113 protein-coding genes and 1 other RNA gene (2 of these 114 running past the window's edge) are annotated in these 115,343 nt (G+C 39.5%); 64 read left to right on the plus strand and 50 right to left on the minus strand.

Annotation, left to right across the window (positions count from 1 at the left end):
• Together IAG46_RS03575 and IAG46_RS03580 are read left to right on the plus strand one after the other, a co-directional pair.
• Positions 1 to 767 carry the end of a hypothetical protein gene (locus tag IAG46_RS03575; RefSeq protein WP_190808944.1) on the plus strand. The gene continues 961 nt to the left of window position 1, outside the view, so only the last 767 of its 1,728 coding nucleotides appear in the window; its start codon lies off the left edge, out of view; the stop codon is at positions 765 to 767.
• 46 nt (positions 768 to 813) lie between these two features.
• A complete protein-coding gene (locus IAG46_RS03580; protein WP_223826569.1) occupies positions 814 to 1,440 on the plus strand; it encodes an SCO family protein in 627 nt (208 codons plus the stop codon).
• Between the two features lies 1 nt (position 1,441).
• Here IAG46_RS03580 and IAG46_RS03585 read toward each other — a convergent pair whose 3' ends face one another.
• The gene (locus tag IAG46_RS03585; RefSeq protein ID WP_190808946.1) at positions 1,442 to 1,924 is read right to left on the minus strand and encodes a nuclear transport factor 2 family protein; all 483 of its coding nucleotides are present in this window, start codon (positions 1,922 to 1,924) and stop codon (positions 1,442 to 1,444) included.
• Between the two features lie 71 nt (positions 1,925 to 1,995).
• Between IAG46_RS03585 and panB the strand changes: the two genes are divergently transcribed.
• Together panB and IAG46_RS03595 are read left to right on the plus strand one after the other, a co-directional pair.
• Complete coding sequence (gene panB, locus IAG46_RS03590; RefSeq protein WP_190808947.1) at positions 1,996 to 2,814, plus strand: 3-methyl-2-oxobutanoate hydroxymethyltransferase; 819 nt, start codon at positions 1,996 to 1,998, stop codon at positions 2,812 to 2,814.
• 72 nt (positions 2,815 to 2,886) lie between these two features.
• Positions 2,887 to 3,549, plus strand: a complete 663-nt coding sequence (locus tag IAG46_RS03595; RefSeq protein WP_223826570.1) for an RluA family pseudouridine synthase — start codon at positions 2,887 to 2,889, stop codon at positions 3,547 to 3,549.
• Here the strand turns inward: IAG46_RS03595 and IAG46_RS03600 are convergent.
• Positions 3,546 to 5,090 (minus strand): hypothetical protein, encoded by a 1,545-nt coding sequence (locus IAG46_RS03600; protein ID WP_190808948.1) that lies wholly within the window; start codon positions 5,088 to 5,090, stop codon positions 3,546 to 3,548. The genes IAG46_RS03595 and IAG46_RS03600 overlap by 4 nt on opposite strands.
• Before the next feature lie 146 nt (positions 5,091 to 5,236).
• Here IAG46_RS03600 and IAG46_RS03605 point away from each other — a divergent pair, with 146 nt between their 5' ends.
• Both IAG46_RS03605 and leuB read left to right on the plus strand, forming a co-directional pair.
• Positions 5,237 to 6,409: a 2-isopropylmalate synthase gene (locus tag IAG46_RS03605; RefSeq protein ID WP_190808949.1), complete on the plus strand. Its 1,173-nt coding sequence runs from the start codon at positions 5,237 to 5,239 to the stop codon at positions 6,407 to 6,409.
• 31 nt (positions 6,410 to 6,440) lie between these two features.
• Positions 6,441 to 7,559, plus strand: coding sequence for a 3-isopropylmalate dehydrogenase (gene leuB, locus IAG46_RS03610; protein ID WP_190808950.1), 1,119 nt, complete (start codon positions 6,441 to 6,443; stop codon positions 7,557 to 7,559).
• On the opposite strand, the gene IAG46_RS03615 is transcribed toward leuB, so the two are convergent.
• Complete coding sequence (locus IAG46_RS03615; protein WP_190808951.1) at positions 7,552 to 8,796, minus strand: peroxiredoxin; 1,245 nt, start codon at positions 8,794 to 8,796, stop codon at positions 7,552 to 7,554. The genes leuB and IAG46_RS03615 overlap by 8 nt on opposite strands.
• A 128-nt stretch (positions 8,797 to 8,924) precedes the next feature.
• Here IAG46_RS03615 and pheT point away from each other — a divergent pair, with 128 nt between their 5' ends.
• Complete coding sequence (gene pheT / locus IAG46_RS03620; RefSeq protein WP_190808952.1) at positions 8,925 to 11,345, plus strand: phenylalanine--tRNA ligase subunit beta; 2,421 nt, start codon at positions 8,925 to 8,927, stop codon at positions 11,343 to 11,345.
• Here the strand turns inward: pheT and IAG46_RS03625 are convergent, their stop codons facing one another.
• Complete coding sequence (locus tag IAG46_RS03625) at positions 11,346 to 11,888, minus strand: fasciclin domain-containing protein (protein WP_190808953.1); 543 nt, start codon at positions 11,886 to 11,888, stop codon at positions 11,346 to 11,348.
• A gap of 224 nt (positions 11,889 to 12,112) precedes the next feature.
• On the opposite strand from IAG46_RS03625, the gene IAG46_RS03630 reads away from it, so the two are divergent.
• Both IAG46_RS03630 and IAG46_RS03635 read left to right on the plus strand, forming a co-directional pair.
• Positions 12,113 to 12,832, plus strand: a complete 720-nt coding sequence (locus IAG46_RS03630; RefSeq protein WP_190808954.1) for a hypothetical protein — start codon at positions 12,113 to 12,115, stop codon at positions 12,830 to 12,832.
• Between the two features lie 260 nt (positions 12,833 to 13,092).
• Entirely contained in the window at positions 13,093 to 14,118 is a 1,026-nt protein-coding gene (locus tag IAG46_RS03635) for a BspA family leucine-rich repeat surface protein (RefSeq protein ID WP_190808955.1), read from the plus strand.
• Positions 14,119 to 14,238: 120 nt separating this feature from the next.
• Here the strand turns inward: IAG46_RS03635 and IAG46_RS03640 are convergent, their stop codons facing one another.
• Positions 14,239 to 15,870 carry an ABC-F family ATP-binding cassette domain-containing protein gene (locus tag IAG46_RS03640; RefSeq protein WP_190808956.1) on the minus strand — a complete coding sequence of 544 codons (1,632 nt, stop codon included), beginning with the start codon at positions 15,868 to 15,870 and terminating at the stop codon, positions 14,239 to 14,241.
• A gap of 171 nt (positions 15,871 to 16,041) precedes the next feature.
• Between IAG46_RS03640 and IAG46_RS03645 the strand changes: the two genes are divergently transcribed.
• Positions 16,042 to 17,424, plus strand: a complete 1,383-nt coding sequence (locus IAG46_RS03645) for a redoxin domain-containing protein (RefSeq protein WP_190808957.1) — start codon at positions 16,042 to 16,044, stop codon at positions 17,422 to 17,424.
• A 55-nt stretch (positions 17,425 to 17,479) separates the two neighbouring features.
• On the opposite strand, the gene fsa is transcribed toward IAG46_RS03645, so the two are convergent.
• The 4 genes from fsa to ffs all read right to left on the minus strand — a co-directional run bounded on the left by fsa (position 17,480) and on the right by ffs (position 19,654).
• Positions 17,480 to 18,136, minus strand: coding sequence for a fructose-6-phosphate aldolase (gene fsa, locus IAG46_RS03650; protein WP_190808958.1), 657 nt, complete (start codon positions 18,134 to 18,136; stop codon positions 17,480 to 17,482).
• 98 nt (positions 18,137 to 18,234) lie between these two features.
• Entirely contained in the window at positions 18,235 to 18,654 is a 420-nt protein-coding gene (locus IAG46_RS03655) for a hypothetical protein (protein WP_190808959.1), read from the minus strand.
• Between the two features lie 33 nt (positions 18,655 to 18,687).
• Positions 18,688 to 19,497, minus strand: coding sequence for an SDR family oxidoreductase (locus IAG46_RS03660; protein ID WP_190808960.1), 810 nt, complete (start codon positions 19,495 to 19,497; stop codon positions 18,688 to 18,690).
• A 58-nt stretch (positions 19,498 to 19,555) separates the two neighbouring features.
• Positions 19,556 to 19,654: signal recognition particle sRNA small type (ffs, locus tag IAG46_RS03665), an RNA gene on the minus strand.
• A 70-nt stretch (positions 19,655 to 19,724) separates the two neighbouring features.
• Here ffs and IAG46_RS03670 point away from each other — a divergent pair.
• From IAG46_RS03670 to IAG46_RS03710, 9 genes are all read left to right on the plus strand, one after another.
• Entirely contained in the window at positions 19,725 to 20,798 is a 1,074-nt protein-coding gene (locus IAG46_RS03670; RefSeq protein WP_368668163.1) for a glutaminyl-peptide cyclotransferase, read from the plus strand.
• Positions 20,798 to 21,193, plus strand: coding sequence for a thioesterase family protein (locus IAG46_RS03675; RefSeq protein ID WP_190808962.1), 396 nt, complete (start codon positions 20,798 to 20,800; stop codon positions 21,191 to 21,193). Before IAG46_RS03670 ends, IAG46_RS03675 begins: the two co-directional genes overlap by 1 nt.
• The gene (locus IAG46_RS03680; protein ID WP_190808963.1) at positions 21,190 to 22,746 is read left to right on the plus strand and encodes a hypothetical protein; all 1,557 of its coding nucleotides are present in this window, start codon (positions 21,190 to 21,192) and stop codon (positions 22,744 to 22,746) included. Before IAG46_RS03675 ends, IAG46_RS03680 begins: the two co-directional genes overlap by 4 nt.
• Before the next feature lie 129 nt (positions 22,747 to 22,875).
• Positions 22,876 to 23,610 (plus strand): LytTR family DNA-binding domain-containing protein, encoded by a 735-nt coding sequence (locus tag IAG46_RS03685; protein WP_190808964.1) that lies wholly within the window; start codon positions 22,876 to 22,878, stop codon positions 23,608 to 23,610.
• A gap of 137 nt (positions 23,611 to 23,747) precedes the next feature.
• The gene (locus IAG46_RS03690) at positions 23,748 to 23,912 is read left to right on the plus strand and encodes a hypothetical protein (protein ID WP_190808965.1); all 165 of its coding nucleotides are present in this window, start codon (positions 23,748 to 23,750) and stop codon (positions 23,910 to 23,912) included.
• A gap of 23 nt (positions 23,913 to 23,935) precedes the next feature.
• A complete protein-coding gene (locus IAG46_RS03695; protein WP_190808966.1) occupies positions 23,936 to 24,154 on the plus strand; it encodes a hypothetical protein in 219 nt (72 codons plus the stop codon).
• A 106-nt stretch (positions 24,155 to 24,260) separates the two neighbouring features.
• A complete protein-coding gene (locus tag IAG46_RS03700; RefSeq protein ID WP_190808967.1) occupies positions 24,261 to 26,357 on the plus strand; it encodes a tetratricopeptide repeat-containing sensor histidine kinase in 2,097 nt (698 codons plus the stop codon).
• A 24-nt stretch (positions 26,358 to 26,381) separates the two neighbouring features.
• Positions 26,382 to 27,050, plus strand: a complete 669-nt coding sequence (locus IAG46_RS03705) for a response regulator transcription factor (RefSeq protein ID WP_190808968.1) — start codon at positions 26,382 to 26,384, stop codon at positions 27,048 to 27,050.
• 176 nt (positions 27,051 to 27,226) lie between these two features.
• Complete coding sequence (locus tag IAG46_RS03710; protein ID WP_190808969.1) at positions 27,227 to 27,883, plus strand: hypothetical protein; 657 nt, start codon at positions 27,227 to 27,229, stop codon at positions 27,881 to 27,883.
• Positions 27,884 to 27,923: 40 nt separating this feature from the next.
• Here the strand turns inward: IAG46_RS03710 and glyA are convergent, their stop codons facing one another.
• The gene (gene glyA, locus IAG46_RS03715) at positions 27,924 to 29,210 is read right to left on the minus strand and encodes a serine hydroxymethyltransferase (protein WP_190808970.1); all 1,287 of its coding nucleotides are present in this window, start codon (positions 29,208 to 29,210) and stop codon (positions 27,924 to 27,926) included.
• Between the two features lie 251 nt (positions 29,211 to 29,461).
• On the opposite strand from glyA, the gene IAG46_RS03720 reads away from it, so the two are divergent.
• The gene (locus IAG46_RS03720) at positions 29,462 to 30,667 is read left to right on the plus strand and encodes a hypothetical protein (RefSeq protein WP_190808971.1); all 1,206 of its coding nucleotides are present in this window, start codon (positions 29,462 to 29,464) and stop codon (positions 30,665 to 30,667) included.
• A gap of 87 nt (positions 30,668 to 30,754) precedes the next feature.
• Here the strand turns inward: IAG46_RS03720 and ytxJ are convergent, their stop codons facing one another.
• Complete coding sequence (gene ytxJ, locus IAG46_RS03725) at positions 30,755 to 31,144, minus strand: bacillithiol system redox-active protein YtxJ (RefSeq protein WP_190808972.1); 390 nt, start codon at positions 31,142 to 31,144, stop codon at positions 30,755 to 30,757.
• Positions 31,145 to 31,288: 144 nt separating this feature from the next.
• Here ytxJ and clpB point away from each other — a divergent pair, with 144 nt between their 5' ends.
• The 6 genes from clpB to IAG46_RS03755 all read left to right on the plus strand — a co-directional run bounded on the left by clpB (position 31,289) and on the right by IAG46_RS03755 (position 39,397).
• Entirely contained in the window at positions 31,289 to 33,889 is a 2,601-nt protein-coding gene (gene clpB, locus IAG46_RS03730) for an ATP-dependent chaperone ClpB (RefSeq protein ID WP_190808973.1), read from the plus strand.
• A gap of 130 nt (positions 33,890 to 34,019) precedes the next feature.
• A complete protein-coding gene (locus tag IAG46_RS03735) occupies positions 34,020 to 34,616 on the plus strand; it encodes a TetR/AcrR family transcriptional regulator (protein WP_190808974.1) in 597 nt (198 codons plus the stop codon).
• 188 nt (positions 34,617 to 34,804) lie between these two features.
• Positions 34,805 to 35,827: a hypothetical protein gene (locus IAG46_RS03740; RefSeq protein WP_190808975.1), complete on the plus strand. Its 1,023-nt coding sequence runs from the start codon at positions 34,805 to 34,807 to the stop codon at positions 35,825 to 35,827.
• Positions 35,828 to 36,052: 225 nt separating this feature from the next.
• Entirely contained in the window at positions 36,053 to 37,159 is a 1,107-nt protein-coding gene (locus IAG46_RS03745) for an AraC family transcriptional regulator (protein ID WP_190808976.1), read from the plus strand.
• Positions 37,160 to 37,360: 201 nt separating this feature from the next.
• On the plus strand, positions 37,361 to 38,524 hold the full coding sequence (locus IAG46_RS03750) for a hypothetical protein (RefSeq protein ID WP_190808977.1): 1,164 nt from the start codon (positions 37,361 to 37,363) through the stop codon (positions 38,522 to 38,524).
• Between the two features lie 9 nt (positions 38,525 to 38,533).
• The gene (locus IAG46_RS03755) at positions 38,534 to 39,397 is read left to right on the plus strand and encodes a PD40 domain-containing protein (protein ID WP_190808978.1); all 864 of its coding nucleotides are present in this window, start codon (positions 38,534 to 38,536) and stop codon (positions 39,395 to 39,397) included.
• Between the two features lie 11 nt (positions 39,398 to 39,408).
• Here IAG46_RS03755 and IAG46_RS03760 read toward each other — a convergent pair whose 3' ends face one another.
• On the minus strand, positions 39,409 to 40,908 hold the full coding sequence (locus IAG46_RS03760; RefSeq protein ID WP_190808979.1) for a PorP/SprF family type IX secretion system membrane protein: 1,500 nt from the start codon (positions 40,906 to 40,908) through the stop codon (positions 39,409 to 39,411).
• A gap of 71 nt (positions 40,909 to 40,979) precedes the next feature.
• Here IAG46_RS03760 and IAG46_RS03765 point away from each other — a divergent pair, with 71 nt between their 5' ends.
• Positions 40,980 to 41,510 carry a histidine phosphatase family protein gene (locus IAG46_RS03765; RefSeq protein ID WP_190808980.1) on the plus strand — a complete coding sequence of 177 codons (531 nt, stop codon included), beginning with the start codon at positions 40,980 to 40,982 and terminating at the stop codon, positions 41,508 to 41,510.
• Here IAG46_RS03765 and IAG46_RS03770 read toward each other — a convergent pair.
• Entirely contained in the window at positions 41,507 to 42,250 is a 744-nt protein-coding gene (locus IAG46_RS03770; protein WP_190808981.1) for a DUF6503 family protein, read from the minus strand. The genes IAG46_RS03765 and IAG46_RS03770 overlap by 4 nt on opposite strands.
• 81 nt (positions 42,251 to 42,331) lie before the next feature.
• Here IAG46_RS03770 and smpB point away from each other — a divergent pair, with 81 nt between their 5' ends.
• Entirely contained in the window at positions 42,332 to 42,793 is a 462-nt protein-coding gene (gene smpB / locus IAG46_RS03775; protein ID WP_190808982.1) for an SsrA-binding protein SmpB, read from the plus strand.
• Here smpB and IAG46_RS03780 read toward each other — a convergent pair.
• Positions 42,790 to 43,431 (minus strand): protein-L-isoaspartate(D-aspartate) O-methyltransferase, encoded by a 642-nt coding sequence (locus tag IAG46_RS03780; RefSeq protein ID WP_190809745.1) that lies wholly within the window; start codon positions 43,429 to 43,431, stop codon positions 42,790 to 42,792. The genes smpB and IAG46_RS03780 overlap by 4 nt on opposite strands.
• 115 nt (positions 43,432 to 43,546) lie before the next feature.
• Here IAG46_RS03780 and IAG46_RS03785 point away from each other — a divergent pair, with 115 nt between their 5' ends.
• Genes IAG46_RS03785 through IAG46_RS03825 form a run of 9 tightly spaced genes read left to right on the plus strand, consistent with a single transcriptional unit; the run spans position 43,547 to position 52,265 of the window.
• A complete protein-coding gene (locus tag IAG46_RS03785) occupies positions 43,547 to 44,512 on the plus strand; it encodes a Gfo/Idh/MocA family protein (protein WP_190808983.1) in 966 nt (321 codons plus the stop codon).
• A 4-nt stretch (positions 44,513 to 44,516) separates the two neighbouring features.
• On the plus strand, positions 44,517 to 45,404 hold the full coding sequence (locus IAG46_RS03790; RefSeq protein ID WP_190808984.1) for a 3-hydroxyacyl-CoA dehydrogenase family protein: 888 nt from the start codon (positions 44,517 to 44,519) through the stop codon (positions 45,402 to 45,404).
• A 6-nt stretch (positions 45,405 to 45,410) separates the two neighbouring features.
• Positions 45,411 to 46,646 (plus strand): DUF1015 domain-containing protein, encoded by a 1,236-nt coding sequence (locus IAG46_RS03795; RefSeq protein WP_190808985.1) that lies wholly within the window; start codon positions 45,411 to 45,413, stop codon positions 46,644 to 46,646.
• A 3-nt stretch (positions 46,647 to 46,649) separates the two neighbouring features.
• Positions 46,650 to 47,309 (plus strand): YggS family pyridoxal phosphate-dependent enzyme, encoded by a 660-nt coding sequence (locus IAG46_RS03800; RefSeq protein ID WP_190808986.1) that lies wholly within the window; start codon positions 46,650 to 46,652, stop codon positions 47,307 to 47,309.
• Positions 47,310 to 47,326: 17 nt separating this feature from the next.
• On the plus strand, positions 47,327 to 48,688 hold the full coding sequence (locus IAG46_RS03805) for an exonuclease domain-containing protein (RefSeq protein WP_190808987.1): 1,362 nt from the start codon (positions 47,327 to 47,329) through the stop codon (positions 48,686 to 48,688).
• Complete coding sequence (locus IAG46_RS03810) at positions 48,685 to 49,524, plus strand: ion transporter (RefSeq protein WP_190808988.1); 840 nt, start codon at positions 48,685 to 48,687, stop codon at positions 49,522 to 49,524. Before IAG46_RS03805 ends, IAG46_RS03810 begins: the two co-directional genes overlap by 4 nt.
• The gene (gene miaA, locus IAG46_RS03815) at positions 49,521 to 50,444 is read left to right on the plus strand and encodes a tRNA (adenosine(37)-N6)-dimethylallyltransferase MiaA (protein ID WP_190808989.1); all 924 of its coding nucleotides are present in this window, start codon (positions 49,521 to 49,523) and stop codon (positions 50,442 to 50,444) included. Before IAG46_RS03810 ends, miaA begins: the two co-directional genes overlap by 4 nt.
• Positions 50,437 to 50,931 (plus strand): gluconokinase, encoded by a 495-nt coding sequence (locus tag IAG46_RS03820; RefSeq protein ID WP_190808990.1) that lies wholly within the window; start codon positions 50,437 to 50,439, stop codon positions 50,929 to 50,931. The genes miaA and IAG46_RS03820 overlap by 8 nt, the downstream gene beginning before the upstream one ends.
• Positions 50,928 to 52,265, plus strand: coding sequence for a GntP family permease (locus tag IAG46_RS03825; RefSeq protein ID WP_190808991.1), 1,338 nt, complete (start codon positions 50,928 to 50,930; stop codon positions 52,263 to 52,265). The genes IAG46_RS03820 and IAG46_RS03825 overlap by 4 nt, the downstream gene beginning before the upstream one ends.
• Before the next feature lie 48 nt (positions 52,266 to 52,313).
• Here IAG46_RS03825 and IAG46_RS03830 read toward each other — a convergent pair whose 3' ends face one another.
• The 13 genes from IAG46_RS03830 to IAG46_RS03890 form a co-directional block, all read right to left on the minus strand.
• Positions 52,314 to 53,027, minus strand: a complete 714-nt coding sequence (locus IAG46_RS03830; RefSeq protein ID WP_190808992.1) for a response regulator transcription factor — start codon at positions 53,025 to 53,027, stop codon at positions 52,314 to 52,316.
• 12 nt (positions 53,028 to 53,039) lie between these two features.
• Positions 53,040 to 54,620: a sensor histidine kinase KdpD gene (locus IAG46_RS03835; RefSeq protein WP_190808993.1), complete on the minus strand. Its 1,581-nt coding sequence runs from the start codon at positions 54,618 to 54,620 to the stop codon at positions 53,040 to 53,042.
• Positions 54,621 to 54,697: 77 nt separating this feature from the next.
• Complete coding sequence (gene coaE / locus IAG46_RS03840) at positions 54,698 to 55,285, minus strand: dephospho-CoA kinase (RefSeq protein ID WP_190808994.1); 588 nt, start codon at positions 55,283 to 55,285, stop codon at positions 54,698 to 54,700.
• On the minus strand, positions 55,282 to 56,238 hold the full coding sequence (locus tag IAG46_RS17805; RefSeq protein WP_190808995.1) for a YbbR-like domain-containing protein: 957 nt from the start codon (positions 56,236 to 56,238) through the stop codon (positions 55,282 to 55,284). The genes coaE and IAG46_RS17805 overlap by 4 nt, the downstream gene beginning before the upstream one ends.
• A 1-nt stretch (position 56,239) precedes the next feature.
• On the minus strand, positions 56,240 to 57,247 hold the full coding sequence (locus IAG46_RS03850; protein WP_190808996.1) for a glycosyltransferase family 2 protein: 1,008 nt from the start codon (positions 57,245 to 57,247) through the stop codon (positions 56,240 to 56,242).
• Positions 57,248 to 57,302: 55 nt separating this feature from the next.
• Positions 57,303 to 58,115 (minus strand): enoyl-ACP reductase, encoded by an 813-nt coding sequence (locus tag IAG46_RS03855; protein WP_190808997.1) that lies wholly within the window; start codon positions 58,113 to 58,115, stop codon positions 57,303 to 57,305.
• An 87-nt stretch (positions 58,116 to 58,202) separates the two neighbouring features.
• Positions 58,203 to 59,855 (minus strand): DNA repair protein RecN, encoded by a 1,653-nt coding sequence (gene recN, locus IAG46_RS03860; RefSeq protein WP_190808998.1) that lies wholly within the window; start codon positions 59,853 to 59,855, stop codon positions 58,203 to 58,205.
• A 46-nt stretch (positions 59,856 to 59,901) separates the two neighbouring features.
• Positions 59,902 to 60,792 (minus strand): DUF4835 family protein, encoded by an 891-nt coding sequence (locus IAG46_RS03865; RefSeq protein ID WP_190808999.1) that lies wholly within the window; start codon positions 60,790 to 60,792, stop codon positions 59,902 to 59,904.
• Positions 60,785 to 61,993 carry a bifunctional phosphopantothenoylcysteine decarboxylase/phosphopantothenate--cysteine ligase CoaBC gene (gene coaBC, locus IAG46_RS03870; protein WP_190809000.1) on the minus strand — a complete coding sequence of 403 codons (1,209 nt, stop codon included), beginning with the start codon at positions 61,991 to 61,993 and terminating at the stop codon, positions 60,785 to 60,787. Before coaBC ends, IAG46_RS03865 begins: the two co-directional genes overlap by 8 nt.
• 3 nt (positions 61,994 to 61,996) lie before the next feature.
• The gene (locus IAG46_RS03875; protein ID WP_116183203.1) at positions 61,997 to 62,323 is read right to left on the minus strand and encodes a DNA-directed RNA polymerase subunit omega; all 327 of its coding nucleotides are present in this window, start codon (positions 62,321 to 62,323) and stop codon (positions 61,997 to 61,999) included.
• 20 nt (positions 62,324 to 62,343) lie between these two features.
• Positions 62,344 to 63,159: an outer membrane protein assembly factor BamD gene (locus IAG46_RS03880; RefSeq protein WP_190809001.1), complete on the minus strand. Its 816-nt coding sequence runs from the start codon at positions 63,157 to 63,159 to the stop codon at positions 62,344 to 62,346.
• A 117-nt stretch (positions 63,160 to 63,276) separates the two neighbouring features.
• The gene (gene dapA, locus IAG46_RS03885) at positions 63,277 to 64,167 is read right to left on the minus strand and encodes a 4-hydroxy-tetrahydrodipicolinate synthase (protein ID WP_190809002.1); all 891 of its coding nucleotides are present in this window, start codon (positions 64,165 to 64,167) and stop codon (positions 63,277 to 63,279) included.
• Positions 64,167 to 64,700 (minus strand): hypothetical protein, encoded by a 534-nt coding sequence (locus IAG46_RS03890; RefSeq protein ID WP_190809003.1) that lies wholly within the window; start codon positions 64,698 to 64,700, stop codon positions 64,167 to 64,169. Before IAG46_RS03890 ends, dapA begins: the two co-directional genes overlap by 1 nt.
• Before the next feature lie 7 nt (positions 64,701 to 64,707).
• Between IAG46_RS03890 and IAG46_RS03895 the strand changes: the two genes are divergently transcribed.
• The 4 genes from IAG46_RS03895 to IAG46_RS03910 all read left to right on the plus strand — a co-directional run bounded on the left by IAG46_RS03895 (position 64,708) and on the right by IAG46_RS03910 (position 69,752).
• Positions 64,708 to 65,529 carry a 5'-nucleotidase C-terminal domain-containing protein gene (locus IAG46_RS03895; protein WP_190809004.1) on the plus strand — a complete coding sequence of 274 codons (822 nt, stop codon included), beginning with the start codon at positions 64,708 to 64,710 and terminating at the stop codon, positions 65,527 to 65,529.
• Entirely contained in the window at positions 65,530 to 66,441 is a 912-nt protein-coding gene (locus IAG46_RS03900) for a metallophosphatase (protein ID WP_190809005.1), read from the plus strand. It begins immediately after the preceding gene.
• A 162-nt stretch (positions 66,442 to 66,603) separates the two neighbouring features.
• Positions 66,604 to 68,151 carry a ComEC/Rec2 family competence protein gene (locus IAG46_RS03905; protein WP_190809006.1) on the plus strand — a complete coding sequence of 516 codons (1,548 nt, stop codon included), beginning with the start codon at positions 66,604 to 66,606 and terminating at the stop codon, positions 68,149 to 68,151.
• Positions 68,152 to 68,282: 131 nt separating this feature from the next.
• Positions 68,283 to 69,752: a T9SS type A sorting domain-containing protein gene (locus tag IAG46_RS03910; protein ID WP_190809007.1), complete on the plus strand. Its 1,470-nt coding sequence runs from the start codon at positions 68,283 to 68,285 to the stop codon at positions 69,750 to 69,752.
• 51 nt (positions 69,753 to 69,803) lie between these two features.
• Here the strand turns inward: IAG46_RS03910 and IAG46_RS03915 are convergent, their stop codons facing one another.
• Genes IAG46_RS03915 through IAG46_RS03935 form a run of 5 tightly spaced genes read right to left on the minus strand, consistent with a single transcriptional unit; the run spans position 69,804 to position 74,102 of the window.
• On the minus strand, positions 69,804 to 70,103 hold the full coding sequence (locus tag IAG46_RS03915) for a hypothetical protein (RefSeq protein ID WP_190809008.1): 300 nt from the start codon (positions 70,101 to 70,103) through the stop codon (positions 69,804 to 69,806).
• Between the two features lie 9 nt (positions 70,104 to 70,112).
• On the minus strand, positions 70,113 to 70,694 hold the full coding sequence (locus IAG46_RS03920) for a M23 family metallopeptidase (protein ID WP_190809009.1): 582 nt from the start codon (positions 70,692 to 70,694) through the stop codon (positions 70,113 to 70,115).
• On the minus strand, positions 70,691 to 72,691 hold the full coding sequence (gene ligA, locus IAG46_RS03925) for an NAD-dependent DNA ligase LigA (protein ID WP_190809010.1): 2,001 nt from the start codon (positions 72,689 to 72,691) through the stop codon (positions 70,691 to 70,693). The genes IAG46_RS03920 and ligA overlap by 4 nt, the downstream gene beginning before the upstream one ends.
• A 21-nt stretch (positions 72,692 to 72,712) precedes the next feature.
• On the minus strand, positions 72,713 to 73,615 hold the full coding sequence (gene prmC, locus IAG46_RS03930; protein ID WP_190809011.1) for a peptide chain release factor N(5)-glutamine methyltransferase: 903 nt from the start codon (positions 73,613 to 73,615) through the stop codon (positions 72,713 to 72,715).
• Between the two features lies 1 nt (position 73,616).
• Positions 73,617 to 74,102 carry a GNAT family N-acetyltransferase gene (locus IAG46_RS03935; protein ID WP_190809012.1) on the minus strand — a complete coding sequence of 162 codons (486 nt, stop codon included), beginning with the start codon at positions 74,100 to 74,102 and terminating at the stop codon, positions 73,617 to 73,619.
• A 29-nt stretch (positions 74,103 to 74,131) separates the two neighbouring features.
• On the opposite strand from IAG46_RS03935, the gene ribD reads away from it, so the two are divergent.
• Genes ribD through IAG46_RS03955 form a run of 4 tightly spaced genes read left to right on the plus strand, consistent with a single transcriptional unit; the run spans position 74,132 to position 77,251 of the window.
• Complete coding sequence (ribD, locus tag IAG46_RS03940) at positions 74,132 to 75,184, plus strand: bifunctional diaminohydroxyphosphoribosylaminopyrimidine deaminase/5-amino-6-(5-phosphoribosylamino)uracil reductase RibD (RefSeq protein WP_190809013.1); 1,053 nt, start codon at positions 74,132 to 74,134, stop codon at positions 75,182 to 75,184.
• The gene (locus IAG46_RS03945) at positions 75,177 to 75,779 is read left to right on the plus strand and encodes an HAD family phosphatase (RefSeq protein WP_190809014.1); all 603 of its coding nucleotides are present in this window, start codon (positions 75,177 to 75,179) and stop codon (positions 75,777 to 75,779) included. Before ribD ends, IAG46_RS03945 begins: the two co-directional genes overlap by 8 nt.
• Positions 75,780 to 76,643: an EamA family transporter gene (locus tag IAG46_RS03950; protein ID WP_190809015.1), complete on the plus strand. Its 864-nt coding sequence runs from the start codon at positions 75,780 to 75,782 to the stop codon at positions 76,641 to 76,643.
• A complete protein-coding gene (locus IAG46_RS03955) occupies positions 76,643 to 77,251 on the plus strand; it encodes a YigZ family protein (protein ID WP_190809016.1) in 609 nt (202 codons plus the stop codon). Before IAG46_RS03950 ends, IAG46_RS03955 begins: the two co-directional genes overlap by 1 nt.
• A 73-nt stretch (positions 77,252 to 77,324) precedes the next feature.
• Here IAG46_RS03955 and IAG46_RS03960 read toward each other — a convergent pair whose 3' ends face one another.
• Positions 77,325 to 77,726: a thioesterase family protein gene (locus tag IAG46_RS03960; protein WP_190809017.1), complete on the minus strand. Its 402-nt coding sequence runs from the start codon at positions 77,724 to 77,726 to the stop codon at positions 77,325 to 77,327.
• 204 nt (positions 77,727 to 77,930) lie between these two features.
• On the opposite strand from IAG46_RS03960, the gene dnaA reads away from it, so the two are divergent.
• From dnaA to IAG46_RS03975, 3 genes are read left to right on the plus strand one after another with little or no spacing between them, the layout of a single operon-like run.
• The gene (gene dnaA, locus IAG46_RS03965; RefSeq protein ID WP_190809018.1) at positions 77,931 to 79,355 is read left to right on the plus strand and encodes a chromosomal replication initiator protein DnaA; all 1,425 of its coding nucleotides are present in this window, start codon (positions 77,931 to 77,933) and stop codon (positions 79,353 to 79,355) included.
• A 9-nt stretch (positions 79,356 to 79,364) separates the two neighbouring features.
• On the plus strand, positions 79,365 to 79,832 hold the full coding sequence (locus tag IAG46_RS03970) for a low molecular weight protein-tyrosine-phosphatase (protein WP_190809019.1): 468 nt from the start codon (positions 79,365 to 79,367) through the stop codon (positions 79,830 to 79,832).
• On the plus strand, positions 79,819 to 80,547 hold the full coding sequence (locus IAG46_RS03975) for an SAM-dependent methyltransferase (protein ID WP_190809020.1): 729 nt from the start codon (positions 79,819 to 79,821) through the stop codon (positions 80,545 to 80,547). Before IAG46_RS03970 ends, IAG46_RS03975 begins: the two co-directional genes overlap by 14 nt.
• Before the next feature lie 51 nt (positions 80,548 to 80,598).
• On the opposite strand, the gene IAG46_RS03980 is transcribed toward IAG46_RS03975, so the two are convergent.
• From IAG46_RS03980 to dapF, 4 genes are all read right to left on the minus strand, one after another.
• Positions 80,599 to 81,240 (minus strand): hypothetical protein, encoded by a 642-nt coding sequence (locus tag IAG46_RS03980; RefSeq protein ID WP_190809021.1) that lies wholly within the window; start codon positions 81,238 to 81,240, stop codon positions 80,599 to 80,601.
• 158 nt (positions 81,241 to 81,398) lie between these two features.
• A complete protein-coding gene (gene mltG, locus IAG46_RS03985) occupies positions 81,399 to 82,442 on the minus strand; it encodes an endolytic transglycosylase MltG (RefSeq protein ID WP_190809022.1) in 1,044 nt (347 codons plus the stop codon).
• Positions 82,432 to 82,965: a GNAT family N-acetyltransferase gene (locus IAG46_RS03990; protein WP_190809023.1), complete on the minus strand. Its 534-nt coding sequence runs from the start codon at positions 82,963 to 82,965 to the stop codon at positions 82,432 to 82,434. The genes mltG and IAG46_RS03990 overlap by 11 nt, the downstream gene beginning before the upstream one ends.
• Positions 82,959 to 83,732 (minus strand): diaminopimelate epimerase, encoded by a 774-nt coding sequence (gene dapF, locus IAG46_RS03995; RefSeq protein WP_190809024.1) that lies wholly within the window; start codon positions 83,730 to 83,732, stop codon positions 82,959 to 82,961. The genes IAG46_RS03990 and dapF overlap by 7 nt, the downstream gene beginning before the upstream one ends.
• Positions 83,733 to 83,865: 133 nt before the next feature.
• On the opposite strand from dapF, the gene IAG46_RS04000 reads away from it, so the two are divergent.
• From IAG46_RS04000 to IAG46_RS04055, 11 genes are all read left to right on the plus strand, one after another.
• Positions 83,866 to 85,260: a S1C family serine protease gene (locus IAG46_RS04000; protein ID WP_190809025.1), complete on the plus strand. Its 1,395-nt coding sequence runs from the start codon at positions 83,866 to 83,868 to the stop codon at positions 85,258 to 85,260.
• 129 nt (positions 85,261 to 85,389) lie between these two features.
• Entirely contained in the window at positions 85,390 to 86,838 is a 1,449-nt protein-coding gene (locus IAG46_RS04005) for a glyceraldehyde-3-phosphate dehydrogenase (RefSeq protein WP_190809026.1), read from the plus strand.
• 108 nt (positions 86,839 to 86,946) lie between these two features.
• Positions 86,947 to 87,555, plus strand: a complete 609-nt coding sequence (locus tag IAG46_RS04010) for a tRNA (guanine-N1)-methyltransferase (RefSeq protein ID WP_190809027.1) — start codon at positions 86,947 to 86,949, stop codon at positions 87,553 to 87,555.
• Between the two features lie 84 nt (positions 87,556 to 87,639).
• Positions 87,640 to 88,080 (plus strand): GNAT family N-acetyltransferase, encoded by a 441-nt coding sequence (locus IAG46_RS04015; protein WP_190809028.1) that lies wholly within the window; start codon positions 87,640 to 87,642, stop codon positions 88,078 to 88,080.
• 24 nt (positions 88,081 to 88,104) lie between these two features.
• On the plus strand, positions 88,105 to 88,779 hold the full coding sequence (gene trmD / locus IAG46_RS04020) for a tRNA (guanosine(37)-N1)-methyltransferase TrmD (RefSeq protein ID WP_190809029.1): 675 nt from the start codon (positions 88,105 to 88,107) through the stop codon (positions 88,777 to 88,779).
• A gap of 452 nt (positions 88,780 to 89,231) precedes the next feature.
• Positions 89,232 to 89,582 carry a 50S ribosomal protein L19 gene (gene rplS / locus IAG46_RS04030; RefSeq protein ID WP_190809031.1) on the plus strand — a complete coding sequence of 117 codons (351 nt, stop codon included), beginning with the start codon at positions 89,232 to 89,234 and terminating at the stop codon, positions 89,580 to 89,582.
• Between the two features lie 632 nt (positions 89,583 to 90,214).
• Entirely contained in the window at positions 90,215 to 92,437 is a 2,223-nt protein-coding gene (locus tag IAG46_RS04035; RefSeq protein ID WP_190809032.1) for an NADP-dependent isocitrate dehydrogenase, read from the plus strand.
• Between the two features lie 89 nt (positions 92,438 to 92,526).
• The gene (locus IAG46_RS04040) at positions 92,527 to 93,336 is read left to right on the plus strand and encodes a DUF4249 family protein (protein WP_190809033.1); all 810 of its coding nucleotides are present in this window, start codon (positions 92,527 to 92,529) and stop codon (positions 93,334 to 93,336) included.
• A gap of 61 nt (positions 93,337 to 93,397) precedes the next feature.
• Positions 93,398 to 95,797: a TonB-dependent receptor gene (locus IAG46_RS04045; protein ID WP_190809034.1), complete on the plus strand. Its 2,400-nt coding sequence runs from the start codon at positions 93,398 to 93,400 to the stop codon at positions 95,795 to 95,797.
• Position 95,798: 1 nt separating this feature from the next.
• Positions 95,799 to 96,698 (plus strand): DUF4249 family protein, encoded by a 900-nt coding sequence (locus IAG46_RS04050; RefSeq protein WP_190809035.1) that lies wholly within the window; start codon positions 95,799 to 95,801, stop codon positions 96,696 to 96,698.
• Positions 96,699 to 96,744: 46 nt separating this feature from the next.
• Positions 96,745 to 97,638: a DUF4249 family protein gene (locus IAG46_RS04055; RefSeq protein WP_190809036.1), complete on the plus strand. Its 894-nt coding sequence runs from the start codon at positions 96,745 to 96,747 to the stop codon at positions 97,636 to 97,638.
• On the opposite strand, the gene IAG46_RS04060 is transcribed toward IAG46_RS04055, so the two are convergent.
• Positions 97,639 to 98,961 carry a GntP family permease gene (locus IAG46_RS04060; RefSeq protein ID WP_190809037.1) on the minus strand — a complete coding sequence of 441 codons (1,323 nt, stop codon included), beginning with the start codon at positions 98,959 to 98,961 and terminating at the stop codon, positions 97,639 to 97,641.
• Positions 98,962 to 99,015: 54 nt separating this feature from the next.
• Between IAG46_RS04060 and IAG46_RS04065 the strand changes: the two genes are divergently transcribed.
• Positions 99,016 to 99,249 (plus strand): DUF6095 family protein, encoded by a 234-nt coding sequence (locus tag IAG46_RS04065; RefSeq protein WP_190809038.1) that lies wholly within the window; start codon positions 99,016 to 99,018, stop codon positions 99,247 to 99,249.
• On the opposite strand, the gene IAG46_RS04070 is transcribed toward IAG46_RS04065, so the two are convergent.
• Positions 99,246 to 99,926 carry a DUF4294 domain-containing protein gene (locus IAG46_RS04070; RefSeq protein WP_190809039.1) on the minus strand — a complete coding sequence of 227 codons (681 nt, stop codon included), beginning with the start codon at positions 99,924 to 99,926 and terminating at the stop codon, positions 99,246 to 99,248. The genes IAG46_RS04065 and IAG46_RS04070 overlap by 4 nt on opposite strands.
• Before the next feature lie 99 nt (positions 99,927 to 100,025).
• Between IAG46_RS04070 and IAG46_RS04075 the strand changes: the two genes are divergently transcribed.
• Both IAG46_RS04075 and IAG46_RS04080 read left to right on the plus strand, forming a co-directional pair.
• Positions 100,026 to 101,114 (plus strand): M42 family metallopeptidase, encoded by a 1,089-nt coding sequence (locus tag IAG46_RS04075; RefSeq protein WP_190809040.1) that lies wholly within the window; start codon positions 100,026 to 100,028, stop codon positions 101,112 to 101,114.
• 96 nt (positions 101,115 to 101,210) lie between these two features.
• Positions 101,211 to 101,762: an NUDIX domain-containing protein gene (locus IAG46_RS04080; protein ID WP_190809041.1), complete on the plus strand. Its 552-nt coding sequence runs from the start codon at positions 101,211 to 101,213 to the stop codon at positions 101,760 to 101,762.
• 99 nt (positions 101,763 to 101,861) lie between these two features.
• Here the strand turns inward: IAG46_RS04080 and hisS are convergent, their stop codons facing one another.
• The 6 genes from hisS to rpsF all read right to left on the minus strand — a co-directional run bounded on the left by hisS (position 101,862) and on the right by rpsF (position 108,278).
• Positions 101,862 to 103,244 carry a histidine--tRNA ligase gene (hisS, locus tag IAG46_RS04085; RefSeq protein ID WP_190809042.1) on the minus strand — a complete coding sequence of 461 codons (1,383 nt, stop codon included), beginning with the start codon at positions 103,242 to 103,244 and terminating at the stop codon, positions 101,862 to 101,864.
• 146 nt (positions 103,245 to 103,390) lie between these two features.
• On the minus strand, positions 103,391 to 103,861 hold the full coding sequence (locus IAG46_RS04090) for a DUF6495 family protein (RefSeq protein WP_190809043.1): 471 nt from the start codon (positions 103,859 to 103,861) through the stop codon (positions 103,391 to 103,393).
• 79 nt (positions 103,862 to 103,940) lie between these two features.
• On the minus strand, positions 103,941 to 107,075 hold the full coding sequence (locus IAG46_RS04095; protein WP_190809044.1) for a carboxypeptidase regulatory-like domain-containing protein: 3,135 nt from the start codon (positions 107,073 to 107,075) through the stop codon (positions 103,941 to 103,943).
• A gap of 94 nt (positions 107,076 to 107,169) precedes the next feature.
• Positions 107,170 to 107,625: a 50S ribosomal protein L9 gene (rplI, locus tag IAG46_RS04100; protein ID WP_190809045.1), complete on the minus strand. Its 456-nt coding sequence runs from the start codon at positions 107,623 to 107,625 to the stop codon at positions 107,170 to 107,172.
• A gap of 13 nt (positions 107,626 to 107,638) precedes the next feature.
• Positions 107,639 to 107,935: a 30S ribosomal protein S18 gene (gene rpsR, locus IAG46_RS04105; RefSeq protein WP_190809046.1), complete on the minus strand. Its 297-nt coding sequence runs from the start codon at positions 107,933 to 107,935 to the stop codon at positions 107,639 to 107,641.
• A gap of 4 nt (positions 107,936 to 107,939) precedes the next feature.
• A complete protein-coding gene (gene rpsF, locus IAG46_RS04110; protein ID WP_190809047.1) occupies positions 107,940 to 108,278 on the minus strand; it encodes a 30S ribosomal protein S6 in 339 nt (112 codons plus the stop codon).
• Positions 108,279 to 108,512: 234 nt separating this feature from the next.
• On the opposite strand from rpsF, the gene IAG46_RS04115 reads away from it, so the two are divergent.
• Entirely contained in the window at positions 108,513 to 109,205 is a 693-nt protein-coding gene (locus IAG46_RS04115) for a LytTR family DNA-binding domain-containing protein (RefSeq protein WP_190809048.1), read from the plus strand.
• A 5-nt stretch (positions 109,206 to 109,210) separates the two neighbouring features.
• Here the strand turns inward: IAG46_RS04115 and priA are convergent, their stop codons facing one another.
• Genes priA through nadC form a run of 4 tightly spaced genes read right to left on the minus strand, consistent with a single transcriptional unit; the run spans position 109,211 to position 113,930 of the window.
• Positions 109,211 to 111,664, minus strand: coding sequence for a primosomal protein N' (gene priA / locus IAG46_RS04120; protein WP_190809049.1), 2,454 nt, complete (start codon positions 111,662 to 111,664; stop codon positions 109,211 to 109,213).
• Between the two features lies 1 nt (position 111,665).
• Positions 111,666 to 112,118: a DUF2147 domain-containing protein gene (locus tag IAG46_RS04125; RefSeq protein ID WP_190809050.1), complete on the minus strand. Its 453-nt coding sequence runs from the start codon at positions 112,116 to 112,118 to the stop codon at positions 111,666 to 111,668.
• The gene (locus IAG46_RS04130) at positions 112,093 to 113,073 is read right to left on the minus strand and encodes a YihY/virulence factor BrkB family protein (RefSeq protein WP_190809051.1); all 981 of its coding nucleotides are present in this window, start codon (positions 113,071 to 113,073) and stop codon (positions 112,093 to 112,095) included. The genes IAG46_RS04125 and IAG46_RS04130 overlap by 26 nt, the downstream gene beginning before the upstream one ends.
• Entirely contained in the window at positions 113,073 to 113,930 is an 858-nt protein-coding gene (gene nadC, locus IAG46_RS04135) for a carboxylating nicotinate-nucleotide diphosphorylase (protein WP_190809052.1), read from the minus strand. The genes IAG46_RS04130 and nadC overlap by 1 nt, the downstream gene beginning before the upstream one ends.
• Positions 113,931 to 114,017: 87 nt before the next feature.
• Between nadC and rlmH the strand changes: the two genes are divergently transcribed.
• Positions 114,018 to 114,491, plus strand: a complete 474-nt coding sequence (gene rlmH, locus IAG46_RS04140; RefSeq protein WP_190809746.1) for a 23S rRNA (pseudouridine(1915)-N(3))-methyltransferase RlmH — start codon at positions 114,018 to 114,020, stop codon at positions 114,489 to 114,491.
• Here rlmH and IAG46_RS04145 read toward each other — a convergent pair.
• A protein-coding gene (locus IAG46_RS04145) for a hypothetical protein (protein WP_190809053.1) crosses the window boundary here: on the minus strand, positions 114,463 to 115,343 show its 3' portion. 43 nt of this gene lie beyond the right edge of the window; the window shows 881 of its 924 coding nt (coding positions 44-924); its start codon lies off the right edge, out of view — the gene reads right to left on this strand; it ends in the stop codon at positions 114,463 to 114,465. The genes rlmH and IAG46_RS04145 overlap by 29 nt on opposite strands.

Consider the following 115,343-nt stretch of genomic DNA (forward strand, 5'->3'; position numbering starts at 1 on the left):
TGTATCCTTTAGGATACTATCCTCATAACATTCATTTTTTATGGTCCGCGGCCAGTTTGCTGGGCAATAGTGATATAGCCATTGATGCGGCTAAGAAAACTGCAGAAAAAGTGCCTGTCGGCGAATTTATAACCATGCCATTTTTGCAAGATTTTGCGTCCACACCTATGTTAGCTTACACCAGATTCGGAAAATGGAACGAAATTCTGACCATACCTGCACCCAATAAAGACATTAAGCATCTTAATCTAATACGACATTATGCCAGAGGAATGGCCTTTATCAGAAAAGGAAATGCCAAAGAAGCCAAAGAAGAACTGGACGCTATTGAAGCCTTGAAAAGTGACCCTGAGATGGAAAATTTAGTGGCCACCGCGCAAAATCCTTCGATAAATTCGGCCAATATTGCCTATGAAGTTATTGCTGGAGAATTGGCAGCCTTGAATGGCGATTCTGCCAAAGCCATTGAACATCTTAACAATGCTGTGGCATTTGAAGATGGGCTCACGTATACAGAACCCGCAGCATGGCATATTCCAACAAGACAAAATTTAGGTGCCATTTTAATGGACGCTAAGAAATATGAGGATGCAGAAAAAGTATATCGGGCTGATTTAAAGGTATTGCGACAAAACGGATGGTCATTAATGGGATTGCACAATAGTTTGAAAGCCCAAGGTAAAATGGATGAAGCCCAAATCGTAAAAGAAGAATTTGACAAAGCCTGGCAGCATTCCGACTTGACAATTACAACTTCCGTATTGTAAAATGGCCAAAACGTCGTCTAATACATACAAGCAAACCAAAAGGCTAATGGTTTTTTTGACCATTGGTGTTTTGGTTGCTTTTTATTTGGTTTTTCAAAGTGGTTCAGAATTACCTGTTTTGGGTCCAAAAGATTTCAATCCAGAGCTAGTGGATATTAGTTTACAGGGTACGGAAACGCCCCATTTAGTGTCCGATTTTGAATTGATCAACCAAAATGGAGAAATTATTACCCAATCGGATTATGAGAATAAAATTTATGTTACCGACTTCTTTTTCACCCGTTGCCCAAGTATATGCCCCATAATGTCAAACAACATGGAAAAATTGCAAGAGGTTTTCTTAAATAATGAAGACGTTATGTTCTTATCCATGTCCGTCACACCAGAAATGGACAATGTTCCCATTTTAAAGAAATATGCCGAACGACATGGTGCTATCGACTCCAAATGGAACATTACCACAGGTGACAAAAAACACATATATAATTTAGCGCGCAAAAGCTACTTTGCAGCTGTTGATCAAGGTGATGGGGGATTGCAAGATTTTATTCATACCCCAAATTTTGTGTTGGTCGATGAAAAAAAACGAATACGTGGGGTCTACAACGGAACAGCCGATGAAGACATGCTTCGTTTAACCAATGATATCAAAATCTTGACCAACAAACCCTGAATTATTCTTCGAGGCAACCTGCCCTGCCTCTAGTATCAATTAGATAAATTATTTTCCATTCCCCATCAAAATTTATGAGTTGGAAAGAATTGATTCCGCAATGGCTAAAACTATCGTTGAACCAAAATTCATATCCCACCCAGGCATTTGCCATAGTCCGGTCTACTTGAATCGAAAATGAGGTCAATTTTTCCTGAAAACTTACGCTATCGGGTATGCTGGTAATTGAGCTGATCAGTTTTGAAACTTCCTCGGTCCTGAACATGGTTTTACCTTCCCTATTTCTCCCAGTGGTTTGAAGTACCACTTTATCCGCAAGCGTACTTTTCATAATCATGGAATCCTGTTTATGGAAACCGTCAAAAAAAGTTTCTATGACTTGTTTTACTTCTTGTTTTTCGTTTATCTCTGGAGGATTTGGCCCTTGTGCATTAAGAACGGTCAATGAGAATAGCATCATGACACCAATGACTGGAGTTTTCATTTTTTGAAGTTTTTCGATTGCAGTTCAATTTAAACAAATCTGCTTACATTTAGCAGGTAAAAACGAACAGAATGTCAGTTGCAAAAAAAGAATATAAAAGGGTTACGGTAAAATCATTGATAGAGATGAAGCAAAATGGAGAAAAAATCTCCATGCTAACAGCTTATGATTATTCCATGGCCAAAATTGTCGATGCAGCCCAGGTAGATGTTATCTTGGTTGGTGATTCGGCCAGCAATGTGATTGCAGGTCATGAAACTACTCTACCGATCACCTTGGACCAAATGATATACCACGCCAGTTCCGTTGTCCGGGCGGCTAAAAGAGCGTTGGTGTTGGTTGATATTCCCTTTGGGAGTTATCAAAGTGATTCCAAAGAAGCCTTACGCTCCGCAATCCGTATTATGAAGGAAAGCGGTGGCCATGCCGTAAAGGTTGAAGGTGGGGAGGAAATCAAAGAATCTGTAAGTCGTATTCTTCAAGCTGGTATTCCGGTAATGGGACATTTAGGGTTAACACCACAATCCATCTACAAGTTTGGCACCTATACGGTTAGGGCCAAGGAAGAAGAAGAAGCCCAAAAATTGAAAGAGGATGCCAAAATGCTGGAAGAACTAGGTTGTTTTGGTATTGTTTTGGAGAAAATACCTGCAAAATTGGCCAAAGAAGTGGCCGAAAGTGTTTCGATCCCAATAATTGGAATTGGTGCCGGGAACGGAGTTGACGGTCAAGTGCTGGTGGTTCACGATCTTTTAGGTATGACCCATGAGTTTAATCCACGTTTCCTTAGAAGATATATGAACTTGTACGAAGATATGGGCAGTGCCATTTCACAATATGTAGATGACGTTAAGAGCAAGGATTTCCCCAATGAAAACGAACAATATTAACTGACAATTTTTCAATTTACAATTATCAATTTTCCAATTTCAGACAAATCCAATCACTCCGATTCTTCCAATTTGGAAGTAATTTACGAGGATAATCACCTCATTGTTGTGAACAAGCGCTCTGGGGATATTGTTCAAGGCGATAAAACAGGAGATTCCCCATTAAGCGAGGTTGTAAAACAATACTTAAAACAGAAATACAACAAGCCAGGCAATGTTTATTTGGGGGTTGTCCATCGACTTGACAGACCCACTTCAGGAATCGTATTATTTGCAAAAACATCCAAAGCCCTTCCCAGATTGAACAAACTTTTTTCCGAAGGAAAAGCAAAAAAAATCTATTGGGCAGTGGTTAAAACTGCACCCGAAAAAGAAAGTGGAACTCTTGAACATTGGTTGGTTCGGAATCCCAAACAAAATAAATCCTACGCCCATACCAAACAAGTGCCCGATAGCAAGAAAGCCATTTTGAGTTATTCCATTCGCAAAAAACTGGATTCTTATTTGCTCTTGGAAATAAACCTAAAAACTGGACGACATCACCAAATAAGGGCCCAGTTGGCGGCTATTGGATGTTACATAAAAGGAGATTTAAAATATGGGGCTCAAAGAAGCAATAAAAATGGCGGAATCCATTTGCACGCACGAAGTTTGGAGTTGGAACATCCAGTAAAAAAGGAGATAATGACGTTTACCGCCCAACCTCCTAAAGACCCAGTATGGGATGCTTGTTAGCGAGTTACCGCCAATGCCTTTTCCCTAATAATTTGGGCAACTGGTTTGTTGTGCAAATGGCTCTCTAACCACGAAAGGACATCAAGATAAAGGAAGGCCCTTTTTTCATACGGATGATGCTCATATTTTTTCAGTTCACTGTATAACTTTTGAAACTCGTTCTTCAGTTCGCTTGGGTAAATATCCCCCAAACTTCTCAAAAACTTGATCATCTCTTTTTGAACGGCATGCAGGTCGTTCATTTTCAACAAAAATTTATAGGTGCTCTTCAACTGAACTTCTAAATGGTAGTCCATACCAGCCTCATAATGGGCGACAAGGCTCAACACCCTGGCAAAACACATTAAATCCTCACGCATTTTCAAGTTCTTATTGGAAATAATTCTTTTTAGATAAACAATACAGTTTTTATGGTCACTATTACCAAAATAAAGACATGCTATTTTGTAGTACAGCAGCATAATATGGTGTTCATCAATCCTATCCCTGTGCTTTTTAATACCATACTCGATTATGTTCACTAGATATAGTCCCCTATCAAAGGTCCCCTCCAAAAAATGAAGGTTAAGTTTATTGGAGTTGATGTATAAAAAAGCCAAAGAAGCAATATTGTCGTTTTGCGGGAAATTTGAGCTGTTTACCTGAGCCTCTAATTTTTCAAGTGTTTGTTTAAACTGAGAGCTATATTTTACAAAAAACAACGACTCTAGCAGGTAATGATTTCCTTTGAGAAAAAATACAGGATTCAAGCTGATCATCTCCTCATTGTCGTAGAAAAGGTCCACCCATTTACTGGCATATTTATAGGATGAGAGAAAATCCTGTATCAACAAACTGTACCATAAATGTGCCTTATACAGCCATAGTTTCTCCCTAAAACCTAAGTCCTCAAGTTTGTAATCAGGTAAATGTGTTTCAAAATAGTTTTTTACTTCCTGTAAATCCTCATCGCTACGCACATATCCCACTTTTAGCATCATCCCATACAATTGTAATGACAAATTGGAAAGTTTACTGGTCATTACGTTGTGCTCAGACAGCTCCTTTGCCTGTATGGTCAGCTCCTCGGCTCTATCGGGAATGCTCCGTGTAATATATTGGGTCTCGATAATTTTTTCCAACTCAACAATTTCATAGGCCACGTTCTTTTCCTCATTCTCAATTGCAAAATTCTTGGCTTTGTCCAAAATTTTCAAGCTCTGCTTGTACAATCCCTTTTGATAGAGAATGGTCGCAAAGTCAAGCTGCTCTCGAATTTGGACCCTAATGTTTTGATTGACCGGATTGAGTCTTAAACTGACCAAGATTTGTTTGTATAGATGTGCTTTTAGGTTGGATAGCTGTGCTTTTTTAACAATGCCACTCTCTAAAATCTGTCGTTCATCATATTTTTTCATCTTATCCAGCAAGTTGAAGAGGGCCAGAAACTTGGCATCAGTATTTACCCCAAGTCGTCCCACATAGAGCTTAAACTGACGTTTTTCTGATTTGGAAAGTGATTTAATCAACACAAACAAAGTATCCTTGTGGGCATTTGTCATCGTAAAAAATATAATTTAACTATTTGTATTTCAACAATTTAGTCTTCATGAAATACAATTTAACGTTGTAATGGATATAGGGGCCATCCGGTTCGTGCAAACTCCTACTCTATCTTCGTATTGTTTAGACAAAACAGACTAAAATAATGGCTAAAGATAAGGTACAAATTTTTGACACAACACTAAGGGACGGAGAGCAAGTTCCGGGATGCAAATTGGACACCGAGCAAAAATTGATTATTGCTGAACGTTTGGATGAACTTGGCGTTGATATCATTGAAGCTGGTTTTCCGATTTCCAGCCCAGGAGATTTTAAGTCTGTACAAGAGATTGCCAAATTGGTAAAGAACGCAACAGTCTGTGGACTTACCAGGGCAGTTAAAAAAGATATTGAAGTAGCCGCAGACGCTATTAAAATAGCTAAAAGACCACGTATTCATACCGGTATTGGCACTTCAGATTCCCATATCAAGCACAAATTCAATTCGACTCGGGAGAAAATTATTGAAAGAGCTGTTGAAGCTGTAGCCTATGCCAAAACATTTGTTGAGGATGTGGAATTTTATGCGGAAGATGCGGGCCGAACGGATAATGATTATTTAGCACAAGTTTGCGAAGCTGTAATAAAGGCGGGGGCGACCGTTCTGAATATTCCTGATACAACCGGATATTGTTTACCCGAGGAATATGGCGCTAAAATGAAATACCTGAAAGAAAATGTTACCGGTATTGATAGGGCAATCCTATCCTGCCATTGTCATAACGACCTTGGATTGGCGACCGCTAACTCCATTTCCGGGGTAGTAAATGGAGCACGACAAATTGAATGTACCATAAACGGAATTGGTGAGCGTGCCGGAAACACTTCTTTGGAAGAAGTAGTGATGATCATGAGACAGCACCCTTACTTGAATCTCGATACTGGAATCAATAGCAAATTGCTTTATGATACCAGCCAAATGGTTTCTCAAAAAATGGGGATGCCAGTGCAACCCAATAAGGCCATTGTCGGATCAAACGCCTTTGCGCACAGTTCTGGCATTCACCAAGATGGCGTTATCAAACAACGAGAGACGTATGAAATCATGGACCCAACAGATGTGGGAGTCAATGAATCTTCCATCGTATTGACGGCCAGAAGTGGACGCGCTGCTTTGGCATATAGAGCTAAAAATGTAGGGTATGAACTGACCAAAATACAATTGGATGTGGTTTACCAGAATTTCCTGAGATATGCAGATCGCAAAAAGGAAATCATGGATAACGATATCCATGAAATTATTGAGACCAGTGATATTTCTATCCAAAGTTTGGCATAATCAAAGGACTGAAACATCAAAGGATCTATAGATGAATCTTAATATAGCTTTACTGCCAGGAGATGGTGTAGGACCAGAGGTTTTAACGCAGGCAGTTAAGTGTCTGGAAGCCGTAGAAGAAACCTTCAACCATAATTTTAGCTACAAAGAAGCCCTGGTCGGGGCTATTGCAATAGACAGAAAAGGAGACCCTCTTCCACCAAATACTTTAGCACTTTGCAAAGAAGCCGATGCGGTACTTTTTGGTGCCATAGGAGATCCAAAATATGACAACAACCCCGATGCCGAAGTAAGACCAGAGCAAGGATTGCTCAAGCTTAGAAAAGAACTTGGGCTGTACACCAACATTAGACCTGTTAAGGTTTTTCCATCATTGATCAAAAATTCTCCTTTAAAGGAAGAAATAATCTCGGGTACGGATTTCACCATTTATCGTGAATTAACTGGTGGGATTTATTTTGGAAAAAAGCACTTGAATGAAGAAGGGACTGTGGCATCTGACCTCTGCGAATATTCCGAGAAAGAGATTTCGCGAATTGCACATTTGGCATTTAAAGCAGCCAAAAATCGTAGTAAAAAATTGACTTTGGTGGATAAGGCCAATGTTTTGGAATCTTCAAGGTTATGGCGCAAAGTCGTGACCCGGATTGGGGAAAGCTACCCCGATGTTACCTTGGAATACCTATTTGTGGACAATGTTGCCATGCAGATTATCTTAAATCCAAGTCAGTTTGATGTTATTCTAACGGAAAACATGTTTGGTGACATCATTTCCGATGAAGGAAGCGTTATAGGGGGATCTATTGGTCTTTTGGCTTCGGCTTCCGTTGGTGATGAAAATGCAATGTTTGAACCCATACATGGTTCCTATCCGCAGGCAAAGGGAAAAGATATTGCCAATCCCATTGCTTCGATTCTATCAGCTGCCATGTTGTTGGAGCATTTCGGTCTTTTTGAAGAAGCGATGGCTGTTCGTGAAGCTGTAGACAAGTCTTTGAAAAAAGGAATTGTCACCCAAGACTTGGATGTCAACAGTCAATATGGGACAAATCAAGTTGGTGACTTTATCGCAGAGAACATTGTGGACAGTGATGATGACATCAACATGAACGATGAGAACATTGATCTAGGAAAGTCCACCATTATTTAGAAGCTTCCTCCTCAGATGCCGTAAGTTCACGGATAGTTTGATCAAACTCCTTTGTGAAGTCCTCGTACCTATTACCTGTTGCAGGGCCGTTAAAACCGGTGTGTATTTTTTTCACTGCGCCAGTCCTGTCAATATAAATAGTGGTAGGATAAGACAACACATGGTTCAACATGGGTAACTTTTCGTTGGCCATCCGTTTATTTGAAGTCTCATATTGTGCTAAAAGCACGGGATATGTCAATTTTTCTCTTTTTATAAGCCTTTCAATCCCTTTCTCAGCTTTTTCCTTTGTCTTTGCATACTCAAAAGCCAAAGCGACAATTTCTATATCCAAATCGGGGTTTTTCTTAAAATAATCTACATAAAAGCGGGTCTCATCCAAACAATTGGGACACCATGTACCCATCACTTGGACTAAAACTGGTTTGTTTTTAAAACGGTCATCAGACATACTGATCATATTGCCATTGGTGTCCGGAAATGAAAAGTCAAATCGATCATACCCTTCTTTCAAATAGGTCAAAGTATTCGGGTCTGGTAATTGATAAGCTTCATTGCGTTTGGCCACAAATTTTTCTACCGAATGGTTACCGGAATAAAAAATTCCTTGCAATGTGCTATCGGTAACCTTGGCTGTGAACAGAAATACATGAGTTCCATCAAAGGTTGAGAGTTTTAAACTATCTCCATTTACAACACCTTCCAAAAATCTATAGTCTCCCGTTAATGTTCTAAATGTGCCTTTTACTATATTTCCATTCTGCATAAAAATCCCCATTGCAGGGTAATCTTCATCTGTACCAATATCAAAATGGGTTTCCCAAATCCCAGAAATATTGACACTTGGCTCCGAACCAATTTCAAACCGATCTCTTTTACCATAAATGGCCGTAAAGGGAACGGTCCTATCCAAACTTTCTTTTACGAAACTACCCTGAATCTCATTCTTGGAAAAGGTCCCTGTAACATATCCCTCGAACACGGGCATATTGATACGAATAGAATCGCCTTTTATTTCAATCTCATCTATCATAATGGACTCTTCGGCATTGTGCATCTCCATCTGATAGTTCCCAATCGAATCTTTGGACAAGTAAAGGGTTACGGGTAACGCATCAGTGGCCGATACATCCATTTTTGCCCACCAATCTCCAATGGTAAGCTCCTCTTTTACTTCCTTTTTACAGGAAACCAAGAACAATGATATGGATACCGCCAATAGCCCGATTCTTTTCATAATTTCAAGAGATTTATCAAGTTTGTCTAAAATACAACGTAAAACTTATACTATTAGTGGTTGTCCCTATTATTTACATTGAATCTCTTTCCCTATTGTTATATATTTGTCCACTTTAAATTTGGGGTATGAAGATTTCTTACAACTGGTTAAAGCAATTTTTGCAGATTGATTGGGATTCGCAAAAAACCGGGGAATTGTTGACGGATTTGGGTTTAGAGGTCGAAGGTATTTCTCGTTTCGAATCGGTCAAAGGAGGATTGCAGGGCGTGGTTGTAGGACATGTTTTAACATGTGATAAACACCCAAATGCCGATAGGTTAAAATTGACCACGGTAGATATTGGCAACGAAATTCCATTGCAGATCGTATGCGGAGCCCCAAATGTAGAAGCTGGTCAAAAAGTACCCGTAGCCACAATTGGAACCTCATTATATACCCCGGAAGGTGAATCTTGGCAAATAAAAAAGGGAAAAATCAGAGGAGAGGAAAGTCATGGAATGATTTGTGCCGAGGACGAACTGGGAATAGGTGAAAGCCATGATGGAATAATGGTCTTGAGTGAGAATTTGAAACCGGGAACACCCTGCTCCGAAGTTTTTGAAATTGAGAATGACGAAGTATTTGAAATTGGGCTCACCCCCAATCGTGCTGATGCCATGAGTCATTTTGGTGTAGCCAGAGACCTGAAAGCCGGATTTGAACAATTGGAAATACAGAAAGGATTGGTGACCCCTTCTACCAGTAATTTCTCTATTGATAATAGATCTTTAAAAATAGATGTTGAAGTAGACAACGGTCAGTTGGCACCAAGATACTGTGGGGTAACCATAAGTAATATTATCGTTCAAGAGTCTCCAGATTGGTTAAAGAATAGATTGAAGGCCATCGATTTATCCCCGATAAACAACATAGTGGATATCACCAACTATGTGCTACATGAATTAGGTCAACCCCTTCATGCTTTTGATGCCAATAAAATCAAGGGCAATAAAATTGAAGTAAAGACCTTGCCGGCGGGCACCAAGTTTGTCACATTGGATGATGTGGAGCGTGAACTCCACGAAGACGATTTAATGATATGCGATTCCGAAAAACCAATGTGCATCGCAGGGGTTTTTGGCGGAAGTTATTCAGGTGTCACCGAAAATACCACCTCCATCTTCTTGGAAAGTGCCTATTTTGATGCTGTATCTATTCGAAAAACAGCAAAAAGGCATGCATTGAATACAGATGCTTCCTTTCGTTTTGAAAGAGGTGTCGATATCAACATGACAGAATATGCCCTTAAACGCGCCGCTGCATTGATTCGTGAAATAGCGGGTGGCGATATCAGTTCTGAAGTGGTAGACCTATATCCCAAAAAATTTGAAGAACGCCATGTGTTTCTCACTTTCGACAAAATTAACTCCTTAATTGGTCAAGAAATTCCCAGGGATACCATCAAACGAATTTTAGCTTCCCTCGAAATCAAGGTAAATAATGTAACCGAATCTGGTTTAGGACTCACCATTCCAAACTATCGTGTGGATGTGGAGCGAGAGGTCGATGTAATTGAAGAAATCCTCAGAGTATTTGGCTATAACAATATTGATTATAAAGAAAAGTTGACGGCTTCCATTGCCAAATCTTCGCGATTTGAAAACCATAACATCCAAAATGTTGTTGGAGATTTATTGGTCTCGCAAGGGTTTTATGAGATCATGACAAATAGTTTGGTAGCTGCAGGCACCCAGAATGTTTTGGAATCTGAAAAGAAGATGGTGGGAATGCTCAATCCCCTAAGTTCAGATTTGTCCGTCCTAAGAACGTCAATGCTCTTTTCGGGTTTACAATCCGTCAGCCACAACCACAATAGACAGAAAACAGATTTAAAGCTCTTTGAGTTCGGTAAAACCTACCACAAAAAGGGTTCAAGAAATATTGAAAAACAACATTTGTCCATCTACGTTTCTGGAAATCGTAATGATGCCAGTTGGACCATGGACTCTTCTGCAACCGATTTCTTTTATCTCAAAGGAATGGTAAACCATGTTCTTCAGCGTTTAGGACTTACCAATCTTTCCGTTGAACCATATGAAGGAGATGTTTTTACTGAAGGTTTAACCTTGAGCACTAACAAAAAAGCCATAGTAAGCTTTGGATTGGTTGCTAAATCCCTTTTGAAGGAATTTGATATCAAACAAGATATTTTCCATGCCGATTTTGATTGGGACGCGGTTCTTGAAAGTATTGGTACGCAAAACACTGTCTTTGAAGAAATTCCCAAATTCCCGGAAGTGACCCGAGATCTTGCATTGTTGCTCGATGAGGGTATTGTGTTTAAGCAAGTGTACGATTTGGCTTGGAGTACTGAAAAACAACTCTTGAAAAAGGTAAACCTGTTCGATGTTTATACCGGTAAAAACCTTCCTAAAGGAAAAAAGTCCTATGCGGTTAGTTTTACTTTATTAGATGCCAAAAAGACATTGACCGATAAACAGATTGACAAAATAATGGCCAAACTTACTGCCAGATTTCAAAAAGAGCTTGGAGCTGAACTACGCTAATTACATTTGGGAAGGCTGAATCACACTATCAATCTCGTGAATAATGCCATTTTTCTGATTTACATCGGCTACCGTAATTCTTGCCGTGTTTCCAACAGGGTCAGTAAGCACAATGTTGATTCCATCCATGTGTGCCTTTAATTTTTTCCCTTGAATAGTGGTAAAACTGGCTTGGCCATTTCCTTGGCACAGGGCTTGTAAAATTTTGGAAGCACTCAAATGTCCGGCAACAATGTGGTAGCCCAATAAAGATTTCAATTCACTTTTATCCTTGGAATTGAGCAACTCTTGCATTTTATCGCTGGAAAACCTTTCAAAAGCAGCATCCGAAGGTGCAAAAATGGTAAAGGGTCCAGATTTATCCATAATACCCTCTAGCTCAGTTGCTTTAACAGCAGCAAAAAGCGTTTTATATCGTTCAGATTCAACGGTGTTTTGGGATGCTATATTGGAAGTGGAAATTTCGGAAGTTTCTTGTGCCGAAATACTTAAGGTAAAGGCAAAGCAAAGTCCAAGTAGGGTTCTTTTGAATGGGGCTTTCATAGTGTTCTTATCTTTGGGACTTATTGTTGATTAGGGCCTGATTAGAATGTTTTGTACGTTCAAATACCAAAAACTTCGATAAGATACACTTTTTTTATAGAAAAGCTGGCTTAAACCCTATTCTACCAAGTATTTAACATTTTGTTAACATAGTGTATTTTCGAGTATTGAAAATCGGGTATCACAATTCACTAAATTTGAGGTAGTTATCACGATTGTAAGTCATGCTTTGGAACAAGACCAATATTGAAAATAAATTACAAAACCTGAAATCCAAACAACAAAGGGAGCAGGAAATTTTGGAGCAAGTCAAAGGAATTCTGGATAGAGATTCCCGGCATGGCCAGAGCATTTTAAGTGCATTTAAAGGGACTACATCTGAAATCGTAAATAATTTTGATTTTGAACTGCTCGAAACCAACAACATTTTCCATATAGATCAAATAAAGCAAATCTGTATTGATTATCGCCTTCGTTTTTTGGATAGTCGATATTTCAAAGGCGAAATTCCGCAGGCAGCTATTTCAAAGATCAAACGATTGGAAAAATTGCACAATCTGCAACTTGGAGGATTCAAAATTATGGCCCCTTCCAAAATGTTTAAACTGAAGGATAAGGATGACCCCCTACTCTTCGCTCCAATCGGAAACGATTATTTCTACCTGATCCATAAGTGGGGAAACGACCTGCACCCCATTCGTAAGATTTTGGTTTGGCCTTTTAAGAGTATTGTAAATCTTGCTTTTTTTGTGCTTTTGATAAGTTATTTGACCACCATTTTGGTGCCCCACGGGCTTTTTTCCAAAAACGATTCCCATGCAGAGTTTTGGATTATCTTTTTCTTTATGTTCAAATGTATTGCCGCCGTAGTTATTTTTTACGGATTTGCCCTTGGCAAGAATTTCAACCCAGCAATCTGGAACAGCAGGTATAACAAGGCCTAAGGCTACCCAACAGCTACGGCGTACATTTTCTCCCGTTGCTCTTTAATGGCAATTCAACCTTTATTACATCTGTTCAAATATCCTTATACCTTCTTTTGCTATATGTTAAGTCCAATTCGTAGGTAATTTCCGATAATTTTCAAACACTGTGCCTCGCTTCATTAGAATTCATCAACTCAAACAAGGCATTTATACATTGGTAGAAATAAAATCAAGATATGTTTTTCATTTTTAAGCTATTATCAACAAAATAAATGTTTATGAAACTCAAAAACTTAGGTTTTCTGACACTCTTGACCCTTGCTTTGGTCTCTTGTGATGTGGAAGAAGGTACTAACACTCCAAAAAACAGCTCAAATTTGGAAGTAGATCTCCAAGAGGATCCAGCTTCTTTTATAACCAAATGGGAAATTCCGTCTCACAATTTTGAACTCACTATTGGTGTACAAACCGAACTTAGCTACCACTTTGTCATAGATTGGGGTGATGGTGCTGTAGAGAACCTTTCAAACTTGACTGAAAATCCAACCCACACCTATACAAAATCTGGAACTTATTTGGTAGCCATCACTGGAGATTTTCCAGCGATTTCCATGTATAATGTAACAAATGAGTTGGAATCTACTTCAAGCTTCCAATCACAAAAAGCATTGGTAGGAATTTACCAATGGGGCGCCATTGAATGGGAAACTTTTGAATATGGTTTCTATAACGCCGACCTGTCAGAATACAAAGCTGCCGACCTGCCAGACCTTAGTAACGTAGCCAATATGGAGTCCATGTTTTACTCCACAAATTTTAATGGAGATATTGGGGATTGGGACACTTCCAACATCACGAATATGGATAATATGTTTTCATTTGCGTTCACATTTAATCAAGACATAAGTAATTGGGACACTTCCAATGTAACAACCATGGAAGGTATGTTTGCCAGTTGGGATTCAAATTATAAAACACAATTTAATCAAGATATTAGTGGTTGGAATGTGGGCAATGTCTCTAATTTTAGATCCATGTTTGTTTTATCCAAGTTTAATAAGAACTTGGCATCTTGGGATATTTCCTCTGCAACCAGCATGGATAGTATGTTCAATCTTTCATCTATGTCAATCGAAAATTATTCTAATACTTTGATAGGCTGGGCTGCTCAAAATGTTCAGCCCGACGTCCCACTTGGCGCAATGTACAATCACCACAACTGCACTGCAAGTGATGCTAAAGAAACACTCGAAACTAATGGGTGGACTTTTCAAGATTTAGGGCCTGATCAAGATTGCCAATAAGAATCATACATTGAAAATAATAAATGCCGCGAAGTAAGACCCCGCGGCATTTTTTCATCTTGTATTCTTTTGACACTCTAAACATTCCAGTTATCCACCGAAACAACCGTGATGTATTAACTAACTCACGGGAACAGCATACATTTTCTCCCGTTGCTCTTTAATGGCCTTATCCGACATATAATCGTCAAAGGTCAAGTAACGGTCTATACACCCTTTGGGTGTAATTTCAATGATTCTATTGGCCACCGTGTGAACAAATTCATGATCGTGTGTTGTGAGCAAAATAGTGCCTTTAAAATTCTTAAGGGAATTATTGAATGCCGTAATACTTTCCAAATCCAAATGGTTTGTCGGTTCATCCAGCAATAAAACGTTGGCGCGAAGCATCATCATCCTGCTCAGCATACAACGCACCTTTTCACCACCGGAAAGAACAGTACATTTCTTTAAGGCCTCTTCGCCGCTAAACAGCATTTTGCCCAAGAATCCACGTATGTAGACTTCTTCTCTTTCTTCTTCGGTCTTGGCCCATTGTCTTAACCAATCTACAAGGTTGCTATTCTCCAAAAAATAGGAAGAGTTATCTGCCGGTAAGTATGATTGGGTAGTAGTTACTCCCCATTGATAAGACCCTAAATCTGCTTTTATTTTACCATTTATAATGTCATAAAAGGCAGTCGTAGCGCGAGAATCTTTGGAAATAATGGCCACCTTGTCCTGCTTGGCCAAATTAATATTGACATCTTTGAACAACAAGTCCCCATCCTCTGAGGTGGCGGAAAGTTTTTCCACATTCAATATTTGGTCACCAGCCTCGCGTTCACGATCAAAAATAATGGCCGGATATCTTCTGCTCGATGGCTTTATATCTTCAATCTTTAATTTTTCCAGCATCTTCTTTCTTGAGGTCGCTTGCTTGCTTTTTGCAACATTGGCGCTAAAACGTTGGATAAATTCTTGTAGTTCCTTGGCTTTTTCCTCTGATTTCTTATTCTGTTGTGCTCGCTGACGGGCCGCCAATTGACTACTCTGATACCAGAACGTATAATTACCGGAGAACAGATTGATTTTTCCAAAATCTATATCCGCAATACTGGTACAAACAGCATCCAAAAAGTGTCTGTCGTGAGAAACAACGATGACAGTATTGTCATAGTTGGCCAAAAAGTTCTCCAACCAATTAATGGTTTCATAATCCAGGTCGTTGGTAGGCTCATCCATGATCAAAACATCCGGATTGCCAAAAAGTGCCTGTGCCAAGAGCACCCGCACCTTAAGTTTGGAATCCATATCACCCATATTGGTGTAGTGCAGTTCTTCAGTAATACCCAAATTGGATAGCATGGCGGCTGCATCGCTATCGGCGTTCCATCCGTTCATTTCTTCAAACTGAACTTGGAGTTCTCCTATCTTTTCAGCATTTTCATCGGAATAGTCGGCGTATAGGGCATCTATTTCCTTTTTTATTTTGAACAACGGTTTGTTGCCCATAACCACAGTTTCCAGCACCGGAAATTCATCATAAGCATTGTGGTTCTGCTCCAAAATGGACATCCTTTTGCCGGGTTCAAGATTCACGGCTCCCGAAGTAGCTTCATTCTGACCGGCCAAAATCTTTAGAAATGTTGATTTCCCAGCTCCGTTGGCGCCAATGATCCCATAACAGTTGCCTTGGGTGAAGGTCACATTTACCTCATCGAACAAGACTCTTTTTCCAAACTGGACCGACAAATTAGATACTGATAACATGCAGCTTTTATTTTTTGCGCAAAAATAGCTAAAACCAATCCGTATTACCAATTTAAACCCACTTTATTAAACTACACAAAAACAAGCTTTTGCAACATTTAACTCGCTATTAACAAGGAAGGTTTTGAGGTATCCTTAATTTTGTTAGTCGAACAAGATGGTTCCCTTTATATGACAAGACTTTTACTCAGCCTCTCCCTTCTTTCAGTTTTGGCATGCTCCACTAAGTCACGTGAGTGCCCTTCTGTATTTTTCGGTGGAGAGATTGTAAATCCCACAAGTGATTATGTCGTGCTCTACAAGAACGATAGTTATATCGATTCTGTAAAGCTTGACAAGGGCAATCGGTTCGCGTTCAATCTGCAAGGAATAGAGGAAGGCCTATATCATTTTGACCACAATCCTGAACTTCAATATCTATACTTACAGGAAGGCGATAGTATTATTGTTCGTTTGAACACCAAGGAATTTGATGAGTCTCTGGTCTTTTCTGGTCGCGGAAGTGAAGTCAATAATTTTTTAATTGAGATGTTTTTGGCCCATGAAGAGGAAGAGCCTTTAATTTATGATTATTACGCCCTAGAGCCAGAATCCTTTGATCAAAAGATGGATTCGCTTCGTACTGAAAAAATAGCTCACCTAAAGGATTTGGAAGAACATTATGTGCTATCGGAAAAAGTTTCTTCCGTTGCCATGGCTTCCATCGATTACACTAACTATACGTATAAAGAGAAATATCCCTTTAAGCATAAATGGAAAAAAGGCATTAAAAGTATTCCGGAGTTGCCCGCTAACTTTTATGAGTATAGAAAATCAGTAGATCTTAATAACGGCGACCTTACTTATTTTAGGCCATATCTGGATTATTTAAAATATCATTTTGGTAATTTGGCCTATGCATCCTGTATGAAATATTGTAATATGCAAGAGGATTCTGCATATGATTACCTGCACTTTAACAATCATACCCTAAAGTTGGTAGATAGTCTTGTTCAGCAAGATGATTTGAGAAATATTCTTTTCAGAAATGTTGCAATGGCCTATTTGCTAAGAGAGCATAGCCCAAGCGAGGAATGTCAATCTTTTATCGATAAATTCAGTTCTCTTTCTACCAGTGACAAGCATGAAAAAGAAATAGCGGAGCTTTACGAGGGGATTCAAAGATTACAGCCAGAAAATGATCTTCCGAATTTGTTTGTTACCGACACAGATAACCAGAAAGTTTCACTTAAAGATATCAGCAGGGAAAAGAAGACTGTTTTTTATTTTTGGTCTGCTTCGCAAAAAGGTCATTTTAGAAATGTTCACAAGCGCATTTCCAAACTACAGCAAAAATATCCTGACTATAATTTTGTAGGTATTAATGTAAAAACTGGCTACCCGCAGTGGAGAAGTATGGTTGAAGAGCATGGATTGGATGCTGCAAATCAATATCACGGAGGGGACTTTAAGGAAGTCCAGATGGCCATGATCATAGATAACCTTAACAAGTGTGTTATTTCAAAAGACACTGTGGTGGTTGACGCCTTTGCCAACCTCTATACTTCCCTATAAAAAAAGCCCTGAAAATAATTTCAAGGCTTCATTACATTCAAAGTTAATTCGTGTTTTAGGAATTTCCTTTACGGTAGTCCGCTAAGAATTTTTCCAAACCAATATCTGTAAGTGGGTGTTTCAATAAACCTGTGATGGATGAAAGCGGTCCTGTCATCACATCTGAACCAAGCTTAGCACAATCAATTACGTGCATTGTATGTCGTATGGAAGCTGCCAATATCTGGGTCTCAAAAGCATAGTTGTCATAAATCTGACGGATTTCTGCGATAAGGTTCAGCCCATCCGTAGAAATATCATCCAACCTTCCCAAAAAAGGAGAAACATAGGTTGCCCCGGCTTTTGCTGCCAATAGTGCCTGTCCTGCAGAAAACACCAAAGTACAGTTGGTTCTGATTCCATTGTCGGAGAAATACTTTAAAGCCTTTACTCCATCTTTGATCATAGGAACCTTAACAACAATCTGTTCGTGCAGTTTAGCCAACTCCTCCCCTTCTTTTACCATGCCATCGAATTCCGTAGCAACCACTTCAGCAGAAACATCACCTTCTACAATATTGCAGATGTCCACATAGTGTTTTAATATGTTTTCTTTTCCTGTGATGCCCTCTTTTGCCATTAATGAGGGATTGGTGGTAACACCATCCAAAACACCCAGCTGTTGTGCCTCGGCAATTTGGTCAAGATTGGCTGTATCAATAAAAAATTTCATGCTTCTAATGCTGTTTTAAGTTGTAATACAATTCGTTGCGAATTTACAACAATAAGAAGCCTTCGCAGCTATAATCGAATAAAATATCTGGGATAACTTTAATCCAAAACTTGAATTGTAAATTCCCGTACGGTAGATTCTGAGCAAGTAGGGCTTCGGTCCAAACCATCATAATCATACCCTTCAACAAAAAGTTCTACCCTAAATCGGTAGACCCCCGTTTCTTCAGGTATTCCAAAAAAGTCGACAGACCTTCTATTTGTATCATAAAAAATTCCCGGAGGGAGTTCACCCAGCACATCAAAGAAATAATCATAATCGTTATCGTTAACCTCATTACTGATTTCAGCGGTTATAAAGTCTTGGTACCGTTCACCAACCACTCCCACAAGCAATTGCTTTTGATGTATCTCTGGGTTGATGTTGAAAATACACTCGTAAATTTCGTCGCAACCGTAGAAAATAAACGCGAACGAAGCTACTATACAAATCCTAAATAATCTTTTACTTTTCTCCATGTTTTCCTACGAATCAAAAAACATGCCATCACTTTAAAGTTTATAGTGATTCAACAAAAGTTTCTCATAAACCCTAGCCGGTAAAATTCGTTTTAAGAACAACGAAAGCCGTTGCATAAAATCTCCAACAGGTTGATGAATCTTAGGGCTTTTACTTTGGATTATGGTATAGACTTTTTTGGCCACATCCATGGGATCTCCGCCAGCATCCACGTGCTCGTTCATAAGGTCCAAGCTTTTCTGGTATACCTTTTCATAAGCTGAGCCTTTGACTACCGGTGTATGATAGCGCCCTGCGGCGATATTGGTGGCAAAATCTCCAGGGGCAAGATTGGTTATGGAAACACCAAAGCTTTTGGTTTCCATACGTAAGGCCTCCGTTATAATTCCCAAGGCGCCCTTTGATGCTGAATAATATCCTCGAAAAGGCAATCCCATAAAGCCTGCGATCGAGGTTATGTTAATGATCAATCCCCCACCCTGCTTGCGCATCCGCGGCAAAACGGCCTTCATCATATGCACGGGCCCATGAAAATTAATATCGAAGACATTAAGAATCTCTTCATGCGGAGTTTCCTCAACCGCACCGGTTATGCCTACTCCGGCATTATTGATCAATATGTCCAGTCTACCTTCTTTCGAAATCACATGGGAAACTGCATTTTTAACGCTTTCAGGTTGTTTTACATCCAACTGTACAAGCTCAAAAGCATCAAAATCTGGATAATTCTTCGGGTTTCTTGCCGTGCCATATACCTTAAAACCTTTGGAAGTAAGAAAAGTTCCGATGGCCTTGCCCAAGCCCGAAGAACCTCCGGTAATTAAAACAACTTTTTTATCCATGTCAGCTGTATACTTTAGGATTGGAAAGATACGTGATTATCAGAATTTAGGGCACAAAAAAAGGCAAGCTACCTACATCGCACCGCTACGACCACATACCCTTGCTGTGTTCCCACCCTGGGGGATTTTGCAGGAGCTGGTCGTGTAGGACTTGCCAAATGCAAATATACGACCTTTTAAATTTGCTGCAATCCTATTTCATTCTTAATTTCGAGGCAATGTGACAAATGATGAAACACGTACATAGAACTATGGTCAAGCTTCTTTCAGTTTTTAGCTTTTTGCTCTTTTTTTTAGGATGTGGAGGTGAATCAGACCCTGCAAAACTCTTTACTATTCAGTTGGAGGGAAAACAGAACAAGTTTCAACAAAACCAAGAAGTTGGCGTAACCATTAAAAATAAAAAGGATATCGAAATTTCGGATGTCAGCTATTCCATAGACGGGAAACAACTTCCATTGTCCAACGGAAAACTAAAATTGGACCTTCCCACATTGGGAAATAAAAAATTGATGGCAGAAATCAGTTTTGGGGATGAGTCTGTTGAAATTTCAAAGAAACTAAAGCTTTTGGCGCCCAGTGCCCCCGAAATTTATACCTATGAAATTGTCAATACCTATCCTCACGACCCAAAAGCCTACACCCAAGGATTGGAATTCGATAACGGAACCCTTTATGAGAGTACCGGTAAAAAAGGAGCCTCCACGGTAAGAAAAGTAGATTTTGAGACCGGAGAGATTCTTCAAAATGTGGCGCTGGACAATTCCGTGTTTGGAGAAGGCATCACCTTGCTCAACAACCAATTGTACCAGCTAACCTGGCAGAGTGGGTTTGGTTATGTGTACAATCCATCCAATCTTGAAAAGATAAAGAACTTTAGTTATGGAGAAAGTCGCGAGGGATGGGGACTGTGTAACGACGGCATCAAACTGTATAAAAGTGATGGCACCGAAAAAATATGGTTTTTAAATCCATCAACATTGGAGGAACAAGGATATATAGAAACTGTTACGAACAAATCCATTTTCAATAAGGCCAATGAGTTGGAGTATGTTGATGGGAAGATCTACGCCAACGTATACCAAAAAGAAAGTATGATGATCATTGATGCAACTTCAGGTGCCATCGAAGGAGTCATAAATTTTGGTGGATTAAAAGGAAAGATCAAAAAAGGACCGGAATGGGACGACACCAATTCCGTATTAAACGGAGTGGCTTACCATAAAGAGCGTGGAACATTTTTCGTCACAGGTAAAAACTGGGACAAGCTCTTTGAAGTTAACATCCGCAAGAAAAAGTAATGCAAACCTATACCGAAGTCTTCGATGTACGCCCCAACGACCTTGATGAACTAGAGCATGTAAACAACATAAGGTTTGTGCAGTGGATACAGGAAATTTCTAAAAAACATTGGTTCAAGGCAACAGATGCTGAAACCAGGGAAAGTTTGATATGGGTGGTGAAAAATCACCATATATCCTATCATAAACAGGCTAAACTGGGAGATGCAATCCAAATAATCACCTATATTGAGTCAACTACCGGGCCCATATCAAAAAGGGTGGTAGAATTTAAAAACAATAAAACAGGCGTGCTATTAGTTAAAGGTATAACGGAGTGGTGCCTGTTGGATGCCACCACGTTCAAGCCCAAACGTGTTCCCGTAGCTGTTCAACACCTATTTAATAACACATGAACCGTTCCCTGATCAAATCCTTAGCCTTGGTTGCCATGCTGGTACTGGCCATTTCATGGAGCTCATGCAGAAAGGATTTTGATTATGTTATCAGCTCTGGTAATCTTGAGTTTTCAAAGGACACCGTTTTTCTTGATACCATTTTCACCAATATTGGAAGCGCAACTTATACGTTAAAAGTATATAATCGCAGTAACGAAGATATTCTGGTACCCTTTATTGGTTTGGAAACAGGGCAGTCCAGCAGCTATCGCCTAAATGTGGATGGGCAAGCCGGCAAAGAATTCAATGACATCCCCCTTTTGGCAAAAGATAGCCTCTTTGTGTTCATTGAAACTACTTTTGATGTTTCCCAAACGCCCGATACCGAATTTTTGTATACCGAAAGTCTTTTATTCGGCAGTACCGGCAACCAGCAAAAAGTTGAGTTGGTGACCCTGGTCAAGGATGCGATTTTTTTATATCCCTCTACGCTGTCCAATGGCACCAAAGAATCGCTGGTACTTGGTCTGGATGAAAACGGAAACGAAATTCGGATTGAAGGTTTCTTTCTGGAACCGGATGAGCTACAGTTCACCAAAGCAAAACCTTATGTGATTTATGGTTACGCAGCCGTTCCCGTAGGGAACACATTGACCATGGACCCCGGAGCAAGGGTACATTTTCATAAAGAATCCGGACTTTTGGTGAGCTCTGGAGCTTCATTACACATCAATGGCATATTAAGTGAAGACCAAGAAATGTTGGAAAACGAGGTTATTTTTGAAGGTGACCGACTGGAGCCAGCCTACTCAGATGTTCCCGGGCAATGGGGAACCGTGTGGCTTCGAGAAGGAAGCACAGACAATCATATATCGTATCTAACCATAAAAAATGCCACTGTTGGATTACGGGTAGAGGGTGATAGCGTACTTTCCAGCCCCATTTTAACCCTCAGAAACTCGCAAATATTCAATAGCACAAGTCACAACCTTTGGGCCATTTCATCCTACATAGTAGCGGAAAACAGCATTTTGGGAAGCGCTGGCGCTAGTTCTTTCTACGGAAACAATGGAGGAAAATATAGCTTCACCCATTGTACTTTGGCCAATTATTGGAACAATGGTATCCGTAACTGGCCAACCTTGGCGTTGGATAACTTTGCTGCACTTTCTTCCCAACCTATTACTTTCAATGCGCTGGAACATGCCAATTTTATCAATTGTATTATAGATGGAAGCATGCGCTTGGAACTTTCACTTATAACAGATTCCGAAACCGATTTTAATTTCAGTTTTGAGAATTGCCTTTTAAAATTCAATGATTCCGACAATCAATTTGCGAACAATCCACTATACAATTTATCAGATACGAATCTATACCAAAACCTGTTGCTTAACCAAGAAGCCGATTTTGCCAATCCGTTCCAAAATCAATTTCAGATCGGGACAAACTCTGCGGCCATCGATACCGCAAATCCGAACATAGCCCCACCCCTTCCTTTGGACATTTTAGGAACGGACAGAGGACAGAATCCGGACATTGGTGCATATGAAAATGTTATGGAAAATTAGTTTTTCTCTAAATTTTATGAGAAAAATCACATGAAATGACTGATTTTGAAGGAAATCCATAGTTTTTTTAAGGGAAAACTGCAATAGGTTTTTTTAACTCGTTAGTATCTTGCACCCAGTACGTTAGCTATGGATTATACTTATACCATAATCGATTCCTGTGCTGCCTCAAAGCTTCAGTTGCAACTTCATATGCAAGAGTATGAAGATTTTAACTGTGTGGGCTATGCCAGGGATACCAGGGAGGGCTTGAACACAATATTGAAGTTCACCCCGGATATGGTATTGATCCACCTGAACGAAAATGGCATTGATCAATTTCAAATGATAACCGAGCTTAACCAGTTTATGCCAACACTTCCATTGATCATCGGATATTCCAATTCAAAAAAATACGCGTACAACGCCATCAAGAGTGGCTTTTTCGATTATTGGATCCTTCCGCATAACGAGTTCGACATCCGAAAGAGCATTATGCGATTACGAAAGCTCTACCCTAAACAGCATATGCCATCTACCATCTGTTTAAAATCCTATAGCGATTATCGTTATTTGGATACCAACGAGATCCTATATCTAAAATCTGACAACAACGCCACCGACTTTTTTATGAAAAACGGCACAGTGGTCAGTGCATTCAAAACATTAAAATCTTTTGAGGCAACCTTGCCCAGCTCTTTTATTCGCGTGCACCAAAGCTATATTATAAACAGTAGGTATGTTTCGGGCATTAACTACGGCAAGTTTACCTGCACCCTTCGCAACAATAAAGGCAAAGAGCTCCCTTTTACCAAAACCTATAAGGATAAAGTGGATGTTTTAAAGGAAATGCTCTCCAAAACTGCAATAAAGACCCTTAATTAGGTCAATTCTTACAGATTCTGTTAAAATTCTAATACAATTGGTGTATACACTAAATCTTTTGTGTACGTACCCTACACTTTTGCAGCTCTAAATATCTTGTCGCCGTTAACCAAATTTTCTAATCAAAAACATATATTATGAAGAAGACATTGAGCATTTTGGCTGTGGCAGTTATGACATTAGGATTATTCTCTTGCGAAGCGGAAACCGACGTAGCCGAGACCGAAAACCTATTTGAGAGCATTGGGGATCAGGATTCTACTACTGGCAATAACAGCGGTCAGGACGATGGAAGAAACTAATTCTTAAATAAAAATCCCTAAGAATGAAGAAAGCAACCTCTACTCTCGTGTTATTAATTTTTGGGCTTTGCATTTTGGCTTGTTCAAGGAAGAATATGGAGCCAAGCTCTGGGGTATCTGAAATTACCCCAATATCTAAAATGAATGAAACAAGTGTTGATGAAAACAAGACAAATAATTTTGTTTCATACAGTCATTATTCAACCCTAAAATCAATAACCGATGACGAGAGGGAATTGTAGTCCCCGATACACATAAAACATAGCCCCTTATCTTAATCGGTTTGGGGCTTTTTTTTTACCTTGTAGTAAAAGAAAACAAATAACCGCTTACTTTTAACCTATTACGTTGAAAAACAAGAGTTTAATACTATTCTTACTATTATTTACCTGTTGTGGAAGACAATCCAAGGAATCTAACATTGGCATTCTTTCCGAGTCTGAGACTATCAATAAGTGGATTAATTCAGCTCGAGATAGTGCTCAACTATCACTTGAGCGCAGGAAGCAATATTTAAAGGATGCAGAGTACACAGCCAACACACTTTCCAATGATACCATTCGCCTAGATCATTTGTCCCGGATTTCTTTGGCATACAAAAAGCTGGGAGACTCCCTAGGGTTTAGGCAAATGAATCTTAAGGTACAGCGATTATCGGAAAAAGACAGCATATTTAAGGCATTGGGTGAATCCCATTGGGATTTGGCACATTTTCTCAATTCATATGGAGTTATTGATAGCGCCTACTATCATTATGAAAAAGCTTTTAACAGTTTTAATCATCTTCCAATAGATTCTACTTCTCTTTCTTTAAGGAATAGGATGCGTTTCAGTATGGGATCTATTCAAAAGTATTTTAAAGATTATTTGGGGGCAGAAGCCAATGTTGCTGAGTCCTTGCGGGTTTTTAATGATTTGGAGGATTATCTAAGGATATACTATTGTGACAATTTATTAGGCACTATAGCCAGTGATATGAAGAACTACAATAAGGCGCTGGAATATTTTGAAAAATCGAGAAGTGATTTGGACAAAGTCAAAGATGGTAGACGAGAGAATTTTATCCGGCAAAATCAGAACAATATTGCCTTTGTATATTTAGAAAACGCTGAATATGGGAAAGCTGAAAAGATTTTCGAAGAGTTGTCGCGAGATATGGATTTAAAATCAAATAATCCAGTTTTATATTCTACTGCTTTGGTAAGTTTTGCATACACCGTATTTAATGGCAAAAAAGATTTGGGTACAGCTCAAAGCCTACTCAAAGAAGCCATTGCAATTAATGATAGCGTTGGCTTTTCGGTTGATCAGGTTCGGGCCAAACAATATTTAGCGGAAGTTTTAGCAGCACAAAATGATACATTAAAAGCGATTGAAGTTGCACATGAAGCATTGTCATCAGCCAAAGAAACTTCAAATAATGACCATCATTTACTTATCTTGAAACTTCTTACCAATTTGGACAATTACAATGCCACAGCATATTCAAATGAATACTATGCATTGAATGAAAAGATAAATGAAGAGGAGCGCATTATCCGTGACAAATTTGCCCGTATCCGTTTAGAGACCGACGAGGTTATTGAACAAAACGAGGTGCTTACCCGCCAAAAACAGATTTGGATAGGAACCATTTTGGGAATGATAGTCCTTGGACTTGCTGCTTATATTATTATTTCGCAACGTGCAAGCAATAACAAGCTAAAGTTCGAACAAAAACAACAAGAGTCCAATCAAGAGATTTACAATCTAATGCTTTCCCAACAAGGTAAATTTGAGGAAGGCAAGAAGCTAGAGAAAAAACGTGTTTCCGAAGAACTGCACGATGGTATTCTTGGCGAAATGCTGGGTATACGACTGATCCTTACCAGCTTGAACGATAAGGAGGATGACACTGCCATTCAGCAGCGGGCAGAACTTATTGAAAAACTTCGTGAAGTGGAAGAAGAAATACGCACCATTTCGCACGAACTTAGCAATGCATCTTACCAAAAAATTCATAACTTTATTGTATCCATTGAGGAGTTGATCAATACCACGAGCAAATCTTCGGGTATTGAATGTTCTTTTGAATTTGATAAGAAAGTGGTCTGGGACAGGTTGGTTGGCGATATTAAAATCAATGCCTACCGAATTGTGCAAGAATCACTTCAAAATTGTGTAAAGCATTCCCGTTGCCAAAAGGTGGACGTTAGTTTTAACGTAGATGGAAATATGCTAATACTGGTCATCGCAGATGACGGTGTCGGTTTTGATACCGGCAAGGGCAAACGCGGTATAGGCCTTAGAAATGTAATCTCGCGGGTAGAGAAATTGAACGGAACCTTGAGTTTCGATAGTGAAAAGGGCGTAGGTACAACCGTAAAGGTAGCGTTGCCCACCCAGTATGTGAATTTGGACAGCCCAGCCAAAGTTGAAGAATATAGACAGATGTTGAACGTATAATAGAACAACGTGAAAACAATCAAAATGAAGACACTTCGAATTTTAGCGATTGATGACCATGAAATGACAATGCTTGGCTACAAGTATATCTTGGAACGCATAGTTTTTGATGGCTATAGCATTATTGTAGATACAGCGAACACCTTTGAACTGGGAAAAAGAATGATCGAAGAATCGGTAGATTCCTTTAAATATGACATTCTTTTCTTGGACGTACAAATGTACCCGCCCAATGAAAACCAGCCCCATTCGGGTGAAGAACTTGGGATTTTGGCGCGTCAGTTGGTGCCCGACACCAAGATTGTATTTATGTCTTCCTTCGGAGATAACTTTCGTATAAATAGTATTCTAACCACAGTGGATCCCGACGGTTATCTGGTAAAGACCGATATTGATCCCAAAACTTTGGAAGAAGCTGTGAAGGTCATTGCCTTAAATCCGCCTTATTATTCATCCAAGGCATTGGCGGCAATACGCAAAAAAATATCCAACGATATTAATTTGGATGAAAAGGATAAAAAGATTCTTTATCATTTGTCCATTGGCACCAAGAACAAAGATCTTGAAAAGTTTATACGGCTTTCTCCTTCTTCCATAGAAAATAGAAAACGTCATTTAAAATCCCTTTTTGGTACCGAAAACGAGAATGATCTTGCCTTGATCCTGGCTGCAAAAAACAGAGGATTTATCTAAGCAAGTTTTTGTTGACAAATACCTTACATGGATAAAATATGTCCATTTTTATTCATTTTTTTTCAAAAAAAGCTTAAAACACAAGAAAACCCCCAGAATTTTTAAGGATTTCCTTCAATCCCGAAAAAAAGATTCGTTTTAACTTTGGTAGAGAACATTATTCCAATCTACCAAATATGCCATTCCAGAAAAAATCTGACTTTAATTTACCGCTTGACGGAATTAAAAGTTTTATTCTTGCCAGAGGGCTAGAAGAATTTACAAGGGCGCTAGAAAAAGACTTTTTTGCAGAGGCCAACGTCCAATGTCAGTACAATATTAAAAAGTTCAGAGCCGACCTTATTGTTGAACTTCGTTGCAATTATAGGCTTGCAGAAAGCCTGCATTATTACAATAAGGGAAACTGGGGAGGTTTTGTGAAAAACGATGGTACTAATTTACCAAAGACTCCATTTAGTGAATCATATCAAAATCTTTATGCCCTTAACAAAGGTGCTGTGGACATTGCCGAAATCTCATTACATTTTACGGACACCACTTTGGTAGTAGCTCGAATTTATGAGCAAAGCATTCCTGAACAATTGGGAGCTATTATCTTCAAAATCAGTGAAAATTTTGTGTGCCTCACCAAAGGACTGACCGAAATGCCCTATGAAATTTTTGTCCCTGTCTTTGAAGATGCGCCCCAACCTTGTATAGAAAAGGAGAATACTGAGATGAGCTATTATGATCATTGGGGGCTTTATTTTGATGATAACGTAAACCATGATGCCATGGTATACAATCTTGAAACCAAGAAACTGTTCAAGGAGGATTTTTTCCTTTTGGATTAAATAACATTATAATTTCCTTAGGCGCGGCCTAAGAACACCCTTAGTTAGTTTTAGTTATTGAAAATAAAGGTCGGGACTGCATTAGTTCATTGACCTTTGTTTTTATTTGGGCAATGTTTTCAGCGTTCTCTGAATCCATGATTACCAAGTCGATAAAATCCACTATGGTTTCCATATCGTCTTCTTTCAATCCTCTTGTGGTAATGGCCGGGGTTCCAAATCGAATTCCCGAAGTAATAAAAGGAGATTGGTCATCAAAAGGCACCATATTCTTATTGGCGGTTATTGCCGCAAGCTCTAGGGCTTTCTCGGCATCCTTACCAGTGATATTCTTGTTTCTAAGGTCAATCAACATCATATGGTTGTCCGTGCCATCAGATATTACTTTGTAATCACGCTTTATGAAGGCTTTGGCCATGGCATCGGCATTTTTCTTTACCTGAAGCATATAATGCAAAAACTCGTCAGAAAGTGCTTCACCGAAGGCTATCGCTTTTGCCGCAATAATATGTTCTAATGGCCCACCTTGGTTTCCTGGAAAAACGGCCAAATCCAACAAACCTGACATTTTTCTTAGATTCCCGTTCTTTAAACGAATCCCAAAAGGATTCTCAAAGTTTTTGCCCATTAATATCAGTCCTCCTCTAGGTCCTCTCAAGGTTTTATGGGTAGTTGTGGTCACAATATGGCAATGAGGAATAGGATCGTTCATGATTCCCTTGGCAATCAATCCCGCAGGATGGGAAATATCAGCCAACAAAATTGCATTTACGCTATCAGCAATTTCCCTGAATCGCTTAAAATCCATATCACGGGAATAGGCCGATGCGCCAGCAATGATCAACTTGGGTTGTTCCTTCGTTGCAATTTCTTGAACCTTATCATAATCGATGGTGCCTGTTGCCTCATCCACCCCATAAAAAACAGGATTGTACAATTTACCTGAAAAGTTTACCGGCGACCCATGGGTAAGGTGCCCCCCATGCGAAAGGTCAAAACCTAAAATAGTATCACCAGGTTTAAGACATGCATGATAGACCGCTGCATTCGCCTGTGAGCCGGAGTGTGGCTGTACATTGGCATATTCGGCTCCAAAAAGCGCTTTGGCCCTATCTATGGCCAACTGTTCTACTTGATCCACCACTTCGCACCCACCATAATAGCGTTTTCCGGGATAACCTTCTGCATATTTGTTGGTTAAAACTGATCCTGCAGCCTCCATAACCTGAGGACTTGTAAAATTTTCGGACGCTATAAGTTCTATCCCTTCAATCTGTCTTTCTCTTTCACTCTCGATGAGTTCAAAAATCTGGTGGTCTCTTTGCATTTGCCTTTAAATTTAAGAAGTCCCAAAATTACAAATAGAAAGATAAACTGAACCGAAAAAAACAAGTACAAACAATGATTTTATCAAATGACAATTAACAATGGAGTTTTACAACACAATTGCTAAAAATCAGGTAGATTTTATGTATTTCATCGATATTATACTACCGGTTATCCTTTTTCGTTACTAAACTATAGGTTTTTGGCACGGCTGTTGAAAACCAACTAGAAAACCAATAAAATCAAAATGCCATGAAAAAAATTATACTCTTAAGTTCATTGATCATACTTGCTGCTTGTGGAGGGGTTAAAAAAACCCAGGAAGCTTTGAACAGCGGTAACTATGTTTCGGCCATGAACAAGGCCATTAAGAATTTGACAGAAAACAAAACCAAAAAAGGGCATCAAGCCTATGTTTTGTTATTGGAAGATGCTTTCGTTAAAAATGCGGAGCGTGAAATGGAGCAAATATCCTTTTTAAGGGGCGATGGTAATCCAGCAAACTTGGAAACCATTTACAACAAGTATTTGCACCTTAAGCAAATTCAGCAAAGAATAAGACCGTTATTGCCACTTCCCATTTATGATGAAGGAAGAGATGCTTCATTTGATTTTATCAACTATGATTCACGAATCGTAGCCACAAAAAACAATCTATCGGAGTATTTGTACAGTAGCGCTAACAATCTTTTGGCCTCTGCTAACGAAAAGGAGGATTATAGAGCTGCTTACAACGAGTTAAAATACTTGCAGGAAATAAATCCTGGGTATAAAGAAACCATTTCCAAAATGGATGAGGCCTTTGCCAAAGGATTGGAATATGTGAAGGTTGAAATCGGTAACGATACACAACAGATAATCCCTGAAAGATTGGAAGAGGAGCTATTGGATTTCAATGCATATGGCATCAATAACTTTTGGATGGAGTACCATTCCAACCCGGTGGCCAATATTCAATATGACTATGCTCTGAACCTTGAATTTAGACAAATCAATATTTCTCCTGAACAAGTGAACGAGAAGCAGATCATAAAGGAAAAATTGGTCAAAGACGGTTATGACTATGTTTTAGACGATAATGGAAATGTGGCCAAAGACAGTCTTGGAAACGACATAAAAGTTGATAAGTTCAAAAAGGTGAAGTGTAATTTTTACCAGTTTACACAATTTAAGGCTGCCCAAATTGGTGCTAAAGTTAGTATTACCGATTTGGAAAGTGGTCAGGAAATCAATTCTTATCCTTTGAGTAGTGAATTTGTCTTTGAGCATGTGTATGCCAACTATAGAGGGGATAAAAGAGCTCTGGGCACAGATTTGATTTCACTCCTGGATGTAAGGGCTGTACCGTTCCCTACCAATGAACAAATGGTTTATGATGCCGGGGAGGACTTAAAGTTAAGATTAAAGTCCATTATTGCCCAGAACCGGTTTGTCGCCGGGAATCAGTTCAACGATTAATTACATTGTCATTTCGCGTGCAGTTGATAGCCGTACCCATTCAAGGATTCAGTTATCAACTGTTCTCGAAGTGATATAACCTTTCCCTTAAACAAGCTCGCTTAGATCTGAATCGGTAATTGCGCCATGTGAAGTATGGTAGCTGGTCTCTCCATTTTTAATGATCAATAACTGCGGGGATTGATGCATCACCTGAAATTTGGCCGCCACGGCATTCGACACATTTCTATAAGCATGAAGATCCAAAAAGTAAATGTCAATTTCCCCACTTAAATCATAAGATTTACTGAACATATTCAATACCATTCGGCTGATTCCACAAGTGGTGGAGTGCTTAAAAATAATCTGTGTCCTACCCTTGGATTTTTCCTTGATCTCATCCAGCTGCTCCTCTGTTACCAAAGGTATCCATGGAACTTGCTTTTCCTCTTCTCGCGTTTGTTCTTTATTGCCAAATAAACTATTAAATATTCCCATACTGCAAATTTACTAGTTATGTCGAGCTTGTACAAAAAGCTTACAAACTGACGAAATGTCCTTTGTTTTCAAGGTTTTACCGACATTTTGACGGTATAGCGCCTATGGTAAGGTTGTTGACCTGATACAAATAAAACATTGAAAATGAACTTTAATAATTTCACTATAAAATCACAAGAAGCCATTCAGCAAGCACAACAGCTTGCCCAAGGGTTGGGACATCAACAAATTGAAAATGAGCACCTTTTCAAGGCCATTTCAGAAGTCGATGAAAATGTGCTGCCCTTTATTCTTAAAAAACTGAATGTCAATATAACGCTGATCAATCAGATTTTAGAGAAGGAATTGGAAAGTTTTCCCAAAGTTTCGGGTGGAGATATAATGCTTTCTAAAGAAGCAGGCAAAGCATTGAATGAGGCAAGCATCGTCGCCAAAAAACAAGGTGATGAATTTGTTTCCATTGAGCATCTATTGTTGGCTATTTTCAAATCCAAAAGTAAAATTTCACAAATTCTCAAAGATCAGGGTGTCACAGAAAAGGACTTGAATGCTGCCATCCAAGAACTTCGAAAAGGTGGTAAGGTAACCTCCCAAAGTGCGGAGGACACTTATAATTCTTTGGATAAATACGCCAAAAACCTAAATCAGCTAGCCGACAGCGGTAAACTGGACCCAGTTATTGGGCGGGATGAAGAAATCAGGAGGGTGTTGCAAATTCTCTCCAGAAGAACCAAAAACAACCCAATGTTGGTTGGTGAGCCCGGTGTTGGTAAAACCGCCATTGCCGAAGGATTGGCGCACCGTATTGTTCAAGGTGATATTCCTGAGAACTTAAAGGAAAAGACCATTTACTCCCTTGACATGGGAGCACTTATCGCCGGAGCTAAATACAAAGGTGAATTTGAAGAGCGCCTAAAAGCCGTCATAAAAGAAGTTACCTCCTCGGATGGAAACATCGTGCTTTTTATTGATGAAATCCACACGTTGGTTGGAGCCGGAGGCGGTCAAGGAGCCATGGATGCCGCCAATATACTTAAACCTGCTCTGGCCAGGGGTGAACTTAGGGCCATCGGGGCCACCACCCTTGATGAATATCAAAAATATTTTGAAAAGGACAAAGCATTGGAACGAAGGTTTCAAAAGGTAGTGATTGACGAGCCCGATACAGAAAGTGCCATTTCCATTTTGCGCGGAATAAAAGAAAAGTATGAAGCGCACCACAAGGTTCGTATCAAGGATGAAGCTGTAATCTCGGCCGTAGAGCTTTCACAACGCTATATTACCAATCGATTTCTTCCGGATAAAGCCATAGATCTTATGGATGAAGCCGCTTCCAAGCTTCGTATGGAAATCAATTCCAAGCCTGAAGAATTGGATGTGCTGGACAGAAAAATAATGCAATTGGAAATTGAAATTGCGGCTATTAAACGGGAAAACGATAAGGCCAAATTACAAAGCTTGAATCTCGAATTGGCCAACCTCAAAGAAGAGCGCAATGAAATTTTTGCCCAATGGGAAAGCGAAAAAAGTGTGGTTGACAATATCCAAAAAACAAAACAGGATATAGAGAACTTTAAACTTGAGGCCGAACGTGCCGAGCGCAACGGGGATTATGGTAAAGTGGCCGAGCTCCGTTATGGAAAAATCAAGGAGTCCCAAGAAAAATTGGAAAAATTACAGGAAGAGCTTGCTGCGCAACAAAGTTCGGGGACTTTGATCAAAGAAGAAGTGACCAATGAAGATATTGCCGAAGTTGTTGCCAAATGGACTGGTATTCCGGTGACCAAAATGTTGCAGAGCGAACGTGAAAAACTTTTGAAATTGGAAGATGTACTACATAAACGAGTAGTTGGTCAGGAAGAAGCTATTGAAGCCGTTTCTGATGCCATTCGAAGAAGCCGGGCGGGACTTCAAGATGAGAAAAAACCAATTGGCTCGTTCTTGTTTTTGGGTAACACAGGGGTTGGTAAAACCGAGTTGGCCAAAACATTGGCAGCGTATCTATTTGATGATGAAAATGCCATTACCCGAATCGATATGAGTGAATATCAAGAGCGGCATTCCGTAAGTAGGCTGGTTGGTGCGCCTCCAGGATATGTAGGTTATGATGAAGGTGGACAGTTGACCGAAGCTGTTCGAAGAAAACCATACTCGGTAGTTTTATTGGATGAAATTGAGAAAGCGCATCCTGATACATTCAATATTTTATTGCAGGTTTTGGATGAAGGTCGATTAACTGACAATAAGGGACGTGTTGCCGATTTCAAGAATACCATTATTATTATGACAAGTAATATGGGTAGTCAAATCATTCAAGAAAAGTTTGAAGATGCCCTTGACCTAGACAGTGCCACCGAAGCTGCTCGAACCGAGGTCATGGGATTACTGCGCAAGACTATCCGACCTGAGTTCTTGAATAGAATTGACGACATTATTATGTTTACCCCCTTGAGCAAATCGAACATTAAGGAAATTGTACGATTGCAATTGGATCAGTTGAAAAAGATGGTTTCCAAACAACACATTACCTTGGATGCTACAGAAGAAGCTATTGCTTATTTAGCAGAGAAAGGATACGACCCTCAATTTGGGGCGAGACCTGTGAAACGATTGATTCAAAAAGAAGTGTTGAATAACTTATCCAAAGAGCTTTTGGCAGGAAAGATAAAAGCGGACAGCATCATATTATTGGATTCGTTTGACAACAAATTGGTCTTCAGAAATCAAAATGAATTGGTGGAATAAGCCAATCTTTTATAAAAAGAAAGCCCTTATTGTGTTAAAATAAGGGCTTTTGCATTTTTAATATACCATACAGTATCTGTTTTTTATATATTAGCTAGAGCCAGCAGATTCAAAACCAACTTGAACCACTATGACCAAAAAAGCAGAACGCACCACTGCATACATCATTGAAACTGTAGCTCCCATCTTTAACAAGTTTGGTTATGTGGGAACCAGTATGAGTGACCTCACCGAAGCCACAGGCCTTACCAAAGGGGCCATTTATGGAAATTTTGAAAACAAGGAAGCTCTGGCCTTATCCGCCTTCGAGTATAACCAAAATCATTTGCTAGCCGTAATAGATGAAAAATTAGATTTTGAAGGCACTTCAATGGATAAAATAGACGCTCTATTACGCTTTTACCGTCAATATGATGTTTTTACACTTCCATTCGGTGGTTGCCCTATCCTAAATGTTGGTGTTGACGCCCAAAACAACAATAAACTATTGGCCGCCGCGGTAAAGGAAACCATCAAGGAAATTGAAGGTAAGATTGCACTTGTCCTGGAAAATGGAGTTAATCAAAATGAAATCTACCTGCCCGTTCCCCCACTCCAATTTGCCAAGCAACTTTTCACCATGCTACAAGGCGCAATCACCATGAGCACCATGACACGCGACCGCAAATATTTGATCAATACCATTGCGTATTTGGAACATTTGGTGCAAAAGGAGATTAAAAAATAGTGCATCCAAGTTTTCACCTGTTTTATGTAACGCAGATTCTTTTTGCAAACTTTAAAGGTATTTATGTTTTATGGTGTCAATCTATTATTCATCAAATCAAGGACATCATTGGTGAATTGACCAGTTTATTATTGGGAAAAGCAACCTAGATTAACTCTGGATTGTATTTAACTCAAATAACTGAAATCATGATTGACTCTCTTAGCAAAATCGATTGGCTAAAAATTTACGTGAACAATGGGAAGTTTTCAGAAATATGCTGCGCTATATTTCATGAGAACATTCTAATATCCAATTATCATTTTGAAGGAATTACCTTTTGGGATTTCTCCATCCCTACAGAACCAGTACTAATCAGTGAAATAAGGGACCAACAAGATTTTGGTTATGTAACTGACATGAAGATGTTTGGAGAACAAATACTTCTATATGGAAAAGGCGATGAGAAGGGCTTTTTTTATCAGTATGACATATCTGACCCTAAAACACCTAAACTGAGATTGCATATAAAGCATGATAGAAGAATAACTTCCGTTCATCCCCTTGATAAAGGGCGATATATCCTTTCCGATTCAAAATATTTATTTCTTGTAGATGAGCAAAAAAACATTCAAAAACTATCTGTAAATAAAAAGTTCTCAGAATTCATGGATATGTCTCTCATTGGAGATAAGTTATTTGTACTGACATATAATCCCATGTTTGAGGAGTCATTGTTCTCAATTTATACTCTTGATAATAAATCAGGGATTACGTTAATTGCGGAACATAAAATTCTGAATGCTTCAAACATTAATTGGGTAATACCAGGAGAAATTATGCTATTACAGAGTTCAAATTGTATTGCTTTATATGATGTCCATAATCCAAATACCCTAGAGGGCCAAAGCACTTTGACGTTTGATAATGCCCAGTTTGGAAACAATATAATCCTACAAGACAAAGAAATTCTGACTATAACAGATCAGAGAGTGGCTCTTACAATCAAAATTGCAGAAAATCAAGAGTTGATATTGGTTAAAAAGCAGGCACTATTCCCTCCTAAATCTCCCAATTCGGAAGAAGGTATTTACTTTCTTGAAACCGAAAAACCACCGACTTCGAATGACTGCGTTGATGCCCCTATACTTTACAATTTTCTCTTAAACGAAAATCTTTTTGTGTTTACATCAGCCAATTTGAGCATTTACAAACCAAGTGAATTAAATTAAGACAATGAACAAATTAGACCAACAACCCTTAACCATTTTGACGTAGCAATATCTATGTCAACCATAACTCGTGACCGCAAATATTTGATCAGTACCATCACCTATTTGGAACATTTAGTGCAAAAGGAGATTAAAAAATGAGCTGAACACATATTTGCTTCATATCATCCTGTTTAGGTTTTGCTCATATGCTGAAGTCAAAAAATTTCCTTTTATTTGGCTTAGATGAATACTTACGAGTACTTATTTTCACTTTTTTCCTTTCTGGCTTTTGTATTGGCCATTCTGTTCTTTTTAAAAAGTAAAGGAGATAAGGTGGCCAATCGTCTATTAGGAATTTACGTATTACTTTTTGGGTACAATGTGTTCTATAATGTGCTCTATTGGACTGGGGAATTGTACACCCAAAAATGCATAATCATTGTCTTTACCAGCATGCTCGCGTGGGTGTTGTATGGCCCTATATTATTCTTTTACATAAGAAGGGTGGTCTATGGTACCCGGTTTCATTGGAAAGACCTGGTTCACTTTTTACCTTTTCTTATTATCCTGTTAAACTATTCCAGGGTTTATTTAATGGCCCCGGACACTAAACTGGAGTTGATTAAAAATCGTGAGATTATCTTCCATATTCATTATTTTAACCAACATCAGAGTAAAGTCATTGTAGCTTTGATGTTCTTATATTTTGGACTGATTTTCTGGCAGTTGACAAAAGGAATCATAAGTCGGAACAAAACCGTTTGGCTTAAATGGATATCATTCTCATATTTGGGGTATGTGGTAGCTTTCTCTTCCTATTTTGTGCTTAGCGGTTTGGGAGTTTTAAAAACAGAACATGATTACTTTATAGGAGCCACGATGATATTTTTTATTTCCATGCTGGCTTATTTTGGGTTTGTTCAACCCGAAGTATTTGACGGCAAACCAATGAAAAAAATTGTACCTATTATAAAATACAGAACAACAGGGTTAACTCCGGATTTTTCAGCAGAATTAAAGGACGAAATGGAAAAGTACATGGAGAAGGATAAACCCTATTTGAACAGTGAATTCAGGTTGGATGACCTTGCAGCTAAATTAAATATTTCTCGACATCATTGTTCCCAGGTTATCAATGAACACTTTGATTCCACTTTTTTTAATTTTATTAATTCACATAGAATCGAGGAAGCCAAGAAGATGCTTCGAGGAGACGACAATCTCAATGTTACCGATGTGATGTATGCCTGTGGCTTTAATAATCGAGTTTCCTTTTATAATGCCTTCAAGAAATTCACAGGAACCACTCCTAAAATGTTCCTTAATTCCGATGGTAAGGAAACGGCCTGATCAAGGAAACCTATTTTCAACTAGTTTTTTGCCCCATCAGATTGTTGTAAACCTTTATAAGGACTAATTACCCTAACACTTTTAATGTATTCATTTGTTATAAATCGGCATGGTTCTCCAAGGTTGGTCAAAATCATGTTCTTAAAACTGTTAAAAGAACAATATAACATCCCCCAAGATGAAACTTCAAATTTATTCCATATGAAAAAGATAATCTATTTACTAGTAGTTGTCCTTATATACTCCTGTGGTTCAAGTGATGGTCCCGGAGACAATGTTCCCAACGAAAATCCTGTGCTAACAAGTATTACCATCAGCTCTTCAAATGGTAATCAACTTGATCTTTTTGGTACAAATACCACCACCTTAAATGCAACGGGCAAAGACCAAACTGGCAAAACTATTGGAATTACAGGCACCCTAAATTGGTCGTCCAATAATGGTATTGTAAGTGTGGACAATAATGGGCTTGCCACAGGACAAGAAGTAGGAAACTCTATTGTAACAGCCAGTGCAGGAAGCATTTCAGCAATATTTGTTTTAAGTGTTGTTGACACCGAACCACAATCAGGAACCTTTGTTTATGTAAGCGATGCCGCTCAGTTTGCTACTGGGCCATGGAAAATAGTACGGTATGATGAAAACGGGCAAAATGCCATGACTTTTATTGATGACGACCTAGCCTGGCCACAGGATATACTATTCCTTGAAGACCAAGGTCAAGTTCTAATTTCCAATTTGAGTTCAAATAAAATAAACAGGTATGATGCGTCGACAGGCAATTTAATTGGAAGTTTTGCTGCCGGAATAAGTGGCCCGACCCGTATGAAAATTGGTGCCGATAATTTACTATATGTTTTACAATGGGAAGGAAATGGGCTAGTTCGAAGGTACCAGTTGGATGGTACATTCGTAGATCAGTTTACCAATGTGGGTGTCACCCGAAGTATTGGATTGGATTGGGATTCCATGGGTAACTTATATGTATCCTCTTTTGACGGGGCCTCCGTTAGGAAATTTGATTCAAACGGTAACGATCTTGGGTTATTCGTCACTTCTGGACTACAAGGCCCAACCAATATTTGGTTTGATGAGAACGACAACCTCTTTGTAAATGACTGGACGGGCAATAAAGTAATTCAATTTGATTCTGATGGTAACCTTGTTGGTGATTTTATTTCCTCAGGTTTAAGCCAACCAGAAGGTGTAGATTTTTTTCCTAATGGTGATTTTTTAATTGGTAGTGGTGGAACTGCCCAAATGAGAATGTATGATTCCAATGGCGTCTTTTTAAAGAACTTGGTATCTGCAGGAGCAGGCGGATTAGTCAGACCTAATGCTGTTCGAATTCGAGAAATCCAATAAGCAGGTAGTTTGAAAAAGAAAATAACATTCCTGCTTTTTTGGGCAACAGCAATTTGTTTTGGGCAGATAAAAATGTTTGAACCTGATGTCATCTCTGATGACCAGTCTTTTGGAATCACTATGTCGCCAGATGGCAGGAAGGCATTGTTTGTAAAGGCCTATGGGGGTAGAGATTCATTGCATTTGTTTGAGTCATATTATAAAAATGGGGCATGGCAACAGCCAAAAAAGGCATTTTTTGCCAACAAAACGTTCAATGAAATAGATCCCTCCTACACTCCAGACGGTAATGGCATTTTGTTCAATTCGCTTATTTCTGAAGATGCGGGATACGATGTTTTCATGTTAAAAAAGACGCAGATGGGTTGGACCAAACCTTATAAACTCCCAGAAGCAATCAATACCGAACAGCACGAGTTCTATGCAACAATGGCCCTAAATAAAAACATTTATTTCACCAGAAGGATGGATAGCAATGACATCTATATGAGCCAATGGAGGGAAGAAGGTTATCAACCCGCAATTCCTGTAAGTGGCTTAAACACCGACACAAGCGATTCCAACCCGTACATATCCCCAGATGAAGATTTTTTGATTTTTATATCAAGAAGAGAAGGTGGTTTCGGCAATGCCGACCTCTATGTCAGCTTTAGGAAAAATAATAAGTGGAGTAATCCCATAAATTTAGGAGTTAAGATAAACACCGAAGTGAGCGAGTTTTGTCCAACTCTAGATTTGAAAAACAAAAAATTTCTTTTCTCCCGAACCATTTTTGAAAACGAATTAAGGATTGAAAACATTTACAGTATACCCCTAAGAAAACTAAACCTCAAAAAACTAAAGAAACAAGCAAAATGGGAATTGTTGGAATAGATTTTCTTTAATCATTCATTCCTCACCCTAAAAATCCAGGTTTTGTCTGGGTATTTGCCAAAGAACTTACTGTCTCTGGCCCTTCGGGCCTCCTGCATGGTGTTGTACCGCTGCAAATACACATAGTTAAACTTGTTCTGGGTCCTATAAAACGATTTTGGCTCCAGTCCCTTTTTCTTTAGTGTAAGCATAAAGCTTTCAAAATAGCGTTTGGTTCCAAATACATTGGCAATTAGGTAGAAACCAGGTTCCAAGCCTTCGGCATTGGTCACCTCCTCATATCTTTCGTTTGGCTTTACCTCAACGGTTTGCTGCTGGAGTCTCGCGATACTATCCTTTTTTCTTTGCTCCTCTCGTAGTTTTAGGGCGACCAAACTAGCCTGTGCAATGGAATCTCTTTCCCTAGCTTGTTTTGCCAAAAGTAGTTGCTGTTGTTCAGCCTCCAATCTTTTTTCTTCAGCCAATTTTTGTTGTTCTGTACGCGCCCTTTGTTCCGCTGCCTCTGCTTCGGCCAATTTTTGGGCTTCAAGTTGTCTTTGTTCCTCCTCGGTCTTCAACCGCTCCAAAGCCAATTCCTCTTCCTTTTCCACATCAAATCCAACAACTTTCTTTCTAGCATCACTTTTTCCTATATGATAAGATGCAATGATCTCAAGCGTAGGGTCTTCACCACTCTGGGGCCATTCTGTCCCAAATTCCATCAAGCCCCCAATTGAAAATTGTTTGGCAATGGTCACTCCTACCCCACCAGAGGGGCCATAAAAGTTATTAAAACCACCTTGCACCCAAAACTTGGAGGTAGAAAGCAATGCATTAATTCCAAATTGAGTATCCGCATCGGAAATGGATTTCACATAAACAACTGGACGTACCATGCTGTTACCCAGACCCGAAAAAATGGTGACAGGGAAATCGTAACTCAAGGTCCCAACATATCCTATCGCATCTTCCTCGCTATCGCTGTTGGACAAATTGAAATCCACTGCATTTTCTACCGCCAATCCTAGGCCAAATCCATCTGCTTGTAGTCGAATAGCAGGCGATACGGCAATGATAAAATCACTTGGGTTTTCTGGTTCCGAAGGGTTTGGGTCGGGAATAAGGGCTTCATCGGCTACCTCTTGTTGAAATCCAAACACATTCATTCCAAAAATGAATTGTACTCCATCCAAAGCAATTGCGTGTACATAATTTAAATTTGCTCCTGTATTTAGATAAACACCCGTATTGTGTTGTAAAAATCCTATTCCAAAAGATGAATTTTGATTGATCCCATGTGAATAATTGGCAAACAAACTAGTGGGATCGCCATCAATGGTCTGCCATTGCCACCGTGACCAAACCGATAGTGAATTTGGATTATTCCAGTCCAATCCATAAGTGGCATTTAACAAACTGGAGTTGAACTGCGTTAAGTTATGCTGTCTAAAATCGGCGGGTAAGTTGATTTCCTGTGCCCAAAAAACCATTGATGACAATAAAAATACAATGGAAACGAACGGCTTGGGCATACGAGAAAATGAAAATTAAACGTTACTTTTAAGTGCTTACAAAGTAAAAAGGGGACTTTAGAAAAATTATTATGCGAATCACCAAACTTTTAGTTGCTGTTGCAATTCTTGTTGTTGGATTTATCAGCTGCAATAACTCAAATAAAGATAGTGAAATTACTGATCCGGTAGTTTCCACATTTTATTTTATAAGACATGCTGAAAAGGACCGAACCGATCCTGAAAATCATGACCCTGAGCTAAATCAAGATGGCTTGCTAAGGGCCGTTAGGTGGGCAGAAGTCTTTGACCCAATAGACATCGACGTTATCTACTCTACCAATTATGAGCGCACATCAATGACTGCCGCTCCTGTATCGGTCAAAAAGAATATCAATGTGAAATATTATGATCCAAGGGACTTGGACATTGAAGTCTTTAAATTGGAAAACGAAGGGAAAAATGTGTTGGTAGTGGGCCATAGCAATACCACTCCTACTTTTGTGAACAATATGCTGGGTATTGAAAAATACAATCAGATAGATGATACGGACAATAGCAGTCTTTTTATCATCCGAATTATCGATGGGCAAGCCACCGATATTCGCCTAAAAATGGATTAATTTTCCGTTACTGTAATTTTTGAGAGCTCTATTTTAGAAAGTAGATTCAATTCCCCTTTTTCAAACAATTGTCCAATATCTAAGATAGCTGTCCCCTTCGATTTGGGTTTGTAGTTGTTGTAATCCACAAAACGAACTCCGTTGATATAACGCTCATTGTAGGCTTCTCGAAAGCGTTGACCACCTCCATTTACATGAAAATCATAGGCCAAATAATCTGGCTTAAACGTTTCTATGTTGAACCAATACACATAAGTGTCATCAAAATCATCTCCTCCACCAGCTTGGTCAAATGTGACCTTGATTTTGTAATATCCTTGTCCTTTTATGGTTTCTTTACCTAACAATTCCTTATTTACGGCCTTATCATTTAGGCCAAAAGGCAATCTCGCGAAATAATGCACCGAATTGACAGAATTTGCATATCGGTTTGAAATGGAATCAGGCAAGTTCACCAAGGTGTCATTCATAAAACGTTGAAAAGAACTGTTGGTTTTGATATCTATAATTGTGACCGAATCCAAAACTGAGATGCGTTTCAATAGTTTTTCTCCATCAATATTTTGAGAAACGTACTTCCTATTTCGAAACTCAAAAGAAGTATCCATAGTAGCATAATTGGTTCCCCCAGATACTTCGATGGACGCATCAATAATATCTTGAACGGTGACAGCAGCTTTGTGTTTTTCCTTACAGGCTATTACAAATAGCACCAAAATTCCAGTTAAGATCCTTTTCATTGGTCTAGTTTTTCAATACAATCGTAAAATACACCATAACATTACAATTTTCTTTGCGAAGAGTTTCTATTTTTGCCAACAATGCAGAAAAATATTAACATAAAGAACAAACGCGCCCGATTCGATTATGAAATCTTGGATACCTATACGGCCGGATTGGTCCTAGGTGGCACCGAAATCAAATCTATTCGATTGGGCAAGGCGTCAATTTCCCAAAGTTTTTGTGAATTCAATGAGGCTGGAGAACTTTATGCAATTAATATGCAAGTAGATGAGTACAGCCATGGAGGGTATTACAACCACAAACCCAAAGCGGAGCGCAAATTGCTCTTGAACAAAAAAGAGTTGAAAAAGCTTCGTAAAGAAGTAACCACCTCTGGACTTACCATAGTTCCGCTTAATCTTTTTATCAATGAACGGGGGTTGGCCAAGTTGAAAATTGGACTCGCAAAGGGTAAAAAACTGTATGATAAAAGGGAAACTATGAAGGATAGGGATAACAAGCATGATCTATCTCGAATCAAGAAAAGTTTTAACAACTAGTTCTTATTTTCCAATAACGGAACAAAACGGAAAGCACCCAATTCTTGTTTTTCAAACTCTTTTTCCGATTTTCTTATAAACAGAGTCATTACCTGTTCGTCTTCCCCGACAGGAATAACAAGCCTCCCCCCTATCTTGAGTTGCGACATTAATGGTTTCGGAACCATTGGAGCGCCTGCAGTTACAATTATACCATCGAAAGGGGCCTCCTCGGGTAATCCTTTATACCCATCGCCAAAAATCACTTTTTTGGGTCGATAGTTCATTTTATTAAAAAAGAGTTTGGTCTTTTTAAAAAGCTCCTTCTGCCGCTCAATAGTATATAGCTTGGCCCTTAAATGCAATAAGATCGCTGTTTGATAACCACTGCCCGTGCCTATCTCCAAAATCTTGTCGTTGGGTTTGATTTTTAGTAGTTCAGTTTGAAAAGCAACCGTATACGGCTGCGAAATGGTCTGTTCCGCACCTATCGGAAATGCCTTGTCTTGGTAGGCATGATCCTCAAAACCACTGTCCAAAAACAAATGTCTGGGCACTGTTTTAACAGCATCCAACACCGCTTTGTCCTGTATTCCTTTGGCAGACAGCACTTCCACCAATTTATTGCGCATACCCCGATGCTTCAATGTATCCTTCATGTCTTTGGTCTGGTTACACGAATTTAAAAAGTTCCGAAGGATTTTGTCAATAGATGCCCTCTTATTTTTATGGAAGAGTGATGTCATATCCGTATTTTTGACAAAAACAGGAAGTATGTTAAAAGTAGGTGTCCTTGGTGCTGGACATTTGGGTAAAATTCACCTCAGGCTCTTAAACGAATCCAAAAAATATGAACTCGTTGGTTTTTATGATCCCGATGAAATCAATGCAAAAAAAGTGGCCGAGGAGTTCGGTTATTCCTATTTTGAAAACATAAGCGGTCTGATGGATGCCGTAGATGTGGTGGATATTGTTACCCCTACACTTTCTCATTTTGATTGCGCCAAAAAGGCCATTGAAAAAGGAAAACACGTTTTTATTGAAAAACCCATTACCAATACAGCCGAAGAAGCTGAAGAATTGCTCCACCTATCAAAAAAACATAATGTAAAGGGACAAGTGGGACATGTGGAGCGATTCAACCCTGCTTTTTTATCTGTAAAGGACAAGATTGAAACCCCAATGTTCATAGAAACCCACCGTTTGGCGGAATTCAATCCTAGAGGAACGGATGTTCCGGTGGTTTTGGATTTAATGATTCATGATATAGATGCGATTCTAAGTGTGGTGAAATCTGAGGTAAAAAACATCAATGCCAGCGGCGTCTCTGTCATCAGTAAATCACCTGATATTGCCAATGCCCGAATCGAATTTGAAAATGGATGTGTCGCCAATTTGACCTCCAGTAGAATTTCTTTGAAAAACATGCGTAAATCCAGATTCTTTCAACGCGATGCCTACATCTCAGTAGATTTTCTTGAAAAGAAGGTCGAAGTGGTCAAAATGAAAGATGCTCCAAAAGAACCAGGGGATTTTGATATGATTTTACAAAATGCCGAAGGTGAGAAAAAGCAAATCTATTTTGAAAATCCAGATATAGAGACAAACAATGCCATTTTGGATGAGTTGGAAACCTTTGCAGACGCCATCAATAACAATACAGAACCTGTGGTGACCTTGGAGCAAGGAACCAATGCCCTTAAAGTAGCTTTGCAAATTATAGAATCCTTTAAAAAATAAGTTGATGAACACAATCGCGGTAATTGGCGCTGGTACAATGGGCAATGGAATAGCTCACGTTTTTGCTCAAAGTGGATTCCAAGTAAGATTGATTGATATTTCACAAGCCTCTTTGGATAAAGGAATGGCCACTATCGCCAAGAATTTGGATAGAATGGTATCCAAAGCTATAATCGAAGAAAAGGATAAGGAAAATACCCTTGACAATATTTCCACATTTACAGATATAAAAGAAGGCGTACAGAAAACCGATTTGGTTGTTGAAGCAGCAACCGAAAATCTGGACATTAAACTTCAAATCTTCAAAAATTTGGATGAAATCTGTGACGCCAATACTATTTTGGCCACAAATACCTCGTCCATCTCCATAACACAAATTGCAGCGACTACAAAGCGTCCAGATAAGGTCATCGGAATGCACTTCATGAACCCGGTACCTATTATGAAATTGGTTGAAATCATTAGAGGGTACAGCACCTCAGATGAAGTCACTAAAACCATTATGGAATTGTCAAAGCAGTTGGGCAAAACCCCAACCGAGGTAAATGACTACCCCGGCTTTGTTGCTAATAGAATTTTAATGCCCATGATCAATGAAGCTATTGAAACGCTGTACAATCAAGTTGCAGGAGTCCAGGAAATAGATACTGTAATGAAATTGGGAATGGCACATCCCATGGGCCCACTACAACTAGCCGATTTTATCGGACTTGATGTGTGTCTGTCCATTTTAAATGTGATGTATGATGGATTCAAAAACCCAAAATACGCACCCTGTCCATTATTGGTGAACATGGTAATGGCCGGAAAGCATGGTGTAAAATCTGGAGAGGGCTTCTATGATTATTCTGAATCGCGAAAGGCCGAAAAAGTAGCTGCCCAATTCAAATAGAAGTTTATGGCCATTATAAAACCTTTTAAGGCCATTCGCCCCACTGCCGACAAAGCTGCTTTTGTTGCTTCGCGTTCTTATGAAGAATATTCAAAAGCTGAGCTCAAATCGGTTTTGGAATATAACCCGTTCTCGTTTTTGCATATTATCAACCCAGGGTTCAAATTTCATAAAACCATTTCGGGAAAAGAACGTTTTAAACTCGTTCATAATAGATATTTGGAGTTCCTGGAAGACGATGTTTTTCAAAAAGAGGAACAGGACAGTTTTTATTTATATGAAATCGCCAAAGGAAATCTGACCACTTTGGGTTTTTTCTGTGCTTGTAGCGTATTGGATTATCAAAATGATGTTATTAAAAAACATGAGGACACCATTCAGCGAAGAGAAAAGCTTTTTGCAGATTACCTGAACACGGTTGGCTTCAATGCAGAACCCGTACTAATGACCTATGCCGATGACGGCAGCATTAGCCCAATTTTGGAGCAAGAAGCTGCAAAACGCCCTGATTATGATTTTACCACTCCGGACAAAGTTGGCCATAAATTGTGGAAAGTAAGGGATATTAAAATTATTGAAAGACTTCAGCGTGGATTCAGTAAAATAAATGCACTTTATATTGCAGATGGGCACCATCGCAGTGCTTCATCCTGTCTTTTGGCCGAAGAAAAGCAATCAAAGAATAATGCTCATACCGGTGATGAGGCTTATAATTTTTTTATGGCCTATCTCATTCCCGAGTCCGATATTAAAATTTATGAGTTCAATAGGATGGTCAAGGATTTAAATGGGTACTCCAAAGAAGAATTCCTGATTCAACTTGACACCTATTTCCGAATCGAAAAAAAAGAAGACGGCCTTTACAAACCCACCAAAAAACATCATTTTAGTATGTATTTGGATGGGGATTTCTATTCCCTGTACCTTCGAAAAAAAGTGTATCAATTTACCGACGCATTGAGCGAATTGGATACCCAAATTCTTTATAAAGCCATTTTGGACCCCATATTGGGGATTACCGATTTAAGAAATGACAAGCGTATTGCCTATGGCTACGGTAAGCACAATGTTCTTAAAATGAAGGATAGTGTGGACAATGGAGAATTTGCCGTCGGGTTTAGTTTGGTTCCAATTAACATGGATGAAATTAAGTCCATTGCCGATGCTGGATTGGTTATGCCTCCCAAAAGCACCTATATTGAGCCCAAACTCCGAAGCGGATTGACGATTTATGAATTTTAGCCCATGTCGATAGAAGAGAATTTAGGAAAAGTAAAAAAAATAATTCCCGATGGGGTCACCTTGGTCGCCGTCTCCAAAACCAAACCAAATGAGGCTATTTTGGAAGCATATAATGCCGGACATCGCATATTTGGTGAGAATAAGGTTCAAGAGATGACCCAAAAGTGGGAAGAACTTCCTAAGGATATTGAATGGCATATGATTGGGCATGTACAGCGCAACAAGGTCAAATACATGGCCGAATATGTCTCTTTAATTCACGGAGTGGATAGTTTTAGGTTGTTGAAAGAGATTGACAAACAAGCAGAAAAATACAATCGGGTCATTCCTTGCTTGCTGCAGATGCACATTGCCGAAGAGCAGACCAAATTTGGTTTGGATAAAGCGGAGCTGGAAGAAATTATAGTTTCCGAAGATTTTAAAAATTTAAAAAACATCAAAATTGTTGGAGTAATGGGCATGGCAACATATACCCAAGACCAATCCCAAATACGAAAAGAGTTTGCTTTTTTAAAGACGATTTTCGATTTTTTGCGAGAGAATCTATCCAATATTACCGTTTTGTCAATGGGTATGAGCGGAGATTTTGATATTGCCATTCAAGAAGGTAGCACCATGGTGCGCATAGGAAGTAGTATCTTTGGAGCACGTAACTATTTGTAATTATATTACCACAATTGATGTACGCCATACTCGATATTGAAAGCACTGGAGGAAAATACAATGAGGAGGGTATCATGGAAATCGCAATCCACAAGTTTGATGGGCATCAAGTTGTGGACAAATTCATGAGTTTGGTGAATCCGGAACGGGAAATCCAACCTTTTGTGGTGAAGCTCACGGGAATCAACAATAAAATGCTTCGCACCGCACCAAGATTCCACGAAGTGGCCAAACGAATCATCGAAATAACAGAAGATACCATACTCGTGGCCCACAATGCACAGTTTGACTATCGAATCCTTAGAACAGAATTCCGACGTCTGGGGTACAATTTTCAACGCAAAACCCTCTGCACGGTAGATTTGGCCAAAAAACTGTTACCCGAAGCCGAATCCCATAGTTTGGGCAAATTGGTACGTTCCTTGGGCATTCCCATGAGCGACCGGCACCGTGCCAACGGTGATGCCATTGCGACATTAAAGCTTTTTAAGTTGCTCTTGGACAAAGATTCCGAAAAAACAATTCTAAAAGAAGTGCTTCGCGAAGAATCGCAAGGAGAATTGTCACCCACGCAATTGGATATTGTTTCTGGACTTCCTTCGGAAACCGGGGTGTATTATATGCATGACAAGGATGGTGATATTATTTTCTTGGGAAAGACAAAAGATGCTAAAAGACGGGTCAATCAACATTTTACCAATGTAGGGCAGTTGGCAAGAAAGCTGCAAAAAGAGACCAAAAAAGTCACATTTGAACGAACGGGAAGTGAATTACTTGCCATTTTAAAAGAGTATGTAGAATTAAAAAAAACGAAACCCAAACACAACAACATTGCCAAAAAGAACCTCTTTTCCCATGTCATCAATTTTTCCATGAACGGAAATCCACATATGGAATTGGAAATAGTAAAAAGCAAATTTCAAAAAACACAAAAAATTGGGTTTAACGGGGTGCCTTCCGCTAAAAACTTTTTAAATAAAATCAGTGAAGAGTTTGAACTGTGCCCTACATCATTAGGCCTCCAAGCATCTTGCGAACATTCCAAAAATGGTTGTGAACACCGATGCTCAGACTTGGATAACGCATTGGATTTCAACCAAAAAATAGCAAGTGCGCTTGATAAATATAGTCTTAAAGATAAAACCATCGCGGTATTGGATAGAGGCCGAGAATTGGGCGAACAAAGCTTCATTCTGGTAAAAAATGGTTCGTTAAAAGGGTTTGGATATGTAGAACTCAATCACCAAATAAATAATATTCATATCTTAGAATCGATTATTACCCCTATGTCCAGTGACGAAAACACCACTTTTATTGTTGAATCATATTTGAGAAAAAATAAGAAACTCAAGATTTTGGAGTTAACACCCGCCCTTTGAAAAAACAAGAAGTACATTCCGGTTGGAAACATAGGCTACATGAAATTATTTATGAGGCAGACACTCCATTAGGAAAGCTCTTTGATATTGTTCTTGTTATACTTATTGTACTTAGCGTGATTTTGGTAATGCTGGAAAGCATTGAGGATGTAGATCAACATTATCACAAAATTTTGCTCACTTTGGAATGGGTGATCACCATTTTCTTTACGCTCGAATACATCGCTAGGCTCATAAGCATAAAAAAACCATTGAAGTACGTATTTAGCTTTTATGGGATTATTGACTTTGTTTCCACCATCCCGCTATACCTCTCTTATATTCTTGCTGGTTCGCAGGTGTTATTGGCCGTAAGGGCGTTCAGACTATTGCGTATTTTCAGGATTTTAAAGCTTGTCAAATTTATGGGCGAAGCTTCCCAGTTGAAAGCAGCCTTAAAAGCCAGTAGGGCAAAGATTGCCGTTTTTATCTATGTGGTTCTTATACTTTCTGTGATCATGGGAACCATCATGTATCTCATTGAAGGCGATGAAGCCGGTTTTACCAGTATACCGAGAAGCATTTATTGGACTATTGTCACACTGACCACAGTTGGGTATGGAGATATAGCGCCCCAGACCAATATGGGACAGTTTTTAGCCACGGTCATTATGATTTTGGGATATGGAATCATTGCGGTACCCACCGGTATTGTCACCGTCGAGTTCTCAAGACATAGAAATGGTGATAAGCGCAAAAGTGTGGTGCATACCAACACCCAGGCCTGTCCAAGTTGTGCATCCGAAGGACACAGGGATGATGCTTCTAACTGTTATAATTGTGGTGAATTATTATGAGTTCCAAAACCATGATTGCAGTTGTCGGACCTACGGCGATAGGAAAGACGAAACTGGCAATTCATCTAGCCAAACACTTCCAAACAGAGATTATTTCAGCAGACTCGCGCCAATTTTTTAAGGAGATGAAGACTGGCACCGCGGTTCCATCTTCCGAAGAGCTACACGCTGTCCGCCATCATTTCATCCAACACAAAAGCATTTTTGAATCCTACTCAGTCGGAGATTTTGAAAAAGATGCCATTGACCTGCTTGATAAGCTCTTTCAAGAAATGGATCATGCAGTTTTGGTGGGAGGAAGTGGCCTTTATGTAGATGCAGTGGTCAATGGGCTGGATGAATTTCCAGATGTGGACCCAAAGATTCGAGTGCATCTAAATCAAAAATTACATGAACAAGGATTGCCCGCTCTTCAAGAAGAACTAAAAACAAGAGATCCAAAATATTATGCAATTGTTGATATAAAGAATCCACATAGAATAATTAGGGCCTTAGAAGTTTGTATTGCCGCTGAAAAACCCTATTCCTCATTCCTAAATCAACAAAAAACCAAAAGAAACTTTGATACGCTATATGTTGGAATCGAAGCAAATAGGGAAATAATTTATGATCGCATCAATCAACGGGTGGACCTGATGATGGAAGAAGGTTTGTTGAATGAGGCTGAGAAACTGTATCCGCAGCGAAACTTAAATGCGTTGCAAACGGTGGGATATCGTGAGCTTTTTGAGTACTTTGATGGAAATATTACGTTGGATTTTGCCATTTCAGAAATCAAAAAGAATACACGCAGGTTTGCCAAACGCCAACTCACCTGGCTCAGGAAAAATAAAAATGTGCTATGGCTGAAGTATGACGAGAATTTGGATGAAATCTTAAAAAAGATTACCGAACACTTACATACTGATTGCAATGGGTGATTTTAAAAAGATTTTAGTGGTCATGGGAGTTTCCGGAACAGGGAAATCCACTATTGGCAAATTGCTTTCAGAAGCTTTGAAAATTCCTTTTTACGATGGGGATGATTTTCACCCGGAAGCCAATGTCAAAAAGATGAGTGCAGGACAACCATTGAATGATGACGATAGACAGGGATGGCTTGAAAAGTTGAATGCATTGGCCAAAGCGCATACATCCCAAGGAGCAATCATTGCTTGCTCAGCCTTAAAAGAGGGTTACAGACAGCTGTTGCAAGAAGGTAATGAAGATACCATGCGATTTGTTTATTTGGAAGGCTCATTTGAACTCATCAAATCGCGCTTGGAACAGAGAAAAGGGCATTTTATGCCTTTGGAATTGCTAAAATCACAGTTCGATACATTAGAGCAGCCAACCAATGCAATCACTGTTTCTGTCTCCCATACCCCGGAAAAAATTGTTGAATTAATTATGGACCAAATACAATGATAGAGATCAATTTAATCATCGCCGTATTGGGCGGTATAGTCGTACTGCTGTTTTTAATTCTAAAATTACGAATCCATGCCTTTTTGGCATTGCTGATCGGAAGTATAACGGTTGGCCTGATCGCGGGATTGGATGCGAAAGAAATTATCGACACCATTCAAGAAGGTATGGGCAATACGTTGGGGTTTGTAGCAACGGTAGTTGGACTGGGTGCTATGTTCGGCGCCATTTTGGAAGCCTCGGGGGGCGCCAAAACCATTGCCGATTTTATGGTTTCCAAGTTTGGGTTAAAAAAAGCCCCCTCTGCTATGGTCATCTCTGGGTTCTTGATTGCAATTCCGGTGTTCTTCGATGTAGCCTTTATCATTTTGGTTCCCATGATCTATGCTCTGCAACGTAAAACTGGAAAGTCACTTTTGCTCTATGCCATTCCTTTGTTGGCCGGTTTGGCCATCACGCACGCCTTTATTCCCCCCACTCCAGGGCCAATTGCAGTGGCAGATATAATAGGTGCTGATCTGGGATGGGTGATTCTAGTAGGCTTTTTAGCCGGAATTCCAACCGCTTTGATTGCTGGATTACTTTTCGGAAGACACATAGCCAAAAAAATATTTGTTGCAGCTCCAGAAGAAATTGAACACGCTATTCCCGCGGCTTTGCCACCCATAGGTCAAACCCTATGGATTATTGCTTTTCCCATTGTCTTGATTTTATTCAATACTATAGCTTCAACCGGAGCTCTGGGTATTACCTCTCCTCTTGTTTTAAAAACAATTGCTCTGGTAGGTCATCCTTTTTCTGCTCTGATAATCGCAAATATTTTGGCCTGGTACTTCTTCGGATTGAAAAGAGGTTTTACCAAAGCGCAACTCTTCGATATATCCACCAAATCACTTGCACCGGCCGGAACTATAATTTTATTGACTGGTGCCGGGGGTGTTTTCAAGCAGGTATTAACCAACACAGGAGCTGGTGAGCTACTGGCAACTTCTCTTAGCAATGCCGGGTTTCCCATTTTGGCCTTTGCGTTTATTAGCGCGGCTATTGTGAGGGTCGTGCAAGGTTCTTCAACTGTCGCTATGATTACCGCAGCAGGGTTGGTATCTCCTTTATTAATCAATGCTTCGTTAAGTCCAGTTGAATTGGCCTGTATGGTTATTGCAATAGCTTCTGGAGCCAGCATCTTTTCCCATGTAAACGACAGCGGATTTTGGTTGGTAGGTCAATATTTGGGTATTACAGAGAAACAAACCTTTAAGTCTTGGACCATGATGACCACGATTTTAGCCTTTTCTGGAATGGCAACAGTCTCTGTTCTTTACTTTTTTATATAAAAAAACCACCCGTTAAAGGTGGTTCAAAATTATGTGTTGAGAAAAATGTTATTGATTCTCGGCCTTAACAACCAGTCTGAACCCCTCTCCGTGGATGTTCAAGATTTCGACAACATCGTCTCTTTTCAAATATTTTCTGAGTTTGGCAATGTAAACATCCATACTTCGTGATGTGAAATAGTTATCATCTCTCCATATTTTGGTCAGCGCCAATTCACGTGGCATTAAATCGTTTTCATGCAACGCAAGAAGCCTTAACAACTCGTTTTCCTTTGGAGAAAGCTTTATAGGTTCTTCTTCCATATATTTCAGGAAACGAAGTTTTGAATTCAAATGAAAATTACCAATTTCAAATTCAAATTGTTTGCTGTCCGCCAAGGTACTAGAGGCTTTTCTTTGAAGTATAGCTTTAAGTTTCATCAAAAGCACTTCTGAATCGAAAGGTTTGTTTAAATAATCATCTGCCCCTGCTTTGTATCCTTTCAGAACATCTTCTTTCATGGTCTTGGCAGTAAGGAAAATAATCGGGACATTTTCGTTCTTTTCCCTTATCTCCCTAGCCAAAGTAAATCCATCTTTATATGGCATCATGACATCCAAAATACAAACGTCATAATTGTCTTTTTTGAATTTCTCAAAGCCTTCCATACCGTTTTTGGCCAAAACGACATCGAAGTCGTTCATGGACAAATAATCCTTCAGCACAATCCCAAAATTGGGGTCATCCTCAACCAACAATATTTTCTTCTTTTCTGTTTCCATAATTCTGTTTTTCTATATTAAAGGAAGCTTTATATAAAAAGTACTTCCTTTTCCTTTTTCACTTTCGGCGAAAACTTCGCCTTGATGATCTTCAATAATTCGTTTTACATAGGCCAGGCCCAATCCATGACCTTTTACATTGTGAATATCTCCGGTGTGTTCCCGGTAAAATTTCTCAAACACCTTTTTAAGTACCGCTTTGCTCATTCCGGCTCCTTGATCCTGGATCTTGATGATTATATTATTTTTCACCATTTCGGTGTAAACATCAATTTTTGGAGGCTCAGGTGAATACTTAATTGCATTGTCCAGCATGTTTACCACAACATTGGTAAAGTGCATATCATTGGCCAAAACTTCTGATCTTTCTGCGCCTAAATGGGTGTTGATATACCCTCCCCTGTTCTTCACGATCAGTTCAACATGGGTTATCGCATCCAACACAATATCATGTGCATCTACCCTATCTTTTCTGATATCCAGCTGATTTTTCTCCAGTTTGGATATTCGTAACACATTCTCAACCTGTGCATGCATTCGTTTATTTTCTTCACGAATCATTCCCAAATAGCGCAATACCTTTTCCTTATCTTCAATCGATTTTGGATTTCGTATTGCCTCCACCGCCAAATTGATCGTTGCAATGGGAGTTTTGAACTCATGCGTCATATTATTAATGAAATCCGTTTTTATCTCGGATATCTGCTTTTGCCTTATCAATTGATATATGGCACTTGAATATGCAATTACTATTACCAATGTAAATATAAATGACAGCAACGCCATTCCCATAATGGACCCAAATATGAACTTCTTCTCCTTTGGGAAGGTCAGTAACAGGGAAAAACTGGTATTGCCCTCACTATCTTTAAAAATGGGAGCCTTATACATCTTGGATTCAGAAAATTTGAATCTTTTCGATTTGATTTTTGTTGGATAGCCTTGGCTATACACTCCATATTCAAAATCGATATCTATGTTTCTGTTACTAAGCTCTTGGTCCAGCAGCAATTCCAATTCCTTTTTTGAAATCCTCTTATGAATTGGCTGACTTTTGGCATACTCTGTAAAAACATCTTCCAAAGCTGCTTTGTCAATACTGGACAGTCCGCCTATCTTTTCAGCTCTCTGGATTGGGGTCAGGCTATAACTTTTCCCGTCCAAACCATATTCTTCTTTAAAAACGGCCCTGGTTCGCTTACTGGTGTAATTTTTAATCGTGGTACTATCTTCTCCACTCGAATTATCAAAGAACGTTGATGTTATATTGTAATCTTCTTCCAATATCCCATGGGAATAGAAGAGAATTTCATCGGAATTCACATCTCTGTCAACGAAAAAAAAGTTTCTGAACTGTGCAGTCTTGGGTTCACCAACACTATCCGCCAGCGAAGCTATCCGGTCAAGGTAAAAATTCATTTCACTCTTCTCCACCCTGCTCGCCACCTTGTCCAATATGTCTGTAACCGTTCTCGAGAATTGCTCCTCTTTATCGTCAACCGATGTTCTAATCCAATAAACCTGAACAAAGATTATTCCCATAAGGGATAAGCTCATGAGAATGACGAGAAGAACGAATAGCTTCTTGTTCATCGGGGTAAAATTAGAAATTTAACATTTAGGCTTTCCACCGTTTAACCTAACCTTAACAAAAATGTTAAAATTTTGAATCAGTGATTGGGTCTATTCAGTTTGCGGTGCAGTTTTTTCACTGCTTTTTTGGTAGTTTCCAAATCGAGGTTTTCGATACAAAAATCGGCCAACTCCATTTTTTCTGAGTCATCCATTTGGTTGTTCATACGACCCATAACTTCTTGTTCTGAGGTTGCATCCCTTTCCATCACCCGTTGTAGGCGAAGTTCTATCGGTGCGGTCACCAAAAGTACATGGTCATAATTGTCTTGTGCCCCATTTTCAAAAATCAAAGCAGTTTCTTGAATCACATAATTGGAGGTTTGGTCATCTACCCAATCCAAAAAATGCTTTCGCACCTCAGGATGTACAATATCATTCAATTGCTGTAAGAGGTCGGGATTGTTAAACACCCTGTTCGCAATATAACTTCTGTTCAAATTTCCTTCAGAATAGGCTTTCTTGCCTAAAAGTGAGATAATGGACTTCTTTATCTTGCCGGACGAAATCATCAATTGCTTTGCTTCCTCATCCGAATCATACACTGGTACTTCCAATTCTCGGAACATATTAGCCACGGTACTTTTACCGCTTCCTATCCCACCTGTAAGTCCAACAACAATCATTTTTGCTCTAAAACAAAGTTAACCTTATTTTCAAGCAGTCTTACTCCATGGGATTTTTGCGGTTTCCGGATCAGCTGTAAAAAGAGGACATTATCATTGGAATTGGCAAGTTGCCCGTAATCGGCGACAACTTCAAAATCATCAGGATCCATGACCTTTAACTGCTCTATAGTTGCTTTGCAAAGCACTGAAATTGCTGCCGGGAAGGTTTTAATATTAAACCCCTCTGGTAAATTTATGACCGTTACAGGAACCTCAAATACCTTTTCGGAAAATCTGGCCACTTTTCCTGAAACATTTACCCGGCTTATTGAAAAAATACTATTGTTCATGCTCTTGGGGAACACTATCGGGATATCTTCTGAAAAATCGGAGGCGATGTTCCTCAACTGAACTTTTGAAGTAAATACTTGTTGCAGGGTATCAATTTCACTTGGTGGCCCCTTCACCAAAACTGTTTGGGGCTCAACAATTAACGCTCCCTCCAAAATGTAGTTTTGCTGAAATTGAATGTCTAAAGTGGCCTTTATGGGAACTTCTTTTGAAGCCACCTTATACAAATCAACAAACAGTTCATCTCTATATAGGTCGACCAATGAAATATTTTGGGAAAGCTGACTTTCAATTTGTTTTTTCAAGGCATCCTCGGTCAACGTGTACCTTTCATTTGCGTATACCGATTGGGACAAATCTATATTGATTTTTTTATTGAATAGATTGAAATAAAAATGCCGGAATCCGCTTGTTTTTATTTTTGCTTCAATGGTTTCTGCAGAATTGTTACCCAAAAGAAGCGTGTCGGGCAAGTTATTGTAATAGAGGTTGAAGTTTGCCCTAGACTCATACGAATCCGATAGATTGCTTAAGAACCAAGCGAAAAATGAACATAATAAAAAAAGCGAAAACACCTTCACCTTTCTATTACTCGCCCTGGTCAATAGTTTTTTGAACACCCTATCTTTTTTTAAAAAACAATTTTGGAAAAAGCTCCTCAGGTTCCTTGCTACTAAAATTAAGCAACATTGTCGATTTTAAAAAACCTATTCCATATCCAGTAAACTGGATTAGTGCAGCAAAAATTGCAAGAAAAGCAACTTTAATATTTTTCGTGTTGGCCAATGCATCAACAAATAGCATAAAAAAGTACGCGCTATACAAGAGCATTGGTATAACACTCCCTATTAGCAATAGCACTAATGCCGAGCAAAGTCCAATAATAAACACCGTGGGAAACCAATACGTAATTTTCGCTGTTCCTGGGTGCCATTTGTTCAATATAGGTCGTACCCTTCCAAACTTATTGACCTGAATGTAGAACTTGTTCCAATCAATCCGCCTTTTATGGTAGACAAAGGCTTTTGGGAACAATCTAGAACCATACCCGGCCTTCCAAATACGAAATGTAAGGTCGGGGTCCTCTCCTGGATGAATTCGACCAAAACCACCTGCTTTTTCAAATGCTTCTTTTGAAATTCCCATATTGAAACTGCGAGGCTGGAATTTGCCGACAGACTTTTTTCCACCCCGAATACCTCCGGTCGTAAAAAACGATGTCATTACGTAGTTAATGGCCTTCTGAACCGTGGTAAAGGATTCATCCGCAGCATCCGGTCCTCCAAAACAATGTACGAAGTCATTTCTCAACTCTTTTTCGACTTCTGAAAGGTATTGCTTGGGTAGAATACAGTCTGAATCCAGAATGATAAAATAGTTCCCTTTGGCTTTTTGCATTCCGAAATTTCTGGAATCTCCTGGCCCTGAATTCGATTTAAAATAATAGGAAACCTGTAACTTTTCCTGAAATTGGTTTACAATCCCTTCTGAGCTTTCACTCGAACCATCCTCAACAATAACAACTTCAAAATTTTGGTTTGAAGTTTGTAAACAAAGGCTTTCCAACAATTCCCGTATTTCTTCAGGCCTGTTGTACACCGGTACGATTATGGATATTTTCAATTCCATTTAGAAACACAAAAGCCATCCTTTAAAGGATGGCTTTTGTAATTATTTCTTTTGATTATTCACTGAACTCATCAATAACTTCTTGACTTACACCGGTATTGGAGAACCCGCCATCGTGAAATAGGTTCTGCATGGTTACCTTTCGGGTCAAATCGGAAAACAAACTAATGGTATAATCCGCGCAATCCGCTGCTGAAGCGTTGCCCAGGGGTGACATCTTCTCTGCATAATTGATAAATCCGCCGAAGCCTTTTACACCTTGTCCAGCGGTAGTTGGAGTCGGTGATTGGGAAATGGTATTTACCCTTACCTTCTTTTCTTTACCGAAGAAGTATCCGAAACTACGCGCAACCGATTCCAAATAAGCCTTGTTATCGGCCATATCGTTGTAATCTGGGAAGGTTCGCTGTGCTGCCATATAGGTCAGGGCCACAATGCTGCCCCAATTGTTCATGGCATCGGCCTTGAAAAGGGTTTGCATCACTTTATGAAATGAAAGTGCCGACACATCCCAACCCTTAGTGGTGAAATCATATTTTTCATCTGTATATGCTCTTCCTTTTCTCACATTGACAGACATTCCGATGGAATGCAGCACAAAATCCAATTTCCCACCTAGGATTTCCATGGATTTTTCGACCAAATTTTGCAAATCTTCTTCGTTGGTAGCATCTGCTGGAATAATCTCAGAGCCTGTTTTTGCGGCCAACTCATTTATTTGTCCCATTCGCATTGCAATGGGTGCGTTGGTAAGCACAAATGTACCTCCCTCTTCATGTACGCGCTCGGCTGTTTTCCAAGCGATGGAATTTTCATCCAAGGCTCCGAAAATAATTCCTTTTTTACCTTTTAAAAGATTATATGCCATAGTGTATATCGTTGGTTTTGCCGACAAAGATATTTATTCTTATCGAGTTTTACATTTTTGATTTTAGGGTGTGAAACAAAAGCGACATTATTGCAATAATTGCCTGGCATGGGCCAATGCTGATTCTGATAATGCTTTGCCACCAAGCATTTCGGCCAACTCGCCTATCCGCTCTTCTGGATTCAGTTTTTTCATTCGTGTGGTGGTCCCCTCAGCACTCTCTTCTTTAAAAACCTTAAACTGTTGTTTTCCTTTTGAGGCCACTTGGGGTAGATGTGTAATTGAAAAAACCTGCATGGTACTGCCCATTTGTTGCATAATCTCGCCCATTCGGTTGGAAATCTCGCCAGAAACTCCAGTGTCGATTTCATCAAACATCATGGTAGGCAGCTGTTCGTATGCTGCTAGTATGGATTTTATGGTCAGCATAATACGAGAAAGTTCCCCTCCTGAAGCTACTTTCTTCAACTCGCCGTAATCGGAGCCTTTGTTCGCAGAAAATAAAAAGCTAAAATCATCATTTCCATTGGACTTAAAGTTTTCGGATGGACTCACTTCGATATTGAATGTTGCCGAAGGCATGCCCAATCCGTACAGACTATCTTGGAGCATTTTCTTCAATTTAGGAATTACGGATTTTCGGGCACTTGTTATTTTAGATGCCCAATTTTCAACTTGATTCCTGATTTTGGCAACCTCGGATTCCTTTTCCTTTATTTTGGTATCAATGTTTGCAACCGTATCCACTTTCTGGGAAAGCTCATTTCTAATGTCAATGAGTTCCACAACCGATGCAACTTGATGCTTTTTCTGAAGGTCATACAGTTGTTGCAGCTTTCCATTTACCACATGTAAGCGTTCTGGGTCTGCCTCTACCCCATCCTTTATATTTTCCAATTCACCAGACACATCGTCCATCTCCACCAGCACAGATTGCACACGCTGATTCAATGCTTCATATTCCTGCCCATATTCTGATAGGTTTTGAAAGATTTGTTTAAGGTTGGCAAAACGGCCCATCAGTCCCATTTGCTCATCATTCAACACTTGATGCCCTTGTGACAGCAATTCCAAAATATTCTCCACATTACTCAACTGTCCGTATTCCACTTCCAGCTCTTCCTGCATTCCTTCCATTAAGGAAGCGGCCTCCAACTCCTGTAACAAAAAACTGTTGTAATCATGCTCCTTTGTGGAACTTGATTGAAAATCCAACAATTCTTGTAATTGGTTCGATGCGGTTTTAAAAAGGTTTAAATGTTCGCTGTACTTTTCGAGGTTTCCTTGGTTACCTGCTAAGGCATCCACAACTTTCAATTGAAAATCATTCTCGGTCAATTGCAGGGTTTGGTGCTGCGAGTGCACATCTATCAATTGATTTCCAAGCTGTTTTAAAATATCTAGGGTGACTGGGGAATCGTTCACAAAAGCTCTTGATTTGCCGCTTGGCAAAATTTCTCTTCGAAGAATTGTGCTATCCTCATAATCGAGGTCGTTTTTTTCAAAAAAATCGTTCAACTTATATTTTGAAACCCCAAATTCTGCTTCTATGATACATTTCTGCCCCTTGTTTTTAAGAGAAGAAAGGTCAGCTCGCTTCCCAAGTACCAAGGAAAGCCCTCCCAGTAAAATGGACTTACCCGCCCCTGTCTCGCCAGTTATGGTGGTAAAGCCGTCTGAAAACGAAACGTTCACGTCGTCAATCAGGGCATAATTCCGAATTGAAAGATTTGTAAGCAATGCTGAAGATTTTCCCCGTAAATATAAATCTCTTTGGAGAAATGGGCTAGTATTTTATCTCGTTCCATGTGCTGGAATAGAAAGGCGCCACTTTATTGAGTGTTTCCTTGAGCTTCACCACATCGATTTTTGGGCCATCAGAGAAGACATTTCTGATTTCTTCGGATTTTGCATCAAAGAAGGTCTGAATTAAAAAAGCGTTGGGCCTTCTTTTGATAAGAGTCTCGAACAAACGCAGGCTACCTGCAATGATTTGCTTGCCCGTGCTATTATTATCTCCCAAAATATCCAGTCCTTTTCTATGGTAATTGTACATGGCTATGCGATATTCCCTAAATGAATTACTCAAGAGATTATCCACTAGTTCAAAACGACTTCGTTGTCCTGTTTCCTGATTCCACCCTGAAAAATTTGACCCTTGGGCTTGGGCAACGATATTTTGTGCCTGCCGATACATTTCATCACCACCTTCCAATGAAAAGGTGTCTGCATCCAAACCTAGAATCACGTAGACATAGTATGAAACAACTGCCACCAAATTGGAACTGAATGCATTTTCGTTATAGGCCAAGGGCTGAAATTCCTGATATTGAAAGTTAAAAACATCATCTTTATAATTAAAGATGGGGCTTTCATATGAAGTATTGTAAACGGGTCTTGATGATTGGATTTGGATATTCGCCTCGAAACGGTCAGATTCATATTGGGTGACCGTAATGAACATCCGTGCATTTACCCTCTCGTTATCTCTATAGGTCCGATTGGTCCATTTGTTTTTGTTCACAAAGTCATTCAGTGAACGCTCGAGTGTCTTAAAAATCTGCTGGTTGGTCTGACTTACCTGATCTGAATTGACCGTGATGGTGCAATTCATTTCTTGGGCAAATATTGCCTGCGAAAATGATAGAAAAAAAACGACGATTAAAAGGTTACGCATGGACTCTGGCGATAATTTCTTCCCAAATATCGGAAGCCACTTCGGGCTTCGTCTTCAAACCAAACGTTTTTATATCCAAATTCTTATCAATAAAAGTAATTTTATTGGTGTTTCCCCCAAAGCCTGCACCCTCGTCCTTCAAGGAATTAAGAATTATGGCATCCAAGTTTTTCCGTTGTAGTTTTCCCTTGGCGTTTTCCAGTTCATTTTCGGTTTCCAAGGCGAAGCCCACTAAAAATTGAGTGGTTTTTTTCTCTCCTAATGAAAACAGGATGTCGGGATTACGTTCCAGTTCAATTTGCAAATCCCCTTCCTTCTTTTTGATTTTTTCGGTGGCCACGTGTTTGGGACGGTAGTCGGCAACTGCAGCTGCGCAGATTGCAATAGCAACATCTTCATAATGTTTGAGGCAAGCATCGAACATTTCTTGGGCAGAAGTTATTCTAATCAAATTGATAGTACTGTTTTCCGATACACTTAAATTGGAAGGTCCGGAAACCAAAATCACGTGCGCTCCTAATTTCGCAGCCTGTTTTGCCAATTCAAAGCCCATGGTTCCGGAAGAGCGGTTCCCCAAAAAACGGACCGGGTCAATTGCTTCGTGAGTGGGGCCAGCCGTAATCAGTACCTTTTTTCCACTCAATGGAAGGTCTTTGCTTAAATCCTCTCGAAGAAATTCTACAATGGTCTCAGGTTCTGCCATCCGTCCTTCTCCGTGAAGTCCACTGGCCAATTCGCCAGATTCTGCAGGAATCATGATGTTTCCAAAAGACTCCAATTTGTCAAACGATACTTTGGTCGATGGGTGCTTGTACATATCCAAATCCATAGCCGGGGCAAAATATACCGGACATTTCGCCGATAGGTATGTAGCCATTAACAGATTATCGCAGGTGCCGTGTGCCATTTTGGAAAGCGTATTGGCCGTAGCCGGAGCAACAATCATTAAATCGGCCCATAGCCCAAGTTCTACATGATTGTTCCAAGACAAACTTCCGTCTTCCTGGTTGACAAAATCTGTCAGCACCGGATTTTTGGAAAGTGTAGATAGTGTAAGGGGGGAAACAAAAGAGCTGGCACTTTGGGTCATTACTACTTTGACCTGAGCACCAGCTTTTATCAAAAGCCTAACAAGAAACGTTGTCTTATACGCGGCGATTCCTCCTGTAATACCCAAAAGGATGTTTTTACCGCTAAGCATTTCCTAGGCGTCTTTCTCTGTGTTTCTGTAATAGATTTTGTCTTCCAACCACTCCAATACCGCCAAAGCGTGTGGTTTTGGAAGTTTTTCGTAGAATTTGGAAACTTCAATCTGCTCTTTGTTTTCAAAGACCTCTTCCAAACTATCACTATAGGTTGCAAATTCTTCCAATTTTTCCAACAATTCCTTTTTAATTTCAGAATTGATTTGGATAGCACGTTTTGAGGCTATTGAAATAGCTTCGTAAATGTTATCAGTTTTTTCATCGAACTCGTTCCTGTTATGGGTAACCGTAGAAACGGGTGCTTTGGTATTTTTCAAATCTTGCATGGACTGCGTGTTTAAACTATTTATTTGGAATTGGAATATTCTCCCAACTCCTTTTGGATTCTGCTGGATAAGTTGTCAGCTTTCTTTTTAAATTTTGTATCTGGAAAATAACGTAAGAGATTATTATATGAGGCCTGCGCATCTTCCAAACGTTCTTTTCTTTTACTCTCTACACTGTTAATGGCCAGATTAGCTGTGGCCTCTATTCGATAATATAAGGCTTCTTCTCTATAAACAGAACCAGGATTGTCAGAGATAAAATTGTCCAAAGCAGTGATTGCAGAGACCAAAATAGGATAATTGAACTGCCCTAACTTGTTAAATTGCTTTGCAATTTCTAACTGCTTCTTCTCTTTTTTCGCGTTAAGTTCCTTGGCCATTGCATTGGCTTCATCAAAAAACTCCGATTCTGGGTATGTATTAATAAATGACTGAAGTTTTACCAACGCCTTATCGGTATCAGTTTGATCTAAAGAGAACTCTGGAGAAAGCTCATAATAGCTTTTAGCTCCCAAAAATGTAGCTTCTTGAATCTTGTCGCTCCTTGGATACGACTTTACGAAACGTTCAAATTGGTATCCGGACAAATAGTAGTCCCTTGTTTTAAAGTACGTGTTTGCAAAAAAGAACATTACTCGTTCTCCTTGTGGCTTGCCCACATATCGTGGTGCTATTTGTTCGTAAAGTCTTTTTGCTCTTTTAAAGTCTCCTTCTTCGTAATATTTTTGGGCCAAATCATATTTGGCTTTAACATCCTCGTTTTTAAGCACTTTTTGGTACTCGTTACAAGACGAAAAGACACATGCAATTAAAAGTAATAGGAATACGGACCTCATTCTCAAAAATATTTTGCAAAATTAGTGATTATCACCGGATATAAAAAATGGAATAATAACCGAAAATAAGGGCAAGATTACGCATCCGCTAAGGTTTTGGCGAACATTTAACACCCCTTAGGCATAAACCTTATTAAACGACTTCAAAAAATCGGCAATTCTGGTCTTCAATTGTTGGGTCGCCTGTACCAAGGGCAATCGAACCACCCCTGAGCAAATTCCCAAGGTCTCAAATATACTTTTGATTCCTGCGGGATTCCCTTCCTCAAAAATCAATTGCATAACAGGTTGCAAGGCATGATGCATTTTATAAGCTTCATCGGAGCTATTATTGATACCCAATTGTATCATCTTGGAGAATGATACAGGCAGACCTTGTCCCAAAACAGAAATAACGCCGGACCCACCGGCCAAAACGGTTGGCAAAGCAGTAAAGTCATCTCCAGAAATCACCATAAAATCTTCGGGCTTATCCTTTATGATCTTATCAATTTGAATCATATCTCCACAAGCTTCCTTAATAGCAACAACATTGTCAAAATCTTGTGCCAAGCGTAAGGTGGTCTCAGGCAACATATTGCTCCCTGTTCGTGCGGGAACATTGTACATAATTATTGGCTTGGGAGACGCTTTGGAAATGGCCTTAAAATGTTGGTAAATACCCTCTTGTGTAGGTCTATTATAATACGGTGACACAGATAGAATACCGTCAAAATCGGACAAGTCCGTTTGAGAAACTTCTTCAACAACAGCAGCGGTATTATTTCCTCCTATTCCAAGCACCAATGGTAATCTACCGGCATTCGCCCGCACAATAACATCAATAACCAATTGCTTATCTGCTTTGGAAAGGGTTGCTGATTCAGCCGTGGTACCAAGCGCTACTAAATAATCAATCCCGCCCTCTATGCAGTGCTCAACGACGCGCTCCAAAGCGGACACATCTACTGAAAAATCTTTATCAAAAGGTGTTACCAAAGCAACTCCTGTACCCTTAAATTGTTCCATTACAACTCTTTTAAAACCTTCAAATACTTTTTTAGTTCACTTTTAAACATCTTAAAATTGGCTAGGTCGGTATTTAGGATCAAGTCGTTGATTTTTGGATCCAAGGTTCCAAAACCCACTTTCAATCTTGCCGAGGTTTTCACCGAAAGCAACTTCATCATTAAATTATCCTCTTCGTAGTAGTTGATCAACATATCATATTCCCTTCCCAAGAACTCCAGCACATATCCATTTTCAATTACACCTTTCCATCCCAGGTCCTTATCGGAAAAAATTTGGATGGCGTAGGGGGAGTTCTTGTCATATTCCCGCTTATAACCAATGATTTTTATGGCATTGGGCCTGAGCGAATAATCGTCGATTAGTTCATAGAACACCTCTGCATTCTGAAAATTATCAACATCAACAATACAACCAATACTGGTAATCCCTTGGTCCCTAGCGACCGTTTGGGGAGGATTTTCCAATGCCTCCCTTAAATATTTAAGACCTGATTTAACCTTAAATTTATCCTGGAACCCTTTTAAAAACATATTTTTTATGCATTTTTACAAAGGTAATTATTCCATAAGATTACAAGACAAAGATAAGCACGTGTATATTTTAAAATTAAAACAATTTGTTGCATTCGTAACTTTTTGTTTGTTCCTCTCCTGTCAGCAAGAGAAAGGACAGCTTTCAAAAATTCAAGGGAAACAGCTAAAAATTGATTCGAGTTTAACCGCTGTGGATTCTATTTCGGATTATATAGCGCCGTTCAAGAATCGAATTAATGAGGTTTTGGACAGCACCCTGGCCTATGCTCCCGAGACGATTCCTCTTGACGATGCGAAGCACAATACTTCCATGGGGAATTTAATGGCCGATATTGTTCTTGCCGAGACCGTTCCACTTTTTAAAAAGCAAACAGGTAAGGATTTGGATTTTGTGGTTTTAAATAGAGGTGGCATCCGCACCATTATTTCCAAAGGAAATGTGTCCGCGAGAAATGCTTTTGAGGTCATGCCCTTTGAAAATTATATTTCTGTTGTTGAATTAAACGGGGTAGCCGTTAGAGAACTTATCTCCTTTTTGGTAAATGCGTCCAAAGCACACCCCATTGCCGGTATGCAAATAATTCTTGACAAGAATGGAAATTTGGAGTCCGTGGATATCCAGGGAAGTCCGTTTGATGAAACACGAAATTATTTTGTGGCCACTTCCGACTATTTGGTTCAGGGAGGGCCCAGTATCGGGTTTTTCAATGATATGGTAAGTGTGACCGATACGGGCTATTTGTTGCGCAATGCCATTATTGACCATTTAAAAAAAATAGACACGGTAAGAGCATCGGTGGATGATAGATTTATTGAACTCAAGTAAATGAAAAGACGGGATTTTTTACGAAATACAGCAGCTACCTCAACTTTTATAGGTTTGGGCGGATTGAGTTTGAACTCCTGCAAGGGATTTGGTTCTCGCCAAATTACCATCTTGCACACCAATGATGTGCATAGTCATATAGACCCCTTCCCAACCACACACTCACAATACGCAAACCTGGGTGGTGTGGCCCGAAGGGCCAGCTTGGTGGAACAGATACGAAACGAGAATCCCAATACTTTACTTTTTGATGCAGGCGATATTTTTCAGGGCACCCCCTATTTCAACTTTTATGGCGGTGAATTGGAATTTAAACTGATGAGTAAGCTTAAATATGATGCGGCAACCATCGGAAATCATGATTTTGACAACGGCATCGATGGTTTATTGGCTCAAGTACCCAATGCCACCTTTGAACTGCTTTCTGCCAATTATGATTTTAAAAACACCGTAATGAACGGTTTTGTGAAGCCATATAGAACCTATCTTTTGGATGGAATCAAAATCGGAGTGTACGGCATCGGAATTAAGCTGGACGGTTTGGTCACCCAACGACTTTATAAGGAAACGGAATACCTAAACCCTTTTGAAATTGCCTTGGACACGGAACGATTGTTGAAAGAAGAGGAAAAATGTGACCTTATTATTTGCCTTTCCCATTTGGGATACGACTATCAAAATCCTGAAAGAGCTTCGGATACACAACTGGCCCAACAAACCCATCATACCGATTTAATTATTGGAGGTCACACCCATACTTTTTTAGATAAACCTGATGTGCGCACCAACCAACAAGGAAATTCAGTATTGGTAAATCAGGTTGGTGCCTTTGGCCTTAATTTAGGTCGGATAGATTTTTATTTTGATTCGGATAAAAATGCCTCGGCCAATGGGGTGAGTATTGCCGTTTAAGTAGATCAACGCATTTTTATAGCATCCTTCTTTTTCTATTCGCAACTATTCCATCCGGGATTTTGTCGGAATTTACGTATATTTAAACCTATCTCCCCCTGTTGTTGGAATGCCTCCAATAGTATCTATTTCAATCAATTCTAAAAACGCAAAACTAACATCATGGTACACACTTATGTAGATCTAGCACCCAAGGGAAAACCGGTTTACCTATACACTTTTGATGAAGACGATCAGGAATTAAAAAAAGCCAAACAAGTGCTTTGGGGAGACTGGTTAAAAGTTGATGAAGGGCATGATTATACCCAGGTCGGACCTGGATGGACTGCCATTATTTGGGCTCCAAAGACCAAGAAAATAATCTATTACATCAAAACTGAACACACTTCGAACCAAAGACCGCTTGAAATTATATTTCTGGATGTTGGCCAGGGCGATGGAGCAGTTTTAATAACTCCTGAAGATGGGGCCAAGGAAAAGATTATGGTTATTGATGCCGGTGAAGGTCATAATATGTCCACTTTTTTAAATGGACGGTTTAAGGCCTATCGAGGCTTTGATTTTGAGGCTGCCGTTATCACCCATCCAGACAAAGACCATTATTTGGGTTTTAAGGACATATTTGCCGATCATGATATTGGTTTCAAGACGATTTATCAAAATGGTTTGGTGGAGCGCCCCGTTACGGGAACATTTGAAAAGTTGGGCGGGGTTACCGAAGATGGTAATACAGGGGTGTTTTATATTAAAGACCTTGCCACTGAAAAGGCTCACATTGTAACACATTTTAGCGACGATTCAACGTTCGGTAAAAAAGTGTTTCCGCCTGTAATGTTCAATGCACTTAACAATCCAAAAATTCAAGATTTTAAAATGCTTTCCATCGACCCTGATCATAGTGTTCACAGAAATGGAAGGGCCTATATGCCGGGTTTTCACCCCGTACCCTCCAAAAAATATAGTATTGAAGTATTGGGCCCCGTTGTAGAATACGATGCCAACGACAATCCCCAATTAAAAAGGATAAGTAGCAACTATGGAAAAACAAAAAATGGACATTCAATAATATTAAGATTGCATTTTGGCAAATACAAAGTGCTTTTTGGAGGAGACCTCAACGTTCCGGCAGAAAAATATTTGTTGACCCATTATTCGGATTTGGATTCCTTTCCTTCCAAAAGCAATCCCAATTATCAAACCATGCTGGATGAGAGTTCAAAATGGTTTAAATCAGAAATTATGAAGGTGTGTCACCACGGTTCCGAAAAAGTCACCGATGAGTTTATGAAAGTGGTAAACCCTGCCTGTTTTGTTATTTCATCTGGCGATGAAGAAGGACATGTACACCCCCGACCCGACCTATTGGGAAGGTTAGGAAAGTTCGGACGGGGAAAATCTCCCGTGATTCTTTCAACAGAACTTCAACGATCCACCCGGGAAAACGAAGATCAAGAAAAAGTGGAGGAATTAAAAAATCATATTGACGAATTGATTGACACCGCACAACCAGAAGAAGATTTTGTGGATTCTATTAAAGATAAGATCTCACATCTTGGCCGGACCAATGTAGATGTTTATGGCGCCGTTTACCTAAAAACAGATGGGGAAAGACTTATTACAGCATTTAAATTTGAAGAGCAATCCGATAAGAAGAAATGGTTTTACTACGAATATAAAATTGATGATGATGGAGAATTGCATTTATGTTAAAAACCAATAAGCCGCTTTTTAATGCATTTCAACGATGAAATCTCATTGTTCAGAAAAAATGAATCGAATATTTGTTAATATTTTAACAATTTTTGTATTTTACGTGCGAACCTTAACACAAACATAACTATATGAAAGAAAAGACTACTACCCCACAAACCCAATCATTACCTATATTACTTTCCTTCTTCCTAACACTGCTTTTGGTTTCATTTTCCCATGCGCAAAGCGAATATGAATTGCCAGCGCCCATCAGTCAACTAACTGTAAACGAAAATGGAGAAATTGCTTGTAACATCCATACAAATGATGCTGCTGCCGTAGGTCACCACCAAATGGGAAGTGCCAAAGCTGGACTTAAGATGAATGGAGTTCTGAAAACAGCTTCAACCTCTAAAAAAGCACCAAGTGGCGCAACAATTTTTGTTGATTATTTCAACTTTGACCCTAGTTTTCCCGATGCGGATTTTATAATTGCAGCAACTGCATTTCAATCAGCGGTGGATGCATGGGCAGCCAGCTTATCATCTGATGTGCCAATTTTTGTGGCTGCGGTTTTTCAGCCTTTGGGCCCAGGTGTTTTAGGATCTGCAGGTCCTACCAGCGTTTTTGCAAATTCTCCAGGATTGGAGCGTAGCACTTGGTACGGAAATGCACTTGCAGATAAATTGAGCGGAGAAGATCTTTCTCCGGCCAGTTATGACATCATTGCACGCTTTAGCACAGTTTTCCCAAACTGGTATTACGGAACAGATGGGAATACGCCTGCTGGAGATTTTGATTTTAAAACAGTTGTATTGCATGAGCTTGGTCACGGACTTGGTTTCTTTGGCTCTATGTTTGTTGACAATGCTAGCGGTATTGGCGACTATGGCTTTGGGATTCCAGATCCAATTTTCCCAGCAATCTACGATCGTTTGGCAAATTCTTCAGATGGTAAGTCCATCTTAAAAGAAAACAGGTATGGTAATTTCACCACAGCGTTGGGAGATGTATTGTTATCCGGTCCACTAACCGCTAAAGGACCTAGAATCAAAAAAGCGACCCAAGGTAAAGGTGCCCAATTGTTTACCATTCTTGATTCAGAAATTTTTGGTGATATCCCAGGCTTGACCGACGTTTGGTTGCCAGGATCAAGTTACTCACATCTAGATTTTGCAACCTATGCCGGTGGTCCGAATGGACTAATGGTTCCTTTCTTGTCAAGAGGACTTTCATACGCAAGTCCTGACAATATTGTGCTTTCAATTTTTGATGACATGGGATGGAACGGTAAAGTAAACCGGGAAGTTATGGAGGATAGAAGCAACGACGGAAATGGTGGGGACGACCCATTGGCAGGAGCCCAAAATGTAGTTTCACTTTATCCAAATCCATTCATTAGCAATGTCAATATTACACTGGCTGAAGGGAGATCAATTAAGAAAGCCTCCATCTCGGATTTTTCTGGAAGTCAATATTCCGTTCCGAAAGGAAAAATAAGAGGCGGAACAAACGCTACTATAGATCTTTCAAATTTTAGGGGCAGGTCAGGGTTATATATTTTACAGTTGACTTATGACGACAATACCTCCGAAGTAGTCAAAATTTATAAGCAGTAACTCAAATAAACTAGCTGTTTGAGAAATGCCGGGCAATTTGCTCGGCATTTTTTATGTGCTGATTACAAACTCGACCAACTCTTGTAATTCTTCAGCTAAAGTCGATTCTGGGAACGGTCTACCTGCCTGCCTATACCAATATCTTGCATTCCAGTCATCGCCTTCCTTTCGGTGCAAATAGGCATGAATCCAACAGCCTATTGAGTTGTGGATATCTTGAGCTATATCATGCGAAGTATGCCAATTGCCTTTGGCATCCCACCACAAAGATTGTAGAACCAGCGGCCATTTAGATGGTGGTTTTGACAAACTCAAAGTTTCCAGGAAAGCTATAAAGTCTTTGGGCATCATCTTACAAAGTTATGGACGAAGCCACGTATCCGGACTCAGATAGAACATTTTTTTCCAACCTTGAACGGCCTCTGAATCCTTTAAATGTACATAAGGAAATGGTGTGGTAATAGCATAATGCAAATGAGCTGGTTTTCCCTGGGCATTTCCAGTATTGCCAACTGTCCCTAAAGTCGAACCTCTTTTTACAGGTTTTAATGGAAAGGATTGGATTTCATCCAAATGCGCATAATAATGAAATCGCCATTTTGGTCCCAAGACCATAATGGACTTCCCCCCTTTCCCTCCTTCATGTGTATACACTACTATTCCATTTGTTGAGGCAATTACAGGAGTGCCTTTATCGGCAAAAATGTCAACTCCTTTGTGGGTTATCGAGCTCCCCCAGGGATAGGCCCAAAACGATTTTTCGTCCCAACTGCTCGTAGTAGCTCCCTTAACGGGAATGACCATATTTTGGGGGCATAGAAATCCAAGCAGTAATACTAGAATTGGCAACCAAAACCATTTCTTGAAATATCTGTATCGTACCAAAAAAGCAAAGCTTGTCAGTAGAAAATACCAAAAACGCCTTGTGGTGTTGGTGATCATGAATCCAGTTTGGATAAAAAATCCTGTTCCGATATAATGGGAACACCCAAATTCTCCGCTTTGGTCTTTTTACTGGGTCCCATTTTATCACCAGCTACCAAAAAACTGGTTTTAGACGATATGGACGAAGCTACCTTGCCCCCATTATCCTCTATCAATTTCTTTAATTCCGTTCGTCCAAGAGATTCAAACACTCCTGAAACCACAAAAGTCTGCCCTTTTAACGTGTCGGACTGATTTTCCAACTGTGCTTCGGAAAGTGAAAATTGTAATCCATATGATTTGAGTCGTTCTACAATTTCTACATTAGTTGGGTTGTCAAAAAATTGTATTACACTTTCGGCAATCCGTTCTCCAATTTCATCCACCGCCACCAATTCTTCCTGTGAAGCAACCATCAAAGCATCGATATTTTTATAGGCCTTGGCCAATTTTTTGGCCACGGTTTCACCTACATATCGAATTCCCAATGCAAAAAGCACTCTTTCAAATGGAACGGTCTTAGAAGCCTCTACTCCATTGACCAAATTCTCCGCAGATTTTTCAGCCATTCGCTCCAAAGGCATTACCTGTTCTTTGGTTAGGGTGTATAGATCCGCATAATTGGCAATCAAACCTTCCTTGAACAATAACTCTACGGTTTCTCCGCCCAAACCTTCAATATCCATGGCTTTGCGGGATATAAAATGTTGAATGCGTCCTGTGATTTGGGTTGGACAACCAGTATCATTCGGACAAAAATGTTGTGCTTCACCTTCTTTTCGAATCAATTCAGTAGCACATTCTGGGCAAAGCTCGATATATTTTGTTGGGTTCGAAGCCGTCGGTCGTTTTGTGAAATCAACTGCAATGATTTTCGGAATAATTTCCCCTCCTTTTTCAACAAAAACGGTATCACCTTCTCTAATATCCAACTTTTCAATCTGATCGGCATTGTGCAATGAAGCTCTCTTAACCGTAGTGCCTGCCAGCAACACGGGTTCAAGGTTTGCCACAGGAGTTATGGCTCCGGTTCTTCCTACTTGATACGTAATTTCATTTAAAACGGTTGACACCTGCTCAGCTTTAAATTTATAGGCCATGGCCCAACGTGGTGCTTTGGCCGTGTACCCCAACTCTTCTTGATATCTGAGACTGTTCACTTTTATGACCACTCCGTCGGTTTCATAGGGTAATTCATGTCGATGAACATCCCAATGCTCTACAAATTGCATTACTTCATCCGTAGTTTTACAAAGTTCTGCCACTTGGGGCACCTTGAATCCCCATGAGTGTGTCTTTTTCAAAACTTCAAACTGGGAAGTAATTTCCAGGTTCTTTCCAACGACACTATATAACAAACATTCCAATGGGCGCTCTGCGACCAAGGCACTGTCTTGCAATTTCAAGCTTCCAGAGGCCGTGTTTCGTGGATTCATATACGGCTCTTCACCGTTGGCAATTCGTTCTTGATTCATTTTGCCAAATCCTTCCAACGTCAGAATGATTTCCCCTCGAATATCAAATTTGGGCGGGTACTCTCCTTGCAATTGTAAAGGCACTGATTTTATGGTTTTGATGTTTATGGTAACATCATCGCCTTGGTAGCCATCACCCCGGGTAACCGCTCTCACCAGCTTTCCATCTTCATACGTGAGGCTAATGGATGCCCCGTCATATTTTAATTCGCAGGTGAATTCGACAGGGACATCACCCAAAATTCGCTGGATTCTTTTCTCCCAATCCTCCAAATCGTCCTTGGAATAGGAATTATCCAAGGAATACATACGGTGTTCATGTTGAATCGTCTCAAAGTTTTTGGTAACAGTTCCCCCCACCCGAAGGGTCGGTGATGCAGCGTCATAAAATTCAGGATGCTCTTCTTCCAGTTTTTGAAGCTCTTTGAGCTTTATATCGAAGTCATAATCCGAAATCGTGGGCTTGTCCAGCACGTAATAATTATGGTTGTGCAATCTGAGCTCATCCCGAAGGGATGTGATTTTTTCTTGGATGGTCATGGTCTTTTACTTGTTTTTTACTCAGAGTTTTAAATCACCCCTCAAGGGTGCAATTCCTTTAAGCATTCTATCGTTTCCAAAAAGATCTTTGCGCAGTTCAATTTCCAAAAAATTATGCGCTTCTAAAAGTGTTTTTGTCTGATTGCCCAAATATTGGTTGATTTCAAAAAACAAACTTCCATTGGTTTTCAGATGTTCCAAGGCAAATTTTGTTATGCTTTCAAAAAATACCAATGCATTATCATCAGGAACAAAAAGTGCCAAATTAGGTTCATGGTCCACCACATTGTTATTCATTTTGTTCTTTTCCTTTTCACGCACGTAGGGCGGATTGGATACAATAACGTCGAATTCAAGTTCAGCTTTAAACCTGAGTTCTGGGTTAAGAATATTTTTTTGATGGAATGTGATATCAACTCCATTTAAAATTGCATTTTGTTGGGCCACCTCCAAAGCTTTTGCAGATACATCCAGTGCATGTACCTTCGCATTTGGCAAGTTTTTGGCCAAAGCGATGGCAATGCAACCGCTACCCGTTCCTATGTCCAAAATTGTTAAATCTGGAGTATTTAGCGCTTCTCGACTCCGCTCGAACTGACAATGCTCTACAATCCACTGCACCAACTCCTCGGTTTCTGGTCTTGGGATAAGTACATTTTCGTCCACATGAAATTCCAAATCCATAAAATGGGTTGTACTCAATATATATTGAATGGGCTTTTGTTGTTTCAGTTGGGTCAACGTTTCAAAGAGTGGTTGTTCTTCAACTTTGGTGAGGTTTAAATTGGGTTGCAGCGCCAAAACAAAGCGTTCTAGGTTAAGATAACGTTCTATGGTCAAGTAAAAAAAAGTATCAACCTCTTCTACCGGGTAGATTCCGTCCAGTTCTTTATGAAAAATGGTCTTGATCTCTTGTAACAGCACCCTAAAGTTTTTTAATCATCCATACGGGGCAAGCATAGTGTCCTGTATCGCCCATTCTGGTTTCCAAATATTCAAAGCCATTTTTATTGTAGAGTTTTTGTGCAGTTTTCATATAGGGCATGGTTTCCAAATAACATTGGTCGAACCCAAATTCCTTTGCTTTTTCTATGCAAACGGAAATGAGTTTTGACCCAAGGCCCATTCCTCTTGCCTTGGAAGACACATACATTTTTTGAAGTTCGCAAATATTGCCTTCATAATTATCCAACTGCGCTATACCGGCACATCCAATAATCTGATTCCCGTCTTTGGCGATATAATATATCGCTCTCGGAATATTGTAAGTTTCATGCATGTCGTCCAGCGCTTTATCAGCATAAGCGGATCCAACTTTGGGCACCCCCATTTCCAACAAAACTTCACGAATCAACACTGCAACTTGTTCATTGTCCCCAGGGGTTATTTCCCGAATAACAACATCACTCATATTGTATTTTATTATCCTATTTTTGTTGGGTGAAGATACATGAAAAATACATGTTTCGGTGTATTCAATTGGGCAAAAAAGGACTCGGAAGTACTGCACCAAATCCCATGGTTGGAAGTGTAATTGTGTATCAGGACAAGGTAATTGGCGAAGGTTTCACGAGTCCCTACGGAGGTAACCATGCCGAGGTCAATGCCATAGCAAACGTTGCAGATAAATCCCTGCTTTGCAAATCAACATTATATGTAACATTGGAACCGTGCAGCCATTACGGTAAAACACCGCCCTGCGCTGATTTGATTACCGAACACCAAATTCCTAAAGTGATCATTGGACTTAAGGACCCTCATATTAAAGTTGCTGGTAAGGGAATTGAAAAATTAGAAGCTACAGGTTGCAATGTGAGTGTGGGAATCCTTGAAAAGGAATGCCGAAGGCATCATCGGCGATTTTTGGCTTATCACGAGAAAAATTGTCCTTATATAATTCTGAAATGGGCAGAAACTAAAGATGGTTTTATAGCTCCGGATAAATCAAAAAGAAAAAACAATCCTCAGCCTTTTTGGATTACAAACACATATTCCAAGCAATTGGTACACCAGTGGCGAAGCCAGGAACAGGCCATTTTGGTCGGAACCAGCACGGTTTTGGAAGACAACCCTAAATTGACCACTAGAAACTGGGAGGGCAACCAGCCAGTTCGTGTGATTTTGGATAATGGCTTGAGAATTCCAAAAGAATTTCATGTGCTGGACAAAAGTGTAAAAACTATTGTTCTTACAGGAACACAGGAGAAATCGAAATACCTGGATGGCATTGATTATGAGGTAATTGATTTCTCGAAACCATTGGCTTATCAAATTTGCGAGGTATTGCACAAACATTCCATTATCAGTTTGTTGGTGGAAGGTGGTTCACAAACACTTCAAACCTTTATTGAAGAAAACCTGTGGGACGAAGCCAGGGTATTTAAAGGGCCCTCTACTTTTGGAAATGGGATTCCCTCTCCAGAGTTTTCAGCAAAATTAATGGAAAACATTACAATTTTATCGGACACTTTATCAACTTATACGAATGATTAAAAACATTATTTTTGATTTTGGGGACATCTTTATCGACTTGGACAAACCAGCAACTGCGAAGGCCATGGAAAAATTTGGTTTTGAGCACCTTACCCCAGAACTCGACACCATATTTAAAGAATATGAAAAAGGAGTGATCAGTTCACCTCTGTTTCTAGAAAAGGTTTCCGGCTATTTTCCTAAAGCCGGTAAGAATGAACTAATCGAGGCCTGGAATGCTATACTAAAAGATTTTCCCGACACTCGATTAGAGTTTGTGGAAGAATTGGCCAAGGAGGATAGTTATCGTCTATTTCTATTGAGCAACACCAATGACATACATATCGAATATGTAAAAGAAGATATGGGAAGTGAAAAATTCAACCGCTTTAAAAATTCCTTCGAAACGTTTCATCTGAGTTATGAAATGGGTATGCGAAAACCGGATGTAGAAATTTTTGAATTTGTATTGAAAGCCGATAATCTTATAGCTTCCGAAACTTTGTTTATTGATGATTCCAAAGAAAATACAGATGCGGCTTCGAGCATAGGAATCAACGTTTGGAACCTTCAGGTTGGCCAAGAAGATATAACCCAATTAAAGTCCCGCTTATAAATGATCTACTTAGTTTTAAGTGTCCTGTGCACCAGTTTCCTATTTGTGATATTCAAACTATTTGATGTTTACAAAGTACAGACCTTGTACGCCATTGTGGTTAACTATGTTGTTGCCTGCACCGTTGGGATATTACTTTCGGAAACTGATTTCGATTTTGGGGACATGATTCAAAGGTCATGGTTTTTTGGAGCCATTGCTTTGGGAATCTTTTTTATTCTGGTTTTCAATTTAATGGCGAAAACAGCTCAGGTAGCTGGGGTTTCTGTTGCTTCGGTAGCCACAAAGATGTCATTGGTAATACCGGTGGTGCTCGGAGTTGTTCTTTATCAAGAAAAATTGTCCGGTTTTCAGATTGCCGGTATCTTTCTAGCGCTTGCAGCAGTTTATTTTGCTTCAATGAAGGATGGAGGTATGGAAATTTCCAAAAAATCCTTAGTCTTGCCTTTGTTGGTTTTCCTGGGGTCTGGAATCATCGACGCTAGCATAAAATATTTTGAAACAGAACATTTGGAACCAGAGGAAGTTTCCATTTTTTCTGCCATGCTTTTTGGTTTTGCGGCCATATCAGGATTTTGTTTTGTTGGAATTAAGGCGGTTAAAAAACCTTTAAAGGTAAATTTCAAAAATGTTGTGGCTGGTATCTTTTTGGGTGTTCCCAATTATTTTTCGATTTTCTTCTTGCTACGCGCCCTTCAAGATGGCGGATTGGATAGCGCTGCAATATTTACGTTGAACAATGTGGCCATTGTGATGCTCACCACACTTTTAGGCATTGTTTTATTCAAAGAAAAGATGAACCCAAAAAATTGGGGTGGAATTGCGCTGGCTGTAATAAGTATTGTACTTGTAGCGCTATTTTGATGAAAGAGGATGTTTACAAAACACTTTTGGGACCTTCCCCAGAAATACTGTTCAAGGATAGGAAAAGTAAATTTTACGGGTATGCTTTTCCTATTTCCGATGAAGGTGAGGTGAAATCCATCATAGAATCTTTACAAAAAAAACACCATACCGCAAATCATGTCTGTTATGCCTGGCAGTTGGGTGAAAAGCACATTACTTATCGAGCCAACGATGATGGTGAGCCCAATAATTCGGCAGGAATGCCCATTTATGGGCAAATTCAATCTTTTGGGGTCACAAATGTGCTTGTGGCAGTCGCACGAATCTTCGGGGGCACTAAATTAGGGGTTGGCGGATTGATTCAAGCATATCGCGAGGCAGCTCAAATGGCACTTGAGGGTGCTTCCATTATTGAAAAAACTATTGAAAGTCATTTTACCATTCTCTTCAATTACCCAGAAATGGATAAAGTGATGAGGGTCGTCAAACGGAGAGGAATCACCATAGTTTCACAAAAAATGGAACTAAAATGCGAATTAACAATTTCGGTCCGCGAAAGTGAAGCAGAACAAACCAATCAACTTTTTGAAGAGATGCAACATATAGATATTAAAAAGAGCGATTAAGGGTGTACGTATTAAAATTCATGTACAAATCTAAGTTCAAGCTCTAACTATAAGTTCAACTAAAATTTGAAGGTCAATCAAAATCCAATTTTTCTAAGATATAATCTGGGCATTTTATGGGCTTATTGGTTTTCCTATCCATGAACGCTAAAACGGTGTTTGCCGTGGCCAACAACTCATTTGATTCATTATATATTTTGTAATCAAATTCAATCTTAACCAACGGGGCTTTTTTAATTGCGGTCTCTACTGTAAGTAGGTCGTCAAACAGTGCGGATTTTTTATAATGAATTTGTAAGGAAATTACAGGGAGTATGATTCCATTTTCCTCCATCTCTCTATAAGAGGTTCCAATGGTTCTTAACCACTCTATCCTCCCCATTTCCAAATATTGTGCGTAATTGCCGTGGTGTACCACACCCATCTGGTCAGTTTCAACATATCTAACTCGAAAAGAAAAAGAATTTTGGCGCATATATTTGTTGAAAAATTATATATTTAATGTCCTTGGTTATCCTTAAGGAAACATGCGAAAAAAAAACAGAATATTCAACCCTTAAATCATTTTTTTTTTCAAAGATTTGTTCACATATTTGTCGCAGTTAAAAAGCATCTGATTCCCCTCAGAAGTTTGAACCAAAAGCTTAAAGCTAACCAACAAAACTAAGGAAAGACTTTTATGAGTGTTACTGCTAATTCCGTGTGGAACAACTGTTTGGCTTTTATCCAGGATAATATCCAACCGCAGGCATTCAAAACTTGGTTTGAGCCTATTAAGCCTATCAAGTTAACGGACAAAGCGCTAAGCATACAAGTCCCCAGTAAATTTTTCTACGAGTGGCTCGAAGAGCATTATGTAAAGCTCTTAAAAGTTGCCTTGACCAAAGAGTTGGGTAAGAGCGCCAAACTCATCTATATCATAAAGATGGAAAACAAGTACGGTAATAAGGAGCCGTTCACAGAACAAATTCCAAGTTCGAACCGTACAGCAGTTGGTCCACAAGAATTGGATGTGCCAATCACCTCTAAAAGTCCCGAGCTTAAAAACCCGTTCGTCATTCCTGGCATTCGAAATATAAAGATTGAGTCCCAACTGAATCCCAGTTACAATTTTGAAAATTTCTTGGAGGGCGATTCCAATCGTTTGGCCCGTTCGGCAGGTATGGCCGTAGCCAACAAACCCGGAGGAACCTCTTTCAACCCTTTATTGGTTTTTGGAGGTGTAGGACTGGGTAAAACACATTTGGCACATGCCATTGGGGTTGAGATCAAGGATAAATATCCAGAAAAGACGGTGCTTTATATTTCTGCAGAGAAATTCACCCAACAATATATTGAATCGGTAAAAAAGAACACTCGCAACGATTTTATTCATTTTTACCAGCTTATCGACGTACTCCTTATTGATGACGTTCAATTTTTATCCGGAAAATCAGGAACGCAAGATGTGTTCTTCCACATATTTAACCATTTACACCAAAATGGAAAGCAGGTAATCCTTACATCGGATAAGGCCCCTGTAGATATGCAGGATATTGAACAACGTTTATTATCCCGTTTTAAATGGGGGTTGTCCGCAGAATTGCAAAGTCCTGATTACGAAACAAGGGTTTCCATCCTAAAGAACAAACTGTATAGGGATGGGGTCGAAATGCCAGAGGATATCATTGATCATGTGGCTAAAAATATAAAAACGAATATCCGAGAGCTGGAAGGAGCCATTATTTCGTTGATTGCGCAATCCTCTTTCAACAAACGTGAGGTTACCTTGGAGTTGGCCCAACAAGTGGTCGAAAAATTTGTCAAGAACACCAAAAGAGAGGTTTCCATCGATTACATCCAAAAAGTGGTCTCTGACTATTTTGAAATGGATGTGGCCACTTTACAGTCCAAAACCAGAAAAAGACATATCGTTCAAGCTCGTCAGCTGGCCATGTTCTTTGCCAAAAAATTTACTAAAGCCTCTTTGGCCAGCATAGGTTCGCAAATTGGAAAACGTGACCATGCAACGGTGCTACATGCCTGCAAAACAGTAGACAACCTTGCGGAAACTGACAAACAGTTCAGAAAGTATATTGAAGACCTGAGCAAAAAATTCTCCTAATTTTACTTCATGAAAACCAAAGTTTTGATGGTCTGCCTTGGTAACATATGCAGATCACCTTTGGCAGAAGGCATTTTGAAATCCAAAGTTGGGTCCAAAATGGTTTTTGTGGATTCAGCCGGCACTGCAGGTTATCATGTGGGCAATCCACCAGATCAACGTTCCATTGCAATTGCTCAAAAATATGGGCTTGATATTAGCACCCAGAAATGTCGGAGATTTTCCGAAGTCGATTTTCAGGAGTTTGATTATATCTATGCCATGGACAGAAGTAACTTTTCCAATATTATTAAGTTGGCCAACAGTAAGGAGGACGAAAAAAAAGTGAAGCTTTTGCTGGACGAAGTGGATTTGGGTATAAACGAGGTACCCGACCCCTATTATGGCGGCACAGATGGATTTGAAAAAGTATATGAAATGGTCGACCTTGCATGTGATGCGATTGCCAAAAAGCTTGAATTGAATGGAAGAGGTTAAACCAAGTCTTGTTTCGGGAAAGGTATATTTAATACCAACCACGTTGGGTGATAATGCCCCACTGGAGGTATTACCGATTTCCATTAAAAGGGCCATTGAGAACATTGACCATTATATTGTGGAAAATGAAAAAACAGCACGTAGGTTTATTAAAAGAATAAGCCCCAGTAAAGCACAGCCAAGTCTACAAATCGAAACCTTGAACAAATTTACCGATCCGGCAATAATACCCACCTATTTGGACCCCTGTATACATGGGCATAACATTGGTATACTTTCCGAAGCTGGCTGCCCCGGAATTGCAGATCCCGGTGCAGCAGTGGTAAAAGTGGCCCATGAAAAGAGGATACAGGTTGTTCCTTTAATCGGTCCTTCTTCCATTTTAATGGCCATGATGTCTAGTGGAATGAACGGGCAGAATTTTGCCTTTAATGGTTACCTTCCCATTGATGCCAGCGAACGAAAAGCGATGATCAAAAATTTGGAAAGGCTCTCAAAAGAAAAGGGCCAATCCCAAATATTTATGGAAACCCCATATCGAAACGACAAATTGCTCAAAGAACTTACCCGAACCTTGCATAAAAGCACTCGTCTCTGTATTGCTTCGGATATTACACTTCCAACTGAATTTATTCAGACTAAAATTGTGCATGAGTGGAAAGAACTTGAAATAGACCTGAACAAAAGGCCTACAATTTTTATCATTCAGGCATAAAAAAAAGCCCAGAATAAATTCTGGGCCTCTATCCAAATCGCAAATACTTATTTAAACTTTAGCGTTTCTTTTTTGTTGAATGGTTGAAATATCAAATCCAGCAAACTTTCGCATATAATATGAAATACTGGTTCCATAGGCATCAGCTACATTATTCTTTCCGTAGGAACGCAGATACTTTTTAACGTTACCAGCCCCTGCTAAATGCGCAGCAGCCAAAATACCGGATTCTGTGATGACCACACCTCTAATCCTCTTACCATTAAAGCGCTTGATGTCTCGTCGTAATATCCACTTATTTCGTGCAATATTGGTCTCGAATGTTCTTTCTTGAAGTTTGGGGTCGTTCAAGAAAGAGTTGGCATCGTAAACGCCCATTAGATTTAAGGTACCCAATCCAAATTGGTATTTTCCAAGGTAACCTAATGTGTTAACCACACTGTACCTTCCTTGCGATTCTTTAAACGCAAGAGCTTCTTTAAAACCATTGTACGCATTACCTAAGTAGGGAGGGTTGACCAAAGTGTTTTCCGTAGCAATCGAATCCTGAAGTACGGAAACCTCATCATTGGTCACAGCTTTTAACGAATCTGGAATCCTAAGATTCACCTGCTTCGTTGCAGTGTAAGAACCAAAGCTGGTTAAAATTACAATCATGGCAAGATGCAAAATAAAGCTTATCCATCTTTTCATAACTCAAATTTTTAATGTCTCATTGCCGAAAACAATGAAATTAAATTTGGCCGGCAAATATAGGGGGAGACATTAGATTAACAAGTTCAAAGCTCCTAAGATTTTCTTAAATATGGTTCGAATTACGTTAAATCGCTGAAAATTAACGGCAAAAGGTACTATCTGTAGACTTTTTTAGCATTGAGCCATTTGATGTATTGCACTTTATTTCGGTTATGCTGCGCTAGGGTTTTTGCGAAAATATGGTATCCAAAGTTGGAAACATCGGCTACAAAATAGAGGTAATCGTGCTTTTCTGGGTTTAAAACAGCCTCAATGGATGAAATGTCAGGCATGGTTATGGGACCAGGGGGCACACCTGCATATTTATAGGTATTATATGGGGATTCCATTTCCAAATCTCGGTATAATACTCGTTTAATGATCGTATCGTAGTTGCCGGTTTCCTTTTTAATGGCAAAAATGACCGTTGGGTCCGCTTGCAAAGGTATTCTCTGCTTAACGCGATTCAGGTACACACCTGCAACTCTTGGTTTTTCGTCTGCCTTTGCGGTTTCTTTTTGTACAACTGCTGCTAAGGACATGACCTCAGCAGGTGACATATTTAGTTGTTTGGCTTTTTCCAATCTATTTTCATTCCAATACCTTTTATATTCTTTTAGCATTCTATCCCTAAAATCCTGAGCATTGGTGTTCCAGAAAAATTCGTAGGTGTTTGGCAGGTACATGCATAATTTAGTGTCATCGTCAAATCCAGATGTTTTCAAAAATGCATCATCGCTGAATGCTTTGAGCAATGAAATACTATCGGCTTCAATTTGCAGGGAAATTCTTCCCGCCAAGGTCTCCAATCGTTCTTGGTTGTTGAATGAAACTTTTATTGGAATATTTTGGCTGCGAAGGGTATTGATGATTTCATTATTGTTCATTCCCTTTGTTATGGCATATTTGCCAGCTTTTATATTGTTGGAATATCCCTTCCGGTCAGCCACGGATTCAAAAGTTAAGACGTCCTTCAATAAAGGTTCAAGACTTTTTTTTACGTCTGCCATCGACGCATCCGAAGTTATATATATGTAGGCTTCGTCATTACCAAACTGGGTATTGGGACTAAAAATGGCGCTGTAAATTTGATATACTATAAATCCACAAATCAAAAGCCCTAAAATGGCTACGGCCCAAAGTATTTTCTTAAGATACATTTGAATTAAATTTTTGGAACATTATTTCGTTCTTGAATCCTTTGTTTGTCCGAATCCATTCTTTTTTAAGACCAATTTTTTCAAACCCCAATTTTTCGAATAGATGGATGCTTCCCGTGTTTTCCTCCATAATATTGGCATATAATTGGTGAAGGTCAAGGATGGTGAAAGCATAATTGCAAAGCAATGAAAGTGCTTCGGCTCCCCTTCCCTTGTTTCTGTCTTCAGGTTTTGCAATAACGATTCCGATTCCGGCCCTTTTATTTTTTGGGTCAAAATCAAACAGATCAATTAGGCCAATACAATTATCCTTTAGATCAGAAATGCATAACCGAAGTTGTTTTACATCGTAAATATCCCTGTGGGCATTCTCTAGATAAAGTCGGAGTACTTTTTTCGAGTACGGTTTAAGCGTTCCGCTGATTTCCCAAATGGAGGTGTCGTTTTCAAGTTGATATAGAAATTCAAGGTCCTTGGGTTCCAAAGCCCTCAAATAAACTTGTTTCCCTTTTAAATCTAACATGCTACTTCACCTTTATACACTTGTTTGGCCGGCCCTTTCAGAAAAATGTTGGTATACGAACCATTTTGTTGTTCAAAACTCACAGATAAATTCCCTCCTGGCATATTAATTTTTATGGTTCGGGATTTTGTCTTTCCGATTTTATGCATGGCTATGGCCACTGCTGTAACACCTGTACCGCATGAAAGGGTCTCATCCTCCACACCTCGCTCATAGGTTCTGGTATTAAAGGAATTATCATCGACTTGTGACACAAAGTTGATATTGCTTCCAGACTTTCCATACATTCCATATCTAAGCTTGGCACCTACCGTCTTCACGTCCACTTCATCCAAATTTTCAACTAGCTGCACATGATGGGGTGATCCAGTATCTAAAAAGGTATAGGTTGGTTTTTCCTTTACTTCTTCAACATTTCCCATTTTCAGGTTCACCTCATCTCCATCAATTGTGGCAAAATGCAATCCATCAATGGCATTGAATGTTGTTTCCTTGCCGATCATGCCTAAATAATAGGCAAAAGCGACAGCACACCTGCCTCCATTTCCGCAAAGGCTTTGACTTGCATCAGAATTATAATAAATCATATTAAAATCTGACTTTTCGTCATTTTCAATCAGAATAAGTCCATCTGCCCCTATGCCAAATCTTCTGTCACAGAGTTTTGTGATCAATTCGGTATCGTTTTTGGGAAAAATGTGTTGGCGGTTGTCTATAATGACAAAATCGTTGCCCGTTCCCTGATATTTGAAAAAATGCAGTACCATAATTGCTTACAAAGGAACAAATATAGGGTATTCTTTAAGGAAAATTTTGTAGTTAAAACCGAGTTAAACCGACCAAGAAAAAAGCGAATTCATTTAATTTTGTTGAATCAGGATGTTAAATTATTATTGAAATATGAAGAAAATAGCCAGTTTGTTCCTTGTATCGTTGTTTGCGGGGGCAATAACATTAGGAGCCTATAAATTATTTTTTGAAAAAGATACTTATGTAGTGGAGGGCATAGCCCGAGAAACCCCATTCTTAAGAACAAGTAATACAACTACCTCCGCCAAAGGGGCCGGAATAAATGAAGTTGACTTTACCATTGCGGCCGAAAAGACCGTGAATGCTGTGGTGCATGTGAAAAATCTAAGCACAAGTAAAAGTAACGGTAGCCTTGCCGATTTCTTTTATGGTTTTGAAAAAAAGCAAACACCTCAGATTGGAACAGGGTCTGGAGTTATCATCTCACCTGATGGATATATTGTCACCAACAATCATGTGATTGCCAATGCAAGTCAACTAGAAGTTTCTTTGAACAACAAAAAAACATATAAAGCCGAAGTCATTGGTGCGGATGCCGAATCGGATATTGCACTTTTAAAAATTGATGTGGACAAACCACTTCCTTACCTAGCCTTTGGTGATTCAGATAATTCTAGAGTTGGAGAATGGGTATTGGCTGTTGGAAACCCCTTTAGCCTTACCTCTACCGTAACTGCTGGAATTGTAAGTGCAAAAGCAAGATCTCTGACCTTGGGCCAACAATCCTTTATTCAAACTGATGCTGCCGTAAATCCCGGTAACAGTGGTGGAGCACTGGTAAACACCAATGGTGATTTGATCGGAATCAATACAGCAATTACATCCCAAACAGGTTCTTACGTAGGATATTCGTTCGCGGTTCCCAGCAACATTGCTAAAAAAGTGGTTGAGGATATCATGGAGTTTGGTAATGTACAACGTGGATTATTGGGTATTAGAGGCGGTGATTTAAATCCGCAAAGTGCAACAGAACTTGGATTGGAAGAAATTGAAGGAGTCTATATTTCTCAAATTACTGAGGAATCGGGAGCTGAAGCTGCAGGATTGGAAGAAGGAGATGTAATTAAGAGAGTAGATGACATAAATGTCCGCAAGTTTTCAGAATTGACCGGGTATTTACGCTCCAAACGTCCCGGTGATGTTATCGACGTTACGGTTGAAAGGGAAGGCAAAAAATTGACGCGAAAGGTAACGTTAAGAAAGGACCAGACCATAATTCTTCCCGCCACGGGGTTTACCGTAAAAAATCTGTCCGACAAGGACAAAAGGACATTTGGAACAAAAAAAGGTGTGAAAATCATTGACGTTCCCCAAGGTTACGAAAGATATGGTCTTGAAAATAAAATTATAATTGCTGTGGGTGATAATGACATCGATGACATTGATGATGCCAAGGAACATTTTGGAGAAATATCAAAATACGGGCGAACAAGTTTTACTATGATCAATGAAAAAGGAGAAAAAGAACGACTGATTCTTCAATAAATAGCAAAAAAATGAACTAAAAAAGGGCGTCCAGCATCGGGCGCCCTTTTTATTTGAAATTTCTTTTACGAAAACGTTTGAAATATCTAATTTTGCCGAAAATTTATAGGACACCTTCAACCAAAATCCATGAGTGATATTAAGTCTTACGAAAAGGAACTTGCATTCCAAGCCGATAGAAGAAAAGCTACCACAGAATTCATTAAAATTATCAGCGATCTTTGGTACGACAGAGCCATAGAGGTTGTGCTTTTCAAAAATCAAATCATTGACAAAAATGTGAGTGACATTATCAATCTGCATGAATATGCTGGCGAGTTTGTTCAAAAGCCAATTTCCATTTTTGATTCCGTGGAGATTTTAAGGGCCATAAACGATATTAATCTTCCGCCCGCTAAGTTGGATATTGGTAAGCTTACCTACGAATATCATTCCGATGACAACAATCATTTAAATGTGAAGTCATTTGTAGTGGAAAAATTAAAAGATGCCCATGCTTCCCAAGAAATAAAACCAAAAGATGTGGTTCTTTATGGATTTGGCCGAATTGGTCGATTGGTTGCTCGCGAACTAATGGCAAAAACCGGCAGGGGAAGCCAATTAAGATTGAGAGCTATTGTGGTAAGAGGTGAAATTAATGAGGAAATCCTTGAAAAGCGCGCAGCCTTATTAAAAACCGATTCCGTACACGGACAATTTTTGGGCACGGTAGATATTGATGTGGAAAATGAAGCACTCATTGTAAACGGAACCACAGTGAAATTTATCGTTGCTGATAAGCCAGAGTCCATAGATTACACAAAATATGGCATTTACAACGCCCTGATTATAGACAACACGGGAGCATTTAGAGATAAAGCAGCTTTGTCAAGACATTTGGAAGCGAAAGGAGCAAGTAAAGTGTTACTAACCGCTCCGGGAAAAGAAGTTCCTAATATTGTGCATGGAGTAAACCAGAATGAGTTTAATCCAGATAAAACCAAAATCTATTCGGCTGCCTCGTGCACAACGAATGCCATTACTCCTGTTTTAAAGGTAATCGAAGATTCTTTGGGAATTAAAAAAGGGCACTTAGAAACTATTCACGCCTATACCAATGACCAAAATTTGGTGGACAATATGCACAAAAAGTACCGGAGAGGTCGTGCCGCTGCCCTAAATATGGTTATCACAGAAACCGGGGCAGGAGCTGCCGTAGCCAAGGCACTTCCCGCTCTAAAAGGAAAATTGACCTCCAATGCGATCAGGGTTCCTGTACCAAATGGCTCTTTAGCGATTTTACATCTCGAAGTAAAAAACAAAACTTCCAAAGAAAGTATCAATACCATTATAAAGAAGTATGCACTCGAAGGTGACTTGGTGGAACAGATAAAATATTCGCTGAGCAATGAATTGGTTTCCTCCGATATTGTTGGTGCCTCTGCCCCATCTATTTATGACAGCAAGGCCACTTTGGTCTCTTCAGATGGAAAAAGTATCGTTCTATATATATGGTACGATAATGAATATGGATATTCCCACCAAGTAATTAGACTAGCGAAGTATATTGCCAAGGTAAGAAGGTATACCTATTATTAGAATTAAATTTCTGGGTGCAGGAGTCGAGTATTCATGATTTTCTTTTGATTTTTAGTTTATTGGCGTAATTTCGCCCTACCCTTAATCAAAATAAAACACGCTTTGACCATGAAATGTTTACGAATTCTTTTTACCCTTACCCTATTAACCACTTTTTGCACCATAACCGCTCAACAGCAAGATACCCAAGCCGCCAAGGACGAAACCCTAGTGGGCCAATTTAAAGAATTGGAGCGGAAATCAGGAAACTATAGGGCCAACGGCATTCGGTATGAAGTTGTTAAGGTAGGTGACCTCTATAGAATCAAGGGAAACATTTTCGATTCCATAAACACAGCAAATGCCACCATAAAAGATTTATCAGCTACAATCACCAGTAACAAGGCCGAGATTGAAGACCTTAACTCCAAATTACAGGAAACCACAAATAATTTGAACAACGTTACCGAAGAAAAAGACAGTATGTCCTTCTTTGGGGCTTTAGTAAGCAAAGGAACCTATAAGCTTATACTATGGTCCATTATTTTTGGTTTGTTGTTGTTCTTGATATTATTTGTTTATAAGTACAGAAACAGCAATTATCTTACCCACCAAGCCAAGACAGCCTTGGCTGATCTTGAAAAAGAATATGAGCAACACCGTAGACGTGCTTTAGAAAGGGAGCAAAAAATCAGTCGTCAATTACAAGACGAACTGAACAGGCAAAAAAACAAGTGATATTTTAACTTCATTAGAGTTTTACCTTTCACATCGTGCTTCACGGTTGATGGAGCATCACCGACCGAATAATTACCTTTACATATGGAAATCAGAAGAGCTTCCTTGCAAGACCTTGAACTAATTGTTCCCCTTTTTGATGCTTACAGGGTATTTTATGAGCAAAAATCCGATTTGGAGGCCGCCCGGATATTCTTAAAAAAACGATTTTCTAAGGACGAAACAGTGATTTTTTTGGCATTGGATAAAGGAAAACCTATTGGCTTCACACAACTGTACATGACCTTTTCATCCGTGTCTCTGCAGCCTTTTTTTATTTTGAATGACCTTTTTGTAGCTCCCGAGGCAAGAAAACTAGGTGTTGGTGAAGCTTTGTTGAACAGTGCAAAAGAGCATTGCAAACAAATGGGATATAAAGGTCTTGCCCTGGAAACAGGTGTGGATAATCCAGCCCAAAAGCTATATGAACGATTAGGCTGGGAAAAAGATGAAGCATATCTTCACTATTTTTGGTCGAACACTTAAGTGCTTTTCTAAACAATTTCATCCATGCGGATAGACATTATTACCGTTTTGCCCGAACTTTTAAAGAGTCCTTTCGAGGCATCCATACTTAAACGTGCCATAGAAAAGGGATTGGTTGAAATTCATTTTCATAATTTGAGGGATTATTCCAAAGGAAACTACAAACAGGTAGATGATTATCAATTTGGAGGTGGGGCCGGAATGGTACTCATGGTAGAGCCCATTGACAAGTGCATCACACAACTCAAAAAGGAAAGAGACTATGATGAGGTCATTTATATGACCCCAGATGGAGATACATTAAATCAAGCTGCCGCCAATGAAATCTCACTCAAAAAAAACCTGATCATTCTTTGCGGTCATTATAAAGGTGTAGATCAACGCGTAAGAGATTTATTTGTAACTCGTGAAATTTCCATCGGTGATTATGTGCTCTCAGGAGGTGAACTTGCTGCTGCAGTGCTATGCGATTCCATCATACGGCTGCTGCCAGGCGTTTTGAATGATGAAACCTCTGCCCTGACGGATACATTTCAAGACAATTTGTTGGCTCCCCCGGTCTATACTCGACCTTCTAACTATAAAGGAATGGAAGTCCCCGAAATTTTATTGAGTGGTGACTTTCCAAAAATTGAACAATGGCGGGAAGAACAAGCCTTGGAGCGGACCACCAAAAAAAGACCTGATTTATTACGTTGATTATGGATTACAATGATTCAATTTATTATGCCATCGGCAGTTTACTATACGGAATTACCAATCTGTTGATTATTATAGCATGTATTGTATTTGTAGTAAAACACAAAAGCATAGCGACAGTTTTAATGTTGATAGGAAGCATTTCAATCCTTCTTTTTTCCATATTCAACATGGTTTGGACACAGTTCGCAGCAAGAGATAGCAGCGAATCACTTTTACAAGTAACCAAACTAATGAGCATTATAGGGCCCTTACCTAATACCCTCTTTGCTATTGGTCTTCTTTTGTTTGGGGTTACGTATCTAAAAAAACAACGGAAGAACTAAGCCTGTTTCAAAAAACGAAGAAACACCTTGTCAATTCTAAATATTGCACTATTTTTGCAATCTCAAAATTAACCTCTGACGAAATCCGTGAAAGTTAATCTTGTTAAAACTTAAAAAATCAATATAATGGAATCTCTAGTAAAATTTGTCGAAGACGAATTTGTTCCAAAAAAAGACTTCCCACAATTTTCATCTGGTGATACGATTACTGTTTACTATGAAATTAAGGAAGGAGAAAAAACAAGAACACAGTTCTTCAAAGGAGTAGTTATACAACGAAGAGGAACTGGGGCAACCGAGACCTTTACCATTCGTAAAATGTCCGGTACCGTAGGTGTGGAAAGAATTTTTCCGGTCAATATGCCTGCACTTCAACGCATTGAAGTAAACAAGCAGGGTAAAGTACGTAGATCAAGAATCTTCTACTTTAGAGGACTTACAGGTAAGAAAGCCCGTATAAAAGAGATTAGAGGATAATACATCCCTTCTTATCGAAACAACTAAGCACCTTTGTACAGGGTGCTTTTTTTATGAACAATTGTTAATAACCATAGTTCATATCATGTTGATTTTTAATCCCTTACAAAATTTGGAAATCTGGGAGTTTATTATAATTTAGTCAAAGAAATATGAAGGAGATTATATCAAATTTATGTTTTTAATTTAAAGTTGACGTTCTTTAAACTAATGACTCCCTTTTTAATTGGTAACACTACTAATCACAAAAGGAATTTCGAACTCAGGGAAACCTCGGTGAAACTGAAGAAGAAATAATGAATTTTATGTGCGGACGGGAGAGCAATTTTCCGTTTTGATAAAATTCAGGAACCCATTAGACACTTTGCAAGATGTTGTTTAGTTGAAAAATTAAGGACATAGTGTTGAGTAAACGTTAAAGGGGCAACGGACGCAATCAATGGTTGCGATTTTGTGGCAACACAAAATGAAGTCTTATAGCCCTTTTCAGAAAGCCATATCAATGTGCAAACATAGATATGGCTTTTGTTTTTTGGTGTTTCCTCAAAAAACCATCCCTATTTTTAGCAAAATCCCCTAGCTTCACAACAGCCATAAATCGTATATTTGCTCCGCTCTAAAAAAACACCTTAATGGCTAAGATTTTTTACACGAAGACCGATGAGGCTCCCGCCTTGGCAACACTTTCCTTTTTGCCCATTGTAAAAGCATTTACCAACACTGCCAACATTGCGATTGAAACTAAAGATATTTCGCTTGCGGCAAGAATCATGGCGGTTTTCCCAGAATTTTTGGAAAAAGAACAACAAGCAACCGATGATTTGGCACTTCTTGGTGAATTGGCCAAAACTCCAGAAGCCAATATCATCAAATTACCCAATATAAGTGCCTCAATCCCTCAGTTAAAAGAAGCCATTGAAGAGTTACAACAAAAAGGGTTCAAATTGCCCGATTATCCGGATGAGCCCAAAAACGACGATGAAAAATCCATCAAGTCTAAATACGACAAAATAAAAGGAAGCGCAGTTAATCCAGTCCTACGCGAAGGAAATTCCGATAGAAGAGCACCGAAGGCCATTAAAAATTACGCAAAGAAGAATCCGCACACCATGGGAGCCTGGGCTTCAGATTCCAAAACACATGTGGCCACCATGTCCGAAGGAGATTTTAGAAGCAATGAACTGTCAACTACAGTAGAAAATGCTGATAACATTCGCATTGAACTGGTTGATTCAGAAGGAAACACAACTATATTAAAGGACAAAGTTGCTCTTCAAAAAGATGAGATCATCGATGCCACGGTAATGAGCAAAAAAGCTTTGGTGAACTTCCTTGAGGATGAAATGGCTAATGCAAAAGAACAAAACCTTCTGCTTTCACTGCACTTTAAGGCCACAATGATGAAGGTCTCCGACCCCATCATCTTCGGCCATGCCCTAAAAACATATTTCTCAGATTTGTTCGATGTCTATGGAGAAACATTTGAAAAGTTGGGAATCAATGCCAACGATGGATTGGAAAGTCTGTTCGATAAACTAGAAGAACTTCCCAGTGGTGAACAAGAGAAGATAAAGAAAGCTATCACCGATGGTATAGCCAATGGGCCAGATTTGGCCATGGTAAACTCTGACAAGGGCATTACCAACCTTCATGTTCCCAGCGACATAATCATTGATGCTTCAATGCCCGCCATGATCAGGAATTCGGGTAAAATGTGGGACAAGAATGGAGCGCTTCAAGATACTAAAGCAGTTATTCCTGATAGCAGTTATGCCGGAATATACCAAGCAACCATCGATTTTTGTAAAGAACACGGAGCTTTTGACCCTACCACCATGGGAACAGTGCCCAACGTAGGTCTAATGGCTCAAAAAGCTGAAGAATACGGTTCGCACGACAAAACTTTTGAGATTCCACAAGCGGGAAGTGTACGAATAGTAAGCAATAGTTCAAACCAAACCCTTTTACAGCACAATGTTGAAGAAGGTGACATTTGGAGAATGTGTCAAGTAAAAGATGCACCAATCCAAGACTGGGTAAAATTAGCCGTGTCAAGAGCAAGGGCCACTGACATTCCTGCTATTTTTTGGTTAAATGAAGAACGTGCTCATGACAGAGAATTGATTACCAAGGTTACAGAATATCTGAAAGATCATGATACCGACGGATTGGATATTCGTATCCTTTCCCCAATCGAAGCAACCAAGTTTACGCTGGAACGTATAAAGCAGGGCAAAGACACCATCTCAGTTTCTGGAAATGTACTTCGCGATTATCTAACCGATTTATTTCCAATTCTTGAAGTAGGTACTAGTGCAAAAATGTTGTCCATAGTTCCTTTGATGAATGGTGGAGGCCTTTTTGAAACAGGAGCCGGAGGTTCCGCTCCAAAGCATGTAGAGCAGTTTTTGGAAGAAGGCCACCTTCGGTGGGATTCGTTGGGAGAATTCTTGGCCCTAGGAGTGTCTTTGGAACATTACGGTGAAAAAAATCAAAACCAAAAAGCCTCGGTTTTGGCCGATGCATTGGATATGGCCACAGAAAAATTCTTGGACAATGATAAATCCCCTTCGAGAAAAGTAAATGAGTTGGACACACGTGGAAGCCACTTTTATCTAGCAATGTACTGGGCCGAACACCTGGCAAATCAAGATACTGATGCTTCGCTCAAATCCATTTTTCAAAAAGTGTTTGATGCTTTAAGTGTAAATGAAGCGCAAATCTCCAAAGAACTTATTGAAGCACAGGGGAAAGCTGTTGATATTGGCGGTTACTATTTGCCCGATAGTGCAAAAGCTTCCGGAGCAATGCGTCCAAGTGCAACCTTGAACGAAATTTTAGCATCCATAGCTTAATACAATCCACCTTAAGAAACTGTTAAACTTTGTGTTTATTGAAATGTTGATTGTCTATTTTAGACTTTCATAGTTCAATTACACTTGTTTTGAGGTACGCTTTGCTTTTGATTCTATCCCTATGGCTAAATGCCAGTTGCGAAGATGCCATTAGTTTAGACCTACCAACTTCTGATTCCAGATTGGTGATAGACGCTTTGTTGGGATATAACGAGAATAATGGCAATCCCATTATCTCAGGAAGTGTAAAACTCACGCTCACCGCTCCGTTTCTGGCTGAAGAAGTTCCCCCGGCATTAAATGGGAGTGTGACCATAATTGATGAAGAAACCGGCCAATCATATGATCTTACAGAAAGTCAACCAGGCATTTTCGGCATCAATTTCCCTGAATTTGAATTCAATAGAGATTATACCTTAATGGTATCACATAAAAACCAAGTCTATACGGCAACCCAACAAATGTATCACTCCCCGACAATTGACGATGTAACACAAGGCGATGGTTTTTTGTTTGAAGAAGACGAGACCGAGGTCGTGGTTAGTTTCACCGATATTCCAGGAGAACAAAACCATTATCTGTTCTCGTTTGGGTTCAGTAATTTTTTGGTGGTCGATGACGAGTTTTTTCAGGATGCCCAATTAACTTTCTCTTATTTCTACGAAGATGTTGTGCCTGGAGATTTGCTCTCCATTACCATTTTCGGAATTGACAAAGATTTTGCCAATTATGCGAACCTTGCTTTGGTTCAATCCGGTGAGGACACCGGAGATGGTCCATTTTCAGTACCACCAGCCAACATTCGCGGAAATATAATTAATACCACAAATCACAATAATGCCCCATTCGGTTATTTTGCCATTAGCGAGTTTGATACAAAATTACTTACTGTGGAATAAGCGTCTGAACTACAATTTTTATTTGTCCGACCCAATGCGTAACTTTCAGGAAACTGCCGCTATGTACAAAAGATTACTTTTTGTTCTTCTTTGCCTATTTCTTAATCTTACACTCCTTCAAGCACAACAAAAATATACGCTCAGCGGAACTATTTTAGAGGCCAGTAGCAACGAAACTTTGATTGGTGTCACCATTGCCTTCCCAAGTTTGCAAACCGGAGTGACCACAAATGAATATGGTTTTTACTCCATTACACTTCCAAAAGGCAATTACGAGATAACCATTAGTTATTTGGGGTATAACGACATTCAACAAACCATCAACCTCAATAGAGATATAAAAAAAGATTTCAACTTAGCTGAAAAAGCTGAACAATTGGAAGAGGTTGTGGTAACCGATGATGCAAAGCAACTTGATATCAGAAAACCGCAGATGAGCGTCAATACTCTTGCCGTTCAGACCATAAAACAGATTCCTGTGGTGCTTGGTGAGGCCGATGTAATAAAATCCCTCCTATTGTTGCCAGGTGTGACAAGTGCAGGTGAAGCATCCTCGGGGTTCAATGTAAGGGGTGGTGCGGCCGACCAGAACCTTATTTTGTTGGATGAAGCCACAATATTTAATTCCTCCCATTTATTTGGATTCTTTTCTGTTTTCAATCCAGATGCTATAAAAGATGTCAAATTATTCAAAGGTGGTATCCCGGCACGATATGGAGGGCGAGTTTCTTCGGTTCTGGAGATATTTCAAAAAGAGGGTAATAGCAAAGAACTAAAGATAAATGGTGGAATTGGTGCCGTTGCAAGCAGATTATTGGTTGAAGGCCCCATAACCAAGGACAAAACAGCCTTCTTGGTAGGTGGCAGAGGGTCTTATGCCCATTTGTTCTTACCATTGTTCGATGTAGACAACAAGGCCTATTTTTTTGACCTAAACACCAAGTTCAATCACAAAATCAACGATAGAAACAGTATTTTTCTCTCAGGATATTTTGGCAGGGATTTGTTCAGTATCAATGATAGCTTTGTAAATACCTACGGTAATGCCGTCGGAAATTTTAGATGGAATCATTTGTTTTCCGACAAACTGTTCTCCAATCTATCCCTCATCTACTCGGATTATTTTTATGGCCTTGAACTGGATTTTGTAGGATTTGAATGGGATTCGGGGATTCAAAACTTCAATCTTAAGTACGATCTGAAACATTACATCAATGACAAATTCCAAATCAATTACGGCCTAAACAATATTTATTACGTCTTCAACCCTGGTAAAATAAAGCCAAATAGTCCCGATTCGGGAATTGTGGAAGAGCAGCTCACCAAAAAATACGCCAACGAAACCGCTGGTTATGTGGATGTGGAACAAAAAATTTCTGAAAAACTAAGTGTGAACTATGGATTAAGGGTCAGCCTTTTCAATCGTTTAGGGCAAGATGAACTATTCGTTTATGAAAATGACCAACCTGTGGTTTTTGACCCCTTTCAATTGGTGTATCGCGAAGCAGTTCCTATTGACACTGTCAACCCCGGAAGAGGGCAAAACCTCTCCACCTTTACAAATTTAGAGCCTCGGGTTTCGGTTGCCTATGCCATGAACGAAAACAATTCCATCAAGGCCAGTTACACGCGTCTCGCTCAATATTTGCACTTACTTTCAAATACCAGCTCCCCTACTCCTTTGGATGTATGGACACCCAGTGGACCTTTTGTAGAACCACAATTGCTTGATCAGTACGCATTAGGATATTTCAGGAATATCAATAATGGCGAGTACAGTTTGGAGATTGAAGGGTTTTATAAGGATATTCAAAACCGAATCGATTACATTGATGGGGCCGATTTAATTGCCAATGATGCCATTGAACAAGTCATTTTAAATGGTGAGGCCAGGGCCTATGGATTAGAAGTGCTGTTTCGAAAAAACGAAGGTAGATTCCAAGGTTGGTTGGCCTATACCCTATCCCGGTCCGAGCAACGTACGCCAGGTCGAACACCAACTTTTGACAACGGTCGCTCCAATTTGGAAACCGGTATAAACTTTGGAGAATGGTATAGCACACCCTACGATAAAACACATGATATCGCTCTTTACGGTAGCTTCGATTTGAACGAAAGATGGAATTTCAATTCCAATTTTGTCTATCAAACCGGCCAACCCACCAATTTCCCTGTTGGCCAATTTGATTTTCAAGGACTGGTGGTACCCTTTTTTGGATTAAGGAATCAAACTAGATTACCAGATTACCATCGTCTTGATCTATCGGCAACACTTAAAAACAAAAGAAAACGCAATGGTAGTTTTCAATCCGAATGGGTTTTTAGCATCTACAATGTCTACAACAGGAAAAATGCCGCCTCCATTAATTTTAGACAAAATCAAGATACCGGTCGAAATGAGGCCATCAGGACCTCCATATTTGGAATCATCCCAGCAATAACCTATAACTTTAAGTTTTAATATGCGATACAAGTACTTTATACTAGGATTGTTGGTCGCTTTGGTTGGGTGCGAAGATGTCATTGATGTTGAAGTTCCTACTACAACACCAAGATTGATTGTCAACGGACTTTTGAGGGTGGATGAAAGTCAAGAATTTATTCCCGTAGAAATTAAAGTCACGGAAACCACCAATTTCTTTGAAGAAAACCCGGTAACGCAACTGGAAAGCGCGATTATTATATATGGGCAACCCAATCCTGATGCTCCCGAACTTTTAGACAATTTGGCAACTTCATCCTTAGCCGAATCAACACCTGGGTCAGGTATTTATATTCCAGACCCTACATTTGATGTTGATCAGCGCATTAGAACCTCAGCATTGTTGCCAAATACTGTGTTTATCCTAATAGTTGATCATAAAGGTAGAAGATACGCCTCGAGAACACCATATTCCAAAACCGTTCCAATGGATAATTTGGTGCAAGGCGATGAAACGCTCTTTGATGAAGATGATACTGAGATTAAGATTACCATTTCTGATGTTCAGGATGAAGATAATTTTTATGTTTTTGATTTTGGTTTCGGTGAATATTTAGCTTTGGATGACCAATTTATAGATGGGCAGCAATTTGAGTTCTCTTACTTCTACCAAAAAGATTTAGAGCCTGGTCAACAAGTTGAAATCAGTATTATGGGTGCAGATCTACAATTCTTCAACTATATGGATTTGCTGGTCGAACAAACCCAAAATGATGGCGGTGTTTTTGAAACTCCTACCGCTACAGTGAGGGGAAATGTATTTGACATTACTGGACTTGACAACACCTTGATCTTTGATAATGTAAACAGACCCGAAGACTTTCCCTTGGGCTATTTTGCAGTAGTCGAAGAATTTAAACAAAACCTGACCATAGAATAAATAGGCTTACATTCAGGTTTTTAGACTAAAAATTTGCTATCACACCATGAAAAAGAGATTGGTCATACTTTTAGTTTCGATTCATTTTTTTGCTTGCGAAGATGTTGTGGATGCAGATCTGCCCGAAACTGAAACAAGACTTATCGTTAATGGAATCGTTCGTGTTGATATCACACAAGAGTTCTTACCCATAAAAATTAAGGTCACAGAAACCAATGGCTTTTTCGAAGAACCCAGTATAACGTCATTGGAAAATGCCATATTACTTGTCGGCGAACCCAATCCAGATGCTCCAGACCTATTGAATTTAGCTCCCAAAATTTTAAAAGAGTTGACACCTGGTAGTGGTATTTATGAACCCGATACGGTCAATGTAGATGAGCGAATACGTACCGAGTTTATATCACCAACCACTGTTTTCCTGCTTATTCTAGAACATAAAGGAAAACGATATGCTGCACAGACGCAATATTCAATGACCGTACCTATAGATAGGTTAGAATTGGGTACAGAAACTCTTTTTGATGAAGATGATACGGAAGTAAAGATTACCATAACGGATGTTCCAGATGATGAAAATTATTATGTGTTTGATTTTGGTTTTGGAGAATTTTTGGCACTTGACGATCAATTTATTGATGGTAAAGAATTTGAATTCTCATATTTCTATCAAAAGGATTTGGAGATTGGCCAAGAAGTTGAAATTAGTATTTTGGGTGCCGACCAACAATTCTTCAACTATATAGATCTGCTCGTAGAACAAACCCAAAATGATGGCGGTGTTTTTGAGACTCCAGCCGCCACGGTAAGAGGAAATGTTTTTGACATAACTGGCTTGGATAACATCAATATTTTGGACAATCTGGGTAGGCCTGAATCATTTCCTTTAGGATATTTTGCTGTTGTTCAAGAGTATAAAGAAATCATTGTTCTGGAATAATTAAAGCATAGCATGCAACAGCAATATAACTGCTATTCCTGTCAAGCCTTGAAAAAAAGTAGCAATAGTATGTCCTCTCAATGCGGTTTTCATATCCATATTTGAAAACTGGGAAACCACCCAAAAATAACTGTCATTGATATGTGATACCGTCATGGCTCCAGCTCCAACCGCTAAAACACTTAGTGCTTTATCCGTCAAAGATTCTAGTCCAAAAGTTCCCAATAAAGGAGCTACAATTGCCGCTGTAGTGATAATGGACACCGTGGACGAACCCTGTGCTGTTTTTAGTACTGCTGCAATCGCAAAACAAATCAATAAGCCTGTTGTACCCGATGCCGCACTAATATCAAAGACCGATGCTATATCCATTGTCCTCAATATCGCACCAAAGGCACCACCAGCTCCAGTAATCAAAACAATGGCCCCAGCTTGTTTCAACGCGCTAGCTACCCATTCGTTTCTCACCTTGGACTCCACACCCTTGGCCAACGGAAATGAGAAGAACACCCCTATCAACAAAGCAACTATCGGACTGCCAATAAATCCAAGGATTTTAAAAGCAATGCCCTCTCCAAATGGGTGGGTTGGATAATCTGCAATGGATTTCAACGCTATCAACACAACGGGTACCAATAAGGGCAAGAAAGCCATAATGGGCCTTATATTAGGCACCTTCGTACTTTCCTCTTCCTTGGCAATTACTTCCTTTTTTTGCTCTTTCAATGATTTTCCGATATACCTTGCCCAAAAATAGCCGGCCAAAGAAACTGGGATTGCGGTTGCCAATCCTAAAATCATGACCATACCCAAATCTGCATCAAGAACCGCTGCAGCGGCCAAAGGTCCAGGTGTTGGTGGAACAAAAACATGGGCTGAATACAATCCGGTGGCCAACGCAATGGCAAAAACCATAACAGGCAATCCTGACTTTTTACTCAGAGCCTTGTTTAAAGAGGAAAGAATCACAAAACCAGAATCACAGAACACAGGAATGGAAACTACAAATCCGGCTAGGTTCAAGGCAAGCGGTGAACGTTTTAATCCAATTAGTGATAAAATGGAATTGGCCAGTACTTTAGTACTACCCGTTTTTTCCAAAAAAGCACCTATTATGGTTCCAAATGCAATTACCAAACCAATTCCGGAAAGTGTTTTACCAAACCCTTCACCAATTGTAGAAACTATTTTGGCGGAGTCCAAGCCAAGCATCAGCCCAGAAAAAATGGCTGCAAGGGTCAATGACAATACCGGGTTCATTTTAAATCGGACGGTGGCCAGAATGATAAAAAGTATGGCCAAACTAAGGGTGAGTAATTCCATATTGACTTTTAGAAGCTGACTAAATATAAAGTATTCTTGCTACTTTTGAATCTAATGGGAACAGACAAAGAGCTTTTGGTAAAAGGACTGAAATTTGTGGGGTACACCGTTGCCTTAATGTTTTTGGCACCCTTTGTACTTTATCAGGCATTCAAGAATCAAGAGCATGCGGCTTATATTCCTGTATTGATTGTTGGGTTGATTCTGGCAATTGTTGCCATTGCGATGGGATTCTACACCATCAAAATTTTTATGGATTCGCTTTTCGGAAAGAAAAACAAAAACTAGTTCTTTTCCGTTGGAGGTTTTTTCCATTTGTTGCTCAATTGGGCATAATCATAATCCAAAACAGATTTTTGCCGCTGTAATTTATTAGCTGCAAAAGCCCGTTGTAAAATATCCTCAATCAAATAATCTTCGTGGATTCTCTCTGGATGGAATTCTTCTTTTATACTAATTTTAAACGCTTTGGCGGTAGTGTTGTACCAAAATGCACGCCATCCGTTCCTGAGTTCCTTAACTAAGTTAAATGCGGTTTTTCCTGTTTGTCGATAAATCAATTTAATCAGGATTTGCCCTTCGGTACGCGTTAGTTTTTTTAGTTCGTCAGCAAACTCACCCTCAACATATTTCTGAACAGTTTTGGTGTATTTTTTTCGCTGACGCCTCTTCTTGATTTTTACAAGACTATCGTTCATCTCTTCCAACCGCTCTGCAGCCAGTTTGGCATACGGGTATACCTTTAAAGTTTTACGTCGTAATATGTAATATCGAAGTTTTTCCTTCCTATTGGCAAACTCCAATTGGCCAAATAGGTATACCTCATCCAAGGCTATGGAGCTGTATAATATAGAGTCCCCTTCAAATCGCACGTAGTAATCCTGAACAGAATCCTTTTCCGTTTCTTGAGAAAGTCCAAGGACTCCTATCAGCATAAAAAACAGTAAAATACCATATCTAAACATTCAGGGCAGTCTAAAATTTAACCAAAATTAAGGATAAACCCCTAATCCAGCTATTAAATAAAAGTGAATATTGTTATGTTTGTGGACTAAATAACATACATGGCAGCGTCAAAAATTATTACCGCAAAATCACTTAAATTTTTTGAGAAATATCTAAATAATGCCTCTCCAACGGGTTACGAATGGGAAGGGCAAAAAATTTGGATGGAGTACCTTAAACCTTACGCGGATGATTTCATAACAGATACCTATGGTACCGCTGTAGCCGTAATAAACCCTGATGCCCCATATAAAGTTGTTATTGAAGGGCATTCTGATGAAATTTCTTGGTATGTTAACTATATCACCGACAATGGGTTGCTCTATGTTATCCGAAATGGAGGTAGTGATCACCAAATTGCTCCATCAAAATGGGTGAACATCCATACCAAAAATGGAGTGGTAAAAGGGGTTTTTGGCTGGCCAGCCATCCATACCCGAAATAAAGCTAAGGAAGAACCCCCAAAATTGGACAACATTTTTATTGATATTGGTGCCAAGGATAAGGAAGAAGTTGAAAAAATGGGAATTCATATTGGATGTGTAATCACCTACCCTGATGAGTTTCAGGTGTTGAACAAAAACAAATTTGTGTGTCGTGCTCTGGATAATCGTGTTGGTGGATTTATGATTGCCGAAGTTGCCCGTTTATTGCATGAAAACAAAACGAAACTACCTTTTGGGCTATACATTACCAATTCCGTGCAGGAAGAAATTGGGTTAAGGGGTGCCGAAATGATTACCCAGACCATAAAACCCAATGTGGCCATTGTGACGGATGTCTGCCATGACACTACCACTCCGATGATCGATAAAAAGAAAGAGGGAGAAACTTCGATTGGCTCAGGACCGGTAATTTCATATGCGCCGGCGGTACAAAATAAACTTCGGGAACGGATTATTGAAACTGCCCAAGCTAAGAAGATACCTTTCCAAAGGTTGGCCTCATCAAGATATACCGGTACGGATACCGATGCCTTTGCCTATAGCAATGGTGGTGTAGCCTCAGCTTTGATTTCTCTGCCACTCCGTTATATGCACACCACAGTGGAAACAGTACACAAGGATGATGTTGAGAACGTGATTCGGTTGATTTACGAAACGCTCCTTACTATTAAAGATGGGGAAACGTTTAGTTATTTTGATTAAAAACAAATGTCGGTTCGAGCGCGGTCGAGAACTTTTCAATCCACAAAACTCCTTATGAACTCTCGACTGCTCTCGAGGTGACAGTAACATATTTTTATGGACGAGCTAATCGACATTTTGGATGAAAATGGTAACTCTACAGGTCGAACTTGTTTAAAGTCCAAAGCACATTTAAAGGGTCTCTTCCACCCTACCGTACATGTGTGGTTCTATACCTGTGATGGTTCTATTTTGTTTCAAAAACGAGCACATGATAAGGATACCTTTCCCTCTCTTTGGGATGTATCCGTAGCTGGCCACATTGGGGCCGGTGAGGATTTTGTGTTAGCTGCCCTTCGAGAAACAGAAGAGGAGATTGGACTTTCCATTGAAAGTTCAGATTTAAAGGAAATTGGAATCTTCAGGTCCCAGCACAAACACTCCGATACTCTTATTGACAACGAATTTCATCATGTCTTTATTTGCGAACTAAAAGTACCATTGTCTAATCTCAAAAGACAAGAAAGTGAGGTTGACGACGTCCAATTGTTTTCTTTAACAGGTTTTAAAACTCGAGTTACAGAAAATCAATTGGAAGGGTTTGTTCCGCATGAGCGAAATTATTACCATTTGGTAATTGCTGAAATAGAAAAAGAATTTAATTCGTAATTTTTACCTTTCCAGTGTCACACTGAGCCGTCGAAGTGTGCAATATTTTCGCTATGCTATCCTTATGTTATCCCTCGACAAGCTCAGGATGACATTAAATTATTGTTGAATCGACATTAGGAACCCTTCAGGTTTATCCAGGGAATACACTTGCTGTTCTCCTGAAGCCATATGCTTCACCACAAACTCCCCCTTTGACAATTCTTGGTCCCCGATCATGACCACAAAAGGTACATTACGGTTATTGGCATATTTCATTTGCTTTTGCATCTTGGACGCCGATGGATATACTTCCGCCTTTATCCCATTTTCTCGCAATATCCCCACCAATTTGAGTGAAGCTAGGCTTTCTTCCTTCCCAAAATTGATGCAGAGCACATCTATGGATTTGTCCAAAGTCTGCGGAAACAAGCCTAATTCTTCCAAAACCAAATAAATACGGTCCAATCCAAAAGAAATTCCAACTCCACTGACTCCTTTCAATCCAAAAATGCCTGTAAGGTCATCGTAACGCCCACCACCGCCAATGGAGCCCATACTTACACCCTCTGGAGCACTTACTTCAAATATGGCTCCGGTATAATAGTTGAGCCCTCGAGCCAAGGTCACATCCAATTTTAAAGAAGCGGATTTGAGTCCAACCGTGTTTACCGTTTGCACAATTTCTTGTAGCTCTGCAATACCTACCATACCAATTTCAGATTCCAATAAAAGGGATTTCAGTTGGTCCAACTGTTCTGAAGTTGAACCTGACATAGTAAACAAGGGTTCTGCTTTTTTAATGGCTTGTTCAGAAATACCCTTGGCCATCATTTCTTCCTTTACCTTCTCCGCTCCTATCTTATCCAATTTATCCAGTGCCACGGTGAAATCTACCAGCAAATGTTTTGCCCCGATCACCTCAGCAATTCCGGATAATACTTTTCTGTTGTTGAGTTTAATGGTGGTGCCTTTTAATCCCAAATCGGTAAAAACAGCATCATACAATTGTACAAACTCCACTTCTTGCAACAAGGAATTGCCCCCCACCACATCGGCATCACACTGATAAAACTCACGGAAACGCCCTTTTTGTGGCCTATCTGCCCGCCAAACCGGTTGAATTTGATAGCGTTTAAACGGAAAATCTAACTCATTTTGGTGCATAACCACATAACGAGCAAAGGGTACGGTTAAATCATAACGTAAGGCCTTGTCTGAAATTTTAGGGGTCAAAGATGAAGATTTCTTTGAGCTATAGGTCACATCATCCACCTTGGAAATAAAGTCCCCGGAATTTAGAATTTTAAAAATCAGACGGTCACCTTCATCCCCATATTTACCCATTAAGGTCTCATAATTTTCAAACGAAGGAGTCTCTATCGGTTGAAAACCATACACCTCAAAGTGTTTTTTTATGGTTTTGATGATATGGTTGCGTTTAGCAACCTCCGTTGGCATAAAATCGCGCGTTCCTTTGGGAATAGATGGTTTTTGTGGCATGTACTGGTAATTCTCGTGCAAATATAAGGTGTTATCCTATTTTGATCTTATGGGTTGACATGAATTTCACGGATTTGCACTAATCGGACATCGAACATCAGACATCAGACATCAGACATCCAAGCATCCAAATATCCAGGCTTGCTTTATTCTATGATTTTATCAAACCACTGGTAGAGTTCACCTTTGGTGATAGCGGCTCCTTGTTGGATTAAATCGAATTTATCCTTGTTTTTATCTTCGGAATAGGCTTTGGAAGCAGTTAAATACTCCACAAAATCGGATTGAAAGTTTCGTTTGAACCATCCAAAACCTTCTTCTGTGCGTAAATCAATTTTCGGGTTCATCACTTTTACCGAAAACAATTTCATTTCCTTTTCGGTCAAGTGAAACAGATGCATTTGCAGTTCTGAAATATTCTCCAAGTATTCCACCTTTGACAATACTCCTTCCCAAACCAAATCGCTGAACACATCGATTTCTTCTTCGGCCACTTCGGGCTTTTCTTTCTTAATATTGGCCCATTCTTCTGCTGTAATGGATTGTGTTGCCAAAAAATTGATAAACTCCGGATGTAGTTCCTCCAACTGTTGCTGCGTCAACCTTGCGTACTTCATTGAATCTTATTCATTTAATCCGGCAAAAATAAAAAAGGCCGCGCTTTTGCGCAGCCTTTTTAGTAAAAATTATAATCTTTTAGTTGAATATGTACCTGACACCGAATTGGGCTTGCCATCTAGACAACAAGCTGGTATCGAAACTAAAGGTTTCAGTTAAATTGGGATCAAAGGTATAGGTGGGTATGTTGCTGTCATCCACCGATACCCCTAAAACTTGTTGGTTTGTAGGTATTTCCACCACTCCCCATTCTGAACTGATCAAGTTACCCACGTTCAACACATCCAAGCTCAATTGAATGGTGTTTTTGCTAGTAATTTTAATATCCTGAAGGATTTTTAAATCCCAACGGCCTCTCCATGGAGCCAAAGCGCCGTAGCGTTCGGCATAAGAACCACGGTTATCGCTTAAATAATCATCTTGCTGAATGAAAGCTTCAAAGGCTTGGGCCTGCCCTGCTCCACTAAAGTTCATTTGGTTAACTTCTGAGGCGGTTGGAATATATAATAGGTCATTGATACTTGATCCATCACCATTAATATCCCCTCCATAAATATAATTGAAACGTCCACCTTGCGCATATTCGAAGAATGTAGAAATCGTGGTCCCAGTTTTAAATGCTTTAGAGATTACCCCAATAAATCTATGGGTGTCTCCATATCTGGAATTCGATAATACGTCGTCATTGGCATTTCCTGAAACGGCATTGGCCGCAAAAGCGTCTCCCGTTATTTCAGCTTCAATGGAGTTTACATCTTTAGAATTCAAATAACTATAGGCCAAACTTGCGTACAATCCATCATCCCATGTTTTTTGCCCTTTCAATACAGCATTCCAAATTCTTCCCTTGTCTGAATTTGAAAAGACAAAGGCATTGTTGATCAAATCGTTGTCTCCATAAACAGGTCTATTGTCCACACCCTGCAATGTTTCGGATGGAGGAACTAATCCCCAGTTTTGTACGTGCGGACCGTTTACGTCTTTAGAATAGGAAAGGTCTCCTGTCAAGATTACACCATTTTCCAATTGATAGTCAACTCCTAAACTTGTACGCCATACTTGTGGCCAATTATAATCTGGATCAACTACTTGATAAAAGAAGACATTGGGGTTTGCAATTTGATTGCCCAACCATACAAATGGGAAACGTCCGGTGAAAATACCTGTTCCACCTCTCACTTGTACTGTATTGTCGTTGTGCACATCCCAATTGAATCCTACTCTTGGAGAAATCAACCAATCGTTTGTTGGTAATTGTGTAGAATCAAAGAAAACAGTTTCTCCATTATTTGGATTTTGATATGGAATTGTAGGAACATACGCTGGCGCCACATCAATAACATCTTGGGCTTTAGCAGCCGAATCAAAATACAAGGGCTTATCAAAACGGATACCGTAGGTCAACTTAAAGTTTTCGGTTGCATTCCATTCATCTTGAAGATAAAATGCCATCTGCCCTACATTGGTCTCTGCCAAGGCCCAGCCTCCCGCATTTCCTTCTCCATTTGCGGTTAGGGAAGTATTAGCGGCAATAGCCGCATTGAACTGACCTTGGTAAACACCAACCAAAGCCGCTTCACCGGCAGCGTCTAAATTTCTAAAGTCAGCAATTGGTCCTGAAGGGAAGAATACTCCCTGTGCGCCATACACTCCTAAGTTGAACGAGTTGTCAAACTGGAATTTTTCAAAAGAGAATCCAACAGTAAATGTATGATCTCCCTTAAAGAAATTCAGATTGTTGGTCAATTGAAACACCTTTTGATCTAAACGGTTGTTTATTGAGAAAGGTTCGTGTCCTGCAATAATATAGTTTGAACTGCCATTTTCATCCAACAAAGTGATCGTTGGGGCTGGAGTAGACTTTGGATTCCTGAAGTCATCAAAATGGGTATAACCCACCTGTAATTTGTTAATGGCTTCATCGGAAAGTGTTGAGTTTAACTCAATCTGAACGGATCTAATCTTGTTATTGATTTCGTATCCTGCATTTTCAAACTGCAAAGTTGAAAGGTTTGGTCCTCTAAAACCTAAAGCCGTTGGGTGAGCTGGTAGCTCCTTGGAGGCGTCCAAGAAGTTATAAATAATGGCCAATCTGTTGTTGTCATTAATGTTCCAATCGAGCTTAAAGATTCCTTTAGTAGATTCTTGGTCAAAGTTGAATCCTTCAAATCTTCCCGGATTATAAAATTCGCCATTCCCAATAGAAACTTGGCTAAGAATGTTCGACACCAACTGAAAATCCGAAGCCAAGACTCTGGCCTCATTGGCAGCACCCGTATTTCTGTTCGGTACAAAGCCAGAACCAAGGTCCGTACGGTCGTCTTTTTCAAAATTAGCAAAGAAAAAGAGCTTGTTCTTAATAATTGGCCCACCAATGCTGATTCCGTATTGGGTTTGACTTAAATCCGCTTTGAATACATCATCCCCTTTTATTTTACCTCCGGTAAGGCTTTCATTTCTGAAAAACCCGTAAACTGACGCATACAATTCATTGGTACCACTTTTGGTCACCGCATTCACCGAAGCCCCTGTAAATCCAGATTGGGTAACATCATAAGGCGCTGTGGTTACTTGAATTTGATCAATGGCATCAATAGAGATAGGATTTGAATTAGTTTGCCCTCCTGGTTGGGCAGCATCCAACCCAAAAGGGTTGTTAAAAATAGCTCCATCCAATGAAAAGTTATTGAACTGATCGTTTCTACCGCCAAAGGACCCAGCACTTGCTGTGGGTTCTAAACGGGTGAAATCGTTTGTAGACCTAGAAATTGTAGGCAATCTGTTCAATTCGCGACGCCCTACACTTGTTTCGGCTCCTGTTCTGTCGCTACCAAAGGTGCCGGTTTGGTCAGAAACAACAATGACTTCATCCAAAGCCTGGCTGTCTGAAAGCAAACCTGCATTATAATTAAAGGTCTTACCTAGCGACAGAAAAATGTCATTTTTGGTATTACTTTTAAAGCCAACATATGAAATAGTTACTTCGTAAGGTCCTCCAACACGTAGGTTTAGTAAGTTATATCTTCCTTCTTCGTTGGTAATAGCGCCGTAACGTGTACCCGTTGGTGTATGTACAGCTACTACGTTAGCTCCTAAAAGTGGAACTTGTTGGTCATCAACAACCGTTCCTCGGATGTTGGATGTGGTGACTTGAGCAAAAGTCGAGGTGAATACCATAAAGAAAAGTATTCCCAGTGGTAAAAATTTCTTCATAATTATTGAGTTAGTTCTGTGAGTATCTACAAACATAGACAAAAAAAAAGAGCTATGCGTGCATAGCTCTTTATAAGTTATCAACCGAATTTTCTTACTTCTTGGCTTCGGCTATTACTTCAAAAGGAAAATCAACGATAACTTCTCTGTGAAGTCGAATCTGGGCATCGCATGGCCCAACCCTTTTGATTGTTCCTCCTTTAATATTGATAAATTTTCTTTCGATTTGATGACCTGCTTTATCCAAAGCAGCGGCCAAATCGATATTGCTAACAGAACCGAACAATTTGTCACCGCTTCCAACTTTCGCTGGGATTCGGATTTCCAATTGCTTCAATACCTCGGCCATTTTGGTGGCCTCGTCAACAATTTTCTTTTCTTTATGTGCTCTTTGCTTTAGGTTTTCAGCCAATACCTTTTTTGCTGAAGGAGTTGCTAAAGCGGCCAAACCTTGAGGAATAAGGAAGTTTCTTCCATAACCGTTTTTCACCGTTACGATATCGTCCTTAAATCCCAAATCCTGTATATCTTCTTTTAGAATAAGTTCCATTCTTCAGTATTTTTTATTTCAACAAATCGCCAACATACGGCATTAAGGCCAAGTGACGTGCTCGTTTAACAGCTTGTGCCACTTTTCTCTGATACTTCAATGAGGTCCCGGTAAGTCTTCTAGGAAGTAATTTACCTTGCTCGTTTACCAACTTCATCAAAAAGTCAGGATCTTTATAATCGATATACTTGATACCTGATTTTTTGAACCTACAGTATTTCTTTTGTTTGCTGGTCTCAATGTTCAACGGGGTCAAATATCTGATTTCCCCGTCTTTTTTTGATTTTGCTTGTTGTTCTATTGATGACATAGGCCTATGCGTTTGCTTTTAATTTGGTTCTTCTTCTTTCTGCCCAAGCAATTGCATGCTTGTCTAACTTAACGGTCAAAAAACGCATAATACGTTCATCTCTTCTAAATTCCAACTCGTAAGGTGTAATTACTTCACCTGGAACGGTAAATTCAAATAAGTGGTAAAAGCCACTTTTTTTGTGCTGAATGGGATAGGCCAATTTTTTAAGTCCCCAATTTTCTTTGGAGACCATTTTGCCACCATTCTTAATCAAGAAATCTTCAAACTTCTTGACTGTTTCCTCTATCTGGGTCTCAGATAGAACGGGATTCAAAATGAAAACAGTTTCGTAATGGTTCATACATTATTATTTTAAAGGAGCGCAAAATTAGTGATAAATGTTAACCTCCGCAAGAAAAGACAGAATTCTTCGTTTAATGCTATAGTTATTAACATTCATGAACCTTTTAAACCTACGTATCGTATATGGTAATATACACAACAAAATTGACCATGTTTACATCTTTTGTTGCAGTTAAACGTCATTTTTGTGTAATTTGCCGATGATTTAAAACCCTACAAATCACCCCTTTCTATGAAATTAAAAAGTATAATTGTAGACGACTCCTCAATGCAACGCATGGCCGTTGCAAAGTTGGTCAACAATCACCCTCATCTTGCCTTGGTAGCAGAGTATAGTAATGCTATTGAAGCCAAAAACGGACTTAAGAACCATGAAATCGATTTGATTTTCTTGGATGTTGAAATGCCCATCATAAGTGGTTTTGACCTTTTAGAGGCCCTTGACAACCCCCCACAGGTAATTTTAATTACCGGAAAACCGGATTATGCACTTAAGGCATTCGATTATGACGTAACCGATTACCTGCACAAACCTATCACTTTGGCTCGATTTGAGGCCTCGGTTAAAAGAGCAGTTGCGAAGTATGAACAGTTGAACAGGGTTGATGAGGATGAGGAACATATTTTTGTAAAAAGTAACCTTAAAAAACGTAAGGTTATATTAAACGACATTAAATGGATTGAAGCTTTAGGAGATTATATCAAATTGGTGACAGATGAAGCCAATATTGTAATTCTTTCCACCATGAAGGCGTTTGAAAAGCAACTTCCAGCAGAGAAGTTCCTTCGAATCCATAAATCTTATATTGTGAATCTGGAGAAGATTGAAAAATTCAACAGTAAAAATGTTGAGGTGAGCGGAAGACAGATTCCATTGAGTAGAAACAAAAAGACTGAGCTGGCCGAAGCGCTTGCCAATGTATAGTAATATCATATGTGGTCCACGTTGTAGACCAGTCTTACACTTTTATACTTGGAAATAGCATTAAAAGATTTTTCAATTCTTTTAATGCTATTTTTTGTTTGGGCCATGGAATGGGACCTTGGAATTTTCACTACAATATTTTTTAGATATTCCCGTCGAATTCGTGCCACCGGTGGATACTCAGGTCCAAGTATTTGTTGTCTTAAAACATTTTGAAGTGACCCTGCAAACCACTGCGCCGCCTCGTTCAGTTTATTAAAATCCTTGTCTTTTAAAGTCAGTTTTATGATTCGGACAACGGGTGGATATTTAAATTGCTCCCGCTCATACAGTTGTTCGTTGAACATTTTGTTGTATTCGTTGGTAGTCACCTGCTGCAATATCTGGTGATATGGGTTATAGGTTTGAATCAGCACCTTTCCTCTTTTCTTTGTTCGGCCTGCCCTACCCGCCACCTGGGTCAACATTTGAAAGCTTCGCTCATGTGCGCGGTAATCCGGAAAATTCAACAAGGAATCTGCGTTCATAATACCAACAAGGCTAACATTTCTGAAATCCAATCCTTTGGTTACCATTTGGGTACCCACCAGAATATCCATCTCTTGCTGCTCAAAAGCCGTTATTATTTTTTCATATGCATATTTGCCCCGAGTAGTGTCCAAATCCATTCTGCCTACCTTGGTTTCCGGGAATAATTCCTTCAATTCTTCTTGAATCTGTTCGGTCCCAAATCCTTTTTTGTCCAAAGTAAAACTTCCGCAGGCCCCACAATTATTTTGCAAAGCCATATGATACCCACAGTAATGGCAGCGCAATTGGTTACGATGCTGATGATAGGTTAAACTCACATCACAATTCGGACATTGGGTAACGTTTCCACAGGTTGTACACTCAACAATAGGTGAAAATCCTCGTCGATTTTGAAACAAAATAACCTGCTCTCCCTCTTCCAAAGTTTCTTCGATGGCATTGTACAAGGTTTCGGAGAAATGCCCTTTCATGCGCTTTTTTCGGGCTGCTTCTTTAATATCGACCAAGGTTATATCGGGCAACAGTACATTCCCATACCGGTTATTTATGCTGGCATACCCATATTTTCCCTTTCGTACATTATCCATGCTCTCAATACTGGGAGTGGCAGAACCCAAAATGCAATTAGCTTTGTGGTAGGCCGCCAAAACAATGGCAGCGTCGCGCGCATGATAGCGTGGCGCGGGGTCAAATTGTTTAAAGGAACCTTCGTGCTCCTCGTCCACGACGATCAGTCCCAAATCGGAGAAAGGCAGAAACAAGGAAGATCTGGCACCTATAACAATCTGGGCTTTTTCTACTTTATTTAAAACGTTGTTCCAAGCTTCAACTCGCTCATGGATACTATATTTTGAATGATAAACAGCCACTTTGTCGCCAAAATATTGTCGCAGCCTGTTGATCAGCTGTGAGGTAAGGGCAATTTCCGGTAATAAATACAGTACTTGTCTTCCTTGGTCAAGGCATTTCTCAATATGTTTGATATACACCTCGGTTTTCCCTGACGAGGTTACACCATGCAACAATGCTGTTTTGTTTGATATAAAGCTATTGTTGATGGATTCAAATGCATCCTGTTGAAGAGGGTTAAGTTCAATATTTTTGTTTGCTGGTGATTCTGCATGCTGTACCCTATCTGTTTGAATAAAATATTCTTCCAAAATAGATTTATCGATAAGGGCTTTGATCACTGCTTTGGAACCACCGCTTTCTTTTTCCAAATCGGTAATCGGAATCGGTTTTTTGGTGGTAGCCTGAATTTGGAATAAAGACAAAACCCCTTGACTTTGCTTGGGAGCACGGGAAAGGTTGTTTAGCAATTCCTCCAATCTGGCTTCGTCGTCAAACTTGCTTGAAAGTCTTACGTACCTGACCATTTTGGGCCTGTACTGCTCATACAGCTCCTCTTTTTGTTGGACCACTCCTTTTTGAACTAGTCTACTCACTAGTGGAAGTACATTTTTTTTATCGACAATTCCACTTATCTCTCCTATTTTAAGCGCAGATTGATGTTGTAGGGCTTCATACACCAAAAATTCATCATCCTTTAATTCAAGGTCATTGACCGTGCTTTCCTTATTCAACAACACCAAGGTTTCGCTTTCCAATAAAAAAGCGCTCGGCAAAGCACTGCGAACCACTTCTCCTAATGTGCACATATAATATTGGGCAATCCATTCCCAATGTTGAAACTGGAATTGATTAACCAAGGGTTTTTCGTCCAAAACCTGGTAGATTTCCTTAGCCTCATACGCTTCGGGGCCATTTTGGTGGGTATTATATGCGAGTGCCGTATAAATCTTGGATTTTCCAAAAGGCACAGCTACACGCATGCCTTTTTGGATGAATTCCGCTTCTTGTTGACTTATTTTATAGGTAAAGAGTCTTTCTAACGGAATGGGAAGTACAACATCTATAAAATAACCCATATCATTCTTCCTCTGCTACTCTATGCCAAGTTTGGGTCCTGTAAAGAAAGGCTAAATACCCTCTAACCTTTAACCTGTTTATGTTTTTAGGGTCCAACCATACCTTACCTCTAAAGGTCATTGCTTGTTCTGGATCAAAAAGTCTGTTGCCTTTATATTCTCCTTTGTTGTTCTTCTTAAAGTTGTCCATAATCTTCATCCCATTGATAGGTTTGTTCTTGAGATCCCCTTTGCATTTAATACAAAGCGCATTTTCCCTTCCTTTTTCAACAACTTTAAGCACCTTTGCCTGTAACAAGCCATTTTCCTCATATACCTCTACAATTGCTTTGGTGATACCGTTACGGTCGTCTACCGTTTTCCATGTGCCGAATACTGACTGCGACCAAGAGATTTGGCATAACAGCAGGAAAACAAACAGTAGGTATTTATTGATTTCCTTGCTTTTTTTCATGTTTCTTTTTTAAAGAGTTAAGTGTTGCATTCAATTCAAACCCAAGTAAAAGGATGTTGGAGTTCAGCCAAATAAAAACCATTAAAATCAATAATCCACCCAAGGCTCCGTAAAACTCGTTGTATTTCGCAAATTTTTCCACATATACTCCAAAAAGATAGGAAGTCAATAAAAACAACAAGGTTGTCATAAGGGCTCCCGCTGAAAAGAATTTTGCCTTTCTACCCTCAGCGGTTCCAAAATAGTACAGAATCGCTGTGGTGAGATATGAAAGCAACGTAAAGAATATAGCCTTGGCAATCTGAATTCCAACAGTATCGCTCGTTTCAATATCGTATCCCAAGGTTTTTCCAAAATATTCGCTGGTATACTCTACAATATAGAATTCGAAATAGACAAAAGCTACAGCCCCCAGAATTAACAGAATTGACAAAATGAGTCCAACCATTAACGCATATGCGTATTGCCTAAAAAAATTCCTGGTCAGTTCGACATGATAGGAATGTTCGAAGCCACCAAAAATGGCATTTACACCATTGGCGACCAGAAAAATGGAAACCAGGAATGCCGAAGATAGGATTCCCCCACTCTTTTGATCCTTGATCTGTTGATAAATATCCCCAAAATAATCACCAGTGGCAGTAGGAAGGAAGGATTCTAAAAACAGTAGAAATTGAGCGTCAAAATTTTCGTTGCCCACACTCGCGTAGGGTATTATCCAAGGGAGTAAGGTCACAAGGAATATCATTAAGGGAAACAAAGCCATAAAAAGACTGAATGCGATGGAACTTGCCCTTGTGGAAACCGCTCCTTTCACAATTCCGAGGACATACATCTCCAAAAGGTCATAAAAGGAAAGTCCCTCGAATGCTTTTAGTTTGATATTCTTGAGCAAACGAACCACCCAGTTTACCACTGGTATTTTTTCCAACCTTTCCTCTATGGCTACCGACATTATACTGCTTTTAGGCTTAAATCCATATTGTAAACAGAATGGGTCAAAGCACCTGAGGAAATATAGTCAACCCCACATTCTGCATAATTTCGTATAGTATCCTCATTTATGCCCCCAGAGGATTCTGTAAGGCATTGGCTTCCTATTATTTTAACGGCTTTTCTTGTGTCCTCATAATTAAAATTATCCAAAAGAATCCGATACACCCCATCGGATTGTAATATTTCTTCGACCTCTTTCAAATTTCTAGCTTCAACGATAATCTTTAAATCTCGATTGGTTTCGGCCAAATATTGCTGTGTTTTTTGGATGGCCTTGGTAATTCCGCCAGCAAAATCAATATGGTTGTCCTTTAGCATGATCATATCATAGAGCGCAAACCTATGATTTTCGCCACCACCAATCTTAACCGCCCATTTTTCAAGTGCCCTAATTCCCGGGGTAGTTTTTCGCGTATCTAGAATTTTAGTGCTTGTTCCCTTTAACAAATCCACATAACTCTTGGTTTTTGTAGCTATGGCACTCATACGCTGCATGGCATTCAATACTAGCCGTTCCGCCTTTAGGATGCTTTGAGAACTCCCTTCAACATATAAGGCAATATCTCCATATTTTACATGGGACCCATCTGGAATACGTACTTCAATCTCCATTGTAGGGTCTACATGGTTAAATACTTGTTTCGCAAATGCAATCCCGGCGATAATGCCCTCATCCTTGACCAAAAGTTTTGCTTTTCCGCTTGCTTCGCTAGGAATACAGGCCAAGGAACTATGATCGCCATCGCCTACATCTTCACGAATGGCATTCGCAATAATCAAATCTATCTCATTTTGGAATTGATCCTTGGTAATCATCAAATTGGGGTTTTGACGAAAATAATAAAAACATTGCTCCCCTTCTATTACACACCTTTGTTTGGTCGGAAAAAATTACTTTTGGATATGCAAATTACCGTATTAGCCATTGGCAAGACCGATAGTAAGGAACTGGCCCAGCTTATCGCCATGTATGAAAAACGATTGGGCCATTATATCAAGTTCAAGTTTGTGGTGATTCCTGATTTAAAAAACAGCAAAAATCTTTCTGAAAAGCTTCAAAAAGAGAAGGAAGGCGAATTGATCCTTAACCAAGTGCATTCTTCAGACATCTTGGTCTTAATGGATGAAAAAGGGAAGCAATTATCCTCTATGGAATTCTCACAATTTCTTCAAAAGAAAATGAACAGCGGTATTAAAAACCTAATATTGGTTATTGGAGGTCCTTATGGTTTTAGCAATGAAGTTTATCAAAGATGCAATGGGCAACTAAGTCTTTCTAAAATGACCTTTTCACATCAAATGGTGCGCTTGTTCTTAATTGAGCAATTGTATCGGGGGTTTACTATTCTTAGGAATGAACCTTATCATCATCAATAGGAACTTTGTGGTTTGACAATAGATTGTATTTTCCCAAAAGATTCTCCACCTTCTTGATTACGGCATGATGCGGTCTAGGTTCTTCGGTGGTCTCTTCGAGGGATCTTTCCATATTACTGGAAACATTTTTTAGATGATCCAGTTCCTCAGTAATAAAACCATAAATCTCTTTCTGCCTCTCAGGGTCCTTCTCAACCTTTAAAACGTATTGAAGGTCTTCAATGTTTTTCATATGCGAACTGAATACATGGGATTGGTGCCAAGCAATTTCTGTAAGCTTCTTTTTTTGATTCAGGATTCTACCAATAATAGGGTTAACGATGAAGAATATTTCAAAGAATATGATAACAATGGAAAATATGGCGAGCTCCAATTCTATGATCATCATTGTTTTAATATCTTTATCTGCTTTATTCTGGAACTGACCCACTATTACATCCATAATTGTGGCAAAGCGATCAACCCTATACTTTACATCAGTAAAAGACAAGTTTTTAAAATTCTTAAAATCCTTTAGTTCTGCATACAACCATTCTAAATGGGGTTCCAATCTTTCAAACTCTCTAAGAATTTCAGGGCTATCCAATACCTCAATTTTCAAATTATTGTTCCCATGTTGTAAAAATCCGTTCATTTGGTACAGCTTGGTAAGAATAAGCTTCATTTCAGCATAATCGCAATTGTGATATCGGCAGGAGTATAGTTCATTTAATAGTTGTTGACTGAACATCCGTTGTTTACCAGCCAAGTTTACACTCATGGCTGTAGCTCTTTGTTTATTTAATGAATATTGTGTCATGGACTGGATGACTATGGTCAACACCACAATGGAAATTACCAACAAGTAGTATG

Source organism: Flagellimonas sp. S3867, assembly GCF_014698935.1.
In the GTDB taxonomy this organism is placed as follows: Bacteria; Bacteroidota; Bacteroidia; order Flavobacteriales; family Flavobacteriaceae; genus Flagellimonas.

What these genes read in the sequence shown, in the direction of transcription:
- IAG46_RS04070 (WP_190809039.1), bottom strand. Translation starts at nt 99,926, where the DNA reads ATGTTTAGATATGGTATTTTACTGTTTTTTATGCTGATAGGAGTCCTT.
- IAG46_RS03800 (WP_190808986.1), top strand. Translation starts at nt 46,650, where the DNA reads ATGTCGATAGAAGAGAATTTAGGAAAAGTAAAAAAAATAATTCCCGAT.
- IAG46_RS03825 (WP_190808991.1), top strand. Translation starts at nt 50,928, where the DNA reads ATGATAGAGATCAATTTAATCATCGCCGTATTGGGCGGTATAGTCGTA.
- IAG46_RS04115 (WP_190809048.1), top strand. Translation starts at nt 108,513, where the DNA reads ATGAAATTAAAAAGTATAATTGTAGACGACTCCTCAATGCAACGCATG.
- IAG46_RS03720 (WP_190808971.1), top strand. Translation starts at nt 29,462, where the DNA reads ATGAAAAAAATTATACTCTTAAGTTCATTGATCATACTTGCTGCTTGT.
- IAG46_RS03950 (WP_190809015.1), top strand. Translation starts at nt 75,780, where the DNA reads ATGATCTACTTAGTTTTAAGTGTCCTGTGCACCAGTTTCCTATTTGTG.
- IAG46_RS04080 (WP_190809041.1), top strand. Translation starts at nt 101,211, where the DNA reads ATGGACGAGCTAATCGACATTTTGGATGAAAATGGTAACTCTACAGGT.
- IAG46_RS03745 (WP_190808976.1), top strand. Translation starts at nt 36,053, where the DNA reads ATGAATACTTACGAGTACTTATTTTCACTTTTTTCCTTTCTGGCTTTT.
- IAG46_RS03675 (WP_190808962.1), top strand. Translation starts at nt 20,798, where the DNA reads ATGCAAACCTATACCGAAGTCTTCGATGTACGCCCCAACGACCTTGAT.
- IAG46_RS03750 (WP_190808977.1), top strand. Translation starts at nt 37,361, where the DNA reads ATGAAAAAGATAATCTATTTACTAGTAGTTGTCCTTATATACTCCTGT.
- IAG46_RS03895 (WP_190809004.1), top strand. Translation starts at nt 64,708, where the DNA reads ATGCATTTTTACAAAGGTAATTATTCCATAAGATTACAAGACAAAGAT.
- ligA (WP_190809010.1), bottom strand. Translation starts at nt 72,691, where the DNA reads ATGACCATCCAAGAAAAAATCACATCCCTTCGGGATGAGCTCAGATTG.
- mltG (WP_190809022.1), bottom strand. Translation starts at nt 82,442, where the DNA reads ATGTATCTTAAGAAAATACTTTGGGCCGTAGCCATTTTAGGGCTTTTG.
- IAG46_RS03820 (WP_190808990.1), top strand. Translation starts at nt 50,437, where the DNA reads ATGGGTGATTTTAAAAAGATTTTAGTGGTCATGGGAGTTTCCGGAACA.
- IAG46_RS03615 (WP_190808951.1), bottom strand. Translation starts at nt 8,796, where the DNA reads ATGAAAAGAATCGGGCTATTGGCGGTATCCATATCATTGTTCTTGGTT.
- IAG46_RS04125 (WP_190809050.1), bottom strand. Translation starts at nt 112,118, where the DNA reads ATGAAAAAAAGCAAGGAAATCAATAAATACCTACTGTTTGTTTTCCTG.
- IAG46_RS03900 (WP_190809005.1), top strand. Translation starts at nt 65,530, where the DNA reads ATGAAAAGACGGGATTTTTTACGAAATACAGCAGCTACCTCAACTTTT.
- glyA (WP_190808970.1), bottom strand. Translation starts at nt 29,210, where the DNA reads ATGCAAAGAGACCACCAGATTTTTGAACTCATCGAGAGTGAAAGAGAA.
- IAG46_RS03805 (WP_190808987.1), top strand. Translation starts at nt 47,327, where the DNA reads ATGTACGCCATACTCGATATTGAAAGCACTGGAGGAAAATACAATGAG.
- IAG46_RS03915 (WP_190809008.1), bottom strand. Translation starts at nt 70,103, where the DNA reads ATGATGCCCAAAGACTTTATAGCTTTCCTGGAAACTTTGAGTTTGTCA.
- IAG46_RS03670 (WP_368668163.1), top strand. Translation starts at nt 19,725, where the DNA reads ATGATGAAACACGTACATAGAACTATGGTCAAGCTTCTTTCAGTTTTT.
- IAG46_RS03945 (WP_190809014.1), top strand. Translation starts at nt 75,177, where the DNA reads ATGATTAAAAACATTATTTTTGATTTTGGGGACATCTTTATCGACTTG.
- coaBC (WP_190809000.1), bottom strand. Translation starts at nt 61,993, where the DNA reads ATGCTTAGCGGTAAAAACATCCTTTTGGGTATTACAGGAGGAATCGCC.
- IAG46_RS03795 (WP_190808985.1), top strand. Translation starts at nt 45,411, where the DNA reads ATGGCCATTATAAAACCTTTTAAGGCCATTCGCCCCACTGCCGACAAA.
- IAG46_RS03850 (WP_190808996.1), bottom strand. Translation starts at nt 57,247, where the DNA reads ATGGAATTGAAAATATCCATAATCGTACCGGTGTACAACAGGCCTGAA.
- IAG46_RS03580 (WP_223826569.1), top strand. Translation starts at nt 814, where the DNA reads ATGGTTTTTTTGACCATTGGTGTTTTGGTTGCTTTTTATTTGGTTTTT.
- IAG46_RS03630 (WP_190808954.1), top strand. Translation starts at nt 12,113, where the DNA reads ATGCTTTGGAACAAGACCAATATTGAAAATAAATTACAAAACCTGAAA.
- miaA (WP_190808989.1), top strand. Translation starts at nt 49,521, where the DNA reads ATGAGTTCCAAAACCATGATTGCAGTTGTCGGACCTACGGCGATAGGA.
- rlmH (WP_190809746.1), top strand. Translation starts at nt 114,018, where the DNA reads ATGCAAATTACCGTATTAGCCATTGGCAAGACCGATAGTAAGGAACTG.
- IAG46_RS03695 (WP_190808966.1), top strand. Translation starts at nt 23,936, where the DNA reads ATGAAGAAAGCAACCTCTACTCTCGTGTTATTAATTTTTGGGCTTTGC.
- IAG46_RS03640 (WP_190808956.1), bottom strand. Translation starts at nt 15,870, where the DNA reads ATGTTATCAGTATCTAATTTGTCGGTCCAGTTTGGAAAAAGAGTCTTG.
- IAG46_RS04090 (WP_190809043.1), bottom strand. Translation starts at nt 103,861, where the DNA reads ATGAAGTACGCAAGGTTGACGCAGCAACAGTTGGAGGAACTACATCCG.
- smpB (WP_190808982.1), top strand. Translation starts at nt 42,332, where the DNA reads ATGCAGAAAAATATTAACATAAAGAACAAACGCGCCCGATTCGATTAT.
- rpsR (WP_190809046.1), bottom strand. Translation starts at nt 107,935, where the DNA reads ATGTCATCAATAGAACAACAAGCAAAATCAAAAAAAGACGGGGAAATC.
- rplI (WP_190809045.1), bottom strand. Translation starts at nt 107,625, where the DNA reads ATGGAACTTATTCTAAAAGAAGATATACAGGATTTGGGATTTAAGGAC.
- IAG46_RS03990 (WP_190809023.1), bottom strand. Translation starts at nt 82,965, where the DNA reads ATGTTAGATTTAAAAGGGAAACAAGTTTATTTGAGGGCTTTGGAACCC.
- priA (WP_190809049.1), bottom strand. Translation starts at nt 111,664, where the DNA reads ATGGGTTATTTTATAGATGTTGTACTTCCCATTCCGTTAGAAAGACTC.
- IAG46_RS03765 (WP_190808980.1), top strand. Translation starts at nt 40,980, where the DNA reads ATGCGAATCACCAAACTTTTAGTTGCTGTTGCAATTCTTGTTGTTGGA.
- panB (WP_190808947.1), top strand. Translation starts at nt 1,996, where the DNA reads ATGTCAGTTGCAAAAAAAGAATATAAAAGGGTTACGGTAAAATCATTG.
- IAG46_RS03690 (WP_190808965.1), top strand. Translation starts at nt 23,748, where the DNA reads ATGAAGAAGACATTGAGCATTTTGGCTGTGGCAGTTATGACATTAGGA.
- IAG46_RS03905 (WP_190809006.1), top strand. Translation starts at nt 66,604, where the DNA reads ATGGTACACACTTATGTAGATCTAGCACCCAAGGGAAAACCGGTTTAC.
- IAG46_RS03645 (WP_190808957.1), top strand. Translation starts at nt 16,042, where the DNA reads ATGACAAGACTTTTACTCAGCCTCTCCCTTCTTTCAGTTTTGGCATGC.
- IAG46_RS03935 (WP_190809012.1), bottom strand. Translation starts at nt 74,102, where the DNA reads ATGAGTGATGTTGTTATTCGGGAAATAACCCCTGGGGACAATGAACAA.
- IAG46_RS03740 (WP_190808975.1), top strand. Translation starts at nt 34,805, where the DNA reads ATGATTGACTCTCTTAGCAAAATCGATTGGCTAAAAATTTACGTGAAC.
- IAG46_RS03710 (WP_190808969.1), top strand. Translation starts at nt 27,227, where the DNA reads ATGCCATTCCAGAAAAAATCTGACTTTAATTTACCGCTTGACGGAATT.
- IAG46_RS04050 (WP_190809035.1), top strand. Translation starts at nt 95,799, where the DNA reads ATGCGATACAAGTACTTTATACTAGGATTGTTGGTCGCTTTGGTTGGG.
- IAG46_RS04045 (WP_190809034.1), top strand. Translation starts at nt 93,398, where the DNA reads ATGTACAAAAGATTACTTTTTGTTCTTCTTTGCCTATTTCTTAATCTT.
- trmD (WP_190809029.1), top strand. Translation starts at nt 88,105, where the DNA reads ATGCGGATAGACATTATTACCGTTTTGCCCGAACTTTTAAAGAGTCCT.
- IAG46_RS03890 (WP_190809003.1), bottom strand. Translation starts at nt 64,700, where the DNA reads ATGTTTTTAAAAGGGTTCCAGGATAAATTTAAGGTTAAATCAGGTCTT.
- IAG46_RS03685 (WP_190808964.1), top strand. Translation starts at nt 22,876, where the DNA reads ATGGATTATACTTATACCATAATCGATTCCTGTGCTGCCTCAAAGCTT.
- IAG46_RS04065 (WP_190809038.1), top strand. Translation starts at nt 99,016, where the DNA reads ATGGGAACAGACAAAGAGCTTTTGGTAAAAGGACTGAAATTTGTGGGG.
- IAG46_RS03960 (WP_190809017.1), bottom strand. Translation starts at nt 77,726, where the DNA reads ATGCGCCAAAATTCTTTTTCTTTTCGAGTTAGATATGTTGAAACTGAC.
- IAG46_RS03770 (WP_190808981.1), bottom strand. Translation starts at nt 42,250, where the DNA reads ATGAAAAGGATCTTAACTGGAATTTTGGTGCTATTTGTAATAGCCTGT.
- hisS (WP_190809042.1), bottom strand. Translation starts at nt 103,244, where the DNA reads ATGCCACAAAAACCATCTATTCCCAAAGGAACGCGCGATTTTATGCCA.
- IAG46_RS03655 (WP_190808959.1), bottom strand. Translation starts at nt 18,654, where the DNA reads ATGGAGAAAAGTAAAAGATTATTTAGGATTTGTATAGTAGCTTCGTTC.
- clpB (WP_190808973.1), top strand. Translation starts at nt 31,289, where the DNA reads ATGAACTTTAATAATTTCACTATAAAATCACAAGAAGCCATTCAGCAA.
- nadC (WP_190809052.1), bottom strand. Translation starts at nt 113,930, where the DNA reads ATGATTACCAAGGATCAATTCCAAAATGAGATAGATTTGATTATTGCG.
- IAG46_RS03680 (WP_190808963.1), top strand. Translation starts at nt 21,190, where the DNA reads ATGAACCGTTCCCTGATCAAATCCTTAGCCTTGGTTGCCATGCTGGTA.
- coaE (WP_190808994.1), bottom strand. Translation starts at nt 55,285, where the DNA reads ATGATTGTTGTTGGACTTACAGGTGGGATAGGAAGCGGTAAAAGTACC.
- fsa (WP_190808958.1), bottom strand. Translation starts at nt 18,136, where the DNA reads ATGAAATTTTTTATTGATACAGCCAATCTTGACCAAATTGCCGAGGCA.
- IAG46_RS03830 (WP_190808992.1), bottom strand. Translation starts at nt 53,027, where the DNA reads ATGGAAACAGAAAAGAAGAAAATATTGTTGGTTGAGGATGACCCCAAT.
- dapA (WP_190809002.1), bottom strand. Translation starts at nt 64,167, where the DNA reads ATGGAACAATTTAAGGGTACAGGAGTTGCTTTGGTAACACCTTTTGAT.
- IAG46_RS04005 (WP_190809026.1), top strand. Translation starts at nt 85,390, where the DNA reads ATGAGTGATATTAAGTCTTACGAAAAGGAACTTGCATTCCAAGCCGAT.
- IAG46_RS04130 (WP_190809051.1), bottom strand. Translation starts at nt 113,073, where the DNA reads ATGTCGGTAGCCATAGAGGAAAGGTTGGAAAAAATACCAGTGGTAAAC.
- IAG46_RS03910 (WP_190809007.1), top strand. Translation starts at nt 68,283, where the DNA reads ATGAAAGAAAAGACTACTACCCCACAAACCCAATCATTACCTATATTA.
- IAG46_RS03705 (WP_190808968.1), top strand. Translation starts at nt 26,382, where the DNA reads ATGAAGACACTTCGAATTTTAGCGATTGATGACCATGAAATGACAATG.
- IAG46_RS03955 (WP_190809016.1), top strand. Translation starts at nt 76,643, where the DNA reads ATGAAAGAGGATGTTTACAAAACACTTTTGGGACCTTCCCCAGAAATA.
- IAG46_RS04055 (WP_190809036.1), top strand. Translation starts at nt 96,745, where the DNA reads ATGAAAAAGAGATTGGTCATACTTTTAGTTTCGATTCATTTTTTTGCT.
- IAG46_RS03625 (WP_190808953.1), bottom strand. Translation starts at nt 11,888, where the DNA reads ATGAAAGCCCCATTCAAAAGAACCCTACTTGGACTTTGCTTTGCCTTT.
- IAG46_RS03920 (WP_190809009.1), bottom strand. Translation starts at nt 70,694, where the DNA reads ATGATCACCAACACCACAAGGCGTTTTTGGTATTTTCTACTGACAAGC.
- IAG46_RS03855 (WP_190808997.1), bottom strand. Translation starts at nt 58,115, where the DNA reads ATGGCATATAATCTTTTAAAAGGTAAAAAAGGAATTATTTTCGGAGCC.
- IAG46_RS03790 (WP_190808984.1), top strand. Translation starts at nt 44,517, where the DNA reads ATGAACACAATCGCGGTAATTGGCGCTGGTACAATGGGCAATGGAATA.
- IAG46_RS04000 (WP_190809025.1), top strand. Translation starts at nt 83,866, where the DNA reads ATGAAGAAAATAGCCAGTTTGTTCCTTGTATCGTTGTTTGCGGGGGCA.
- IAG46_RS04060 (WP_190809037.1), bottom strand. Translation starts at nt 98,961, where the DNA reads ATGGAATTACTCACCCTTAGTTTGGCCATACTTTTTATCATTCTGGCC.
- IAG46_RS04015 (WP_190809028.1), top strand. Translation starts at nt 87,640, where the DNA reads ATGGAAATCAGAAGAGCTTCCTTGCAAGACCTTGAACTAATTGTTCCC.
- IAG46_RS03585 (WP_190808946.1), bottom strand. Translation starts at nt 1,924, where the DNA reads ATGAAAACTCCAGTCATTGGTGTCATGATGCTATTCTCATTGACCGTT.
- IAG46_RS04035 (WP_190809032.1), top strand. Translation starts at nt 90,215, where the DNA reads ATGGCTAAGATTTTTTACACGAAGACCGATGAGGCTCCCGCCTTGGCA.
- ytxJ (WP_190808972.1), bottom strand. Translation starts at nt 31,144, where the DNA reads ATGGGAATATTTAATAGTTTATTTGGCAATAAAGAACAAACGCGAGAA.
- IAG46_RS03785 (WP_190808983.1), top strand. Translation starts at nt 43,547, where the DNA reads ATGTTAAAAGTAGGTGTCCTTGGTGCTGGACATTTGGGTAAAATTCAC.
- IAG46_RS04095 (WP_190809044.1), bottom strand. Translation starts at nt 107,075, where the DNA reads ATGAAGAAATTTTTACCACTGGGAATACTTTTCTTTATGGTATTCACC.
- dapF (WP_190809024.1), bottom strand. Translation starts at nt 83,732, where the DNA reads ATGGTACTGCATTTTTTCAAATATCAGGGAACGGGCAACGATTTTGTC.
- IAG46_RS03780 (WP_190809745.1), bottom strand. Translation starts at nt 43,431, where the DNA reads ATGAAGGATACATTGAAGCATCGGGGTATGCGCAATAAATTGGTGGAA.
- IAG46_RS03880 (WP_190809001.1), bottom strand. Translation starts at nt 63,159, where the DNA reads ATGAGGTCCGTATTCCTATTACTTTTAATTGCATGTGTCTTTTCGTCT.
- dnaA (WP_190809018.1), top strand. Translation starts at nt 77,931, where the DNA reads ATGAGTGTTACTGCTAATTCCGTGTGGAACAACTGTTTGGCTTTTATC.
- IAG46_RS03975 (WP_190809020.1), top strand. Translation starts at nt 79,819, where the DNA reads ATGGAAGAGGTTAAACCAAGTCTTGTTTCGGGAAAGGTATATTTAATA.
- IAG46_RS03835 (WP_190808993.1), bottom strand. Translation starts at nt 54,620, where the DNA reads ATGAACAAGAAGCTATTCGTTCTTCTCGTCATTCTCATGAGCTTATCC.
- IAG46_RS03635 (WP_190808955.1), top strand. Translation starts at nt 13,093, where the DNA reads ATGAAACTCAAAAACTTAGGTTTTCTGACACTCTTGACCCTTGCTTTG.
- IAG46_RS03735 (WP_190808974.1), top strand. Translation starts at nt 34,020, where the DNA reads ATGACCAAAAAAGCAGAACGCACCACTGCATACATCATTGAAACTGTA.
- IAG46_RS03660 (WP_190808960.1), bottom strand. Translation starts at nt 19,497, where the DNA reads ATGGATAAAAAAGTTGTTTTAATTACCGGAGGTTCTTCGGGCTTGGGC.
- IAG46_RS03875 (WP_116183203.1), bottom strand. Translation starts at nt 62,323, where the DNA reads ATGCAAGATTTGAAAAATACCAAAGCACCCGTTTCTACGGTTACCCAT.
- IAG46_RS03600 (WP_190808948.1), bottom strand. Translation starts at nt 5,090, where the DNA reads ATGACAAATGCCCACAAGGATACTTTGTTTGTGTTGATTAAATCACTT.
- IAG46_RS03980 (WP_190809021.1), bottom strand. Translation starts at nt 81,240, where the DNA reads ATGAAAAGATGGATAAGCTTTATTTTGCATCTTGCCATGATTGTAATT.
- leuB (WP_190808950.1), top strand. Translation starts at nt 6,441, where the DNA reads ATGAATCTTAATATAGCTTTACTGCCAGGAGATGGTGTAGGACCAGAG.
- IAG46_RS03970 (WP_190809019.1), top strand. Translation starts at nt 79,365, where the DNA reads ATGAAAACCAAAGTTTTGATGGTCTGCCTTGGTAACATATGCAGATCA.
- IAG46_RS03760 (WP_190808979.1), bottom strand. Translation starts at nt 40,908, where the DNA reads ATGCCCAAGCCGTTCGTTTCCATTGTATTTTTATTGTCATCAATGGTT.
- IAG46_RS04010 (WP_190809027.1), top strand. Translation starts at nt 86,947, where the DNA reads ATGAAATGTTTACGAATTCTTTTTACCCTTACCCTATTAACCACTTTT.
- IAG46_RS04075 (WP_190809040.1), top strand. Translation starts at nt 100,026, where the DNA reads ATGGCAGCGTCAAAAATTATTACCGCAAAATCACTTAAATTTTTTGAG.
- rplS (WP_190809031.1), top strand. Translation starts at nt 89,232, where the DNA reads ATGGAATCTCTAGTAAAATTTGTCGAAGACGAATTTGTTCCAAAAAAA.
- rpsF (WP_190809047.1), bottom strand. Translation starts at nt 108,278, where the DNA reads ATGAACCATTACGAAACTGTTTTCATTTTGAATCCCGTTCTATCTGAG.
- IAG46_RS03605 (WP_190808949.1), top strand. Translation starts at nt 5,237, where the DNA reads ATGGCTAAAGATAAGGTACAAATTTTTGACACAACACTAAGGGACGGA.
- IAG46_RS03865 (WP_190808999.1), bottom strand. Translation starts at nt 60,792, where the DNA reads ATGCGTAACCTTTTAATCGTCGTTTTTTTTCTATCATTTTCGCAGGCA.
- pheT (WP_190808952.1), top strand. Translation starts at nt 8,925, where the DNA reads ATGAAGATTTCTTACAACTGGTTAAAGCAATTTTTGCAGATTGATTGG.